The sequence below is a fragment of the Ancylobacter sonchi genome (assembly GCF_018390695.1).
In the GTDB taxonomy this organism is placed as follows: Bacteria; Pseudomonadota; Alphaproteobacteria; order Rhizobiales; family Xanthobacteraceae; genus Ancylobacter; species Ancylobacter sonchi.
Genome location: NZ_JAHBGF010000028.1, coordinates 1 through 110407 on the forward strand (window position 1 = coordinate 1; position 110407 = coordinate 110407).

Annotated in this window: 113 protein-coding genes and 1 tRNA gene (1 of these 114 cut by a window edge); 54 read left to right on the top strand and 60 right to left on the bottom strand. The window is 68.5% G+C overall.

Features of this window, described 5'->3' with window-relative positions; translation table 11 throughout:
- The coding region (locus KHC28_RS27765) for a calcium-binding protein (RefSeq protein ID WP_376772711.1) at positions 1–351 on the top strand (351 nt) is incomplete at its 5' end.
- Between the two features lie 359 nt (positions 352–710).
- Positions 711–1058 (top strand): hypothetical protein, encoded by a 348-nt coding sequence (locus tag KHC28_RS15375; protein ID WP_214009251.1) that lies wholly within the window; start codon positions 711–713, stop codon positions 1056–1058.
- Between the two features lies 1 nt (position 1059).
- Here KHC28_RS15375 and KHC28_RS15380 read toward each other — a convergent pair whose 3' ends face one another.
- Complete coding sequence (locus KHC28_RS15380; protein ID WP_214009252.1) at positions 1060–1713, bottom strand: hypothetical protein; 654 nt, start codon at positions 1711–1713, stop codon at positions 1060–1062.
- Positions 1714–1770: 57 nt separating this feature from the next.
- Between KHC28_RS15380 and KHC28_RS15385 the strand changes: the two genes are divergently transcribed.
- The gene (locus tag KHC28_RS15385) at positions 1771–1914 is read left to right on the top strand and encodes a hypothetical protein (RefSeq protein WP_214009253.1); all 144 of its coding nucleotides are present in this window, start codon (positions 1771–1773) and stop codon (positions 1912–1914) included.
- Between the two features lie 114 nt (positions 1915–2028).
- On the opposite strand, the gene KHC28_RS15390 is transcribed toward KHC28_RS15385, so the two are convergent.
- The 11 genes from KHC28_RS15390 to KHC28_RS15440 form a co-directional block, all read right to left on the bottom strand.
- Positions 2029–2589 (bottom strand): HK97 family phage prohead protease, encoded by a 561-nt coding sequence (locus tag KHC28_RS15390; protein WP_214009254.1) that lies wholly within the window; start codon positions 2587–2589, stop codon positions 2029–2031.
- Between the two features lie 164 nt (positions 2590–2753).
- Complete coding sequence (locus KHC28_RS15395; protein ID WP_214009255.1) at positions 2754–3338, bottom strand: hypothetical protein; 585 nt, start codon at positions 3336–3338, stop codon at positions 2754–2756.
- Positions 3339–3734, bottom strand: a complete 396-nt coding sequence (locus KHC28_RS15400; protein WP_214009256.1) for a hypothetical protein — start codon at positions 3732–3734, stop codon at positions 3339–3341.
- 155 nt (positions 3735–3889) lie between these two features.
- Positions 3890–4795 carry a hypothetical protein gene (locus KHC28_RS15405; RefSeq protein WP_214009257.1) on the bottom strand — a complete coding sequence of 302 codons (906 nt, stop codon included), beginning with the start codon at positions 4793–4795 and terminating at the stop codon, positions 3890–3892.
- A 926-nt stretch (positions 4796–5721) separates the two neighbouring features.
- Positions 5722–6984, bottom strand: coding sequence for an AAA family ATPase (locus KHC28_RS15410; protein ID WP_214009258.1), 1263 nt, complete (start codon positions 6982–6984; stop codon positions 5722–5724).
- On the bottom strand, positions 6984–7916 hold the full coding sequence (locus KHC28_RS27885) for a toprim domain-containing protein (protein WP_214009259.1): 933 nt from the start codon (positions 7914–7916) through the stop codon (positions 6984–6986). The genes KHC28_RS15410 and KHC28_RS27885 overlap by 1 nt, the downstream gene beginning before the upstream one ends.
- The gene (locus tag KHC28_RS15420) at positions 7897–8145 is read right to left on the bottom strand and encodes a hypothetical protein (RefSeq protein WP_214009260.1); all 249 of its coding nucleotides are present in this window, start codon (positions 8143–8145) and stop codon (positions 7897–7899) included. Before KHC28_RS15420 ends, KHC28_RS27885 begins: the two co-directional genes overlap by 20 nt.
- 67 nt (positions 8146–8212) lie before the next feature.
- Positions 8213–8674, bottom strand: a complete 462-nt coding sequence (locus KHC28_RS15425) for a hypothetical protein (protein ID WP_214009261.1) — start codon at positions 8672–8674, stop codon at positions 8213–8215.
- A 69-nt stretch (positions 8675–8743) separates the two neighbouring features.
- Positions 8744–9535, bottom strand: a complete 792-nt coding sequence (locus KHC28_RS15430) for a hypothetical protein (protein ID WP_214009262.1) — start codon at positions 9533–9535, stop codon at positions 8744–8746.
- Positions 9535–9720 carry a helix-turn-helix transcriptional regulator gene (locus KHC28_RS15435; RefSeq protein ID WP_246564889.1) on the bottom strand — a complete coding sequence of 62 codons (186 nt, stop codon included), beginning with the start codon at positions 9718–9720 and terminating at the stop codon, positions 9535–9537. Before KHC28_RS15435 ends, KHC28_RS15430 begins: the two co-directional genes overlap by 1 nt.
- A 207-nt stretch (positions 9721–9927) precedes the next feature.
- The gene (locus KHC28_RS15440; RefSeq protein ID WP_214009264.1) at positions 9928–10998 is read right to left on the bottom strand and encodes a tyrosine-type recombinase/integrase; all 1071 of its coding nucleotides are present in this window, start codon (positions 10996–10998) and stop codon (positions 9928–9930) included.
- 170 nt (positions 10999–11168) lie between these two features.
- On the opposite strand from KHC28_RS15440, the gene dusA reads away from it, so the two are divergent.
- Positions 11169–12131 (top strand): tRNA dihydrouridine(20/20a) synthase DusA, encoded by a 963-nt coding sequence (gene dusA / locus KHC28_RS15445; RefSeq protein ID WP_214009918.1) that lies wholly within the window; start codon positions 11169–11171, stop codon positions 12129–12131.
- The gene (locus tag KHC28_RS15450) at positions 12128–12967 is read left to right on the top strand and encodes a sulfite exporter TauE/SafE family protein (RefSeq protein WP_246564891.1); all 840 of its coding nucleotides are present in this window, start codon (positions 12128–12130) and stop codon (positions 12965–12967) included. The genes dusA and KHC28_RS15450 overlap by 4 nt, the downstream gene beginning before the upstream one ends.
- Positions 12968–12977: 10 nt before the next feature.
- Here KHC28_RS15450 and KHC28_RS15455 read toward each other — a convergent pair whose 3' ends face one another.
- From KHC28_RS15455 to KHC28_RS15480, 6 genes are all read right to left on the bottom strand, one after another.
- Positions 12978–13706 (bottom strand): retropepsin-like aspartic protease family protein, encoded by a 729-nt coding sequence (locus KHC28_RS15455; RefSeq protein WP_214009265.1) that lies wholly within the window; start codon positions 13704–13706, stop codon positions 12978–12980.
- A complete protein-coding gene (locus KHC28_RS15460) occupies positions 13703–13933 on the bottom strand; it encodes a DUF1289 domain-containing protein (protein WP_312893215.1) in 231 nt (76 codons plus the stop codon). The genes KHC28_RS15455 and KHC28_RS15460 overlap by 4 nt, the downstream gene beginning before the upstream one ends.
- The gene (gene cobS / locus KHC28_RS15465) at positions 13930–14724 is read right to left on the bottom strand and encodes an adenosylcobinamide-GDP ribazoletransferase (RefSeq protein ID WP_214009266.1); all 795 of its coding nucleotides are present in this window, start codon (positions 14722–14724) and stop codon (positions 13930–13932) included. The genes KHC28_RS15460 and cobS overlap by 4 nt, the downstream gene beginning before the upstream one ends.
- 15 nt (positions 14725–14739) lie before the next feature.
- A complete protein-coding gene (gene bluB / locus KHC28_RS15470; protein WP_214009267.1) occupies positions 14740–15372 on the bottom strand; it encodes a 5,6-dimethylbenzimidazole synthase in 633 nt (210 codons plus the stop codon).
- A 70-nt stretch (positions 15373–15442) separates the two neighbouring features.
- Entirely contained in the window at positions 15443–15739 is a 297-nt protein-coding gene (locus KHC28_RS15475; RefSeq protein ID WP_214009268.1) for a HigA family addiction module antitoxin, read from the bottom strand.
- A 10-nt stretch (positions 15740–15749) separates the two neighbouring features.
- A complete protein-coding gene (locus KHC28_RS15480) occupies positions 15750–16031 on the bottom strand; it encodes a type II toxin-antitoxin system RelE/ParE family toxin (protein WP_214009269.1) in 282 nt (93 codons plus the stop codon).
- Between the two features lie 265 nt (positions 16032–16296).
- On the opposite strand from KHC28_RS15480, the gene cobT reads away from it, so the two are divergent.
- Genes cobT through KHC28_RS15495 form a run of 3 tightly spaced genes read left to right on the top strand, consistent with a single transcriptional unit; the run spans position 16297 to position 18557 of the window.
- Positions 16297–17319, top strand: a complete 1023-nt coding sequence (cobT, locus tag KHC28_RS15485; protein ID WP_214009270.1) for a nicotinate-nucleotide--dimethylbenzimidazole phosphoribosyltransferase — start codon at positions 16297–16299, stop codon at positions 17317–17319.
- A 31-nt stretch (positions 17320–17350) separates the two neighbouring features.
- Positions 17351–17884: a thermonuclease family protein gene (locus KHC28_RS15490; RefSeq protein ID WP_312893217.1), complete on the top strand. Its 534-nt coding sequence runs from the start codon at positions 17351–17353 to the stop codon at positions 17882–17884.
- Position 17885: 1 nt separating this feature from the next.
- Positions 17886–18557 (top strand): uracil-DNA glycosylase family protein, encoded by a 672-nt coding sequence (locus KHC28_RS15495; RefSeq protein WP_246564893.1) that lies wholly within the window; start codon positions 17886–17888, stop codon positions 18555–18557.
- Positions 18558–18563: 6 nt separating this feature from the next.
- Here KHC28_RS15495 and KHC28_RS15500 read toward each other — a convergent pair whose 3' ends face one another.
- The 4 genes from KHC28_RS15500 to KHC28_RS15515 form a co-directional block, all read right to left on the bottom strand.
- On the bottom strand, positions 18564–19316 hold the full coding sequence (locus KHC28_RS15500) for an ABC transporter permease (RefSeq protein ID WP_214009271.1): 753 nt from the start codon (positions 19314–19316) through the stop codon (positions 18564–18566).
- Positions 19316–20035: an ABC transporter permease gene (locus KHC28_RS15505; RefSeq protein WP_214009272.1), complete on the bottom strand. Its 720-nt coding sequence runs from the start codon at positions 20033–20035 to the stop codon at positions 19316–19318. The genes KHC28_RS15500 and KHC28_RS15505 overlap by 1 nt, the downstream gene beginning before the upstream one ends.
- Before the next feature lie 194 nt (positions 20036–20229).
- Positions 20230–21006 carry an ABC transporter substrate-binding protein gene (locus tag KHC28_RS15510; protein WP_214009273.1) on the bottom strand — a complete coding sequence of 259 codons (777 nt, stop codon included), beginning with the start codon at positions 21004–21006 and terminating at the stop codon, positions 20230–20232.
- 205 nt (positions 21007–21211) lie between these two features.
- On the bottom strand, positions 21212–21931 hold the full coding sequence (locus KHC28_RS15515) for a Hint domain-containing protein (RefSeq protein WP_214009274.1): 720 nt from the start codon (positions 21929–21931) through the stop codon (positions 21212–21214).
- 483 nt (positions 21932–22414) lie between these two features.
- On the opposite strand from KHC28_RS15515, the gene KHC28_RS15520 reads away from it, so the two are divergent.
- The gene (locus KHC28_RS15520; protein WP_214009275.1) at positions 22415–23629 is read left to right on the top strand and encodes an Mrp/NBP35 family ATP-binding protein; all 1215 of its coding nucleotides are present in this window, start codon (positions 22415–22417) and stop codon (positions 23627–23629) included.
- Between the two features lie 80 nt (positions 23630–23709).
- Here the strand turns inward: KHC28_RS15520 and KHC28_RS15525 are convergent, their stop codons facing one another.
- Entirely contained in the window at positions 23710–24537 is an 828-nt protein-coding gene (locus KHC28_RS15525) for an isocitrate lyase/PEP mutase family protein (RefSeq protein ID WP_214009276.1), read from the bottom strand.
- A gap of 251 nt (positions 24538–24788) precedes the next feature.
- On the opposite strand from KHC28_RS15525, the gene KHC28_RS15530 reads away from it, so the two are divergent.
- Positions 24789–25877 carry a TRAP transporter substrate-binding protein gene (locus KHC28_RS15530; protein ID WP_214009277.1) on the top strand — a complete coding sequence of 363 codons (1089 nt, stop codon included), beginning with the start codon at positions 24789–24791 and terminating at the stop codon, positions 25875–25877.
- Positions 25878–26107: 230 nt separating this feature from the next.
- On the opposite strand, the gene KHC28_RS15535 is transcribed toward KHC28_RS15530, so the two are convergent.
- Positions 26108–26344: a hypothetical protein gene (locus tag KHC28_RS15535; RefSeq protein WP_214009278.1), complete on the bottom strand. Its 237-nt coding sequence runs from the start codon at positions 26342–26344 to the stop codon at positions 26108–26110.
- Between the two features lie 126 nt (positions 26345–26470).
- Positions 26471–26758: a hypothetical protein gene (locus KHC28_RS15540; protein ID WP_214009279.1), complete on the bottom strand. Its 288-nt coding sequence runs from the start codon at positions 26756–26758 to the stop codon at positions 26471–26473.
- 226 nt (positions 26759–26984) lie between these two features.
- On the opposite strand from KHC28_RS15540, the gene KHC28_RS15545 reads away from it, so the two are divergent.
- Both KHC28_RS15545 and KHC28_RS15550 read left to right on the top strand, forming a co-directional pair.
- Entirely contained in the window at positions 26985–28076 is a 1092-nt protein-coding gene (locus KHC28_RS15545) for a TRAP transporter substrate-binding protein (RefSeq protein ID WP_214009280.1), read from the top strand.
- Between the two features lie 61 nt (positions 28077–28137).
- The gene (locus tag KHC28_RS15550) at positions 28138–29244 is read left to right on the top strand and encodes a TRAP transporter substrate-binding protein (RefSeq protein ID WP_214009281.1); all 1107 of its coding nucleotides are present in this window, start codon (positions 28138–28140) and stop codon (positions 29242–29244) included.
- Positions 29245–29384: 140 nt separating this feature from the next.
- Here the strand turns inward: KHC28_RS15550 and KHC28_RS15555 are convergent, their stop codons facing one another.
- The 3 genes from KHC28_RS15555 to moaA form a co-directional block, all read right to left on the bottom strand.
- Positions 29385–30308, bottom strand: coding sequence for a DMT family transporter (locus KHC28_RS15555; protein WP_214009282.1), 924 nt, complete (start codon positions 30306–30308; stop codon positions 29385–29387).
- A 77-nt stretch (positions 30309–30385) separates the two neighbouring features.
- Complete coding sequence (locus KHC28_RS15560) at positions 30386–31642, bottom strand: MFS transporter (protein ID WP_214009283.1); 1257 nt, start codon at positions 31640–31642, stop codon at positions 30386–30388.
- Positions 31643–31805: 163 nt separating this feature from the next.
- On the bottom strand, positions 31806–32831 hold the full coding sequence (gene moaA, locus KHC28_RS15565; RefSeq protein WP_214009923.1) for a GTP 3',8-cyclase MoaA: 1026 nt from the start codon (positions 32829–32831) through the stop codon (positions 31806–31808).
- Between the two features lie 257 nt (positions 32832–33088).
- Here moaA and KHC28_RS15570 point away from each other — a divergent pair, with 257 nt between their 5' ends.
- Positions 33089–33475, top strand: coding sequence for a gamma-butyrobetaine hydroxylase family protein (locus tag KHC28_RS15570; protein ID WP_214009284.1), 387 nt, complete (start codon positions 33089–33091; stop codon positions 33473–33475).
- Between the two features lie 64 nt (positions 33476–33539).
- On the opposite strand, the gene KHC28_RS15575 is transcribed toward KHC28_RS15570, so the two are convergent.
- From KHC28_RS15575 to KHC28_RS15590, 4 genes are all read right to left on the bottom strand, one after another.
- On the bottom strand, positions 33540–34148 hold the full coding sequence (locus KHC28_RS15575; protein ID WP_214009285.1) for a L,D-transpeptidase: 609 nt from the start codon (positions 34146–34148) through the stop codon (positions 33540–33542).
- Between the two features lie 187 nt (positions 34149–34335).
- A complete protein-coding gene (locus KHC28_RS15580) occupies positions 34336–34911 on the bottom strand; it encodes a DUF2059 domain-containing protein (RefSeq protein ID WP_246564895.1) in 576 nt (191 codons plus the stop codon).
- A gap of 17 nt (positions 34912–34928) precedes the next feature.
- Positions 34929–35636 (bottom strand): ribose-5-phosphate isomerase RpiA, encoded by a 708-nt coding sequence (gene rpiA, locus KHC28_RS15585; RefSeq protein ID WP_214009287.1) that lies wholly within the window; start codon positions 35634–35636, stop codon positions 34929–34931.
- A 90-nt stretch (positions 35637–35726) separates the two neighbouring features.
- A complete protein-coding gene (locus tag KHC28_RS15590; protein WP_246564896.1) occupies positions 35727–36215 on the bottom strand; it encodes a hypothetical protein in 489 nt (162 codons plus the stop codon).
- A gap of 139 nt (positions 36216–36354) precedes the next feature.
- Between KHC28_RS15590 and KHC28_RS15595 the strand changes: the two genes are divergently transcribed.
- Positions 36355–37041 carry an HAD-IA family hydrolase gene (locus tag KHC28_RS15595; protein ID WP_214009288.1) on the top strand — a complete coding sequence of 229 codons (687 nt, stop codon included), beginning with the start codon at positions 36355–36357 and terminating at the stop codon, positions 37039–37041.
- 128 nt (positions 37042–37169) lie between these two features.
- Positions 37170–37244, top strand: a tRNA-Val gene (locus KHC28_RS15600).
- Between the two features lie 654 nt (positions 37245–37898).
- On the opposite strand, the gene KHC28_RS15605 is transcribed toward KHC28_RS15600, so the two are convergent.
- Positions 37899–40613 carry a hypothetical protein gene (locus KHC28_RS15605; RefSeq protein WP_214009289.1) on the bottom strand — a complete coding sequence of 905 codons (2715 nt, stop codon included), beginning with the start codon at positions 40611–40613 and terminating at the stop codon, positions 37899–37901.
- 364 nt (positions 40614–40977) lie between these two features.
- Here KHC28_RS15605 and KHC28_RS15610 point away from each other — a divergent pair, with 364 nt between their 5' ends.
- Positions 40978–41715: a hypothetical protein gene (locus KHC28_RS15610; protein WP_214009290.1), complete on the top strand. Its 738-nt coding sequence runs from the start codon at positions 40978–40980 to the stop codon at positions 41713–41715.
- A gap of 51 nt (positions 41716–41766) precedes the next feature.
- Here the strand turns inward: KHC28_RS15610 and KHC28_RS15615 are convergent, their stop codons facing one another.
- The 5 genes from KHC28_RS15615 to KHC28_RS15635 form a co-directional block, all read right to left on the bottom strand.
- Entirely contained in the window at positions 41767–42051 is a 285-nt protein-coding gene (locus KHC28_RS15615; RefSeq protein ID WP_214009291.1) for a hypothetical protein, read from the bottom strand.
- Positions 42052–42056: 5 nt separating this feature from the next.
- Positions 42057–42437, bottom strand: coding sequence for a hypothetical protein (locus tag KHC28_RS15620; protein ID WP_214009292.1), 381 nt, complete (start codon positions 42435–42437; stop codon positions 42057–42059).
- 10 nt (positions 42438–42447) lie between these two features.
- Positions 42448–43023, bottom strand: a complete 576-nt coding sequence (locus KHC28_RS15625) for a TIGR02594 family protein (RefSeq protein ID WP_214009293.1) — start codon at positions 43021–43023, stop codon at positions 42448–42450.
- 830 nt (positions 43024–43853) lie between these two features.
- Positions 43854–44486, bottom strand: a complete 633-nt coding sequence (locus KHC28_RS15630) for a hypothetical protein (protein WP_214009294.1) — start codon at positions 44484–44486, stop codon at positions 43854–43856.
- A gap of 18 nt (positions 44487–44504) precedes the next feature.
- Positions 44505–45032: a hypothetical protein gene (locus KHC28_RS15635; protein WP_214009295.1), complete on the bottom strand. Its 528-nt coding sequence runs from the start codon at positions 45030–45032 to the stop codon at positions 44505–44507.
- A gap of 86 nt (positions 45033–45118) precedes the next feature.
- Here KHC28_RS15635 and KHC28_RS15640 point away from each other — a divergent pair, with 86 nt between their 5' ends.
- Together KHC28_RS15640 and KHC28_RS15645 are read left to right on the top strand one after the other, a co-directional pair.
- Positions 45119–45760, top strand: coding sequence for an XRE family transcriptional regulator (locus KHC28_RS15640; protein WP_246564897.1), 642 nt, complete (start codon positions 45119–45121; stop codon positions 45758–45760).
- Positions 45761–45880: 120 nt separating this feature from the next.
- Positions 45881–46594: an SOS response-associated peptidase gene (locus tag KHC28_RS15645; protein ID WP_214009296.1), complete on the top strand. Its 714-nt coding sequence runs from the start codon at positions 45881–45883 to the stop codon at positions 46592–46594.
- A 53-nt stretch (positions 46595–46647) separates the two neighbouring features.
- Here KHC28_RS15645 and KHC28_RS15650 read toward each other — a convergent pair whose 3' ends face one another.
- The 3 genes from KHC28_RS15650 to KHC28_RS15660 form a co-directional block, all read right to left on the bottom strand.
- Positions 46648–48159 (bottom strand): tripartite tricarboxylate transporter permease, encoded by a 1512-nt coding sequence (locus KHC28_RS15650; protein WP_214009297.1) that lies wholly within the window; start codon positions 48157–48159, stop codon positions 46648–46650.
- A gap of 13 nt (positions 48160–48172) precedes the next feature.
- A complete protein-coding gene (locus tag KHC28_RS15655) occupies positions 48173–48658 on the bottom strand; it encodes a tripartite tricarboxylate transporter TctB family protein (protein WP_214009298.1) in 486 nt (161 codons plus the stop codon).
- 259 nt (positions 48659–48917) lie between these two features.
- A complete protein-coding gene (locus KHC28_RS15660) occupies positions 48918–49886 on the bottom strand; it encodes a Bug family tripartite tricarboxylate transporter substrate binding protein (RefSeq protein ID WP_214009299.1) in 969 nt (322 codons plus the stop codon).
- A 431-nt stretch (positions 49887–50317) separates the two neighbouring features.
- Between KHC28_RS15660 and gor the strand changes: the two genes are divergently transcribed.
- From gor to KHC28_RS15680, 4 genes are all read left to right on the top strand, one after another.
- The gene (gene gor / locus KHC28_RS15665; RefSeq protein WP_214009300.1) at positions 50318–51721 is read left to right on the top strand and encodes a glutathione-disulfide reductase; all 1404 of its coding nucleotides are present in this window, start codon (positions 50318–50320) and stop codon (positions 51719–51721) included.
- 361 nt (positions 51722–52082) lie between these two features.
- Positions 52083–53468 (top strand): class II 3-deoxy-7-phosphoheptulonate synthase, encoded by a 1386-nt coding sequence (locus KHC28_RS15670; RefSeq protein ID WP_214009301.1) that lies wholly within the window; start codon positions 52083–52085, stop codon positions 53466–53468.
- Positions 53469–53678: 210 nt separating this feature from the next.
- The gene (locus KHC28_RS15675; RefSeq protein ID WP_214009302.1) at positions 53679–53837 is read left to right on the top strand and encodes a hypothetical protein; all 159 of its coding nucleotides are present in this window, start codon (positions 53679–53681) and stop codon (positions 53835–53837) included.
- A gap of 82 nt (positions 53838–53919) precedes the next feature.
- A complete protein-coding gene (locus tag KHC28_RS15680) occupies positions 53920–55515 on the top strand; it encodes an FAD-dependent monooxygenase (protein WP_246564899.1) in 1596 nt (531 codons plus the stop codon).
- A 9-nt stretch (positions 55516–55524) separates the two neighbouring features.
- Here KHC28_RS15680 and KHC28_RS15685 read toward each other — a convergent pair whose 3' ends face one another.
- Positions 55525–56529: a zinc-binding alcohol dehydrogenase family protein gene (locus KHC28_RS15685; protein ID WP_214009304.1), complete on the bottom strand. Its 1005-nt coding sequence runs from the start codon at positions 56527–56529 to the stop codon at positions 55525–55527.
- A 167-nt stretch (positions 56530–56696) separates the two neighbouring features.
- On the opposite strand from KHC28_RS15685, the gene KHC28_RS15690 reads away from it, so the two are divergent.
- From KHC28_RS15690 to KHC28_RS15710, 5 genes are all read left to right on the top strand, one after another.
- Positions 56697–57050: a winged helix-turn-helix transcriptional regulator gene (locus KHC28_RS15690; protein WP_214009305.1), complete on the top strand. Its 354-nt coding sequence runs from the start codon at positions 56697–56699 to the stop codon at positions 57048–57050.
- Positions 57051–57204: 154 nt separating this feature from the next.
- Positions 57205–58542 carry a glycosyltransferase gene (locus KHC28_RS15695; protein WP_214009306.1) on the top strand — a complete coding sequence of 446 codons (1338 nt, stop codon included), beginning with the start codon at positions 57205–57207 and terminating at the stop codon, positions 58540–58542.
- A gap of 62 nt (positions 58543–58604) precedes the next feature.
- Positions 58605–60278, top strand: coding sequence for an NAD+ synthase (locus KHC28_RS15700; RefSeq protein WP_214009307.1), 1674 nt, complete (start codon positions 58605–58607; stop codon positions 60276–60278).
- A 215-nt stretch (positions 60279–60493) separates the two neighbouring features.
- Positions 60494–61267 (top strand): pentapeptide repeat-containing protein, encoded by a 774-nt coding sequence (locus KHC28_RS15705; RefSeq protein ID WP_214009308.1) that lies wholly within the window; start codon positions 60494–60496, stop codon positions 61265–61267.
- A gap of 50 nt (positions 61268–61317) precedes the next feature.
- The gene (locus KHC28_RS15710) at positions 61318–62667 is read left to right on the top strand and encodes a glutamate--tRNA ligase (protein ID WP_214009309.1); all 1350 of its coding nucleotides are present in this window, start codon (positions 61318–61320) and stop codon (positions 62665–62667) included.
- A 157-nt stretch (positions 62668–62824) separates the two neighbouring features.
- Here the strand turns inward: KHC28_RS15710 and KHC28_RS15715 are convergent, their stop codons facing one another.
- Positions 62825–63862 (bottom strand): DUF2865 domain-containing protein, encoded by a 1038-nt coding sequence (locus tag KHC28_RS15715; RefSeq protein WP_214009310.1) that lies wholly within the window; start codon positions 63860–63862, stop codon positions 62825–62827.
- A 246-nt stretch (positions 63863–64108) separates the two neighbouring features.
- Here KHC28_RS15715 and KHC28_RS15720 point away from each other — a divergent pair, with 246 nt between their 5' ends.
- The gene (locus KHC28_RS15720; RefSeq protein WP_214009311.1) at positions 64109–64645 is read left to right on the top strand and encodes a CreA family protein; all 537 of its coding nucleotides are present in this window, start codon (positions 64109–64111) and stop codon (positions 64643–64645) included.
- Positions 64646–64745: 100 nt separating this feature from the next.
- On the opposite strand, the gene KHC28_RS15725 is transcribed toward KHC28_RS15720, so the two are convergent.
- On the bottom strand, positions 64746–65057 hold the full coding sequence (locus KHC28_RS15725) for a hypothetical protein (protein WP_246564901.1): 312 nt from the start codon (positions 65055–65057) through the stop codon (positions 64746–64748).
- A 266-nt stretch (positions 65058–65323) separates the two neighbouring features.
- On the opposite strand from KHC28_RS15725, the gene cysS reads away from it, so the two are divergent.
- The 3 genes from cysS to KHC28_RS15740 all read left to right on the top strand — a co-directional run bounded on the left by cysS (position 65324) and on the right by KHC28_RS15740 (position 67566).
- Complete coding sequence (gene cysS, locus KHC28_RS15730; RefSeq protein ID WP_214009313.1) at positions 65324–66733, top strand: cysteine--tRNA ligase; 1410 nt, start codon at positions 65324–65326, stop codon at positions 66731–66733.
- On the top strand, positions 66730–67230 hold the full coding sequence (locus tag KHC28_RS15735; protein WP_214009314.1) for a GNAT family N-acetyltransferase: 501 nt from the start codon (positions 66730–66732) through the stop codon (positions 67228–67230). The genes cysS and KHC28_RS15735 overlap by 4 nt, the downstream gene beginning before the upstream one ends.
- Positions 67231–67317: 87 nt before the next feature.
- Positions 67318–67566: a DUF2188 domain-containing protein gene (locus KHC28_RS15740; RefSeq protein WP_214009315.1), complete on the top strand. Its 249-nt coding sequence runs from the start codon at positions 67318–67320 to the stop codon at positions 67564–67566.
- 43 nt (positions 67567–67609) lie between these two features.
- Here KHC28_RS15740 and KHC28_RS15745 read toward each other — a convergent pair whose 3' ends face one another.
- Both KHC28_RS15745 and KHC28_RS15750 read right to left on the bottom strand, forming a co-directional pair.
- The gene (locus tag KHC28_RS15745; RefSeq protein WP_214009316.1) at positions 67610–68221 is read right to left on the bottom strand and encodes an LOG family protein; all 612 of its coding nucleotides are present in this window, start codon (positions 68219–68221) and stop codon (positions 67610–67612) included.
- Between the two features lie 80 nt (positions 68222–68301).
- A complete protein-coding gene (locus tag KHC28_RS15750) occupies positions 68302–69249 on the bottom strand; it encodes a DUF6662 family protein (protein ID WP_214009317.1) in 948 nt (315 codons plus the stop codon).
- Positions 69250–69478: 229 nt separating this feature from the next.
- Here KHC28_RS15750 and KHC28_RS15755 point away from each other — a divergent pair, with 229 nt between their 5' ends.
- The 6 genes from KHC28_RS15755 (at position 69479) to pssA (ending at position 75465) form a co-directional block, all read left to right on the top strand.
- Positions 69479–69985 carry a peptide deformylase gene (locus tag KHC28_RS15755; RefSeq protein ID WP_214009318.1) on the top strand — a complete coding sequence of 169 codons (507 nt, stop codon included), beginning with the start codon at positions 69479–69481 and terminating at the stop codon, positions 69983–69985.
- Positions 69986–70133: 148 nt separating this feature from the next.
- On the top strand, positions 70134–70622 hold the full coding sequence (locus KHC28_RS27890) for an ArsR/SmtB family transcription factor (protein WP_214009319.1): 489 nt from the start codon (positions 70134–70136) through the stop codon (positions 70620–70622).
- A gap of 17 nt (positions 70623–70639) precedes the next feature.
- Positions 70640–72571 (top strand): ABCB family ABC transporter ATP-binding protein/permease, encoded by a 1932-nt coding sequence (locus KHC28_RS15765; RefSeq protein WP_214009320.1) that lies wholly within the window; start codon positions 70640–70642, stop codon positions 72569–72571.
- 72 nt (positions 72572–72643) lie between these two features.
- Positions 72644–73759 carry a patatin-like phospholipase family protein gene (locus KHC28_RS15770; protein ID WP_214009321.1) on the top strand — a complete coding sequence of 372 codons (1116 nt, stop codon included), beginning with the start codon at positions 72644–72646 and terminating at the stop codon, positions 73757–73759.
- Positions 73760–73826: 67 nt separating this feature from the next.
- Positions 73827–74522, top strand: coding sequence for a phosphatidylserine decarboxylase (locus KHC28_RS15775; RefSeq protein ID WP_214009322.1), 696 nt, complete (start codon positions 73827–73829; stop codon positions 74520–74522).
- 61 nt (positions 74523–74583) lie between these two features.
- A complete protein-coding gene (pssA, locus tag KHC28_RS15780; RefSeq protein ID WP_214009323.1) occupies positions 74584–75465 on the top strand; it encodes a CDP-diacylglycerol--serine O-phosphatidyltransferase in 882 nt (293 codons plus the stop codon).
- A 78-nt stretch (positions 75466–75543) separates the two neighbouring features.
- On the opposite strand, the gene KHC28_RS15785 is transcribed toward pssA, so the two are convergent.
- Together KHC28_RS15785 and KHC28_RS15790 are read right to left on the bottom strand one after the other, a co-directional pair.
- Positions 75544–75807 (bottom strand): hypothetical protein, encoded by a 264-nt coding sequence (locus tag KHC28_RS15785; RefSeq protein WP_246564902.1) that lies wholly within the window; start codon positions 75805–75807, stop codon positions 75544–75546.
- Between the two features lie 259 nt (positions 75808–76066).
- The gene (locus tag KHC28_RS15790; RefSeq protein ID WP_214009324.1) at positions 76067–76660 is read right to left on the bottom strand and encodes a protease inhibitor Inh/omp19 family protein; all 594 of its coding nucleotides are present in this window, start codon (positions 76658–76660) and stop codon (positions 76067–76069) included.
- A 271-nt stretch (positions 76661–76931) separates the two neighbouring features.
- Between KHC28_RS15790 and KHC28_RS15795 the strand changes: the two genes are divergently transcribed.
- Positions 76932–77705, top strand: a complete 774-nt coding sequence (locus KHC28_RS15795) for an SDR family NAD(P)-dependent oxidoreductase (protein WP_214009325.1) — start codon at positions 76932–76934, stop codon at positions 77703–77705.
- Positions 77706–77726: 21 nt separating this feature from the next.
- Here KHC28_RS15795 and KHC28_RS15800 read toward each other — a convergent pair whose 3' ends face one another.
- Positions 77727–78596, bottom strand: a complete 870-nt coding sequence (locus KHC28_RS15800; protein WP_214009326.1) for a LysR substrate-binding domain-containing protein — start codon at positions 78594–78596, stop codon at positions 77727–77729.
- A 205-nt stretch (positions 78597–78801) separates the two neighbouring features.
- Between KHC28_RS15800 and KHC28_RS15805 the strand changes: the two genes are divergently transcribed.
- Together KHC28_RS15805 and KHC28_RS15810 are read left to right on the top strand one after the other, a co-directional pair.
- A complete protein-coding gene (locus KHC28_RS15805; protein WP_214009327.1) occupies positions 78802–79815 on the top strand; it encodes a DMT family transporter in 1014 nt (337 codons plus the stop codon).
- A gap of 158 nt (positions 79816–79973) precedes the next feature.
- Entirely contained in the window at positions 79974–80312 is a 339-nt protein-coding gene (locus tag KHC28_RS15810) for a rhodanese-like domain-containing protein (protein ID WP_214009328.1), read from the top strand.
- A 126-nt stretch (positions 80313–80438) separates the two neighbouring features.
- On the opposite strand, the gene KHC28_RS15815 is transcribed toward KHC28_RS15810, so the two are convergent.
- The 3 genes from KHC28_RS15815 to KHC28_RS15825 form a co-directional block, all read right to left on the bottom strand.
- Entirely contained in the window at positions 80439–81815 is a 1377-nt protein-coding gene (locus KHC28_RS15815; RefSeq protein ID WP_376772717.1) for an aspartate aminotransferase family protein, read from the bottom strand.
- A 92-nt stretch (positions 81816–81907) separates the two neighbouring features.
- Positions 81908–82348 carry a GNAT family N-acetyltransferase gene (locus KHC28_RS15820; protein WP_214009329.1) on the bottom strand — a complete coding sequence of 147 codons (441 nt, stop codon included), beginning with the start codon at positions 82346–82348 and terminating at the stop codon, positions 81908–81910.
- 41 nt (positions 82349–82389) lie between these two features.
- The gene (locus KHC28_RS15825; protein ID WP_214009330.1) at positions 82390–83769 is read right to left on the bottom strand and encodes an aspartate aminotransferase family protein; all 1380 of its coding nucleotides are present in this window, start codon (positions 83767–83769) and stop codon (positions 82390–82392) included.
- Positions 83770–83947: 178 nt separating this feature from the next.
- Between KHC28_RS15825 and KHC28_RS15830 the strand changes: the two genes are divergently transcribed.
- Positions 83948–85372, top strand: a complete 1425-nt coding sequence (locus KHC28_RS15830; RefSeq protein WP_214009331.1) for a glutamine synthetase family protein — start codon at positions 83948–83950, stop codon at positions 85370–85372.
- 267 nt (positions 85373–85639) lie between these two features.
- Positions 85640–86749, top strand: coding sequence for a polyamine ABC transporter substrate-binding protein (locus KHC28_RS15835; RefSeq protein WP_214009332.1), 1110 nt, complete (start codon positions 85640–85642; stop codon positions 86747–86749).
- A gap of 80 nt (positions 86750–86829) precedes the next feature.
- On the opposite strand, the gene KHC28_RS15840 is transcribed toward KHC28_RS15835, so the two are convergent.
- A complete protein-coding gene (locus tag KHC28_RS15840; protein WP_214009333.1) occupies positions 86830–88212 on the bottom strand; it encodes an aminotransferase-like domain-containing protein in 1383 nt (460 codons plus the stop codon).
- Between the two features lie 523 nt (positions 88213–88735).
- Here KHC28_RS15840 and KHC28_RS15845 point away from each other — a divergent pair.
- From KHC28_RS15845 to KHC28_RS15890, 10 genes are all read left to right on the top strand, one after another.
- Positions 88736–89218, top strand: a complete 483-nt coding sequence (locus KHC28_RS15845; protein ID WP_214009334.1) for an MSMEG_0572/Sll0783 family nitrogen starvation response protein — start codon at positions 88736–88738, stop codon at positions 89216–89218.
- Positions 89219–89280: 62 nt separating this feature from the next.
- Positions 89281–90336, top strand: a complete 1056-nt coding sequence (locus KHC28_RS15850) for a Nit6803 family nitrilase (protein WP_214009335.1) — start codon at positions 89281–89283, stop codon at positions 90334–90336.
- Positions 90251–91381: an MSMEG_0568 family radical SAM protein gene (locus KHC28_RS15855; protein ID WP_214009336.1), complete on the top strand. Its 1131-nt coding sequence runs from the start codon at positions 90251–90253 to the stop codon at positions 91379–91381. The genes KHC28_RS15850 and KHC28_RS15855 overlap by 86 nt, the downstream gene beginning before the upstream one ends.
- Positions 91378–91947, top strand: a complete 570-nt coding sequence (locus KHC28_RS15860; protein ID WP_214009337.1) for an MSMEG_0567/Sll0786 family nitrogen starvation N-acetyltransferase — start codon at positions 91378–91380, stop codon at positions 91945–91947. The genes KHC28_RS15855 and KHC28_RS15860 overlap by 4 nt, the downstream gene beginning before the upstream one ends.
- A gap of 1 nt (position 91948) precedes the next feature.
- Positions 91949–92935: a sll0787 family AIR synthase-like protein gene (locus KHC28_RS15865; RefSeq protein ID WP_214009338.1), complete on the top strand. Its 987-nt coding sequence runs from the start codon at positions 91949–91951 to the stop codon at positions 92933–92935.
- Positions 92935–94095 (top strand): MSMEG_0565 family glycosyltransferase, encoded by a 1161-nt coding sequence (locus tag KHC28_RS15870; RefSeq protein WP_214009339.1) that lies wholly within the window; start codon positions 92935–92937, stop codon positions 94093–94095. The genes KHC28_RS15865 and KHC28_RS15870 overlap by 1 nt, the downstream gene beginning before the upstream one ends.
- Positions 94088–94393 carry an MSMEG_0570 family nitrogen starvation response protein gene (locus KHC28_RS15875; protein WP_214009340.1) on the top strand — a complete coding sequence of 102 codons (306 nt, stop codon included), beginning with the start codon at positions 94088–94090 and terminating at the stop codon, positions 94391–94393. The genes KHC28_RS15870 and KHC28_RS15875 overlap by 8 nt, the downstream gene beginning before the upstream one ends.
- Positions 94390–95652, top strand: coding sequence for an MSMEG_0569 family flavin-dependent oxidoreductase (locus KHC28_RS15880; protein ID WP_214009341.1), 1263 nt, complete (start codon positions 94390–94392; stop codon positions 95650–95652). Before KHC28_RS15875 ends, KHC28_RS15880 begins: the two co-directional genes overlap by 4 nt.
- A gap of 4 nt (positions 95653–95656) precedes the next feature.
- Entirely contained in the window at positions 95657–96496 is an 840-nt protein-coding gene (locus KHC28_RS15885; RefSeq protein ID WP_214009342.1) for a Pnap_2097 family protein, read from the top strand.
- 39 nt (positions 96497–96535) lie between these two features.
- Positions 96536–96928, top strand: coding sequence for a VOC family protein (locus KHC28_RS15890; RefSeq protein ID WP_214009343.1), 393 nt, complete (start codon positions 96536–96538; stop codon positions 96926–96928).
- Between the two features lie 9 nt (positions 96929–96937).
- On the opposite strand, the gene KHC28_RS15895 is transcribed toward KHC28_RS15890, so the two are convergent.
- From KHC28_RS15895 to KHC28_RS15925, 7 genes are all read right to left on the bottom strand, one after another.
- Positions 96938–97861: a lipid A biosynthesis lauroyl acyltransferase gene (locus KHC28_RS15895; protein ID WP_312893221.1), complete on the bottom strand. Its 924-nt coding sequence runs from the start codon at positions 97859–97861 to the stop codon at positions 96938–96940.
- 17 nt (positions 97862–97878) lie between these two features.
- The gene (locus tag KHC28_RS15900; RefSeq protein WP_214009344.1) at positions 97879–98901 is read right to left on the bottom strand and encodes a zinc-binding dehydrogenase; all 1023 of its coding nucleotides are present in this window, start codon (positions 98899–98901) and stop codon (positions 97879–97881) included.
- A 32-nt stretch (positions 98902–98933) separates the two neighbouring features.
- Positions 98934–99713, bottom strand: a complete 780-nt coding sequence (locus tag KHC28_RS15905; RefSeq protein WP_214009345.1) for an SDR family NAD(P)-dependent oxidoreductase — start codon at positions 99711–99713, stop codon at positions 98934–98936.
- A complete protein-coding gene (locus KHC28_RS15910) occupies positions 99683–100963 on the bottom strand; it encodes a beta-ketoacyl-ACP synthase (RefSeq protein ID WP_214009346.1) in 1281 nt (426 codons plus the stop codon). Before KHC28_RS15910 ends, KHC28_RS15905 begins: the two co-directional genes overlap by 31 nt.
- Before the next feature lie 151 nt (positions 100964–101114).
- Complete coding sequence (locus KHC28_RS15915) at positions 101115–102296, bottom strand: beta-ketoacyl-ACP synthase (RefSeq protein WP_214009347.1); 1182 nt, start codon at positions 102294–102296, stop codon at positions 101115–101117.
- Positions 102289–102804 carry a 3-hydroxyacyl-ACP dehydratase FabZ family protein gene (locus KHC28_RS15920; RefSeq protein WP_214009348.1) on the bottom strand — a complete coding sequence of 172 codons (516 nt, stop codon included), beginning with the start codon at positions 102802–102804 and terminating at the stop codon, positions 102289–102291. Before KHC28_RS15920 ends, KHC28_RS15915 begins: the two co-directional genes overlap by 8 nt.
- A 37-nt stretch (positions 102805–102841) precedes the next feature.
- Positions 102842–103123, bottom strand: coding sequence for an acyl carrier protein (locus KHC28_RS15925; RefSeq protein WP_213360002.1), 282 nt, complete (start codon positions 103121–103123; stop codon positions 102842–102844).
- A gap of 391 nt (positions 103124–103514) precedes the next feature.
- Here KHC28_RS15925 and KHC28_RS15930 point away from each other — a divergent pair, with 391 nt between their 5' ends.
- Both KHC28_RS15930 and pbpC read left to right on the top strand, forming a co-directional pair.
- Entirely contained in the window at positions 103515–108875 is a 5361-nt protein-coding gene (locus KHC28_RS15930) for an alpha-2-macroglobulin family protein (protein WP_246564903.1), read from the top strand.
- Positions 108872–110407 carry the 5' portion of a penicillin-binding protein 1C gene (pbpC, locus tag KHC28_RS15935; RefSeq protein ID WP_312893222.1) on the top strand. The gene runs 546 nt beyond the window's last position, so 1536 of the gene's 2082 nt are visible here — the first part of the coding sequence; it begins with the start codon at positions 108872–108874; its stop codon lies off the right edge, out of view. The genes KHC28_RS15930 and pbpC overlap by 4 nt, the downstream gene beginning before the upstream one ends.

Here is a 110407-nt window from a genome sequence, read left to right on the forward strand (position 1 = left end):
GGCGCGGGGGGTTCGGACAGCCTGTACGGCCATGACGGCAGCGACCGGTTGTTCGGCGAGAACGGCAACGACTACATGACCGGCGGCAAGGGCACCGACGCCTATTATGGCGGCGCCGGCTACGACTACGCGATCCTGGAGCAAGGTAGCGGGGTCGACTATTTCGTCGACTGGAACGTGACGCGCGACCGGGTAGTGTTCGACAGCGACATCTTCACCTCGATCGGAGCGGTGCTGACGGCGGCGTTCCAGAACGGCACCGACGTGGTGATCTGGGACGGCCACGACGGCATCGTGCTACAGAACGCCAAGCTCGCCGACCTCACCCCGAGCAACTTCCTGTTCGTGTAGCCACGATCCGCGCTCCCGCCGACATTGTTGTCATCCCAAGGCAGCACCACGGAAAATTACATTCCAGAGTTGCGAAAGTTTAACTATTCGCGGAAACGGGGATGCCATATTGAAGCGCCGCCCCTCGTCGCCCCCGCCCCCAAGCAGGGTGGCGCCCGGCAGGCCGAGCGCTCCCCGCAATGCGCTCGGCCACTTACATGTGGACGTGAGCTCACCTGCCAACGCGTCTCTAAGCAAGATCCGGTTGATCGCACAATACCCAACGCGGCATGCCGCTTAGGGTCTGACACTGCCATCAGCGGAACAAAATCGGAGCGCGATGGTTCGCCTAACAACGCCTTGATCGCACGAGATCGACCATGTCCTTCACGAAGCACCTTTCGAAGTTCAGGATTTCCGCCGCGCTGCTGATCGCGGGGTTTATGGGCGCGCCGGACAGTCAGGCGTCGGCGGACGATGGCTTGGTGGACTCAAGGAAGCTCGCCGCCATCCGCGAAAAGTGGCAGATGCCGCCGGAAGCACTAGCTGATCGACTGGGAGTGCCGTTCCAGGTCTATATCGCTATGGAACAGGGAGCCCAGCCTATCGAGAGCAAGCACCTGCTTGCCCTCGAAGCGATCGGCATTGATCAGTGCCTGGTGAAGCAGGACACCCGTATGCTGGTGCCCGAGGTTCGGCTGGCGCTCGATGAGGCGGTCGAGGCTTAGCCTAGAGCCCCATCACGCGCCCCAACAGCCCGCGGCGCTGCACTGCCTCCGGCACGACGCCGATAGGGCGCTGTTCGATGCGGTCGCGATACACCGACGTCAGCACCACGGGGCCGCCGATGAGGTGCCGATGGGCCTCGGCCACAAGGTTCCGCATCACGCCCATAATCCGCGGCAGGTCGCCCATGCGGATGGTGTCCGTATCCGCCGGCAAGTGCATCGCCTTGTAGGCTTCCGTGCTCGCTGGGCTGGCGTGGAAAGTACCGACATCGTGAGCGACCCACGGTTCCAACCCGGCATCCGATGCAGTGGCACAGACGATGATCCGCGGTGTTACATCGTCAAACCCGACCAACACGACCAGCTGCGAACCCCGCTCACCAGCCGCGGCACGGGCAGCCTGCACGGCACGCAGTGCGTCCGGCAGGGCTTTGACGGCGTCAGCAAAGTTGCCGGCGCGCATTGAAATCGCGGTGGCGAGTGCGCCAAGTGACTCACTCGTGCCCATCACGGCAAGCGCCGCCGAGAGCTCCGGCAGCGGGAAGGATTTCGCCAGAGAGAAACGCTGGCCGGTTGCGTCGACGCCGCGAGAGTCGGTTGCGATATGAACCGCGCGGGTCGGGTGGCTTTGGGTGAGAGCGATGATGGCCGTCATCGATCTTTCTCCGGACTCGGAATGAAGCTGGCGCCGATGGCGAGGCCGAGAGTCAAAATGCTCGAGGCAATTGCGGCAGTGCTGCCGGTGAGGCCAATCGAGGCGACCAGGATTGCCGAAATCGGCTCGGCCGAAGCCGGCGAAACGAAGAAGGCCGCCAAGATGGCGGCCGGAACTACGAATCTCATAGATTTCCCATAGAGTTATGCGTCACAGGGAGCGCTAGGGGTCATATTCTGAATTGCAGACGCGCGCGTTGTGGGACCCCGCTGATACGAGGATCAGAGGCGACTGGACTTCTGGCCCAGCCCCCGGTCACCCGATCCCACGCAGCCTCATGGCGGCTTCGGCCTTTCGACGCAGGCGCTCCGCCGACGCGGCAACATTGCGTTGCCCCCCGAGGTCTGCGCTGGTGCTTTCATATGCAGGCCAACCCACAAGCGACATCTCGATGAGGTCGACATCTGTGATGGTCCTGACGGGGAATCCAGAGGCGTCGGTGTCCCAGTCCTCCTCCACCACTCGAAAGCCGATGGAGCAGCCCCTGATGTCCCGGCGCGTTACGGTACCGATCGCCGTCTGCCCGTCTGGAGTGCTGGGGTCGGCTTCGAGCTCGAAGCGCAGCCCCCTCTCATCCTCGCGTAACTGCAATGTCCCTGCGGACACGCGCGCCAAGATCCTGCCGGCGTCGTGGTGAAGCAGGGCGAGCACGTCGGGGCTCTCTACAAGGCTGCGTCGAAAGCAGCCCGGCCTAAGTATCTCCCGGAAAGCGCCGCCGATCACAGCCGGGCTGTTGAACCGCGCGGCATAGCCGCTGATCGAAGTGCCTCGGGTCTCCGGGGCTGCCTCGGTACGGCGCTCCTGCTCATTTCCCACTGCGCACCTTCCGCTCCGCGGCTTCCAGACGTGCGAGGCGAGTGGCCATCCCGCCGCTGCGCAAAGTCAGAGCGATAGCCATCGGATCTCTATCAGTGCCTGTGAAAGTCTTGCCGCGCACAGTGATCTTCCGCGGCTTCTTGGCCGGCTTCGCGTCGGCGCGTTCAGTTGCCATAGTAACCGGCCTCCCGCGCGTTCTTCAAAAAGACCTCGATATGACCACCATCAAACGCATTGCCCATCCAGCCGAGATTCATCGGGCGAAGCGTCGACCAGGCGATGTCTTCAACTTCGAGTTGGCTTCGCAATTCGTCGTAAGATTTTCGCTCGGCATCGAGGGCTTGCATGGCCCGGCACAAAGCCGCAACGCGACGACCGTATTCGGGCCGCACCTCGTCGCACACAAGGCGGCTTGCGCGCCCGCGCGCCTCCCGCAGGCGCTGGTCCAGGACGGTGAGGGCCGCGGTCACGTCCCGGTCAAGCTGAGAAAGCTCCGAGAGTCGACCGTGGACGCTGGTCTGCGCGACAGTATCTTCACCTAGCAGGCTTGCGACGCCTGCGCGGTAGGCAGGCACCGGGGCGGTGGCGAGACCTTGCTCGAGCTTACGGCGCTCGCGGATGGTGGCGGTCTGCTTATCCAGCAACTCGGCGCGCTTGGCGATCAGCGCCGCATATTCCGGCACGGTGGTCAGCGGCGGCACGCGGTAAGATTCGGCCGCCACCGCCTTGTTCTTTGACAAGAGGCCCATTCAGCCCTCCATAATTTTCGAGGAGATGCGGACAGTCGTGTCCCAGATCACAGCAGGCGCGATCACAGTGACAGCGGCAGCGACGTGCGGGTGCAGGTCCGCCCACGTGCCGGCGTGAAGCTCGAAACGCCTTGGCCCCAGACACCGCGACAGTACGAGCCCGCCAGGATCGGGTTCGACACCGGCCAGGGTCGCGGCGGCAGCATTGGCCGATTTCACCGGCCAACCGGCCGCGGTCAGCGCATAGGCGATGCCGAGCAAGTAGGCGTCACTTATCGAAAGCAGGATTCGCCCGTTGGTCTTCTCGCCTACATAGTCGGAGGCGCCGCGGGCAAGGCGCGAGCGTAGGTCGTGTTCGGAAACACCAAGCAGTTCAGCGACTTCGCAGACGGTCATGGTCGGATCGTGATGGTGGGGAAGCATGGTTTGGCCCTTGGCTCATGCCAATAGTGAAATGAAAAGAAAAACCCCGCCGAAGCGGGGCTTAATCATTGGGGTTGAAGAGCTCGCCAACCCTTCATTATTATTCCGCGCGAGGCGACGGAAAGGGACTACGCCGCCTGCAGCAACTCCTGAAGGCGGGCCACAGCGTCCCGTAGCATTCTCTTCCCGCGACGCTGGGCGGTCTTTCCGCCACGCCCGAACAACCTTCCGATTTCCGCGAAGTTCTGCGCCTCAAGAGCAGCGTCGAGCACCGCGACGTCGTCGGCACTCAGCCGCTGCCGCACCCGGCACGCCAGGCGACCCGCATCTATGCGCTCGTCCACGCTGGGCGGCGGCACCATCGCCTGCGGATCCACGGCACCGCCTGCGGAGCCTCGCCAGGCGGCGAGGCGATCACGAACCGGGAACTCGCCGCAGTGCGTGAGCGCGCCGCGGGGGATGCGGATCTCGCCGCGCCTCGGACGGTCGAGCTCGTCGAGGATCAGGGCAGTCTCATAAGTCTCGCCGCCTGCGAACCGGAGCGCGCCCAGCCGGGCCAGCGGGGCGCAGGGAGCGCCCCCGACAATCGCTGGCGCTGCACCAGGGTGAACGTCCATATCGCCGCCCACAGGTACTGCCGGCCCGCCGTATTCCGAATAGGCCACCTCGACGTCGCCCATGGCCCTCATGATTTCCTCGGGGCGCGGGCGCATCTCGAGCTCGGAGTCGACAGAGGGAGGCGGAGGGGCTTCCGTCCATTCATCCTCGTAGCAATCGAACGGCTCATCCGCGGCGTTGTCGTTGGCTGCGGCGAGCATCCAGTTGGTTGTCAGAGGTTCGACTGGCTGGCACAGGCCCCGCCAGGTGCGCAGCGCGGGCGCAATGCCGGCAAGGTCAGCGTGGCGCCCCTTGCCCGGCCGGTCGCGAGGTAGGATGTCGCTGTCATTCACCGGGGCGCGCATGGCCCAGCTGGCCAGGACGGCACGGTGTTGCTCAGGCGAACGGACGGTCGCGCCGTCCATGTGGAAGGTCATCGGCGAGCTCCTGATAATGGTGGGGGCGGCCCGTCTCCGCGGGCTCGCAAGTAATATAGCGCTGCGCGCCGCCTCCCGCCCGCGCCCTCGCGCGAGAACGTCTGCGCAATGCACAGGGGGGCTGGGTCAGAAGTCAGGGCCGTGCGGACCCCGCACCGGCGCCGTCCAGCAAGACGCGAAGCCGCGAATATTCAGGATGTGTACAGGGGTATTCAGGCACCTTAAAAAATAACTCGAAAACTCGCGGGATCGCGCATGAAGGGACACCGCCGGTCCGAGGTTTTCGTCGCTCCAGACCTTCGGATACCCCCCACCCCACAAATGGCCCCTGACGGGCCGCTCCCGTTCCGTGATGTTTCGCCCGCCACCTCGATATCGCCGCCAGCGGGCATCTCTGGCCTCGCACGCGCGCTTGCGCGCGTGAGTCAGCGTTTTTCTGTATTGGCGTTAGCTGTCGACGACAGCGCCGGTACTTAGACGAGACGGTCGTGGAGTGTTGAGTACCCCCATGGCCTCCCGCCGACTGGCCGATGAATATGATGCGGCTCAAGCGAGGGGGGAGGTCCGTCGACCGAACAACGAAAAAACCACTTCTGGATTGGAAGCGGTTTCAGTTACCGACATCGGCCTCACGCACAAGCAGATCCACGAAGCCCGCCAGATACGGGATGCTGAGGTGGCAAGCCCTAGTGTTGTTAGGCGGACACTGGACGCGCTGATTGAGGCTAGCGAGGAGCCGGCATGATTGCTCCTGCCCGGCAGTAAACAATCGGCGGTGCTCCACCAATGCGCCACCAGCGCAATTGGTGGATGGCGCTTGCGCCACCACCGATTTTTACTAAGGGCAATTTGGTGGTGGCGCAGCCGAAATTCTGAATCTCGTTGCGCCACCAATGCGCCACCAAATTTCGGTGGTGGCGCAGCCCTTAGGCGGCCCGGCCCGGACGGTTTGCCTCGACGACCCTCACGCCCTTACGGGGCTTGCGTTCGGCATCGTCGTGATACTCGACCTCCTCAATGACGCCGTTAGACCTCCACGCCTTGAGGATCGATGCCGCCTGCTCTGGCACGACATCGGTGTGGCGGATGACGACGTGACCCGCCCAGCGCGGTCCCCTCTTGGAGTCAGTGTAGGCATAAAGAGAACCGGTTTGCTTTCCGTCCTCGTCCACCAGGCCCTTCGCGAGTTCATCAAGGATGGTGTTGGCTATCGGTATTGTGATGGCGTCCATGGCATTCGGCGGAACCCAAGGATGAAGCACGCCGACATCGTCACCATGCTGCTCCGGCGTGCCGTTGGCGAGGCGAATAGTCTCCTTTCGAAACCACTTCGCGGCCCCCGTCGTGAGCGTCAGGTTCGCCTTCGCGTCGTCGAACCGCACGAACATATGACGCTCCGTTTCGGGCACCCCCAATACCTTCGCATCGACGTCCGACATGCTGAACAGCGTGACCACGGTGCGCGCCACGCCCACCAAGGCGCTGCCGCCGCGGGCGGCGTTCATGTCGCCTGGTGCCGCGGATAGAGCCTTCGATACGTGGTGCACCAAGAGCACGGCGGCATTGGCCTGGCGTGCAACATCGCGCCAGATCGCGGCTGCCCACTTCACCTCGGAGTTGGAGTTCTCGTCTCCCTCAAACGTCTCAGCGAAGGGGTCGACCACCAGCACGTCAATCCCGTTTGATTTCATCGTGGCGATCAACGTATCCGCCAACGGCAGGCGAGTGACCGTCTTCGTCTTGGGATCGGTTTGGGCGACGACGATGCTCGACGGATCTTCCGCCAGAAACAGGCGATCGGCCAGCGCGCGGCGATCAAGCTTCATTGCCCTCAGGGCGGCGGCCAGGCGCCGCTGCATTTCGTCGACGTCATCCTCGCTGTTCACCCACATGACATTGTAGGAGCCCCTTGGACGCAGCCCGCCCCACGGTTCGCCGTCGGCCATGACAAGGCCGGCCTGCAGGGTCAGCAGGGACTTGCCAGCACCCGGTGGCGCCACCAGTACCGACAGGTGTCGGCGGATGAGCAGGCCGGGAACGATCCACTGTCGGACGGGGATTGAGGCCTCTTCGAAATCGAGGGCGCGCACCAGCTTCAGCTTGCCGGCAGTGTTATCGTTTGCAGCCTTCAGGGGCTGGAATGCCTCGCCCGGTTCGCTCTTGGACGTCAAAACATTGAGCCTTACCATCAAGCCGCCTCCGCCAGATCGGCCATATCGGCACCCGCGCAAGCCGGTGTGACGATGGTCACCTCCGCTCCCGCGCTGTGCCAGCGCGCACCGCAGTCGTTTGCAGCGGCCAAGCCGGCGGCATCGTGATCCGCGAAGATCGTCAACGCCTCGATGCCGCCCAGCACTGGAAATGCTGAGAGGTTGTTCGCCACGAGACAGGCCCATACTGGCCGGAAGGGCGCCGCTAGGGCAGTTTCTATTCCTTCGGCGATGGCGAGCCCTGTGGTGACGGAGTCGTCCGACGAAAGCCTCACCACGCCGGTGGACGGATAGCCCTTCATGAATAGGCGATCGAGCTTGCGAGCCTGTTCGTCCAGGTAGGTGAACTGAATCGTATGGGCGTCGCCCGTCGCGGGGTCCGTCACCAGCGCGGCCATTGCCTGATCGCGCGGGTAGTAGCGCAGAGCGTCGCCGTCGTAGGAGAGCCCCCGGCTGGCCAGATATGCCTCTGCCAATGTCCCGGTGATGGGGATGCATTGCGCCCAGCGGCGAAGTACGGCCTCGCCCATCGATCGAGGCGAACGGACGATCGACAGCGGCGGTGGCGGTGCGGGGCGATCTGCCGCCGCCACGGTGCCGCCCAGGGCATCGGAAAGCCAGTCCTTCGCGGACCGTGGGTCAAGGCCGAGGCAGGCGACGACGATATCGATAGGGCTATAGCTCTGTCCCTCCGCATGGTCGCGGATGCCGCGGTTGCTGAAGGACAGTGCGCGCGGACGCTTTGCATTGGGCAGGCCCGCGCGACGAGAAGACCGGAAGCCTGCGACGGCGCTGTAACCGGACTGGGTGCGCTTGAGACGGGGAAGGCCGAGGGCGGGCACCCAAGCGGCAAGGTCGGACAAGGCGGCGTCTTTGATGGCACGGTAGGAATTACGCTGCGTCTGCGTCACGGCCATTGCCTCCGATCGCCGAGGATGCGGCGCTGGTGATGGACTGAGCGAGGTCGATGCTGAAGCTCACGGTCGCCTTCCTGCCGCGCTCGGAAGGGAAGGCGCGAGGAGAGCCGTCCGCGGCTCGTCGAATGACGACGTCGAAGATGCGCAGCCCTCCGACATCGATATCGGCATGGGCAAGCGTTCCCGATCCCGGCGGGGCCAGGCGGATGCTGAGTATCTTCAAAGGGGAGTCCTCCATCAGGAGGTTGCTATTGCCCGCGCGATGCGGGCGGCTGCTGGTGCAGGTAGGGCTAGGCGGCGCGCCGGAGGACAGGCACTTCGGGTGCCTCATCCTGGTCAGGGAAGAAGTATTTCATGACCTGCCCTTCCTGATTGAGCAGGGCGCTAAACGGGCGGTACCGTAGATCATCCAGATCGCGCACCTCCTCGATCCCCGCCGCTCGGCAGATGCGTGCCAGTTCGGCATGGGAGACGACCCGTGCCGGCAGGGGAGCATAGATGGGAGCAACGATCGCCAAGCGGACGACGACGGTACCGCGGTCGCTCCCGATATCGTCGACCTCCATGCTGAAGGGCAGTGCGGCACCTAGCTCGGCCTCTGCGGCGTCAGACCAGTGTTCATCCGCCGTGGCGTTAAATGGCTCGATCAGCCGGCATGACGGAACCTCGATCATGTAGTGCGGCTCCATCGCGACACGCAGCGCGGCGGCGTAGACGTGTGTATAGGCGCCCAAGGGGTGAATCCCGGACATACTTCCTCCTTCCCGCACAGCGCGCGGCTGGCGGGTCACGGTGGTGGATGAGGTGATGGTGGCAGGTGGCTAGGCGGCGCGGGCTGCTGGCTCGACGTAGGCGTGCAGCTCTTCGAAGATGTTCCTGGCCTTGGTGGGATCTATGACCACCTCCGACTCCCGGCCGGATGTCTCCCACAGGGCGAGAATGTGCTTTACCGGGTAATCGCAAGTCAGAACTGCGGCCCAGCTACCTCCGCAGGCGTTGCCGTTCGCGAACCGCTCTGCGGTCGCCCTGTCGCGCGACCAGGACATGCCTCGGCATCGGGCGCTCGTCACCTCGGCAGGCCTTCCCGTTCCGCGATAGATCCTGACGGTTGTCCCGGTTGTTCGGAGCGCGGCCATCGTAGCCATCTCCTCCTCGTCCATCAGAAGGGCGTGTCCGGCTTCTCGGAAATACTCCCGAAGTATGACCTTGCTCGTGGCATTAACGTAGAGTGCTCCGACCGCGTTGCCCGCGACGAACCCTTCCTTCAACAGCGCAGCGCGCACGCGCGGACCACCGGCCCGCATGTAAAGCAGAAAGTCCGGAATCTGACCCCGGCATTCACCGTCCACCGTCCAGGTAAGACTGGCTGCCGCTTCACATGCCTCGTCGTCATCTCGAACCTGGACGAACACAAGGTCGATGAAACGGTCGATAGCCTTCAGGTGCCAATCCATCGGGTCGTCGGAATTGCCGTGGAACATGCCTTCGGCGCGGAGCCGGGCATGTCGGGAGACGATGCAGGCGATGGCGTCCTTGCGGAAGCGTTCGGCCTGCTCGTCTGGCGTCAGCTTCGACCACCGGTAGGCGGCATATTCTCGATTGAAGTTCACCATCACGCCGCGCTCCGCAGGTCGCGCGCGGCGATGCGGGCGTCAATCCATGCGTCGACCTCGGCGCGAATGAATGCGATCCGACGATCACCGAGCGGCACAGCAGCCGGGAAAGTGCCCGCGGCCCGCCGCTTGAACAACTCGGCCCGCGAGAGACCGATTTCTCGCACGACGTCGGCGACGGACATCAGGCGTGGCGTATTATCATTAGCCGGCATACTTAACTCCCTGGGTGGGAGGTGGCTGGGGATGGTTGCTCATGCGGGCATCGGCGCCCGCTACGTCAAATAAGGTAACTCCGACCCAGCCGCCGCGCTATGTGCCCAATCGGGAGAAAGTCCGCGCGACGCACAAAATCGTCAGCGCGGCAGGGCTCGCAGCATGGGGCAAGCCGTTCACGGATCTACCTTCGGGAGCCAGCGCCAGCCGATGTACTTGTCGCCGGTCTCGCGCAGGTGTGCGTATCGCTGTAACGATTGCCAAGAGCGGTGCCCGGACACGCTTGCGGCTTGAGGGATAGTCCGCCCCATCTCAAAAAGCCGCGACACGCCTTCGTGTCGCAGGTCGTGAAAGTGCAGGTCGTCTATCCCGAGTACATGGCACGCCCGCGTGAAGGCGGCGCTGATCGCGTCAGTGGAGAATGGAAAGATGCGATCGCCCGTTCTTGGCATGGACTTGATCACGGCTAGCGCCTCTGGTGGCAGATCGACATACACATCGTTGCCGAGCTTCTGCCCAGGGTGCTTCATATCGCGTATCAAGATGCGACTGTGGCGTTCGTCCAAGTCCGCCCAAAGCAGCCGGGTAATTTCCTCCTGACGCCTAGTGGAGAAGAGGGCGAAGAGCGCGATCTTGACCATCGGCGCGGAGTCCGGCGCGCGCGCTTGCCGCTCCGTGAAATGGATGAGGACTCGATCGAGCTCGGCGAGGGTAGGGCGCCTGTCACGCTTCTTCGATTTCGAGGTGGTGCCGAGCCGTCGCAGCACCACCAACGCCGCCTTGAATTTCTCCTTGTCCAGCGGGATGCCCCATGCAGGCTTTGCGATGTCGAAGATCGATGCCAAGTGGCTGAGATAATTGTTCACCGTTTGCGGCTGCCGTCCGCCTTCGAGCAGTCCCTGCGCGAAAGCAACTATGTCCTCGCTGCCGATTGCGGCGCTATCCATGGCGGCGAGGGGAAGTGTCTTGATGGTTCTCAGCACCTGCGCCTTGGTCTTGCCCGGCGCCTTGGTGGTCTCCTTGAGATAGCGGTCGATGGCCTCAGCCAACGTCGCCTTCGGCACAGGGGTGAGGCCGCCGGGCCGATCCAGCTGGGCCTCGCGCCAGCGAAGCCAAGCCTTCGCTTCCCGCTCCTTGTCGAACGTCTTCGCCTCTCGATGCAGGAATTCCTTGCCGCGCTTGCGGACGATCTGCGCGGTATAGCCGACGGTGCCGTCCGACCTGCGCCGTGCTAGGATCGATCCCATCGGTACAACACGCCCCGTTCTTGGTACAACATCGTTGTACCGGAGGTTGAAAAATGGGGCAATGTCCCGAATTTCCGTGACTGATGCTGACACGCTAAGGGCCTATTAAATTGCTGATAGAAAAGACAAATCTAGATATTCCAAGCTCTTGGCGATTCAGCGTGGCGCCCATGATGGACTGGACCGACCGGAATTGCCGGGCGTTCCATCGCGTGCTGTCGGCCCGGACCCTGCTCTATACCGAGATGGTCACCGCCAATGCGGTGATCCATGGCGATCGGGAGCGCCTGATAGGCTTCTCGTCCGTCGAACATCCGGTGGCGCTGCAGCTCGGCGGCTCCGATCCCGAGGCTCTGGCCAAGGCCGCCGCCATTACCGCCGAGTGGGGCTATGACGAGATCAACCTCAATGTCGGCTGCCCGTCCGATCGGGTGCAGGGCGGCAATTTCGGCGCCTGCCTGATGCGCGATCCTGTGCTCGTCGCCGCCTGCGTTGCGGCGATGAAGGCGGGGGTCGGTATTCCCGTCACCGTCAAGTGCCGCATCGGCGTCGACGAGCAGGACCCGGAAGTGGCGCTCGACGCGCTGGCCGACGCCGTGCTGGAGGCCGGTGCCGACACGCTCACCGTGCATGCGCGCAAGGCGTGGCTGCAGGGGCTGTCGCCGAAGGAGAACCGAGACATTCCGCCGCTCGACTACGACCGGGTCTACCGGCTGAAGCAGCGCCTGCCGCATGTGCCGGTCATCATCAATGGCGGCATCGGCTCGCTGGAGGAAGCGGAAGCGCATCTCCTCCATGTCGACGGCGTCATGCTCGGGCGCGCCGCCTATCAGCAGCCGGAGCTGCTGCTCGATGTCGATTCGCGGCTGTTCGGCGCGGAAGACCCGCATGCCGACGGGTTCTCCGCCGTCGCCGCCTTCGAGCCCTACATCTCCGCGCATCTCGAGGCTGGCGGAAGGCTGCACGACATCACCCGCCACATGCTCGGCCTGTTCACCGGCCGTCCCGGCGCGCGAGCCTATCGCCGCCGGCTCGCCATCGAGGGCGTGAAGCCGGAGGCGGGGCTGGACGTGCTGCGGGCCGCGGTCGACGAAGTCCGCCGCGCCGAGGAACGCCGGGCACTGGTGGCATGATGATCGCGTCGCTTCCCCTCGACCAGATCCTGTGGCTGGTCGGGATCCTGCTCGCCGCCGGTTTCGCCACCGGTATCCTCGCCGGCCTGTTCGGCATTGGCGGCGGCGCCATCGTGGTGCCGGTCCTCTACGAGGTGTTCGGCGCCGTCGGGGTACCCGACGCGCTGCGCATGCATCTCGCGGTCGGCTCGGCGCTAGCCATCATCCTGCCGACGGCGCTGCGTTCCTTCTTCGCCCATCGCTCGCGCACCAAGATCAATACCGGCGTGCTGCGGCAATGGGTGGTGCCGATTGTCATCGGCGTGCTGGCCGGCACGGCGCTGGCGGCGGTGTCGCCGGACCGGGTGCTACAACTGGCCTTCGTGGTCTTCGCGGTGCTGATGTCGATCCGGCTGCTGTTCGCGCGCGACAGCTGGGTGCTGGCTGACCAACTGCCCGGGCCGTGGCCGATGCGGCTCTACGGGGCGTTCATCGGCGTGATCGCCTCGCTGGTCGGCATCAGCGGCGGCGGCATCGCGGTCGCCATCCTGTCGCTCTACCGGGTGCCGATCCATACGGCGATCGCCACCTCTTCCGGGCTCGGGGCGCTGATCGCGGTGCCTGGTGTGATCGGCTATGTGCTGGGCGGCTGGCCCCACCTCGCCGAGCTGCCGCCGCTGTCGGTCGGCTTCATCTCGCTGCCCGGCGCCGTGCTGGTCGGCTCGGTGGCGGTGCTGGCGGCGCCGCTCGGCGCGAAGCTGGCGCATCGCTTTAGCAAGCGCCAGCTGGAGGTCGGCTTCGGCCTCTATCTCGCCTTGATGGGGCTGCGCTTCCTGGCGGCGCTGGTCTCCGGCTGAGGGCGCGCCCTCAGCGATCCAGCGCCTTGGCCCGCATCACCAGCTTCTCGCCGCGGATCTCGAAGCTGTCGAGGCGGGACAGGAAGGTCATGCCGAGCAGGCTGTGCTTGAGCGTGCCGGGGCTGGCGATCAGCGCCGGGACCTGACGCTCCTCGATGCTGCCGGCGATCGACACCCGGTCGAGCACCACCGCGGCGGCCCGGCCGCGACCATTGGCGGTGTCGATCGGGATGTCGTAGCGCAGCAGTTCCATCGGCAGGCCGGCGGCCACCGCGTCTTCCGGGGTGAGCACGACGCTGGAGGCACCGGTGTCGACCAGCATCGGAATGCGGTTGCCGTTGATCTCGACGCGGATGTTGAAATCGCCGTCGCGGGCGCGGGCCACCTCGATCGCCGGGCCGGTATCGTGGCCGACCGGCACCGCGTAGCCGGGGGCGAGCTCGGCCAGCACGCGATAGGCAACACTATGTATTTCAAAGCGATAGGCGTAGCCGACGCCCAGCACGGCGAAGATGACCAGCCACAGTGCGGCGGCGCGCAGCGCGTCGCCGAGCCGGCCGGCAAAGGCGGCGACCGCGCCGGCTCCGACCACCAGCGCCAGCGCCGATAGGGCGACCAGGCGGGTGAGCTGGTTGGTGGTGAGCCCGGCGACGCCGCCGGCCTCGGCATTCCACAGGATCAAGGCGATGCCGGCCGCAAGCCCGATCACCACCACCCACATGAAGCGGTCGGCGTTCATCGGGCGGACTCGCGGCTCTGGGACACGCGACTCCGGGACTCGCGGCGGTTCTGCCGGGCGAGGCGGTTCATGATCGCGCGGCGCGCGGTTTCGTCTAGGCTGGGCCAGGCGCCGATCTCCTCGAGAGTGCGTCCGCAGCCGAGGCAACGATGGCCGTCGGCATCGAGTGCGCACACTCCGATACAGGGGGTAGAAACACGGTTGGGCATTGGAATCGGGCGGTTCATCCGATCGACCGCGCGAAGATAAGCGCCCCCAGAAGGAACGCAATCTCGACGGTCAGCGCCGCCGCACCGGCGACGTCCCCGGTTTGCCCGCCAAATTTGGCCGACGCAAGGCGGACGACGCCGCTCCACGCCAATGCGGCGACGAGAAGGCCGCTGAGGAATTCCACCCAACCCATTGTCATTAAAACGGAAATAGCGGAGATCGCGATGGCGGCGATCCCCGCCTTCCACAGTGTGGCGCGCGAGGGGCGACCGGCGCGGCCGGCGAGCCCGTCCGGGCGGGCGGAGGGTAGGGCGGCGATCAAGCCGAGCGCCGCCAGCCGGGACAAGGTCGCGGCGGCGAGCAGGGCGCCGGCGGCACCGGCCCATGAAATCGTGGCCAATCCTTCGAGGGCGCCGATGCGCAGCAGCGTCGCCAGCAGCAGTGCCACCGCGCCGAAAGTGCCGAGCCGGCTGTCGCGCATGATGGCGAGGCGCCGCTCGCTATTCATGCCGCCGAGCCCGTCGGCGGTGTCGGCGAAACCGTCCTCGTGCAGCGCCCCGGTGGCGAGGGTCATCGCCCCGACCGCCAGCGTCGCGGCGATGAAACCGGGCAGGACGGTCAGGCTGGTGAGGTGGACGATGAGGCCGATCAGGCCGATGAGGGCGCCGGCGAGCGGGAAGCAGGGGCCGAGCCGGTCGAGGTCGGGAGGGCCGTCCTCCGGTTCCCATGAGAAGCGCGGCACCGGCAGCCGTGTGAGGAAACGCAGCGTCGCCGGAAGGTATATGAGTGTGGTTGGCGGCAGAGGCATGGGATGCGGCTTCGCTCAGCGCTGCAGGAAGACGTCGCCGGGCGGCAGGCGGTGCTCCCAGCCGGCGCGCTCCAGCTCCGGGATATCGGAGGGCGCGCGGGGATAGCCTATGCACAGATGGGCGATGAGCCGCCAGTGCCCGGGCACCTCCAGTGCCGCCGTCACCGCCGGCGCATCGAGGATCGATACCCAGCCGAGCCCGATCCCCCGCGCCGCCGCCGCCAGCCACAGCGTGTGCACGGCGAGGACGGCGGAATAGCCGAGGGTCTCGGGCATGGTGGCGCGGCCAAGGCCATGGCCGATCTGCGTCTCGGTGTCGACGAAGACGGCGACCTGCTCAGGCGCATCGTCGAGCCCGGCGAGCTTCAGCCGGGCATAGAGGCTGGCGCGTTCTTCCTCCTGGGCGGCGAGGGCCTCGGCGTTGCAGGCCTCGAAGATGGCGCGGATCCGGGCCCGCCGCGCCGCCGAGGCGACCCGCACGAAGCGCCAGGGCTGGCTGAGCCCGACGCTCGGCGCCTGATGGGCCTGACGGAGCAGGGTATCGAGCAGCCCTTCCGGCAGCGGCCGGGTCTCGAAATGCCGGACGTCCCGCCGCCAGTGGAACAACTGGTCGAGTTCGCTGCAGAAGGTGGGAGACAGGGCGCTCATGCGGCTTCCCGTAGCAGAAATCGCCGCGTGGCGTCAGCCGGCGCTCCGGTCCCACCGTGCGCGCGGTGGATCAGGCCGCGCTGTCGAGCGGCCGGATGTCCGTGACGTCGGCGGCCGCCCGCTCGGCACGCACGAGGTCGTGAGCGGCCTGGAGGTTCATCCAGAATTCCGGCCCGGTGCCGAACAGGCGGCCGAGCCGCAGGGCGGTGTCGGCAGTGACCGGTGTTTCCTCCCGCGCCAGCCGCTCGATCCGGGTGCGCGGCACATGCACCGCCTTGGCCACCGCATAGGGGCTGAGGTTCAGCGGCAGCAGGAACTCCTCGCGGAGGATCTCGCCGGGATGGATGGGGGGCAGGGGGCCGTGCATGGGGCTGTCCTCAGTGATAGTCGGCGATCTCGACATCATGGGCGTGTCCGTCACGCCAGACGAAGCAGATGCGGAATTGATCGTTGATGCGAAGAGAATGCTGACCAGTGCGATCGCCCTTCAGTTGCTCCAGACGGTTGGCCGGCGGTGCCCGCAGGGATTCGAGGGTGACGACGGCATTCAGCATGGCCAGCTTGCGCCGGGCGACGCGGAGCAGATCAGCAGGAAAACCCTTGCCGCTCGTGCCGTTCCAGACCGCCCGAGCCTGTTTTCCCTTGAAGCTCTGGATCATAGCTGGACCGCATTCTCATGCGTCATATGTATCTCATGGTGATACGTATTGCAAGAAGCTGTATCTCGATATGATACGGATGTCATCGACCTGACAGTAGGGCCATCGTGACGTGCCTTCGGACGCATACATGGCGCTTCCGTCCACCTCCCATTTATCGGTTGCCTCGCGGGCGGGGAGGGCGTACCCCGCCCACGCTTCATCGCCCGGCCTTTTCCCTTCTCCCCGTGGCCGGACCTTCGCGACCTGAACCTTCGAGAGACCCATGCAGCGCACCGCCACCGGGCTTCCCTTCGACGACATCCGCAACCTGTTCCTCTCCCTGCCGGCGATCAATGCCGAGGCGGAGGCAGCGGCGCGGGCGCGGCAGGGGCAACTGGTCAAGCCGCCGGGCGCGCTCGGGCGGCTCGAGGAAATCGCCATCAAGCTCGCCGGCTGGCAGGGGCGCGAAATCCCGCGCATCGACCGCCCGACGGTCGCGGTGTTCGCCGGCACCCACGGCGTCGCCAAGCGCGGAGTCTCGCCCTATCCGCCGGAAGTGACCAAGCAGATGGTCGCCACCTTCACCGACGGCAAGGCGGCGGTGAACCAGATCTGCGGCGTGTTCGGCGCCGGCCTCAGGGTGTTCGACCTCGCGCTGGACATCCCGACCCGCGACATCGTGGAAGAGGACGCGCTCACCGAGGCGGAATGCGCCGCCACCATGGCCTTCGGCATGGAGGCGCTGGCGGGCGAGCCGGACCTCTTGTGCCTCGGCGAGATGGGCATCGGCAATACCACGGTGGCGGCGGCGATCTTCCACGGCCTCTATGGTGGCAGCGCCACCGAATGGGTCGGGCCTGGCACCGGCGCCACCGGCGCGGTGCTGGCGGCCAAGATCGCCGCCGTTGAGGCGGCGGTGGCACGCTGCCGGGGTCATCTCGACGACCCGCTGGAAGTGCTGCGCCGGCTCGGCGGGCGCGAACTCGCCGCCATGGCCGGCGCCATCCTCGCCGCCCGCATGCAGCGCGTGCCGGTGGTGATCGACGGCTATGTGGTGACGGCTGCTGCCGCCGTGCTGCACGCGCTCGACCCCTCGGCGCTCGACCATTGCTTCGCCGGCCATGTCTCCGCCGAGCCCGCCCATGCCCGGGTGCTGGAGCGGCTGGGGATGAAGCCGCTGCTCGACCTCGGCATGCGGCTCGGCGAAGGCTCCGGCGCGGCGCTGTCGATCGGCGTGATCAAGGCCGCTGTCGCCTGCCATGGCGGCATGGCGACCTTTGCGGAAGCCGGCGTCGCGGACGCCTGAGCGGGTGCGGGCTCCGGGTGGCCGCTGGCGCGTGCCTCGCCGGTTTCCGGCGGCGGGCGGTACGCGGCGCGGCAGGTGGCGGCCGTCGACCTGGCATGCGGTGCTGGTGGCGGCGGTGATGATCGTCGCGGCGCTGGTGATCGAGCGGTTCGTGCCGCCGCTGGACGGCGCCATGCGGGTGGCCGATGGCGACAGTTTCGAGCTCGGCGGCACGCGGGTGCGGCTGGAGGGCATCGACGCGCCCGAGCTGCACCAGAATTGCGGCGCGCCGGGCGCGTCGTGGCCCTGCGGGCAGCGGGCCAAGCAGGCGATGCAGCAGGCGGTCGCCGAAGCCGGCAAGGATGGCGTGACGTGTCGGCCGGTCGATGGCGACCGCTACGGGCGCTCGGTGTCGATCTGCCAGGCGGGCGGGCGCGACCTCGGGGCGCTCATGGTCGAACAGGGCTGGGCGGTGGCGACCTCCTTCGCCTATCGCGGCGAAGAGGCGGCGGCGCGGGCTGCCGGGCGCGGCATCTGGTCCGGCCCCTTTGAGATGCCGGCGGATTTTCGCGCCCGGCAGCGGTGACATGAACCGCTCCCGCGACCATTTAGGGGCGATGGACGCCACGCTCTCCCCGCTCGACACCGTGCTCGCCGAAATCCGCGCCTGCCGTGCCTGCGTGGAGGCGCCGCGCGGCAAGCCGCTGCCGCATGCGCCGCGCCCGGTGCTGCATGTCGGCCCCTCCGCGCGGCTGCTGATCGCCTCGCAGGCGCCGGGCACCAAGGTGCATGCTTCCGGCCGCTCCTTCGACGACGCCTCCGGCGACCGGCTGCGCGACTGGCTCGGGCTCGACCGTGCGCGCTTCTATGACGAGGCGAGGGTAGCTATCGCCGCCATGGGGTTCTGCTTTCCCGGCCAGGACGCCAAGGGCGGCGACCTGCCGCCGCGCCGGGAATGCGCCGCTCTGTGGCACGACCGGCTGTTCGCGGCGCGCCCGGCATTCGAGCTGATCGTCGCGGTGGGGGCGAGCGCGCAGGCCTATCATTTGAAGCGGCTGGGGCTGGCTGATTTCACCGTGCTCGGCCTGACCGAGCGGGTGACGCGCTGGCGCGAGATCTTCGAGGCGCGGCAGGCACCGCGGGTCATCCCGCTGCCGCATCCCTCCTGGCGCAACACCGGCTGGCTGAAGCGGCACCCGTGGTTCGAGGCCGAACTGGTGCCGGTGCTGCGCGCCGAGGTGGCGCGGCTGACGGGGTGAGACGCCTCAGCGCGACACGGCGACGTGCCGGTTGAGGCGGCGCTCCAGCACGTCCCACACCCGGCGCACGATCTCCACCATCAGCAGGTACAGCACGGCGGCCCACAGATAGACCTCCATGTCGTAGGAGCGCGAGAAGGCGAGGCGGGTGACGCCCATCAGGTCGTAGACCGTCACCACCGAGGCGATGGCGCTCGACTTGATCATCAGCACCACCTCGTTGCCGAGCGGGCGCAGTCCGACCGCATAGGCCTGCGGCAAGAGGATGGTGCGGTAGATCTGGTAGCGGGTGAGGCCGAGCGACTTGCCGCCCTCGTTCTGGCCGACCGGCAGGCTCTGCAGGCCGCCGCGCAGGATCTCCGCCTGATAGGCGGCGGTGTTGAGCGTGAAGGTGAACACCGCGCAGTTGAAGGCGTCGCGGAAGAACCACCACAGGCCGATATCGGTGAAGAACTCGCGGAACTGGCCGGCGCCGTAATAGACGAGGAAGGTCTGGGCGAGCAGCGGCGTGCCGCGGAAGAAATAGGAATAGCCGAAGGCGAGGCGGGAGGTGATCCTGCCGCCCTCGACGCGGGCGACGGCGAGCGGCAGGGCGAGAATGGCGCCGAAGATCATCGACAGCCCGACCAGCTCGACGGTGACCCACACGCCCTGCAGGAAGCGCAGGCCGTAGCGGTCCATCAGATCGGCGTTGAGGCCGATAAAGCCGGCCACCGCGAGGAAGCCCTGGCCAATGGGGGTGAGGAGCGCATCCAGCATCATTTCGCTCCCGCCCGCTTGAGGCCGCGGCTGGCCCTCGCCTCGGCGCGGGTCAGCACCAGGCTGGAGAGGATGGAGAAGACGAGATAGATGAGGCACGCCACCAGATAGAAGAAGAAGGGCTGCTTGGTGACGCCCACCGCGATCGCGGTCTGCCGCATCAGGTCGTTGATGGCGATGACCGAGACCAGCGAGGTGTCCTTCATCAGCACCATCCAGTTGTTGGACAGGCCAGGCAGGGCGACGCGCCACAGCTGCGGGAAGACCACGAGGCGGAACGCCTGCCATTTCGGCAGGCCGAGCGCGGCGGCGGCTTCCTTCTGCCCGCGCGGCACCGCTTTCAGCGCGGCGTAGAACACCTCGGAGGAGAAGGCGGCGAGCACCAGGCCGAGGGCGACGACGCCGGCGAGGAACTGGTTCACCTCGACATTGGCGCCGGGCCAGAAATACCCGGCGAGGCGGGTGAGCAGCATCTGTCCGCCATAATAGACGATGAACAGCGTCAGCAGTTCCGGCAGGCCGCGGAACACGGTGGTGAACAATGTGGCCGCCGACCGGACGACCGGCGAGGGCGCGTCCTTGCCGAGCGCGACGAGCAGCCCGAGCGCGAGGCCGAAGGGCAGGGTGGCGAGGGCCAGCTCGACGGTGAGCAGGGCACCGCGGGCGATCTCGTCGCCCCAGCCGCCCGGACCGAAGGAAAGCAGGGTCAGGAATTCCATCCCGGGAACGGCGCTCCGCTTGCGGCCAGGACGGGCTCAGCGGCCCGGAAGCACGTCAGATTCGGCAGATGCGAGCATGGGCCGGCCCCGAAGGGGGTTCAAGCGGGGCGCGGCAGCTCGGGCGGCAGTTCGGGCGGCGGATCACGACAGGCGAGGGGCCGGCAGGGGAAGCGGCCGGCCCCCTCGCCCGGCGATCAGTAGACGCTGAACGGGAAGTACTTGGCGTTGATGGTCTTGTAGGTGCCGTCGGCGAGGATTTCGTCGATCGCCTTGTTGAACATCACCACCAGCTCGGGATCGCTCTTGCGGATGCCGACGCCGACGCCGTCGCCGAAATATTTCGGATCGGTGTATTCGGCGCCGGTGAACTTGCAGCAGGCGCCGTCCTTGGTGGCCAGCCACTCCATCAGCACCACCTTGTCGGCGAGGATGGCGTCAAGGCGGCCATTGGCGAGGTCGAGATTGGCCTCGTCCTGCTTGCCGTACAGCTTCACCTCGGCGCCGGCCTTGCCGTAGACGTCCTCGAGATAGTTGGAGTGGATGGTCGAGCCCTGGGCGCCGAGCACCTTGCCCTTCAGCGCCGCCGGCGAGGTCTCGGTGATCGGGGAATCCTTGCGCACCGCGAAGGTGGCGGGGGTCTTGTAGTACTTCTTCGAGAAGTCGATCTGCTTCTTGCGTTCCTCGGTGATCGACATCGAGGCGACGATGGCGTCGTACTTGCCGGCCTGCAGCGCGGGGATGATGCCGTCCCAATCCTGGGCGACGAAGGTGCACTCGACCTTCATCTTGGCGCACAGCGCCTTGCCGATGTCGATGTCGAAACCCTTGAGCTCGTTGTTCTCGACATAGTTGAAGGGCGGATAGGCGCCCTCCGTGCCGATGCGGACGGTTTTCCATTCCTTGGCGGAGGCGCCGCTCAACGCGGCCGCAACCATCACGGCGGCCGCCGCGAAACGGGTGACGAGGCTCATGCTGTTCCCCTTTGGAAGATTGCCCTGGGCCGGTATTTTTTTGTTCCGGCAGCGGCGATGCTGGCATTTTTCCGGGGGATTGCGCAACCGGGGGTGATGCATTCTTGGTCACTGGCCACAGGTGACCGCGAATTGCGCATGCGGGCGCGGCGGGGCGGTGTCCGGGCGGCGAGGCCGAGGGGCGCCGCCCGGAGCCGGGGGCGGGTCAGGCGACCTTGGCGTCGGGGGTGCCGGCCCGCGCGGCCAGTCGCTCGCGGATCGGCGCCGGCAGCTGGCGGGCCGACTTGATGCGCGGCAGGTCCATCTCGACGATGGCGGCGCGATCCTCGCCGAAGAGCGCGGCGTATTCGGCGTGATTGTCGAAGCGGCGGCGCGTGACGTTGTCGACGAAGGTTTCCGCCGGCACGCCCTCGGCAAGGACGAGCGCGTGGTCTTCCAGCTCGATGTGGAAATAGGTGAAGCGCTCGGCGGGGCGCGCGACCCGTGCGACGCTGCTGCCGTTCACCAGCGCGGCAGCGTGTACCAGCGCCCCGTCGATCAGCAATGCGTGATCGGGGGAGAGAAGGAGGTCGTCGGCCGGCAGGTTCTCGCCCAGCGCGCCGGCGCCGACGCGGATCGGGTAGGCGTGCAGCGGGTCGGCGAAGGCAGCGACTACCGTGCGGCGGCCGATCCAGCGGATCGGGCGGGTCTCGCCGGCCGCGGTGAGCACGAGGTCGCCGAGGGCGAGGTCCTCGATCTTGCGCGGGCCGCCGGGGGCGGCGATCCGGGTTCCGGCCAGGAAGCATACGACGACGGGATCGGAATTGATGGTGTCGGTATCGATCGTGCTCGGGAAGGTGAAGGACGAGGGGTCGGCAACATTCGACCAGATATAGACGATGCCATTTCCAGGCGCGACGACGATGAATGTTTCGCCGTTGATCACGATGGTTCCTGAATAGTCGCCAATATTGGCGCCTCCATCGATGATGTCATCCGTGCTGGTAAACGTTTCGTCGGAATTTGAGTCGGTGATAATTCCTACCTCGCTCGACGACGTCAAGAAGGTGCCATTCGATTCTAGGTATTCTGCCTTCACGTTATAGTCATAAGTTGCCATGTCGCATCTCCGAATTGTTTAAAAACGAAAATACATTCATCCGCGAATTTATCGGATTTGCATTACGCTATGATCGCGTATGCCTCTGCGTCAATTATATTTCGGTCGCGGATGGAGGCTGCCGGGTAGCGGCTCCTTCAGCCGGTCGCGACCGGCCGATGCGGCGTCACGACCCGACGGGTAGGTGCGGGGCGTCGACGTGGCGATTACCCCGACAGATCACCCCATGCCGGCGGACGGGTTGACGCTGGCGGCGCGCTGGTGTCTCACGGTCTGAACTGTTTCCAAGAAGAGCCGGGAGTATTCGACATGGCGGTGAGCGCGGACGAGGTTAAGACGCGACTGGCGCAGGTTTCCGCGCCGGACGGCCGCCCGATCACCGAAACGGGCGTGCTGTCGGAGATCCTGGTCTCCGACGGCAAGGTGTATCTGTCGATCACCGTCGACGCGCGCGAGGCGCAGGCCTGGGAGCCGGTGCGCGCCGCCGTGGAACGTACCGTGCGGGCGACGCCGGGCGTGACCTCGGCGCTGGTGGCGCTGACCGCCGAGCGCAAGGCGGGCACGTCCTCTCCCGCGCCCGCGCCGGCCGGCGGCTCCTCGACGACGCCGGTGCGCGTCTCCGGGCAGGGGGCTCAAGCGGGGCACTCTCATGCCGGCCATTCGCATGCCGGCCACACCCACGCGCCGCAGCCGCCCGCCGATCCGCAGAAGGAATCGCGCGGCCTGCCGGGAGTGGGCTCGATCATTGCGGTGGCGTCCGGCAAGGGCGGCGTCGGCAAGTCGACGCTGGCCGCCAATCTGGCGCTGGGGTTGTCGGCGCTCGGGCTGAAGGTCGGCCTGCTCGATGCCGATATCTACGGTCCCTCGGTGCCGCGCCTGATGGGGCTGAAGGGCAAGCCGGACGTCGAGGGGCGCATGCTCCAGCCGATGCACTCCTGGGGCCTGAAGGTGATGTCGATCGGCTTCCTCGTCGAGGAGGAGACGCCGATGATCTGGCGCGGCCCGATGGTGATGTCGGCGATCAGCCAGATGCTGAAGGAAGTGGCCTGGGCGCCGCTCGACATTCTCGTCGTCGACATGCCGCCCGGCACCGGCGACGCGCAGCTGACCATGGCGCAGCAGGTGCCGCTGGCCGGAGCGGTGATCGTTTCCACCCCGCAGGACCTCGCTTTGATCGACGCGCGGCGCGGCGTCGCCATGTTCCAGAAGGTGAACGTGCCGGTGCTCGGCGTGGTCGAGAACATGAGCTACTTCCTGTGCCCGCATTGCGGCACCCGCTCCGACGTGTTCGGTCATGGCGGGGCGCGGCACGAGGCGCAGCGGCTCGGCGTGCCCTTCCTCGGCGAGGTGCCGTTGCAGATGGCGATCCGCGAGACCTCCGACGCCGGCCGCCCGATCGTCGCCACCCAGCCCGACAGCCCGGAGGCGCGGATCTATCGCGACATCGCCGTCGCCGTGCGGGCGACGCTGGAAGGCGGCCGCGCCACCGCGCGCCCGGTGCCGCGCATCGTGGTGGAAGGCTGAGGCGACGGGGAGAGGTTCCGTTTATCCTGCTTTGGAGAAAATTCGCCTATCCCATTGATAAGTCGACCTGATGGGTGCGATCACTCCTGCTGCGGCGGGCCGGCGAGGAGGGCGTCGAGTTCGGCCGAGGAGATCGCCGTGTCGAGAAAGCCGAAGCGGCCGGTCTCCCGCATCTCCCGCGCGGCACGCACCACGCCGCCATAGGCGAGCCGGGCGAGCGAGGAGCCGAGGCTGATGCGCCGCACGCCCGCTTCAGCCAGATCGGCCACGGTGAAGCGCGCGGCGCCGATGCCGATGACGGCGTTGACGGGCTTCGGCACCGCCGCGCAGACGGCGCGCACCGCTGCGAGGTCCGGCAGGCCGGGGGCGTAGAGCACGTCGGCGCCGGCGGCGGCGTAGGCCTGAAGGCGGCGAATCGTATCGTCGAGGTCCGGTCGATCCCAGAGGAAATTCTCCGCCCGCGCGGTGAGCACGAAGTCGTCGCCGAGCGCGTCCCGAGCCTCGACGGCGGCGGCGATGCGCTCGACGGCGAGCCCGAGATCGTAGATCGGATCGGCCGGGCGGTTGGTGTGGTCCTCGATCGAGCCGCCGGCGAGGCCGGTCGCGGCGGCGAGGCGAATGGTGCGCGCCACCTCCTCGGGGGTGTCGCCGAAGCCGTTCTCCAGATCCGCGGACACCGGCAGCGAGGTTGCGTCGACGAGGAGGGCGCAATGGGCGAGCACGTCCTCGCGGCTGGTCTGCCCGTCCGCCACTCCGCGCGCCAGCGCCATGCCGGCGCTGGTGGTGGCCAGCGCCGCAAAGCCCAGCGCGGCGAAGAGGCGCGCGGTACCGGCATCCCACGCATTGGCGAGGATGAAAGCGCCCGGCCCGTCGTGAAGGGCGCGGAAGGCGGCGGCTCGGCTGGGCATGGCGCGCTCCGGCGGCTTGGATGACCTAGAGGAATTTCGATAGGAACGTATCAGGAACAAATGGCCTTTCCAACCCCCGGCGGCACGGGACGGGGCGGCCGGGGGAAACCTCTTCGACAAAAGGCGAAAGCGACCTGCCGTTGCGCTGGGGCAAGCCGTGGCGTACCAGTAGTGAAAACAAGCAATTCGTGTGCGGACGCGCGCCAATGCGCCTCACCGCACCGCGAGGAAACCCCAGCAGGAGACACTTGATGAAGCGTCGTCAATTCTTGGCCGCCGCCGGTACCGGCGCCGCGGCAACCATGCTTGCCGCCCCCGCCATCGCCCAGTCCGCGCCCGAGGTGAAGTGGCGCCTGGCGTCCAGCTTCCCGAAGTCGCTGGACACCATTTATGGCGGCGCGGAAGTCATGTCGAAGATGGTTTCCGAGCTGACCGACGGCAAGTTCCAGATCCAGGTCTTCGCGGCCGGCGAGCTGGTGCCCGGCCTGCAGGTGCTGGACGCGGTGCAGAACAACACCGTCGAGATGTGCCACACCGTCTCGTATTACTTCGTTGGCAAGGATCCGACCTTCGCGGTCGCCGCCTCGGTGCCGTTCGGCCTCAACGCGCGCATGCAGAACGCCTGGCTGTTCCAGCACGGCGGCAACGAGCTCTTCAACGAGTTCTACAAGAAGTACAACGTCTACGGCCTGCCTTGCGGCAACACCGGCGCCCAGATGGGCGGCTGGTTTGCCAAGGAGATCAAGACGGTCGCCGACATGAACGGCCTGAAGATGCGCATCGGCGGCATCGCCGGGCAGGTGATGGCCAAGCTTGGCGTGGTGCCGCAGCAGATCGCCGGCGGCGACATCTACCCGGCGCTGGAAAAGGGCACCATCGACGGCGCCGAGTGGATCGGCCCCTATGACGACGAGAAGCTCGGCTTCTACAAGGTGGCAAAGTTCTACTACTACCCCGGCTGGTGGGAAGGCGGCCCGACCATCCACGCCTTCGCCAACCTCGCCAAGTTCAACGAGCTGCCGAAGAGCTACCAGGCGGCGCTGACCGCTGCGTGCACCTACGCCAACACCATCATGAACGCGCGCTACGACGTGCAGAACCCGCCGGCCATCAAGCGGCTGGTGGCGAACGGCACCCAGCTGCGTCCCTATCCGATGGAAGTGATGGAAGCCTCGCTCAAGGCCACCAACGAGCTGTGGGGCGAGATCTCCGCCAAGAACGCCGACTTCAAGAAGGCGATCGACACCATGCAGGCGTTCCGCAACGAGGAATATCTGTGGTGGCAGGTGGCGGAATACACCTTCGACAGCTTCCAGATCCGTACCCGCCCGCGCGGCTGACGGTGAGGTGATCGGGCATGCCCGGGGCTCGCTCCGGGCATGTTTCGTCGCTGGCTCGCCGGTGGCGGCCGCGTTGCCCGTGTGGCATGGCGCGGCGGGGCGGGATCGCATGGGTGCCGATCATGTCGGCCGACGGCGTTTCAGCCTATGCGACGTCGACACCCGACACTTTGGCGCTCGAAGCCTTCGCGCCCGAAGCCCAGGTGTCTGATGCATCGGTGTCTGATGCGTCAGCGTCCGAACTGGGCCTCGCAATCCAAAGTGAACTGGCGCTTGATCGCTTCCGGCAGGGTGCCGGGTCCGAAGCTCTTCTTCGCCCGCGCCATGCATTGCTCGAACGGGGTCCGCGACCGGGCCGGAGCGCTCGCCTGTGCCGGCCGCCCGCCGCCATGCAGGTTGGCGCGGATGAAATGACCGGCGCCGATGACGATGACCATGCTCAGGATCGAGGCGAGGACGCGGTTCATGGGACAGGCTCCGGCACGGTCGGGCGTGGCCGCCAGCGTATCAGGCGGCTGGCCCCGGCGACATCGTCCCGCGCGCGGCCTATGGCGGATCGTCCCTTAGCGGAGTGGTTGGCGCGGATGGCCACGCTATTTGCCGGCGGAAGCGTCGCATTTCAGCGCGATCTGGCGGTGCTGGGCGCCGGACACCGCCTGCGTGCCGCCATGCGCCTTGAGCTCGGTGGACATGCATGTCTTGAACGCCGCCTGTGCCGCCGGCGAGCGCGCCTTGTCGCCCATCGGCTGCACGGTGTTGGCGTGGACGGTGGTGGCCAGTACGAGGCCGGCCAGCACGAGACCGCCTCGCGCGCGAGTGGGGAACGGGATTCCGGTATGTCCCGGCAGGCGCGAGGCCGGCCGCTCCGGCAATGGACGCATGACGGCATTCCCTCTGGCTGGCGGGTGGCAGCAGCCTACCATGCCGGCGCCCGGCGCGGAGATGTTGCGTTGATCGCTGCCGACGCGCCCGAGACGCGGCATGACGCTTCCGCAGTTGCCCTCGGTTCGCCGCTGTTGCAAAGACTGCGCTGTCGCAAACCTATGCGTGCTGAAAGTCCCGCGCCGGCCAGGATGGGCCGGGCGGGGTGAAGGAAAGGCCCATTCGATGAAACGCCGCGATCTTCTCACCGCCGCCGGCCTCGGCGCGCTGGCGCCCGCCGCGCTCGCTGCCCCGGCCCTCGCCCAGAGCGCCCCCACCGTGCGCTGGCGCCTGACCGCCAGCGTGCCCAAGGTGCTGGACGCCATCTTCGGCGCCAACGAGCTGGTGGCGAAATATGTGAGCGAGGCCACGGACGGGCGCTTCACCATCCAGCCCTTCGCCGCCGGCGAGATCGTGCCCGGCCTGCAGGCGATGGACGCGGTGCAGAACGGCACCGTCGAGGTGGCGCAGACGCCGCTCTATTACTACACCGGCAAGGATCCCACCTTCGCCTGCTTCACCACCATGCCGTTCGGGCTCAATGCCCGCCAGCAGAACGCCTGGTTCTACCATGGCGGCGGGCGCGAGCTGCAGAACGAGTTCCTCGCCGGCTACAACCTCGTCGGCTTCCTCGGCGGCAATACCGGCACCCAGATGGGCGGCTGGTTCCGCAAGGAAGTGAAGACGCTGGAGGACTTCAAGGGGCTGAAGTTCCGCATCGGCGGCATTGCCGGGCAGGTGGTGGCCAAGCTCGGCGTGGTGCCGCAGCAGATCGCCCCTGCCGATATCTATCCCTCGCTGGAAAAGGGCACCATCGACGCCTGCGAATGGGTCGGCCCCTATGACGACGAGAAGCTCGGCTTCGTGAAGGTGGCGCCGTACTACTACTATCCCGGCTGGTGGGACGGCGGCCCGACCATGAACGTCGTCGTCAACAAGGCGAAGTGGGACGAACTGCCCAAAGCCTACCAGGCGATCTTCGAAGCGGCCACCGCCTATGCCAATGCCGACATGCTGGCGAAATACGACGCCTTCAACCCGGCGGCGCTGCGCCGGCTGGTGGCGCAGGGCGCGCAGCTGCGCCCATTCCCGCCGGAATTCCTCGACGCCTCCTACAAGGCGGCGAACGAGCTCTATGCCGAGATCAGCGCCAAGAACGCCACCTTCAAGAAGGTGATGGATGCGCTGATCGCCTTCCGCAACGACGAGTATCTGTGGTGGCAGGTCGGCGAATACCCCTATGACAGCTACATGATCCGCGCCCGCCAGCGCGGCTGATCCGTGCCCGTCCCGCGACCAGGTTTCGCGGGGCGGCCCCCGAACCCAAGGATTGACGACGATGACCCGCTCCCTCGAGCGCCGCGCCCTTCTCAAGGGCGCCGGCATCGCCACCGCGACCGCCGCCGCCTCGCTGGCCTCCCCGGCGATCGCCCAGACCGCGCCGACCGTGCGCTGGCGCCTGACCACCAGCTATTCCAAGGCGCTGCCGACGCTGTTCGGCGCCAGCGAGCTGTTGGCCAAATATGTGAAGGAGGCCACCGACGGCGCCTTCCAGATCGACGTCTTCGCCCCCGGCGAGATCGTGCCCGGCCTGCAGGCCTTCGACGCGGTGCAGAACGGCACGGTCGAGCTCGCCCAGACCGCGCTCTACTACTACATCGGCAAGGATCCGGCCTTTGCGCCGTTCACCACCATGCCGTTCGGGCTGAACGCCCGCATGCAGACCGCCTGGATGTACCATGGCGGCGGGCAGGAGCTGCAGGACAAGTTCCTCGCCAAATACGGCGTGGTTGGCTTCGTCGGCGGCAATACCGGCGCGCAGATGGGCGGCTGGTTCCGCAAGGAGATCAAGTCGGTCGCCGATGTCTCCGGGCTGAAGATGCGCCTGCCGGGCCTCGCCGGGCAGGTGATGGCCAAGCTCGGCCTGGTGCCGCAGAACATCGCCTCCGGCGACATCTACGCCGCGCTGGAGAAGGGCACCATCGACGCCGCCGAATTCGTCGGCCCGGTGGACGACGAGAAGCTCGGCTTCGTGCGGGTGGCGCCCTATTACTACTATCCCGGCTGGTGGGAAGGCGGACCGACCATCCACTTCATCGCCAACGACAAGGCGTGGGCCAAGCTGCCAGCGAACTACCAGGCGGTGTTCAAGGCGGCGAGCGCCTATGCCAATGCCGACATGCTGGCGAAATACGACGCCGGCAACCCGGCGGCGCTGCGGCGGCTGGTGGCGGCCGGGGCGCAGCTGCGCGCCTTCCCCATCGAGGTGATGGACGCCGCCTACAAGATCAACACCGAGCTGATGGCGGAGATCTCCGGAAAGAACGAGGCGTTCAAGGAGATCTACGGCTCGATGATCGCCTTCCGCAACGAGGGGTACCTCTGGTGGCAGGTCGGCGAATATCCCTATGACGGCTACATGATCCGCGCCCGCCAGCGCGGCTAGAGTACGTCCGGTGAATTCCGGTTCACCAGACGTACTCCAGGGTCTTGTTCGGGCGCGTTTTCTTCACGCGAACCGGACTCCACTTCGCTCGAAAACGCTCTGGGCGCGGCTTCTGGCGGGATCATCTTGAAAGCGGCGCCTCAGGCGGCGCCGCTTTCCACCTCGGCCGCGCCGGCCCGGCGCGGCGGATCGAGGCGCGGGCGGCCATTGTCGCGCACCGTGTAGATGCCGGCGGCGACGATCAGCGCCATGCCGGCCACCGAGACGAGATCCGGCACCATGCCGAACAGCGTGGCGCTGAGGAACACCGCGCACACCACCGCGGCGTAGCGGAACGGCGCGATCACCGCCGGATCGGTGCCGCGGAAGGCGGCGATGGTCAGCCCGTTGCCGAGGATCAGCGTGCAGCTGCCGCCGAGGATCAGCAGCAGCGTGTGAAGATCGAGCGGCTTCCATTCCTCGAAGCCGGCGCCGGCAAAGCCGAGTGCCATGCCGCACAGCGCGGTGCCGAAGGTGACGACGAGGCTCGGCACGTGGCGCCCGATGCGTCCGGTGACGAAGTCGCGCAGCGTCATCAGCATCGCGGTGATCACCGGCAGCACCGCGACCGGCGCGAAGCTGGACGCGCCCGGCTTGATGATCAGCCCGACGCCGACCAGCCCGACCGCCACGGCGATCCAGCGCTGCCAGCCGAACTTGGAGCCGAGCAGCATCACCGCCGCCGCCACGGTGAGCAGCGGTGCGATCTGCACGATGGCGGCGGCATCGGCGATCGACATGACGGCGAGGGCGGTCATGAAGATATAGGTGCCGGTCGCCTCGGCCCAGGAACGCACCATGGTGCGCCCGTCCACCACATGGCGCAGTGAGCGTAATTCGCCTCGCCACGCCATCAGCGTGATCAGCATCAGCGCGGCGATGAGACCGCGCAGCGCCATCATCTGCGAGGGCGGCAGGCCCTCGCCGGTCAGCACCAGCTTGGAGAAGGCGTCGTTGCCGGAGAAGAAGGCGGAGCCGCCGATCATCAGGAGGATGCCGCGACGGTTGGTCTTTTGATCGTGCATGGGACGGGCGGGGAGCGAGGGGCGGCGGACGGGGAGAGGCGGGCGAGACTAGCGGGGAGGTGGCAACAAAGCGTTGCTCAGCGCTCCTCGCAGGCGACTTCAGTGAGGGCGACTTCGGGCTTGGCGACGTCGGATTTGGCGACGCCATGGCCGGCGCCGGCCGGCGCGGCCCCCATATGGGCGACCGGCTCGCCGCGTCCCTCCAGCGCCCGCGAATAGACGCACAGGCCGAGCGCGCCGAGCGCCAGCGCTGCGCCGACCCAGGGCAGCGATGCATAGTCGATGCCGACGGTGAGCGCCGCGCCGCCGATCCAGGCGCCGGCGGCGTTGCCGAGGTTGAAGGCGCCTTGGTTCAGCGTCGAGGCGAGGTTGGGCGCGCCGACGGCGGCGTCGACCACCCGCACCTGGATCGGTGCCACCACGGCGAAGACCAGGATGCCCCAGATGAACACGTTGACCACCGCCGGCAACTCGTGGCCGATGGTGAACACCAGTGCCACCAGCACGAGCGCAAGGCCGACGAAGATGCCCATCAGCGAGGGCATCAGCTTCCAGTCGGCCAGCTTGCCGCCGAGGATGTTGCCGATGGTGATGCCGACGCCGAACAGCAGCAACACCACGGTGACGGCGTGCGGGGTGAGGCCGGTCACCTCGCGCAGCAGTGGCGCGATATAGGTGAATACGGTGAACAGGCTGGCCGAGGCGAGCACGCTCATCGACATGGCGAGCAGCACCTGCGGGCGCTTCAGCACCCGGAACTCGCGCAGGATGTTGCCGCTGCTGTGCGGGATCGCCGAGGGCACCCAGACGGCGATGGAGGCGACCGCCAGCAGGCCGATGATCACCACCGCCCAGAAGGTGGAACGCCAGCCGGCGAACTGGCCGAGCGCGGTGCCGAGCGGCACGCCGAGCACATTGGCCAGCGTCAGACCGGCGAACATCAGCGCGATGGCGCTCGCCCGCTGGTTCGGCGGCACCAGGCTGGCGGCCACCACCGCGCCGATGCCGAAGAAGGCGCCGTGGCAGAAGGCGGTGACGACGCGCGCCGCCATCAGCATCCAGTAGTCCGGCGCGACGGCGCACAGGAAGTTGCCGACGACGAACATGCTGGCGAGGCCGACCAGCGTCGCCTTGCGCGGCAGCGAATTGGTGATGATGGCGACGATCGGCGCGCCGATGACCACGCCCATGGCGTAGCCGGTGACCAGCAGGCCGGCGGCCGGGATGGTCACGCCGAGATCGGCCGCCACCTCGGGCAGCAGCCCCATGATGACGAATTCGGTGGTGCCGATCCCGAAGGAGGCCATGGCCAAGGCCAACAGCGGCAGCTGCATGGGTGACTCGCGCGGTGCTATGAGGTGATTCCGTGCCGCTTCCCTAGCAGTCCGGACCGCTTCCAGAAATGCACAAGCTGTTGCAACGCAGCAAGATCAGCTCACGCGCGGCAGCCATGCGGCTATCGCGCGGGCGGTTAACCGAAGGTGAATCGGTCGGATTTCAGCCGCCGGTCACGCTCATGTGACGGCGAAGCGCCGGCGCCTGGCCGGGGCGGTCGATCACGAAGTCGTGCCCCTTGGGCTTGCGGAAGATGGCGTCGTCGAGCGCGGCGTGCAGGTTCTCGTCGCTCTCCGAGGCGCGCAGCGGCGCGCGCAGGTCGGCGGCGTCCTCCTGGCCGAGGCACATATACAGAGTGCCGGTGCAGGTGACGCGCACGCGGTTGCAGCCCTCGCAGAAATTATGCGTCAGCGGGGTGATGAAGCCGAGGCGTCCGCCGGTCTCGGCGATCGAGACGTAGCGCGCCGGGCCGCCGGTGCGGTAGGCGATGTCGGAAAGCGTCCAGCGCTGCTCCAGCTGCGCCCGCACGGCAGAGAGCGGCAGATACTGGTCGAGGCGCTCGGCGCCGGTATCGCCCAGCGGCATCACCTCGATGAGCGAGACGTCCATGCCGCGACCGTGCGCCCACTCGATGAGCGCGGGGATCTCGTCCTCATTCTCGCCGCGCAGCGCCACGGCGTTGAGCTTCACCTTGATGCCGGCCTGCTGCGCGGCATCGATGCCGGCGAGCACCTTGTTGAGGTCGCCCCAGCGGGTCAGCGCCCGGAAACGCTGCGGATCGAGCGTGTCCAGCGAGACGTTGATGCGCTTCACCCCGCAATCGGCGAGCTCGCCGGCAAAGCGGGCGAGCTGCGAGCCGTTGGTGGTGAGGGTGAGTTCTTCCAGCGCGCCGGATTCGAGGTGGCGGGACAGCGAGCGGAACAGCGTCATCACGTCCCGGCGCACCAGCGGTTCACCGCCGGTGAGGCGCAGCTTCTTGACGCCCCGGACGACGAAGGCGGAGCACAGGCGGTCCAGCTCCTCCAGCGTCAGCAGCTCCGGCTTCGGCAGGAAGGTCATATGCTCGGCCATGCAGTAGACGCAGCGGAAGTCGCAGCGGTCGGTGACCGAGACGCGCAGATACGTCACCGCCCGGCCGAACGTATCGACCAGCGGCGCCCGCGGGGTGTCCCACAGGGCGCTGTCGATGCGCTTTTCGCTCTCAAGCACCAAGGCGTCTGCTCCGCATGCTACCGAACACCGTCCCATCCGGGGCGGCTCGCTACGATATCTAGGGATTCCATGCTGCCATGCCAAGGCGCAGGCTTCTATCGACTGATCGCCGATATCACTCGATTTTGCTGCATCGCACGTTCAGCATCGCCGCGCGGGGCCGGCTAGCGGACGGGGTTGGCGGCGCCCGCGCGCTCGCTTATGTCAGGGCCGAGCAACAGAGGAAGCCGACCGTGACCGACGCCTCACCCTGGCCGACCGAGCTGAAGGTCCACAAGGACCACCGCACCCTGACCGTCACCTTCGAGGATGGCGCCAGTTTCGCGCTGCCGGCGGAATATCTGCGGGTGGAGAGCCCGTCCGCCGAGGTGCAGGGCCATTCGCCGGCCGACCGCAAGCTGGTCGACGGCAAGCGCGAGGTGCGCATCCAGGAAGTGCTGCCGGTCGGTCACTACGCCGTGCGGATCATCTTCGACGACGGTCACTCGACCGGCATCTACAGCTGGGAGACGCTGGCGACGCTCGGCCGCGAGCAGGATGAGCGCTGGAAGAGCTATCTCCAGCAGCTGGCGGCCAAGAACCTGTCGCGCGACGCGCCGGGCGTCCAGCGCCGGCACTGACGGCCGGCGCGGTCCGTGGCAAGGCCGGTTCGACGAACCGGCCCGCGATGTCAGTTCGGCGTCGTCAGTTCAGCACCACCACGCGGGTGCCGACATTGACGCGCTCATAGAGGTCGGTCACGTCGTCATTGGTCATGCGGAAGCAGCCCGAGGACACCGCCTGGCCGATGGTCTCCGGCTCGTTGGAGCCGTGGATGCGGTAGAGCGACGAGCCGAGATACATGGCGCGGGCGCCGAGCGGGTTCTCGATGCCGCCGGGCATGTAGCTGGGCAGGCCGGGACGGCGCTTGCGCATCTGCGGCGGCGGCGTCCAGCCCGGCCATTCGGCCTTGCGGGTAATGGTCTTGTTGCCGCCCCAGCGGAAGCCGTCGCGGCCGACGCCGATGCCGTATTTCAGCGCCGTGCCGTCCGGCTGCACCAAATAGAGCCGGCGCTCGGCGGTGTTGATGATGATGGTGCCGGCGGAGTAGGGGCCGGCATAGGCGACGGTCTGGCGCGGGATCGACGAGGCGCCGCGATAGCCCGCCTTGGGGCCGACGCCGAAATCGAACGGCTTCGGGAAAATGCCGAGGAACGGATTGTCCAAGGCCATGGCCGGCGCCGCCGCCAGCATCGCCGAGCCGGCCAGGACGGCCGCGGCGGCAAGTGTCTTCAGTCCCATCATCTGCCCCATGCCATTCTCCACCCGGGCGGATGCCGGGCGCTCGCCGTTCCGATCTCGCGGCATGTCTGGCGCGACGCCCCGGAACGTCGGCGATTATGCCGGCTAATCGCAAACGACAGGTTGACGTTGGCGTGACGCGCACTCACGCGCGAGGCGTGCCGGCGCCCCGCGCATCGGCCGGGCGCCGGCAGCGTCGTCAAATGGTGAAGCCGCGCTTCTTCATCTCGGCGCGGACGCGGGTCTCGACTTCCTGACCGAACTTGGCGCTCCAGGTCTGGATGCCCTTCAGCCCTTCGTCGAGCAGTTCCTGGCGCTGCTCGACCAGCTTGCGGCCGGTGGGCGAGCGGTAGAAGGCCAGCAGCTCGCCGAGCTCGGCCTCGGTGAACTGCGCCGCATAGGTGCGGGCGAGGATGGCGGTGATTTCCGCCTTGCGGGCCTCGTATTCCGGCACCAGCGACTTCGCCACGTCGCGCAGGTCGCGGATCAGGTCCGGATTGGCCTGAACGAAGCTGCCGGCGGTCTGCTCGACGATGGTGGGGATGATGGAATCGAAGCTCGACGCCTCGCCATTGGCGACGAGAAGCTCATTGGCGAGCTTCATGCGTGCCGGGCTCGGCTGCGCGGCGGCAGCGGGGGCGGCGGACTGGGCGAGCGCCGGGCCGGCGGCCGGCACGCCGAGCGCCAGCGCCGCCGCGACGACGAGCGCGCGCGAGGCACCGAGGCCCGCAATCCTGCCACCGGCGGCGCGACGTCCAGAAAACGGAACGTTCATTGGTAACTCCCTGACGTTCATGCCTCGGCGCGGGTAATCGTGGTTGCGCCGGCGGGATCCGCGAGAATGACGCGGCTCGCCATGTTGATGAAAAGACCGTGCTCGACGACACCCGGCACGCCCGACAGCGCCAGCGCCAGCGCCGCCGGATCCGGGATCGCGCCATAGGCGGCATCGAGGATCAGATTGCCCTGATCGGTGACGAAAACATGACCATCGGCGCGCCGGCGCAGCGTCAGCACGCCGTGGCAGCCGGCCGCCTTGGCGGCGCTGGTGATGCCGCGCCGGATGGCGGCGAGGCCGAAATCCACCACCTCGATCGGCAGCGGGAAGGCGCCGAGCGTCTCCACCTTCTTGGAGGCGTCGGCGATGACGATCATCTCCCGCGAGGCTGCCGCGACGATCTTCTCGCGCAGCAGCGCCCCGCCGCCGCCCTTGACCAGGGCGAGGCCGGGGCCGATCTCGTCGGCGCCGTCGACGGTGATGTCGAGCGCGGGATGCTCGTCCAGCGTGCCGAGCGGCACGCCGAGCTTCTCGGCGAGCGCGCGGGTCTGCTCGGAAGTCGGCACGCCGACCACTTCGAGGCCCTCCGCCACCCGCTCGGCGAGCAGCTCGACGAAGTGCTTGGCGGTGGAGCCGGTGCCGAGGCCGAGCTTCATGCCGCCACGCACGGATTCCAGCGCCACGGCGGCTGCCTGACGCTTCAGTGTTTCGACATCGGACACGAGGGCGCTCCCGGAGAACTGGACACGCTGCCTAACGCCGAAATGCAGCTCGGACAAGCCCGCGCGCCGGATTTCCCGGCCGGGCGCCGCTCAGCGGGCCGGCGCGGTGCACACCACCGCCGCCTCGACGCCGCCGCCCTCCTTCGGCATGTCGCGCACATAGCAGACGCTCATCGCGCCGGTCTTCACATTGACGCGGAACACGCCGGTCTCGCCGGAATAGCGGGTGGACACCATATCGTAGATGCCAGACTCGCCGGGACCGGCGCTGGCATCGCGCGGGAAGCAGCGGGTGACGCCGACGACGCTGCCTTCCGGCCGCTCGAACTGGCAGGCGGATACCTCGCCGGTGTGGGTGTTCACCGAATAGAGCCGGTTGGCCTGCACCGAGGGCGGGGAGCCGAAGACATAGCCCGCGCCATCGGCCGGGGGCGTGGGTGCGGGGGAGGTGGAAGCGCCCTGTGCGAGGGCGAACCCGCCCGTCATCATCGCCAGCGGCAGGCCGAGCGCGGCGGCGAGCGCGATATGCCGCACGTCGTGAGCCCGGCGCATGAGGGCGGAAAACCGCAAGCACGTCATATGTCTTCTCCCGAATCCGTCGCCCGTCCGGCATTTCGCCACGCGACGCGTCTACGCTGCAAGCTGGACAGGGAAAGCGGCGGGATTGTAGGCAGAATTCATCCGGCTCCGCGTTCTCCGCAACATTCAGGTATCCGCCATGTCCCCTGTTGCCCGCCCGCCCGTCATCGCCTTCGACCTCGACGGCACGCTCGTCGACACCGCGCCGGACCTCTTGAACACGCTCGACGTCATCCTCCGCGAGGCCGGCGTCGAACCGCTGTCGCATGACGACACGCGCAAGATGATCGGCGCCGGAGCCAAGGCGCTGGTGCAGCGTGGGCTCGACGCCGCCGGCCTCGTGCTGCCGCAGGAGCGGGTGGAGGAGCTCTATCTCAGCTTCCTCGACCATTATGCCGAGCACATCGCCGACGAATCGCGGCCCTTCCCCGGCCTGCTCGACGCGCTCGACCGGCTGGCGGAGGAGGGGCACGTGCTCGCCGTGTGCACCAACAAGCTGGAATGGCTGTCGCGCCGCCTGCTGGAGCGGCTGGAGATGGCCGACCGTTTCGCGGTGATCGCCGGCTCCGACACCTTCGCCGTCCACAAGCCGGATGCCGGGCACCTGATCGGCACCATCGAGGCGGCCGGCGGCGACCGGGCGCTGGCGATCATGGTCGGCGACAGCCTCACCGACGTGACGACGGCGAAGAATGCCCGCGTGCCCTCGATCGTGGTGCCGTTCGGCTATACCGAGACGCCGGCCGCCGAACTGGGCGGCGACGTGCTGATCGAGCATTTCGACCTGTTGCCGGCGACGGTGGCGCGGTTGCTGGTGCGCGCCTGAACCGCCGCCGCACCGCGCCCGGTGGGGCCGGGCGGGAGGCGGAAGACGCATCTGAGGCGTGGATGGCGGCGATGCCCGCTTGACACCCATCGGGTGGAGCCAGTAAATCGCGCCACCTTGATGGCGGCGGGCGATTAGCTCAGCGGGAGAGCACTCCCTTCACACGGGAGGGGTCGCAGGTTCAATCCCTGCATCGCCCACCATCAGGCTCCAAGTTCTTCAATCACTTGAGTTCGATATTCGCCAGGTGCGGCAACGCACCGGCGCGCGACCGTTTGCACAGCACAGCGAACGAACCCGTGGAAGAACCGTGGGAATCGTTCCGCCTGTGTTCCCGCCCAAAACGAAAAAGCGCTGAACGTCTCTCTCCGGAAGAGTGGGGATCAGCCCACAGGCATGATGCGGACGCGACGACGCGGGCGGCGTTCGGTGGTGTGGCGCATGCGACTCTCCTCTGCTGTAGCTGTCGGCTCGACGAGAGATTGGCAGTGCGACGGCCATGTGCAACCTCTCCAGCCACAAATCCAACCTCGTCGCGATCACCGATCTGGTCGGGACACTCCGCAATGGCGTCGGCAATCTGGCGCCGCAGCCGGGCGTCTACCCCGACCATCCGCCGCCCATCGCGCTCCACCGGGCTCGTGGGGATCGAGCCCGGTGGATTTGTCGTCTGCCGCTCCGGGCAAGGCGCGATCGGCGTCTCATCGGAGCGGGTAGCGTGGCCGCGCCTGACCCGAAGGCCGCGCCGGAGCGCCGACGGTCCATCGGTACGCCGGCGCTCCAGCAAGGCAGGGGGAACCTGCCCTGCTGTCACACCCTACGGGTCGAGGCGGCGCCGGTGATCGGACCGCGCGCGGTCACACCGTCGAGAACAGCTTCCGCCACGCCCCGCCGGAATAGATCATCCCCACACGCTGGGTATCCGACGTGATGACGATGTCGGAGCCGAGCTCCAGGTTTCCACCCGAGGCGCTGCTGTCCAGCGTCACGGCGTAGGTACCCCGTATCCGAAAGGTGAGGATACGCCCTTCCATCGCACCGGTAATCGCGGTGATGGTCTGGGTTCCCACGATGTCGGAGACGCGGATCTCTCGCAGCGGCAGGTCGTTGCGGGCCGGCAGGCTGATCACCCCGCTCGCGGCGTCGAGCGTGAGATAGCCGTCGCCGAACTCGTTGCCGTATCGCGAGATGATGATGGTACCGGTATCGGATACCGAAGTCGGCGGCGTCCCGCGCTGACGGTTGTTGATGATCCGCAGCGAGCCGTCAGTGGACCAACTCCTCCCACCGCCGCGTGGCATGCTGGTATAGGCGTCCGAGATGTCCTCGAACACATTGCTGTCGATGTCGATCTCGCTCACCATTTCCGTCGTGGAACCATCATGCACGAAGCCGTAGGTGCCGCCTGCCAAGCGGTTGCCACGGATCAGGATATCCGAGCCGCTGAGCTTCTCGGGATACCGGAACCAGATGATCGGCCCGGTGCCGTCGCCTTCGAGGTCGCAGTCCAGTACCGCGACGTGCGATTGGTGCTTGCCGATCAGCTGGAGCGGCGTCGCGGCGCGCACGCGGCTATTGACCACCCGGAGGCTCTCGAAGCTCGCGCGGGCCACGATCGGGCCGCCGATTTCGCTGTCGGCGATGTTGATCCGCCCGGCGAACGGGGTCTCGGTATAAGTGGAGGGGGCGGTCGTGATATCCCCGCCGATACCGATGCCGCCGCCGGTCATGCGCAGGCCGACGATATTGTAGTTCTTGCCGCGCAGCGTCATCCCGTCCACGTTGCGGGCGAGATGGTTGATCAGCGAAAAGTTGTTGACCTCATGCCCGCCGGGCGGGTTCTCGCTCTCGAACGTTTCGCCGCCGGTGACCACGACGTCGCTGCAGATCAGCCCTTCGGCGCTGACCGTCGAATCGGACATGTAGTTGACGAGATTCGCGAATCCGCAATCGACCGAGCGACGGCAATATTTGCCATCGGGATCGTTGACGGCCGCGGCGACGCCGCCCTGCAGGGAGATGCCGTAGAATCTCTGGCTGATGGGCGAGGTATTGCTGGAGTCCGTGTAGTCGCGTCCGAGCGTGTAGGGTGAATCGACCTTCGCGGACACGTAAATCGCCAGGACGATCGACGATCCCTTGAAGTTCTCGCAGTGCGACTTTTCCACCAGGATCCGCTCGAACCCGGTGATCGACAGCGGGGATATCGCCGCCGTGCGCAGATACTCGTCCTCCTCATCATTGCTCTCGGACTGGCCGTCGCCCGGCCCTCGTGCGCGGAAATGGCTGACCGTGCAGGTGCCGCCCAGTTCCAGCCTGCGCACATTGACCGGCAGGGCCACCGGATCGGCCGCGAGGGTGTAGCTTTCGAGCAGGCCCGAGCCGAGTTTGAAGGTCGTTGCGTCCGTGACGTCGCGGATCTGCGCCATCTCGCCCGCATAGGCGATGCCGTAGCCTTTGACGCCGGACACGCCGATCCAATACTGATGGGTGCTGGTGACCGCCAGCCAGTCGCCGATGGAAAAGCCCGTCGTGTCGCTCACGCCGAGGCTGGTCGCCCCCGCACTCGCCGGAAGGGCCAGGCGCGTTTTGGTTCCGGTATAGATCGGTCCGCGGATGCTGAGCCACGGCTCGGCGCGCGTGATCGAGCCCGCCGAGAGGTCGACGAATCCGGACGTGCCGAAATCGACCGAGACGTCCCGCCCTTTCGGGACCGAGATCCGATGGCGGGCAAGCGCACATTTGTAGCGGCCCCGCGCTTCGATGGTCGGCGCGTAGCCGCCTGCCACGAGGTTGTTGGTGCGCAGCACCAGCCGCCGGAAAGCATCGTCGTCACGCTGGTAGGCGACGGTGTCGTCGATCTTCGCGCCGGATCCGAACATCTCCGGCGTCAGCACGCCGGTGTACGGCGTCGTCACATCTTCGTTCCAGCCGATCGGCATCGGCAGGTAGGTATAACCGAACAGATTCACCTGGCCCTGATCGCGGTATTCGATGAGGGAAAAGTTGTCGATCGTGCGATTGAAGCTGGTCGTGCCGGAAAGCTGCAATCCGTAGTCGCCTTCGCGAAGATAGAACGAAAGCGTGTGCGTAGCCGCACCGCCGACGTCTTCCAGCGTACGGTTCTTGTCCGGATCGGTGTTGAGAACGATGGCCATCAGGCGGCCGGTGGTGCCGCCTGAGTTGGTTTTCACCTTCCACTGCATGGCCGTGCCGGGTGCCGGCAGCGGATTGGTCGCGCCGGCCGCGCGAAAGTCATAGGTGACGACCTCCGACAAACTGGAACCGCTGAGAACGCCGCTGCCCCAGGTGAAGTTGACCAGCGTCCAGGGGGTGTTCGGGAGCGCGGTCGGATCGGTGGTGAAATTGCCGCCGACGATCAGTTCGGTGCCGAGGAGCGGCATCCCGTTCGCGACGATCGGGTCGCCCTGCGCGTCGAGGGCCACCCGATAATGCGAGGCGCCGCCATCGCCGGGCGCCGCATAGCCGTCTATGAACACGTCATCCGGCGGAGGGGTCTGAGTGCCCGCCGCGATGGCGTCGGCGAGGGTGTCGAAACGTACGGTCGTCATTGTTGCTAACCTCATTGGTTCAGGAAAAAAAAAGGCTGGGCGCTGTGCCCAACCGCGGGGAATTCCGGTGCCGCCGACGTTCGCGGACGGCACCGGGCAGAGGGGGCTGACGGCAGGGCGGGTCGGATCCGCCGACGCGGGGGCGTCGGGCGGCGGCTTCCTGTCGCTGGAGCGGGAAGGCTTGCGTCCCGGCGAGGCCGCCGGCGTCGCGGACGGGCGGACGGCTCGGTTTTCCCTTCGGCAGACCGATCGGCGCCCGACGTGGCGCGCGCCGGCCGACGAAATGCCGGACAAAGCGCTCTCGGGCCGGTTGGAACGCCTGCCGGCGCGCTGCTATGGTCCGCCGCGCTCGAAGGGGGATTTGATGAGAGAAAACGTGCGGATGGCGGTGATCTGCGGCCTCTGCGTGGTGCTGGGCCTGTGCCTCGGATTTGCCGTGGCGACGACGTTCTGGAACCGGCTGGTGGTGGGCATCAACAGCGAGGCGCTGTCGAACTGGCTGGGCTTCACCGGCGCGGTGATCGGCGCGCTCGCCACGGTGACGGCCGGTGCGCTCGCCTATATCGGCGTGGTCTACAGCCACGCGGCGAGCACGCGCGACGACGCCATCCACCGGATCACCGGCTATCTCGCCACCCTGCGCAACCTCTACGCCAACTGGATGGAGCTGAAGGACACGCCGGAGACCGATCCGAGCCGCGACCTCAAGGTGCACACGCTGCAGAGCGAATTGCTGCGGCCGGAAGTCACCGTCGCGCTCTACGATTCCATCCTGCAGGAGGACCAGGTCGCCATCTTCGTGTTCTGCAACACGCTGCGCGTCGGCCTCACCAACGGCCACCCGCACCAGCACAATGCGGCGGGCCTCGCGCTCTACATCTTCGACGACGTCACCCGCGCGCTCACCATCCGCAAGCGGCTGCTGGAGGAGGGCAATCCGCTGCGCAAGGTGCAGGGCACCAAGTTCCTGATCCCGGCGCCCTACATCAAGGCGCTGTCGAGCGGCGAGACCGCCGATGTGGCGGCCAAGAAGGCGTGGATCTATGCCGAGGAGCATGAGGCGGCGCCGGAGGTCTCCCCGCCGCCCGCCGCCAACGCCTGATGGCGCGGACCGCCGGCGACATCCGCGCGTCCCGGTCCCCGCGCTCCGGTGTCAGGGCCGGAAGATCTGGATGCGCAGCCCGGCCCAGACGACGATCAGCACGCCGCCGGTGACGAGGGCGAGCACGGTGTAGCCGATCTTCGCCGCCGCGCCGTCCATGGCCCGGCGCCAGCGCCGCAGGAACCAGAAATCCTTGCGGGCCTCCTCGCGGTCGTTCTTGTCCTCGAGATGGAGGCCGGCATCGGCGAGACCCCGCCTCACCGATCGCTCGATCAGATCGCCGAGCTCCTGCCGCGAGACGACGAGCACGACGGATTCCGCGGGCTCGTTCTCCATCCCGGTCACCCTCCCAGCGGTTTTCGCGCGCGCCAGCGGCCGTAGAGCACGGTGACGGCGCCGAGAATGGCGGTGAGCTGGGAGGTGAGCGCCTCGACGCTGGGCGGCGAGCCGTCGGCGATGTCGAGCGCCAGCGCATAGAGCCCGCCGACCAGCGCGACGAGGGCGCCAAGCGTCACCCGCGACTGGTACCAGGGTTCGGCATTGGTGCGGTGATCCAGCCGCGCGAGGGCGTCGCGGACCGCCGGCTGGCGGGAGAGCTCGCTCAGCACCTGCCCGGCGATCCGCTCGGCCTCGGTGCCGGCGGTGCCATTGCCGGGCATGCGGAGGGCGGCGCGGACGGCGTCGCGCACGGCACGGGTCAGGGTGGGGACATTGGCGGACATGGTGGCCTCCTCAGGCCTCGTTGACGGAGAGCGTGCCGCTCGGCGCCTGCATCGGCAGCGGCGAGGGCGGGAAGACGAAGGTCGCGGGCCAGCGCAGGCCGCCGGGGCGCAGCCGGCTGCGGGCGATGCGGGCGACGGTGACGGCGTCGGACTGGTTGCCGCCGAGCACGTGGTAACCGCCGCGATCCTGGCCGACGAGAAAGCCGACATGGCCCTGCCAGGAGGAGGGCGCGCCGCGCCAGAACACGCCGACGCAGCCATAGGCCGGCGTCACCAGCCCGGTGCCGAATTTCAGCCAGTTGATCGATGCCCAGGGATCGGGCGGCAGCGTATCGCCCGGCAGGGTGGCGGCGATGCACCAGCCGGCGAAGGTGCCGCACCAGGCGGTCTCGTCGTCGCGGAACGGGGCGTTGAGCGCCTCCAGCATGCGCAGGATCGCCGGGGCATGCCGGGGCCCCTTGATCTCCCGCAGGTCGAGGTGGCGCCGCGCTTCCACGATCCAGGGCGGCGGCGGGGGCGGCGTGAGGGTAGCCGCCGGCGGACCATCGGCGCGCGCGGGCTGCTTGCGCAGCTTCGGTTGGGTCATGACGAGGCTCCAGAAATGAAAAAGCCGCCCGATGGGACGGCTTCGAACGGAAGGGGTGGGTGGGGCTCAGACGATGGCGCGGTCGTTGAGCCGGCTAACTGGACTGGCGCTTATTGCCTCCGAATGACGTCAAGCCAATCGGGCCGGGTTTGCCGTTCACCCCGACCGTCGCCGGCAGGCAGGCGGGAGTGCCGAAGGCATCCGTGTTGAATGTCGACGTAAGGGTGTTGGAAGGCCAGAGCAGGGAATGGCTGAATGCCGCGCGGCACACCGAAGGCCAAGTCGATGGCGGTGTTGCCGGTGAGGGTAACGCACAGGTGCAGGATCTGCGCCGGCGGCGGTAGCCGGGATCGTCGGACGCCATGTCGGTGGGACGCGGCGCGACGGTGATCGGGTGGTTGTCGAAGGTAGTGCCGGAGGCGGCGATGCTGGGGCCGTCGACGCGGTTCGCGTCGGTCGGCGTGCTGACGGGCGTGCGGGTGTCCGAGCGGCTGTCTGCCGGTCAGGGCGATGTCGGTGCCGGAGGTCCTCAGCTGGTCGACGCCGGTTTTCGCCGTTGTGCATGTCGAGCTGCGGCCGGACCATCAGGCGGGCGGATCAGGCAACCGGAGCGTGGGGCGATGTCGACTGCCGATCCGTAGCGCTCGGCGATCTGGTGCGCGTTCGAGGGGATCGGCGGGGGCGTTCAGGACGTTATCGTGTCGACGGATGGATCGGTGTCCAGAGTGTTATGTCTAATGGATATATCAAAATAAAACGAATATTTTTACTGGATGAATAGTTCTCATTATGTGATTTCGTGCTTAGATTATATTTCATACTTCTACATGTCAACTGCCATCGTCATCGAATAGTGCTTTGTATTTACTTTGTATCGAAGGGTTGTGCCAGTCGTGGGCGCGCCGGATCATGCTGGCGGGTTCCGGTGCCAGCTTCCACAGCGCGACAAGAGCCGATAGGGCGGCCTTCAGGAGGGTCCCATCGCCGCCGATCGGTGCGTCGTGCAGTGCGACGCGGTCGAGGACGGCGGCGACGCGCGCACGGTCGGGCAGGGCCCGCAAGGCGGCCCGGGCGGCGCCATATCGACGGTCGAGCCGGGCGTGATGCGCCTCGGTGCTGTCGGGAGCGAGCGGCGGGCTCGCGCCGGCGGCGGGGGAGAGGCGGCCGAGGGCGGAGACCGCCTCGCCGGGGGCGGCGATCGCATGGCGATAGGCGATGGCGAGCCGCCGATAGCGCTGGCCGGCATCAAGCTCGGCTTCCGAGATAAGGCCGGCGAGGTGGAGGCGGCCGAGCTCGCTCTCGGCGAGCCGGCTCTGCCGGGCCTCGCTCGGCAGATGGCGGCGATGCGGCTGGGCGAGGGCGACGGCCATCGCGTCGGCTTCGGCGGCACGCTGCGCCGCGACGGAGCGCGACAGGCGGCCGGATGCGGTGCGAAGGCGGTTCTTCTGTCGGCTGCGGGCCATAAATGTTTCCGTTTTGTTCTAAGCGCGAAATGGGGTCGGGCGGATATCGGCAGCGCGCCTGTCAGCCGACTCCGGCTGGCCCGCGCGGGCATAGGCGTTCCAACTCGCTGGGCGAATTACCCGGCGGGCGTGCGGTTCGCACCAGGACTGGCCGTGGCGCATCACCGGCGCGCCGCAGCACAGGACGAAGCCGTCGGCGCCACCCCCGACGATCCAGGCGCATTGGAAATCCGTGCGGGCGAGCAACGGGACGGCCGGGGTGGGCGGGGCCTGGTCCTGCGCGGCCTGGTCCTGCGCGGGCGGTGCCGGTGGCTGCGGCTCCGCCGGCGGCGGAAGCGCGGGGACGAGCGTCGCCGGGCCGGCAGGCAGTTCCGTCGGGCCGGCGCGGTGGGCCGGCGGCCGGGGCTGCCGGCCGGTGGTCATCCTGGGCGGGGCCGGCTTCCAGCCGTGGTCCTCGACCGGCATAGCGTCGAAAATCGCTCCAGAAATGTGCCCGCGATCCAGTTCGGCCAGCCAGTTATCGAGTATGGGGGTGTAACGGGTCATGGTGCTTGTCGTCTCCCATCAGACAATTCGAAACGTATCGTAGCATCAATTCGATTTGTATCAATACCTGTGATACGATTTGCATCATGGAAGCGGAGAATCCGGCGATGGAGATGGCGGAGCGGTTGCGGCGCGCGCGCGAGGAGGCGGGTTATCGGAGCGCGGCGGAGGCGGCGCGGGCGTTCGGCTGGAACGAGGTGACCTACCGTGCGCATGAGAATGGGGTGCGCGGGCTGAAGCGCGAGGCGGTGGACAAATATGCCGGCGCCTTTCGCGTCTCGCCGGTGTGGCTATGGTCGGGCGAGGGGGCGCCGGACAAGCGCAACACCGTGATGGTGCTCGGCTATGTCGGCGCCGGCGCCGAGGTGTTCTCCATCGACGATCTCAGCAAGGGCGACGGTTTGGAGGAGGTCGAGCTGGACTTCCCGGTGCCCTATGGCAGCATCGCGCTGGTGGTGCGCGGCGACAGCCAGTACCCGATCTTCGAGGATGGCGACCTGATCGGCTATCACCGGCACAGCGAGGATCCGGCCCAGCTGGTCGGGCGCATGTGCATCGTGCGCCTGCTCGACGGCCGGACCTTCCTGAAGCGGTTGCGCAAGGGCGCGCAACCCGGCCTGTTCACCCTGGTCAGTGCCAATGCGCCGGATATCGAGGACGTGCCGGTGGAATGGGCGGCGCGCTACACATTCCATATCCCGTCCTATGCGTGGCGGAAGGCGCGTTGATACGATTGGTATCGAATTTGTTCAATTGTGCAAATTGAATTGTCGTCGCGGGCGTCGCCTCGAGGCCGGTGCGGTGGCCGGTCGGATTGATCGGCGCCGGCGCTGCGCTAGTCTGGACCGATGTGCAATCTCTACAGCCTGAAGACCAATGCCCAGGCGATCGCCGATCTGGTCGGCACGCTGGACAATCACGCCGGCAACATGCCGCCGCAACCGGCGATCTTTCCCGACCAGCCGGCGCCGGTGGTGCGCCTCGCAACCGGCGGCGGCCGCGAGCTGGCCCGGGCCCGCTGGGGCATGCCGCCGCCGGTGGGCCATGGCGGGCCGCCGGTGACCAATATCCGCAACCTCGCCTCGCCGCACTGGCGCGCATGGCTCGGCCCGGCGCATCGCTGCCTGGTGCCGTTCACCTCCTTCTCGGAATACGCGCCGACGCCGGACCCGGTCAGCGGGCGCCGCGACATCGTCTGGTTCGCCCGCGACGAGAGCCGGCCGCTCGCTTTCTTCGCCGGCCTGTGGACGGCGTGGCAGGGCACGCGCGGCACGAGGGCCGAGCCGGTGGAGGGGCGGCACGAGCTGTTCGGCTTCCTCACCTGCGCTCCCAATGCGGTGGTCGAGCCGATTCACCCCAAGGCGATGCCGGTGATCCTCACTACGCGCGAGGAGCGGGAGATCTGGCTGCGCGCGCCATGGGAGGAGGCGAGGTCGCTTCAGCGCCCGCTGCCGGATGACGGGCTGATCGTCGTCGCGCGCGGGGCGGCGAAGGCGGACCCGCCCGAGGATGAGGAGCGCGCGCCCGCCCGGCCGGCGTCCTCGCAGCTCAGCCTGTTCTGAAACGAAAAGGCCCGGCGCGCGGCCGGGCCCTTGATGTCGATGCGGGGAGGGGATCAGTCCTCGTCGCCACCCACCGGCGCCTTGCGGCCGGTGATGAGGTAGAACAGCAGCGGCCCGAACAAAGCGAGCGCGGCCAGCGTGTAAAGCGTCAGCGCCACCGGGCTCTGGAACAGCACCAGCGGGTCGCCGACGCTGATGGCGAGCGCGCGGCGCAGCTGCTGCTCGGCGAGCGGGCCGAGGATGAGGCCGACCACCACCGGCGCGATCGGGTAGTCGTAGCGGCGCAGCACATAGCCGAGCAGGCCGAAGATCAGGAGCATGCCGAGCTCGACCAGCGACGGGTTGGCGCCGAGCGTGCCCAGCGTCGCGAAGACGAGGATGCCGCCATAGAGCCACGGACGCGGGATCGCCAGGAGCTTCACCCACATGCCGACCAGCGGCAGATTGAGGATCAGCAGCATGATGTTGGCGATGAACAGCGAGGCGATCAGGCCCCAGACCAGGTCCGGATTGGTGGCGAACAGCAGCGGGCCGGGGTTCATGCCGTATTGCTGGAAGCCGGCCAGCATGATCGCCGCCGTCGCCGAGGTCGGCAGGCCGAGGGTGAGCAGCGGCACCAGCACGCCGGCCGCCGCCGCATTGTTGGCCGCTTCCGGTCCGGCGACGCCCTCGATGGCGCCGTTGCCGAACTCGTCCGGCTTCTTGCACAGCCGCTTTTCCAGCGCATAGGACAGGAAGGTCGGGATCTCCGCGCCGCCCGCCGGCATGGCGCCGATGGGGAAGCCGAGGAAGGTGCCGCGAATCCATGGCCACCAGGAGCGCTTCCAGTCCTCCTTGTTCATGAACACCGAGCCGCGCACCGGCTCGATCACCTCTTCCGCGCGCGCACCGGCGGCGGCGACCGACAGCGTCTCGCCGATGGCGAACAGCGCGACGGCGAGCGTCGTCACCTCGACGCCGTCAAGCAGGTCCGGCACGCCGAACGAGACGCGGGCCTGCCCGCTCTGCAGGTCGATGCCGACGAGGCCGAGGGAGAGGCCGATGAACAGCGAGGTGAGCCCGCGCGTCACCGAGGAGCCGAACGCCGCCGACACCGTGGTGAAGGCGAGGATCATCAGCGCGAAATAATCCTCCGGCCCGAAGGAGATGGCGATGTCGACCACGGTGGGGGCGATCAGCGCCAGCCCGATGGTGGCGATGGTGCCGGCGACGAAGGATCCGATGGCGGCGGTGGCGAGCGCCGGCCCGCCGCGCCCGGCGCGGGCCATCTTGTTGCCTTCCAGCGCCGTGACGATGGACGAGCTTTCACCCGGCGTGTTCAAGAGGATCGAGGCGGTGGAGCCGCCATACATGCCGCCATAATAGATGCCGGCGAACATGATCAGCGAGCCGGCCGGATCGAGCTTGAAGGTGATGGGCAGCAGCAGCGCCACGGTGAGCGCCGGCCCGATGCCCGGCAGCACGCCGACGGCGGTGCCGAGCATGACGCCGAAGAAGGCGAAGACGAGGTTCATCGGCTGCAGCGCAACCATCAGACCCTGTGCGAGAGCGCCGAAAGTATCCATGAGTGCGCGCTCCTCAGATCAGCCGTTCGATGGGGCCGGCTGGCAGCGACAGCTGCAGGCCCTTGGCGAAGATGAGATAGATCACGAAGCAGATCGCCGCGCCGGCGAGGAAGTGCGCCCAGATCGGCCCGCGCCCGAACCCCTTGGCGGTGGCGGCGAACAGCCAGCCTGTGGCGATGGAGAAGCCGGCGAAGGGCAGCAGCACGATCTGCCCGACGAGGCCGGCGAGCACCCAGAAGATCGGGCGGATCTCGTCGTGCGGCCGCTCCTCCTCGACGCCCTTCATCGCCTCGACCGCATTGGCGATGGCGAGCAGGCCGAGGCCGATGGCGATCAGGGTCGGGAAGGCGGCCGGTCCGACCGCGCTGTAGGAGGGGATCTGCGCCAGCCGCCAGGCTTCCCAGCCGATGACGGCGGCGAGCACGGCGAGTGCCAGCGCGATGACGAAGCGGGCCTTGTCCGGCTTCGAGCCGGAGGAGAGCGGGGTCGGGTCGGACATGAGGTGCCTCTGGGGTGTCTCGGATGGGACCGGACGGGTCGGACGCAGAGCGGCGTGATACTGGCGGCGTGATACTGGCGGCGTGGTACCGGCGGCGTGGTACCGGCGGGGCGATGCTGGCGGTGCGGTCCGCCGGGGTGCCGTTGACGTAAGGGACGGTGGCGTCGTCCTTTAAGGAAACGCCCGGGCACTGGAGCGCCCGGGCGGCATGGGATCGGAGGGGTGGGCGCCGTCGCTCACGCCGACGGCGCCCGCCGCCTCACTGCACGAGGCCGATTTCCTTCAGCACCGCGGCGGTGTTGGCGATGTCGATGGCGAGCTGCTTCTCGAAGGCTTCGCCGGCGAGATAGGTGTCCGCCCAGCCCTTCTGCTTCAGCATGTCGGTCCAGGCCTTGGACTTCGCCATCTTCTCGATGACCGCCGAGAGCTCCTTCTTCTGCTCCGGGGTGATGCCGGGGGCAGCGGCGACCATGCGCCAGTTCTGGATCTCGACGTTGACGCCGGATTCCTTGAAGGTCGGCACGTCCGGGGCGTCCGGCAGGCGCTGGGCGCTCGACACGCCGAGGATGCGCAGCTTGCCGGCCTTGGCCTGGGCGTCGAACTCGGACAGGCTGGAAATGCCGACCGACACCTTGCCGCCGAGGATCGAGGCGAGCGATTCGCCGCCGCCGGAGAAGGCGATGTAGTTGAGCTTCTTCGGGTCGCCGCCGATCGCCTTCAGGATCAGGCCGGCCGCGATATGGTCCGTGCCGCCCGCCGAGCCGCCGGCCCAGGAGACCTTGGCCGGATCCGCCTTCAGCGCCGCGACGAGGTCGGCCATCGACTTCAGCGGCGAATTGGCCGGCACCGCGATGGCCTCGAACTCGCCTGTGAGGCGGGCGAGGGGCGTCACCTGGTCGAGGGTGACCGGCGACTTGTTGGTGAGGATGGCGCCGACCATCACATAGCCGCCGACGATCAGCGCATGGGGGTCGCCCTTGGACGCGTTGACGAACTGCGCGAGGCCGATGGTGCCGCCGGCGCCGGGCACGTTCAGCACCTGCACGTTGGACACCAGCTTGTCAGTCTGCAGCACGTGCTGCATCGAGCGCGCGGTCTGGTCCCAACCGCCGCCGGGCGCGGCCGGCGCCATGATCTTGAGTTCCGCCACCTCGGCCTGCGCGCCGGCGAACGGGATGCAACTGGCGAGCACGGCGGCGACGATGGCCCCGCGGAGCATCTTGGTCATTGGTTTCCTCCAGTGGATGGCGGCATTGTTGGGTCGGATGGCGCCATTGCGTATCGCGTGCAAGCTAGTGCGCAGCTTGAAACCTGTCGAGTTCCACGAAAGAACGAACAAGTTCATGATGTTGCAGTGCAAAATCGACGACTGCGCTGCGGAAGCGGCGGGCGGACGCCCCGGAAGCTGCGCCGTTCCTCTACGGTGGGCGGCCTGTCGATGCGGGGCTCGCATGCGCCGTGCCCGGCAGCCCATGCCGCGGCCTGAGCCGTGCCGCACGCGGTGCCCGCGCGGACGCCGTCGCCCCGTTTCGCGCGTATGGCAGGGCTGCGCCGGGCGCTCGATGGCTTGACGCGGGGCGGGCTCGGGGCGACATGGGGCGATATGGCAGGCAGGACCCGCACGTCGCGGTGTCCGCGCCATCAGCCGGGAGCTCCGCAATGTCCAGCTACGACGTCGATCTGTTCGTGATCGGGGCGGGCTCCGGCGGTACGCGTGCGGCCCGTATCGCCGCCGGCTATGGCGCCAAGGTGATGGTCGCCGAGGAATATCGCGTCGGCGGCACCTGCGTGATCCGCGGCTGCGTGCCGAAGAAGCTGTTCGTCTACGCCTCGCGCTTCGCGCACGAATTCGAGGACGCCGCCGGATTCGGCTGGAGCATCGCCGGCACCAGCTTCGACTGGCCGACGCTGGTCGCCAACAAGGACAAGGAGATCGCGCGGCTGGAAGGCGCCTATCGCGCCAATCTCGGCCGCTCCGGCGTCGAGATCGTCGCCCAGCGCGCCACCGTCGAGGGGCCGCATGCGGTGCGGCTGGCCGACGGCACGCGGCTGACGGCGCGGTACATCCTGATCGCCACCGGCGGCCATCCCAATCTCGGCCCGGCCATACCCGGCCGCGAGCTCGCCATCACCTCCAACGAGGCGTTTCATCTGGAGCGGCTGCCGGACAGCATGGTCATCCAGGGCGCCGGCTATATCGCGCTGGAATTCGCCTGCCTGTTCGCCGGCCTCGGCGTGACGGTGACGGTGGTGCATCGCGGCGCGCGCCTGCTGCGCGAGTTCGACGACGAGGTCGCCCAGCGGCTCGAGGCGGAGATGCGGGCGAACGGCATCGCCATCGAGCTTGGCGTCACCATCACCGGAATCCACGCCGAGGCCGGTGCCAAGCGGGTGAGCCTGTCGGACGGGCGCGAGATCGTCGCCGGCGAGGTGATGCTCGCCATCGGCCGCCAGCCCAACACTTCCGGCCTCGGGCTGGCGAATGCCGGCGTCGAGCTGGCCGCCAACGGCGCCATCAAGGTGGATGCCGGCTCGCGCACCAATGTGCCGTCGATCTACGCGGTGGGCGACGTCACCGACCGGCTGCAGCTGACCCCGGTGGCGATCCGCGAGGGCCACGCCTTCGCCGATACCGTGTTCGGCGACAAGCCGTGGACGGTCGACCATTCGCTGGTGGCGACGGCGGTGTTCACCGAGCCGGAGATCGGCGTGGTCGGCCTCACCGAGGCGGAGGCGCGGGCCAAGGGCTACCGGCTCGACATCTACAAGACCGATTTCCGCCCGATGAAGGCGACGCTGTCCGGCCGCGCCACCCGCACCTTCATGAAGCTGGTGGTCGACCAGACGACCGACCGGGTGCTCGGCGTGCACCTGATCGGCGAGGCATCGGCGGAGATGATCCAGATCGTTGGCATCGTGCTCGCCATGGGCGGCACCAAGGCGGATTTCGACCGCACCATCGCGCTGCACCCGAGCGCGGCGGAGGAACTGGTGACGATGCGCACCAAGCACGCCTCCAGCGATCTGCCCGAGCAGTCGGCGGAATCGACACCGGCCATCTGAGACGGTTCGCCTTCCCCGCACGGGACCCAGCGACAGCCGGGTTCCGCACTCGCCGTGATCGACATCGGAGGCCTCCGATGTCGATGGAGGAGTGAGGCGAGGGGGCTCCCCGCTTCCCGATCCTATCGCCCCACACCGACCCGCTATGCGGGCCACCCCTGCCCAATGGGAAGAGGCCAAGGAAGGCGTATACTGGCTCTCCCCGTTGGGTTGCGCGAGGAAAGAGCCCGCTGGCATCGCTGCAATCCTGCTGCGGCGCCACCGCTCTGGCGCTTTCCACAGCCTTGGGTGTATAAGGCCGGCCTTTTCCGCGCGGGAAGGAGACAACAAACCGCGCGACGCTGCCGATGAGGAGGCAATCATGTCTGACCGCTGGACGCCGGATAGCTGGAGGGCCAAGCCCATTCAGCAGGTGCCGGACTATCCGAACGCCGAGGCCCTGGCCGCGGTGGAGCGTCAGCTTGCCTCGTTTCCGCCGCTGGTTTTTGCAGGTGAGGCCCGCCGCCTGAAGCGCGAGCTCGGCAAGGTGGCCAAGGGCGAGGCGTTCCTGCTGCAGGGCGGCGACTGCGCCGAGAGCTTCGCCGAGCATTCGGCCGACAACATCCGCGATTTCTTCCGCGTCTTCCTGCAGATGGCGGTGGTGCTGACCTATGCCGGCGCCTCCCCCGTGGTGAAGGTGGGGCGTATCGCTGGCCAGTTCGCAAAGCCGCGCTCGGCGCCGATGGAGACCATCGGCGGCGTGGAGCTGCCGTCCTATCGCGGCGACATCGTGAACGACATCGAGTTCACGCCGGAAGGGCGCATCCCCGATCCGCGCCGTCAGGTCGAGGCGTACCGCCAGTCGGCGGCGACGCTGAACCTGTTGCGCGCCTTCGCGAATGGCGGCTACGCCAACCTCGCCAATGCGCACACCTGGATGCTGGGCTTCGTGAAGGACTCACCGCAATCCGGCCGCTACCAGGCGCTGACCGACCGCATCACCGAGGCGCTCGACTTCATGCGTGCCATCGGCATCGATCCGGAAGTGCACCCGGAGATGCGCTCGACCGATTTCTTCACCAGCCACGAGGCGCTGCTGCTCGGCTACGAGCAGGCCCTCACCCGCGTGGATTCCACCACCGGCGACTGGTACGCCACCTCCGGCCACATGATCTGGATCGGCGACCGCACCCGCCAGCCGGACCATGCGCATCTGGAATATGCCCGTGGCGTGAAGAACCCGGTCGGCCTGAAATGCGGCCCGTCGCTGAAGCCGGATGACCTCATCCGCCTTATCGACCAGCTGAACCCGGACAACGAGGCCGGCCGGCTGACGCTGATCGCCCGCTTCGGCGCCGACAAGGTGGGCGACCACCTGCCGGGGCTGGTGCGCGCGGTGCAGCGCGAGGGCCGCACCGTGGTGTGGTCGTGCGATCCCATGCACGGCAACACCGTCAAGGCGGCGTCGGGCTACAAGACGCGTCCGTTCGACCAGATCCTCTCCGAGGTGAAGGACTTCTTCGCCGTGCACGCGGCCGAAGGCACCTATGCCGGCGGCGTGCATCTGGAGATGACCGGCAAGAACGTCACCGAGTGCACCGGCGGCGCGCGGGCGATCTCCGACGCCGACCTGAAGGATCGCTACCACACCTATTGCGATCCGCGGCTCAACGCCGAGCAGGCCATCGAGATGGCCTTCCTCGTCGCCGAGCTGCTGAAGCAGGAGCGTGCGGGCCGCACCCGCCCGGTGACGCAGGCGGCGGAGTAGGGCGCTTTCGCCCGATCACTGCCGCGCCGATCACTGCCGCGCCGATCACTGCCGCGCCGATCACTCCTGCGCGAGGCCGATGCCGGTCTCGCGCACGCCGGCGGCGGTACATTGATCCGCCACGCGAAGCGACGATAATCGGACGGCGGACGGGGAACCCCTCGTCCGCCGTCTTGCGTTTTGTCGGCCCGAGCGTGCAGGAGGATCATCGTGCTTCACATCGATCTGCCGAACCGGCCAGCGAGGCCCGCAGCGGTACGGGACCAGATGCGTGCGCGGAAGATCGCGACGTTGAAGGAGCTGTCCGATATCCGTGCCACTGGCTTCGGTGGCGCCGACGGCGTGGCGATCCTGGGCTACCCGCTCTGACGCTGCCACAGCGGGCGGCGACATGCCGTCCGCCGTCCGGTATCGCCGATCCGCGGAGGACACGGCCATGAAAGATGCGGCCATGAACGACATACTGATCGTCGGCGCCGGCCCGGTCGGGCTGACGCTCGCCGCCGTGCTGGTGCGCCACGGCGTGCGGGTGCGGCTGGTCGACAAGCTGGCGTCAGCCTCACCCTATTGCCGCGCCATCGGCGTCACACCGCGCACGCTGGAGGTGATGGACGATCTCGGCCTCGCCGGTGCACTGGTCGACGCCGGCATATGGCTCGACGGGCTGCGCACCCTGGTGCACGGCCATCCCGCGCGCGACAGCGACAACGACTTCGCCGACCTGCCCTATGCCCAGCTCGGCGTGCCGCAGGACGCCACCGAGCGCCTGCTGGCCGGGCATCTCGCCGGCCAGGGCGTCGGAATCGAGCGCGGGGTGGAGCTCGCCGGCCTGACGCAGGACGAGACGGGCGTCGAGGCACGCTTCGCCGACGGTTCTTCCGCGCGCTTCGCCTATGTCGTCGGCTGCGACGGCGCGCATAGCGCGGTGCGCCGGGTGCTCGGCATCGCCTTCGAGGGCGAGGCCTGGCCGATGGAATTCATGCTCGGCGACGTGCGCATCGACTGGGACCTTCCGCCCGAGCAGGACTTGCCGCGCGGGCGGGCGCTGTTCGCGCTGCGCCCGATTCCCGAGGCGCCGCCGGACCTGTTCGTCGCCATCCCGCTGCCGGAGCGCGGGCGCTACCGCGTCTCGATGGTCGCGCCGGAGCGGCTCGGCGCCCCGGGGCAGGGCACCGGCCACGGCATCCAGATCGACCGGCCGGGCGCCACGCTCGCCGACCTGCAGGAGGTCGCCGACCGGCTGCTGCCGGATCCGCCGAGGCTGTCGGAATTGCGCTGGTCGTCGATCTTCCGCATCTCGATGCGGCTCGCCGCGCGCTATGGCACCGGGCGGGTGTTCATCGCCGGCGACGCCTGCCACATTCATCCGCCGACCGGCGGGCAAGGGATGAACACCGGCATCCAGGACGCCTACAATCTCGGCTGGAAGCTGGCGGCGGTGGCGCGCGGCGAGGCCGGCCCGGCCCTGCTCGCGAGCTACGAGGCCGAGCGGCGCCCGGTCGCCGAGGCGGTGATCGCCCGCACCGTCGAGCAGTCGCTGAATTTCGGCCGGCCGCGGCCGCCGGAGGACCGGCTGGCCGATACCCAGCTGCTGGTGAACTATCGCGGCGGTCCGCTCAGCGTCGGTGCCGCTGTCGGCCCGGTGGAGCCCGGTGACCGGCTGCCGGAGGTGCAGGGCCTGCGCCGCCACGGGCTCGGCTTCCCGCTCCGCCTTGCCGATGCGGTGCGCGGACCGGATCTCGTGCTGCTCGCCACGGTGCGGCGCGGCGAGGTTTCGGCGCTGGAGGCATTGGCGGCGCAGCTGCGCGCCTCGGTGCGGGCGCCGCTCCGGCTGGTGGCGGTGGCGCCCGGCGACGCGGCGGTGGAGGCGCCGCCGGGCGTCAGCCTGTTCTACGATGCGGCCGGCATGTTCGCCGCCGCCTTCGGCCCGGCCCCGGCGGCGCTGATCGTCCGGCCGGACAAATATGTCGGCTGGACGGGCGCGGTGGGCGATGCCGGGGGCATGCTGGATTATCTCACCGGCGTGCTCGGGCTGGCGGCGGGGTGAGGTGAAGCCTCACCAGCCTTCCAGCACGATCTTGCCGATGGCGCGGCCGCTCTCCAGCGCCGCATGGGCGCGCTTGAGGTTCTCCGCCGTGATCGGCCCGTAATTGGCGCCGAGCGTGGTCTTCACCTGCCCGGCGTCAACCAGCCGCGCCACCTCGTCGAGCAGGTCGTGCTGGGCGATCATGTCCGGCGTGCCGAACAGCGGCCGGGCAAACATGAACTCCCAGTGCAGCGAGGCGCTCTTCTGCTTCAGCAGGCGCACATCGATCAGGTCGGGATCGTCGATCAGCGCCACCTGGCCCTGCGGCTTCAGCGCCTTGACGATCTCCGGCCAGTGGGTGTCGGTGCCGGTGAGGCTGAACACGTGGTCGGCGCCTTCGAAGCCGGCCCTGGCGAGTTCCTCGGACAGCGGCCGGGTGTGGTCGATCACCGCGTGGGCGCCGAGCTTTTCCAGCCATTCCCGGCTCTCCGGCCGCGAGGCGGTGCCGACCACGGTGAGCCCGGTCAGCTGGCGGGCGAACTGGACGGCGAGCGAGCCGACGCCGCCGGCGGCGCCGATGATCAGCAGAGTGCCGGCGCTGTCGCGCGTGAGGCGCAGCCGGTCGAACAGCGCCTCCCAGGCGGTGATGGCGGTGAGCGGTAGCGCCGCCGCCTCGGCAAAGCCGAGCGAGGCCGGCATATGGCCGACGATGCGCTCGTCGACCAGATGGAACGGTGCGTTGGTGCCGGGCCGGTTGATGGCGCCGGCGTAGAACACCTTGTCGCCCGGCTTGAACAGCGTCACCTCGGCGCCGACCGCCTCGACGATGCCGGCCGCGTCCCAGCCGAGGATCACCGGCTCGGCGGCGGTGCCGGCACGGCGCATCCGCACCTTGGTGTCGACCGGATTGACGGCGATCGCCTTCACCGCGACCTTGAGGTCGCGCGGGCCGGGCGCCGGCTCCGGCGTGTCGAAGGCGAAGAGCGCGCGCTCCTCGGAGATGGGCAGCGAGTCGATGTAGCCGATGGCCTTCATAACGTGTCTCCCGCGCTTTCGCGCCGTGATGCGGATCGGCAGCGAATGTCGGCAAGGCGGCCGGGTCCTGCAAGAACGCACGAAATTGTCGGCTGGTATCGAAAATGTAAGCCCCTTACGTCGCCCGGCGCCGCATCCTACATTCCGCCGGTCGGACGGAGCGGATCATGGCGAGGCGGCACAGCAATTACACGCGAGGCACCGGCTGCCCGGTGGAGGCGGCGCTGGAGATCATCGGCGCCAAATGGAAGGGTGGGGTGATCTATCACCTGCTGGAGGGCGAGCTGCGCTTCATGGAACTGCAGCGGCGCATGCCGACCGTGTCGCAGCGCATCCTCTCCAAGGCGCTGCGCGAGCTGGAGGCCGATGGCGTGATCGACCGCACCGTCTATCCCACCGTGCCGCCGCAGGTCGGCTACCGGCTCACCCCGGAGGGAGAAGCGCTGCGCGCGGCGGTGCTCAGCCTGCGCGAATGGGGCGCGCGGCGCACGCCGCCGGTGTGTGCCCTCGCGGCGGAGTGATCGGTCGCAACCCATCTCATGTACTGCGCAAGAATTATTCGGCAATATATTGAAATATAACGATTCTAACGCACGCACAGCCCTGTTTCCCTCCGAGCGAGAAAAGCTTTAGAACAGCAGCCGACATCGTTCCGCATGGCGCGGGACGCGGATTATGCTGATGCCCCTCGACGCTCCTCCGCAGGCGTTCGCCGCGCCCGCCCGCATCATTCTCGACCTCACCGACGTGGTGATCCTGCTTTCCGCCGGCGGCGGGATCGGCGGCATCATCCGGGTGGTGGTGCGCCTCGCGCACCATGCGACGGCCGGCGGGGCCGAGCCTCCGGTGATGCTCGCCTTCTATCACCCCGCCCGCAAGGCCTATGTCGGCATCGACCCGGCGCTGTTCGCCGACGACAGCTGGACGCGGCCGGCCGATCTGCGCTCCGCGCTCGGCCTCATCGGCGTGCCGGTGCCGTTCGTCGGCACGCGGCATTTTGACGAGCCGGTGCGCCGTTTCTGGCACATCGCCCGCCGCCGGCTGAAGAACTGGCGCGCTGCCCGTGCCGAGCGCGCCCCGGCTGGCGCGCGGCCCGTCGGCTGGGCGCTGCGCCCGCTCGATCTCGCGCCGGGCGAGGCGGTGCGCGCGGCGGTGCTCGGCATGGCGTGGATGGTGCCGCAGCAGATCGAACGGCTGCGGGCGCTGGCGCCGCAGGTCGAGATCGTCACCCTGATCCACGACCTTATCCCGCTGACCGCCGGCAACGAGGAACTGCCGAACCCCGCCTTCGTGCACTGGTTCCGCAGCCTCGTGCGGCAGACCACGCACTTCCTCGCCGTCTCCCGCTACACGGCCGACGAGGTCGAGCGCGAGGTGGTCGCGATGGGCGGGCATGTCGAGCGCATGGACGTGGTGCCGCTCGCTCATGAATTCGCCTTCGAGGGGACGCCGGACCTCTCGGTCGTACCGCCCGGCGAGTTCGTGGTGACGGTCGGCTCGCTCGGGCACCGGCGCAAGAATCTCGACCTGCTGCTGGATGTCTGGGGCCAGCTGGGCAAGCGGCTCGGGCCGGAGCGGCTGCCGACCCTCGTCATCGCCGGCGCGCATGGCCGGCAGGCGGCGCGGCGCGAGGCGGCGATCGCCCGCCATCCCGAGCTCAGCGACAAGGTGGTGCTGGTCGACCGGCCGAACGACGCCAAGCTGGCGGCGCTCTACCGGGCGTGCCTGTTCCACGTCTATCCCAGCCGCTACGAGGGCTGGGGCCTGCCGGTAGGCGAGGCGGCGTGGTTCGGCAAGCTCTCGGTATGCTCCGGGATCACCTCGATTCCCGAGGTGATGGGGCCGGCCGCCGACTATTTCGACCCGGCCGACGCCGAGGCGATGGCGGCGGCGCTGGAGAAGCCGATTCGCGACCGGGCCTATCTCAGGGGGCGCGAGGCGGAGATCGCGGCGATGGGGCTGCGCAAATGGGCGGACGTCGCCCGCACCCTCGTCGCGAAGCTCACGCGATGAACCCCATGCCGCGTGGTACAACAGCGATTGCCGAGCCCTCGGCGAGCCATTAAATCAGCCTTATGTCCAGCGCTCCCGTCGACCAGCTCCTCATTGCCTTCGCCCAGCTCAACCCGATCGTCGGCGACGTCGCCGGCAATCTGGAGAAGGCGCGCGCCGCCCGGTCCCTCGCGGCCGAACAGGGCGCCGACCTCATCCTGTTCACCGAGCTGTTCATTTCCGGATATCCGCCGGAAGACCTGGTGCTGAAACCTGCCTTCCAGGCCGCCTGCCGCAGGGCGGTGGAAATGCTGGCGGCCGACACCATCGATGGCGGGCCGGCGGTGCTGATCGGCTCGCCCTGGGTCGATGGCGACAAGCTCCACAACGCGGTGGCGCTGCTGGAGGAAGGGCGGATCGCCACGCTGCGCTACAAGGTCGACCTGCCCAATTACGGCACGTTCGACGAGAAGCGCATCTTCGCCGCCGGGCCGATGCCGGGGCCGATCCCGTTCAAGGGCGTGCGGCTCGGCGTACCGGTGTGCGAGGACATCTGGACGCCGGATGTCGTGGAGTGCCTGTCGGAGACCGGCGCCGAGATCCTGCTGGTGCCGAACGGCTCGCCCTATCGCCGCACCGTCTATGACGAGCGCATGAACATCGCCGTCGCCCGCGTGGTCGAGAGCGGGCTGCCGCTCGCCTATATCAACCAGCTGGGCGGTCAGGACGAGCTGGTGTTCGACGGCGGCTCCTTCGTGCTCAATGCCGATCGCTCGCTCGCCATCCAGTTCCCGAATTTCCAGGAGCGGGTGCGCATCACCCGTTGGGAACGCTGGGCCGATGGCTGGCGCTGCGAGGAGGGCGCGCGCGCCCCGCTGCTCACCGGCGACGAGGCGGATTACGCCGCCTGCGTGATGGGCCTGCGCGACTATGTGGAGAAGAACCGCTTCCCCGGCGTGGTGCTCGGCCTGTCGGGCGGCGTCGATTCGGCTCTGGTGGCGGCGATGGCGGTCGACGCGCTCGGCGCGGCGCGGGTGCATTGCGTGATGCTGCCCTACCGCTTCACCTCCAACGAGTCGCTCTCCGATGCCTCGGCGGTGGCCGAGGCGCTGGGCTGCCGCTACGACATCGTGCCGATCGCCGAGGCGGTGGAGGGGCTGGAAGCCTGCCTCAAGCCGCTGTTCGCCGGCACCGAGCGCGGCATCACCGAGGAGAACCTCCAGTCGCGCGCCCGCGGCACCATCCTGATGTCGGTATCGAACAAGTTCGGCTCGATGGTGGTGACCACCGGCAACAAGTCGGAAATGTCGGCCGGCTATGCCACGCTCTACGGCGACATGAATGGCGGCTACAATCCGTTGAAGGACCTGTACAAGACGCAGGTGTTCCGCCTCTGCCACCTGCGCAATGTCTGGAAGCCGGCCGAAGCGCTTGGCCCCGACGGGCGGGTGATGCCGGACAACGTCATCATCAAGCCGCCGACCGCCGAGCTGCGCGAGAACCAGAAGGACCAGGACAGCCTGCCGCCCTACGAGGTGCTGGACGCCATCCTCGAAGGGCTGGTGGAGAAGGAGCTGCCGGTCGCCGAGATCGCCGCGCAGGGCTTCGATGCGGCGCTGGTGGCGCGGGTGGAGCGCATGCTGAACCTCGCCGAATACAAGCGCCGGCAGGCGGCGCCGGGGGTGAAGATCACCCCGCGCAATTTCGGCCGCGACCGCCGCTATCCGATCACCAACCGGTTCCGCGAGACCGCTTAGCACCTCAGGCGGCCATTGTCGGCGCCGCGCCTCAAGCCGGCGGTTGCCGGCGTAAGGCCTTGCGCCGGCCACTGCCGCAGTCGTGATGCGCCGAGCCGGCGCGCCGGTGGTATCACTGGCGTCGGCTGTGGTTTGCGGGGGCTGCCGTCGACGTGCGGTGGCCCGGAGCCGGGCGGAGGCACGCTGTGAAGGCGGCGAGGACGATCGGGTTCGCCATGCTGCTGGCCGGAGGCCTCGGCCTCGCGCCGGTCGTGGCGCAGGACATGCTGCGTCATCTCGACCTGAATTCGCCGCAGATGACGACGGCCGAGATGAGCCGCGCCGATGTCGAGGCGCTGGTCGCGGCGGCACAGCCGGGCAAACCTGTCGATCTCGCGGGGCGGCGGCTCAATGGCCTCGATCTGTCCGGCCTCGACCTGACCGGGGCGAATTTCCGCGCCGCGCTGCTTAACCGCGTCAATCTCTCCGGCGCGCATCTCGACGGCGCGGTGTTCGATCAGGCGTGGATGCTGAAGGCCGACCTCTCCGGCGCCAGCCTGAAGAAGGCCAGCCTGTTCAGCACGCAGGCACAGGACAGCCGGCTCGCCGGCGCCGACCTTGCCAGTGCCCGCATCGCTGGCGATCTCTCTCGCGCTGATCTTCGCGGGGCCAATCTCTCCGGTGCCGATTTCAGCGCCGACATGCGCAACCAGTCCATGGGGCTGATGCGCGGCGTGCTGAACTCGGCCGATCTCGAGGGCGCCGATCTCGCGGGCGCCAACCTGTCCCGCGCCCAGCTCCGCTATGCCAATCTCCGGGGCGCCAATCTGGCGGGGGCCTCGCTGGTCGGCATGGATGCCGCCGGTGCCGACCTCACCGGCGCCAATGTGGCCGGCGCCGACTTCAGCAATGCGGATGTCGATTCGGCGCGGCTGATCGGCCTTGTCGGCCTCGCGGCGGCGAAGAATCTGGATGCCGCCCGCAATCTCGGCCTTTCCATCCGCCAGTGACGGAAAGGCCCGGTTGTAAGCCGGCCCGGCCTCGGCGATAAGCCTGCTCCATGACCCGCGCTCCCGTTCTCCGCTTCGCCCCGTCGCCGACCGGCCTCCTGCATGTCGGCAATGCCCGTAGCGCGCTCTACAACGCGCTGTTCGCCCGGCGAGAGGGCGGCACCTTCATCCTGCGCTACGACGACACCGACACCGCGCGCTCGACGCGCGAGTTTGCGGAGGCGATCGCGCAGGACATGGCGTGGTTCGGCATCGCGCCGGATCGCGTCGAGCGGCAGTCGGAACGGCTCGCGCTCTATGACGCTGCCGCCGACCGGCTGCGGGCGGAGGGGCGCCTCTATCCCGCCTACGAGACCGAGGAGGAGCTGGAGACCCGCCGTCTCTCGCGCCGCCGGCGCGGCCTGCCGCCGGTCTATGATCGTGCGGCGCTGAAGCTCACCGCCGAGGACCGCGCCCGCCTCGAGGCGGAAGGGCGGCGCCCGCACTGGCGCTTCCGGCTCGAGGGGCGCCCGGTGACGTGGGACGACCTCGTGCGCGGGCGCCAGAGCATCGATTCGTCCGGCCTGTCCGATCCGGTGCTGGTGCGCGCCGACGGCTCCTATCTCTACACCTTCACCTCGGTGGTCGACGACATCGACATGGGGATCACCCATGTCATTCGCGGCGAGGACCACGTCACCAACACCGCGGTGCAGATCGAGATCATCGAGGCGCTGGGCGGCGCGGTGCCGGCCTTCGGCCACCACAATTTGCTCACCTTGCCGAGCGGCGAGGGGCTGTCGAAGCGGCTCGGCCATCTGTCGCTGCAAGCGCTGCGCGAGGACGGGCAGGAGGCGCTCGCGGTGGCGGCGCTCGCTTTGTTCACCGGCACCTCGCTGGCGGTGGAGCCGGCGGCCGATCTCGACGCGCTCGCCGCCCGCATCGATCTCGCCGCCATCTCCCGCGCGCCGGCGCGCTTCGACCCGGCCGATCTCGCGGCGCTCACCGCCGGCACGCTGCATGTGCTGCCCTTCTCGGCGGTGGAGGCGCGGCTCGCCGCGCTCGGCATAGGCGGCGGCGAGCCGTTCTGGCTGGCCGTGCGCGGCAATCTGGCGACGCTCAAGGACGCGGCGCTGTGGTGGCGGGTGGTCGAGGGGCCGGTCGCGCCGGTCATTGCCGGCGAGGATGCGGATTTCCTCGCACAGGCCGCCGAGCTGCTGCCGCCGGCGCCGTGGGGCGAGGAAGTCTACGCCGACTGGCTGGCGGCGCTGAAGCCGGCATCAGGCCGCAAGGGGCGGGCGCTGTTCCACCCGCTGCGCGCGGCGCTGACCGCCGCCGAGAGCGGACCGGAGCTCAAGGCGCTGCTGCCGCTGATTGGCCGGGAGCGGGCTCAGGCGCGCCTGAGGGGCGAGGCCGCCTGACGGCTCGCCGCCCCCTCGTGGGGATTGTCGGTTCTTTTAGGACACAAACGGAGGCGGCGGGAGCCGCTCCGATTTCGGGCAACAGACGGAGGAGGCCGGAGCCGCTCCGTGATCGTCGACGCATGGCGGTGAGCGATCCGCACCGCCGTCGTCCGACTTATTGCGCCGGCGCCACCGGCTGCTGCTGCTGCGTGCGGGGACGCGGCGTCGCCGGGGCGGCGGCAGGAGTTGCCGGACGCGGCTGCGCCATCTCGCGCGAGGTATCCTCGGTCACCACGATGTCGCCCTTGCGCAGGGTCGGATCGGTCTCGCTCGACAGCGCCTGCGCCCAGCTCTGGCCGGCCGGGCGGCAGGAGCAGGCCTGCGAATACTGCTTCTTGTAGAGCAGCGCGTTGGGCAGCGACATGTAGCTCTGGCCGCTGACGCTGACGGCGTTGTCGATGTCCTCGCCGGAGCTGCGATAGACGTAGAGCCGCGCCTCGGTGCCCGGGCACTGGCGCTGGCACTGGGCCTCGTCCGAGGCGAAGCTGTTGGCGTTGGTGCTGTAGGAGATCGGGAAGAAGAAGCCGTCGCAGGTGCGCACGCAGACGGTGCGATAATTCGACGACTTCGGCGTCTCCATCTCCAGCGGCTGGGCGTCCATCGACGGCGCCTCGTCCGATTCCGGATCCTGGCGCGGCACGCCGAACAGCTGTTCGAAGAAGTTGCGCGGCCGCTGCGGGGCCGCCGCCGCCGCGCGCGACTCGCCGAGCGCGGCCTGGTACTGCGGGCCGCAATTGTTCTGTGCCAGCGCGGTGATCAGCTGACGGCGCTGCTGGTCGTTGCCGCTGCGCTCGCCGCGGGCCTCGATCATGGTGCGGTCGAGCGTCGAGCGGGCCTGGGCGAGCCGGCGGTTCAGCCCTTCGCATTGCGGCGGCAGCTGCGGCTGGAAGATCAGGAAGCCGCGCTTGTCGCAGCCCAGCTGGCGCACCTGCGCGCTGAGATTGGCGACGTCCTGCTGCTGCTGGCCGATGACGGCGCTCAGATCGCGCTGGCCGCCGCCGCGGTCGAGCTGGGCGAGCTGCCCCTCCAGACGGACGCAGGCGCCGGCATCCTGCGCCATGGCCGCGCCCGTGCCGACCACCAGCAGGGCGAGCGCTGTGAGGGAGGAACGCACGGCGGAGGCGCGTGAGAGGCCGGCACTGGCGGTTGTCATTGGTCGGTACTGTCCTGCGCGTTCGGGGCCGCACGTCACGGGCGCGACTCCATAAGATCCCTGCACCAAGCACGTCGAGATTGGCCAAAGTTTGAACTCGTCTCCGGCCGACAAGGCAAGCCGGCGAGGCGAGCCTGGAGTCACGAGTTCCAATGGCCGGGCTCTGCCGGATTGGAGTACCGTCGCGTTGCGGGCGCGGCAACACACCCCATATCACGCTCGCCCCGATATTGGAGACACAAGTCGATGACCATTCGCCGTTTGCGTGCCCTGCTCCCCGTCCTTGCGCTCGGCCTCGCGGCCGTGCTGGCGCCGGGCCTCGGCGGCATCGCGCGGGCCGACGGCCCCGATCTCATCTTCAGGAAGTCGACGGTGTGGAAGTTCCTCACCCCGGACGACAAGCTCGCCACCTATGCCATTGACGATCCGATGGTGGAGGGCGTCGCCTGCTACTACACCGTGCCGGAAAAGGGCGGCGTCTCCGGCATGTTGGGGGTGGCGGAGGAGGTGTCGGACATCTCCATCGCCTGCCGGCAGGTGGGGCCGATCGCCTTCAAGGGCAAGTTCGAGCAGGGCGACGTGGTCTATCGCGAGAGCCGGTCGCTGATCTTCAAGAAGATGCAGATCGTGCGCGGCTGCGACGTGAAGCGCAACGTTCTGGTGTATCTGGTCTATTCCGACAAGCTGATCGACGGCAGCCCGAAGAACTCCACCACCAGCGTGCCGGTCATGCCGTGGGGCGCGCAGACGGAAGCGCCGCGCTGCGCCGACTTCGTGCGCTAGTGGCGCAAAAGCAATAGTCCGGCGGAAAACGCAAAAAGGCCGGTCGATGCCGGCCTTTTTCAGGGAAGAGGCCTGGCCTCTTCAGGGAAGGCGAGGGGCCTCAGCGGCAGGTGATGGCGACGGTGTCGCGGCAGGAGCCGCCGGTGCAGGTGGTCTGCGCCGTCTTGGCGGCGACGGAGATGCGCAGCGCGTCGCTGGTCACCTTGCCGAAGCTCACGGCGCGCTCGAAATCGTGCACCCGGCACCAGGCGTCGGCGATGGCCTGGCCGCAGGCGCCGCCATTGGCGACGCAATTGTCGACGCCGTAGCCGTCGGACATGTCGACGACGAACATCTTGCCGGCTTCCTGAGCCAGGCCGAGCGTCGGAACGGCAGCGGAAAGGGCGGCGGCGAGGAGGGCAGAACGGAACATCGTTGCGGCGCGCATGGCTGGACACTTTTACCGGAAGCTCGCCGACAGCGAGCAGACGCCGCAGCAGACGACAAAAAGCTTAAGCCCACGCTAAAGTTCCACGGCGAACCGTGCGTCGGGCCCGGCGGCTGGATAAACGTGGGGGCTCCGGCTCGTCAACCGGCCGTCGCTGCGAAGCGGTACGGCCTTGACGTCGCCGTGCAAACGGAACAAGAGGCGCGGCCTCCGTGCAACAGTGGCCGGGGGATCTGAGGGAAGGCGAACATATGTCGGCAGTTTCGGGAGCGGACAATTCGGGCACGGTGCTGCCCGAGCTCAAGCTCTACAACACGCTCACGCGCCAGCGCGAAGCCTTCGCGCCGCTCGATCCCAAGCTCGTGCGCATGTATGTGTGCGGACCGACCGTCTATGACCTCGCCCATATCGGCAATGCGCGCCCGGTGATCGTGTTCGATCTCGTCTACCGGCTGCTGCGCCACCTCTACGGGCCGTCGCACGTCAAATATGTGCGTAACATCACCGACGTCGACGACAAGATCAACGCACGCGCGGCGCAGGAATATCCCGGGCTCGACCTCAACGAGGCGATCGCCAAGGTGACCTTCTCCACCGAGGCGCAGTTCCACGACGACCTCGAGGCATTGGGCGTGCTCCACCCCGACGTGGAACCCCGCGCGACCGAGCACATTGCCGAGATGCGCGACCTCATCGAGCGCCTCGTCGCCTCCGGCCACGCCTATGTCGCCGAGGACCACGTGCTGTTCTCGGTGCCGTCCATGCCCGACTATGGCCGGCTGTCGAACCGCCCGCTGGAGGACATGATCGCCGGCGCCCGCGTCGACGTCGCGCCCTACAAGCGCGACGCGATGGACTTCGTGCTGTGGAAGCCGTCCAAGATCGGCGAGCCGGGCTGGCCCTCGCCGTCCGGCATCGCGGTGCCCGGCCGTCCCGGCTGGCACATCGAGTGCTCGGCGATGAGCTGGAAGCATCTCGGCGAGACCTTCGACATCCATGGCGGCGGCATCGACCTGGTCTTCCCGCACCATGAGAACGAGCTGGCGCAGTCGCGCTGCGCCTTCCACACCGGCGTGATGGCTAAGCTGTGGATGCATAACGGCTTCCTGCAGGTGGAAGGCGAGAAGATGTCGAAGTCGCTCGGCAACTTCGTCACCATCCGCGACCTGCTCGCCGACTGGCCAGGTGACGTGCTGCGCCTCAACATGCTGAAGACCCACTACCGCCAGCCGATCGACTGGACGGTGAAGGGGCTGGAGGAGAGCGCCCGCACGCTGGAGCAGTGGTTCGACATCGCCACGACGGAGGCGCATCCGCGCCCGGCGCCGGCGGTGCTGGAGGCGCTGTGCGACGACCTCAACACGCCCAAGGCCATCGCCGAGATGCACGCGCTGAAGGACCATGCCGGCAAGAAGGCACTGGCCGGCACGCTGGCCTTCCTCGGCTTCGAACCCGCGCGCCTCGCGGCGTGGAGCGCGGCGCACGCGCCGGTGCTGGCGATCTCCGAGCAGGAGATCGAGTCGCGCATCGCCGAGCGCATCGCCGCCCGGCGCAACCGCGATTTCGCCGCCTCCGACCGCATCCGCGACGAATTGCTGGCGCAGGGCGTGGCGCTGAAGGATAATAAGGACGGTTCCACCACCTGGGAGGCCAAGCGTTGAGCGACAAGCCTGCCGCTGGCCTGCGGCCTTTCCTGCCCAGCGACACGCCGGCTCTTGCCGCGCTCATCGCCGAGTCGATCTTCGAGCTGACCGGCGACGACTATGACGATGACCAGCAGGAAGCCTGGGCGGCCGCGGCGGCCGACGAGGAGATGCTGGCGCCGCGCCTCGCCCGCGCGCTGACGCTGGTGGCCGAGCGCGACGGCGAGCCGGTGGGCTTCATCGCGCTCGCCGACAACAAGGTGATCGACCTGCTTTACGTGCGTCCGGACGTCGCCGGCGAGGGCGTCGGGGCGCAGCTGCTCGACGCGGCGGAGCGGCTGGCGGCGGCGCGCGGCGCCAAGAGCCTCACGGCGGATGCGAGCGACACCGCGCTCGGCTTCTTCCAGAAGCAGGGCTATGTGCCGAAGAGCCGCAACACCGTGCCGCGCGGCGCGGTCTGGCTCGGCAATACCACGGTAGAGAAGCAGCTGGCGGGCGAGTCCGCCGGCCGCTGAACGGGGCGCGCCGGTCGATGAGATCGGCAGCGGACCTGCCTGGCGTCAGGTAGGCTCCTGATATGTTCTTCTGCCCATGGAGGGCTGATGAGCAAAGATCAGGATCGCATGGTCTATCGAAACGCCAAGGGCGATTGGGTCAACAAGCGCAACGATGCGGAGCATGCATCGAGCGTGCATCGGATCCAGGCCGAAGCGGAAGCCGCCGCGCGCGCGATGTTGTCCCGACAGGGCGGCGGCGAACTCACCCTGAAGGGAACCGACCGCCTTATCCGCAGCAAGGATACCATTGCCCCAGGCAAGGATCCCACTCCACCGCGCGACAGCGAATACTGACTCCGCCGGCCGCTGAACGGCCGGCCGGGTCCGTCCCGCTCCGCTACATGCGGTCGAGCACCTGCTCGGCGGCCTCGCCGTGCAGTTCGGCTTCCGGCACGTTGGACAGCGCGGTGGCGAGCTTCGGCATCACCGCGCGCACATTGTGCGCGACCAGCATGCGGATCGGCCGGCCGACATTGACGAAGCCGGTCGACTGCATGTGATCGAACAGCCGCAGCAGCGGGTCCCAGAAGCCGGCGATGTTCAGCACCATCACCGGCTTGCGATGGCGGTTGAGCTGCACCCAGGTGAGCTGCTCGACCAATTCCTCCAGCGTGCCGATGCCGCCCGGCAGCGCGAGGAAGGCGTCGGCCCGCTCGAACATCAGCCGCTTGCGCTCATGCATGTCGCGGGTGACGATCAGCTCGTGGGCGTATTCGAAGGCCTGTTCCTTGCCGATCAGGAAGTCGGGGATGATGCCGGTGACATGGCCGCCGGCCTCGGCGCAGGCGCGCGCGGTCGCCCCCATCAGCCCGACGCCGCCGCCGCCATAGATGAGGCGGATGTTCTCCTGCGCGAGCAGGCGCCCCAGCTCCAGGGCGGCTTCGAGATAGATGGGTTCGTCCCCGCTGGCCGCCCCGCAATAAACGCATAAGCTCTTGATCTTGGTCATGCTGCCATGATGCAGCGCAGCGCGGGGCCGTCAAGCGGCAGCGCGGGGCGCCGGGAGACGGGAACGGGACGGCGCCGGGTTTAGAACTCGACGCCGAGCTTCAGCAGCAGCTGATGCTTCTCGTGGCTGATGAGGTCGAGATTGCCCTCGCCCTCCGAGGCGGAGCCGGCGATCTGGTAGGAATAGGCCGCCTTGAAGTAGGCCGACTTGCCGAGCTGGGTGTACAGGCTGGGGCCGAGATAGAGCGCGCCGCCCTCGAAACTGTCGAGCCCGGCGCCCTCGAAGCCGGCGAGATAGCGCAGCTCGCCGCCGAGGAAGAAGCCGGGCGCCGCCTGCCAGCTGAGCGCGCCGGAGATTTCCAGCCCGCTTTCCTTGTCGCTGCCGGCCCATTCCGGCTCGTAGGCGAGGTTGATGGCGCCGAACAGCGTCTCCGACATGATCTCCCGGTCGATCAGCAGCCGGATCGGCAGGCCGAATCCGTCGACGCGCGCGCCGGAATCGTCGTCGAAGCGGCTCCATTCCGGCTCGATGGCGAGGGTGAGGCCGACCGGCGAATGCTCCCAGCTGAGCAGGCGGTACTTGATCTCCGCCGACAGCCCGTTGAAGCCGCCGCCGCTGGTGTCGTCGAGATCCTCGATATTGCTGATGTCGGCATGGGCGAAGGAGGCGCTCACCCCGACGGTCAGGTTGCGGGTGAAGCCGTACTCGTATTCCAGCTCGCCTTCCCAGGCGTGGTAGGTCGAGGAGGCGTCGCTGTCCTCCGCCGCCCGGTTGAAGCGGCCGACCGCCGAGATCGACAGCTCCTGTTCGCCGCGATCATTGGTGTCCGAGCCCTCGGTGAAGCCGAAGATGTTCTCGGTGTCGATCTCATAGCCCGCATCGCCCGCCGAGGCGGCCGGTGTTCCCGGCAGGTCCGCCGCCTGCGCCGGAAGCGTCGCCAGCCCAAGGAAGCCGGCGCAGATGCACGCAGAAGCGAGGAGCGGCGCGCGGTGGGATTTGCGCGCGATCGGGTGGCGGGATGCGGGCACGACTTCCTCCGGTTTTATGAATTTACCGAAGGATATTTATGAGTCTTCTTTTTGTAAACGGACGAATACAGTATTATATAGTTTATTATCTTCTTAATCTAATGGTGAATTTAGTAATTGGCGTGTATTAAAATTACGTAACGTCACTTGTCTCGATGCCGCGGTGGGAGGCGGAGTGGAATCGTGGCATCGATGTCACCTCGGTTCGTGCAGTGATTCACGTGGTGTCATGACAACTCGCCCCCTCGTAACGTTCCCGGATCGCCGCCTGAGCGCGGTCGCGGCGCCGGTGACGGCTTTCGACGACGCGCTGCGCACGCTGGCGCTCGACCTCGTCGACACGCTGCGGGCGGCGCCGGGCATCGGCATCACCGCCGCCCATGTCGGCGTGCCGCTGCGGGTGGTGGTGCTGGAGCTGCCGGACGACCCGGAACCGAGCCTCTACGTCAATCCGGAGCTGGTGTGGGTATCCGAGGAGACGGAGCGCCACGCCGAGGGCAGCGTCTCCATGCCCGGCGTCACCGAGGAGATCGAGCGGCCGGCGCGGGTGCGGGTGCGCTATCAGGATATCGACGGCACCATGCATGAGGAGGAGACCGGCGGACTGCGCGCCGTGTGCCACCAGCATGAGATCGATCAGCTCGACGGTGTCTTCTGGCTGCAGCGGCTGTCGCGGCTCAAGCGCGAGCGGACGGTCAAGCGCTACGGCAAGCTCGGACGTCCGCCGGCGCGGTGACGCGCGGCAACCCCGGCCGGCTCTGCCGTATGACGAGGCCGTGCCTCTCACACAGGCGGGCCTTCGTCCCGCTGCCGTCCTCCGCCCTCTGGTCCTTTCGCTCCCATGTCTTCCCACCGCCGCAATCATCGTCTATCGACGATAGGCGATGAACGCTGACGCTCCCAATTCCGACGATCTGCTTGCGCTGCGCCTGCGCGCGCTCGGCCACCCGGCGCGCCTCGCGATCCTGCGCGCGCTCGCCGAACGCGACCGCTGTGTCTGCGGCGAGATCGTGCGCGGCCTGCCGTTGGCCCAGTCCACCGTCTCGCAGCATCTCAAAGTGCTGAAGGAAGCCGGGCTGATCGCCGGCACGGTCGAGGGGCCGCGCTCCTGCTACTGCCTCGACCGCGACGCACTGGCCGGGCTGTCCGCCGAACTGTCCGCCCTGTTCGCCTCGGCCGCCGCGCCGGTCCCGGCGGCGCCCGCGCCGGGCGCTCTCGCTGCGGATCGTGCCGCCGCGCCGCTCCACGCCCCCGCGGGCTGCAACCCTCCCATGCGGCCGAAGACCGTCTCCATGGCCGTCGGAGACTTGGCATCCGCGGTCGCGCCTCCTATTTCCACAGCGTCCGCCGGCGAATTGCCGGCCGGCTCCTGATCACCCGGAAGTCTCCCATGTCCGCACCCGAGGCCGGCACCGCCCTGTCGCGCCGCTCCGCCAAGCCCGACCAACCCCCGCGCGGCAGCCTGCTCGTCGCGCTGAAGGGGCTGATGCCCTATCTGTGGCCGGCCGAGCGGCTCGATCTGCGCGCCCGCGTGCTCTGGGGCCTTTTGCTGCTGGTCGCCGCCAAGATCACCACTATGGCGACGCCCTTCCTGTTCAAATGGGCGACCGATGCGGTGGCGGCAGGCGAGGGCGCCCATATCGGCACCGACGCCATCAGCCTGATCATCGCCGCGCCGGTGATGCTGACGGTCGGCTACGGCCTGTCGCGCATCGCCATGGCCGGGCTGACCCAGTGGCGCGACGGCCTGTTCGCCAAGGTGGCGATGCATGCGGTGCGCCGCCTGGCGCTCGAGACCTTCCAGCACATGCACGCGCTGTCGCTGCGCTTCCATCTGGAGCGCAAGACCGGCGGCCTGACCCGGGTGCTGGAGCGCTCGCGCGAGGGCATCGAGACCATCGTGCGCATGCTGGTGCTGCACCTCGCCCCGACCATCCTCGAATTCGCGATGGTGGTGGTCGTTCTGGCGTGGCAGTTCGACTGGCGCTACGCGGCCGCCGCGGTGGCGATGATCGGCGCCTACACGCTGTTCACCTTCATGATGACCGAATGGCGCATGGGCATCCGCCGCTCGATGAACGAGAGCGACACCGATGCCAATGCCAAGGCGGTCGACAGCCTGCTCAACTACGAGACAGTGAAGTATTTCGGCGCCGAGAAGTGGGAGGCCGAGCGTTACGACCGCTCCATGGCCCGCTACGAGCGCGCCTCCGTCCACACCCACACCTCGCTCGCCTGGCTGAATGCGGGGCAGGCGGCGATCTTCACCGCCGGCCTCACGGCGGTGATGGTGCTGTGCGTGCTCGACATCCGCGCCGGCCACCAGTCGGTCGGCTCCTTCGTCATGGTCAATGCCATGATGATCCAGCTGTACCAGCCGCTGAACTTCCTCGGCATGATCTATCGCGAGATCAAGCAGTCGCTGATCGACATCGAGGCGATGTTCGCCATCCTCGCCCGCAACCCGGAGGTCGAGGACGCGCCGGGCGCGAAGCCGCTGGCATTGAAGGGCGCCGCCATCCGCTTCGAGGACGTCCGCTTCTCCTACGATCCGGAGCGCGAGATTCTCAAGGGTCTGTCCTTCGAGGTGCCGGCCGGGCAGACGGTGGCCATCGTCGGCCCGTCGGGGGCAGGCAAGTCGACCATTTCGCGGCTGCTCTACCGATTCTACGACGTCGCTTCCGGCCGCATCACCATTGACGGGCAGGACATACGCAACATCCGGCAGGAGAGCCTGCGCGCCGCCATCGGCATGGTCCCGCAGGACACGGTGCTGTTCAACGACACGCTCGCCTACAACATCCGCTATGGCCGCCCCGGCGCCTCGGACGCCGAGGTGGAGCGTGCCGCCGAGCTCGCCCAGATCGACGGCTTCGTGAAGCGTACCCCCAAGGGCTACGCCACCGAGGTCGGTGAGCGCGGGCTCAAGCTGTCCGGCGGCGAGAAGCAGCGCGTCGCCATCGCCCGCACCATCCTCAAGGATCCGGCGATCCTGCTGCTCGACGAGGCGACCTCGGCGCTCGACAGCCATACCGAGCGCGAGATCCAGGACGCGCTGGAGCGCGTCTCGCGCGGGCGTACCACGCTGGTGGTGGCGCACAGGCTCTCCACCGTGGTCGGCGCCGACGAGATCATCGTGCTGGAACATGGGCGCATCGCCGAGCGCGGCACCCACGCCGAGCTGATGGCGCGGCGCGGGCTCTACCACTCGATGTGGCAGCGCCAGCGCGAGGTCGACGAGGCCAAGGCGACGCTGTCGCGCGGCGAGGACGACCTCGAGAACACCAAGGACGCCGACGCTGCCGCCGACGCCGCCGCCTGAAGCAACGAAAGGTTGCAGACGCGGCATTCCGCGTCATAATCGCCCGGCGGGAAAAGGGGCGGAGCGCGGGGGATGGCGAAGCTCAAGGTAGCGATCGCGTGCCAGGGGGGCGGCAGCCATGCCGCCTTCGCCGCCGGGCTGTTGCGCCGGCTGCTGCTCGACGAAATGGAGCACATCGACATTCGCGGCCTCAGCGGCACCTCGGGCGGTGCTATCTGCGCCGCTCTCGCCTGGGCCGGCCTCATCCAGGGGCGCCCGGAGGAGGGCGCCGAGCGGCTGATGCGGTTCTGGGAGATCGCCAAGGCCGACACCCCGGTCGACTATGCCGCCAATTTCTGGGGCAAATGGCTCGGCCGGGCCCAATTGCTGCCGGAAACCAGCCCCTACCGCCTGCCGGCGCCGGCCGCCGCGATCATGCGCGACTGGCTGGAGGAGACGCTGGACATTCCCGGCCTGCCGACCGGCAAGGCGCGCAAGGCGATCCAGCTGCTGGTCGGCGCCACCGACGTGCTGTCGGGCGCGCGCTGCATCTTCACCGGCGAGCACCTCGCCTATGACGATCTCATCGCCTCGGCGGCCATTCCGACCCTTTACGAGGCGGTGGAGACCCGAGGCCGCTTCCATTGGGACGGGCTGTTCAGCGTCAACCCGCCGATACGCAACCTCGTCTTCCTCGACATCGACGAATTGTGGGTGGTGCAGATCAACCCGACCAACTGCGCCCGGGTGCCGATGACGATGGGCGAGATCATCGACCGGCGCAACGAATTGTCCGGCAATGTCGCGCTGGCGCAGGAGCTGCACCTCGTCGAGACGGTGAATGATTTCGTGCGCAGCAATCCGGGCGTCGCCATCCGCAGCCGGCACAACCGGGTGATGCGCGAGATACCCATCCGCCTCGTCGAGGCCGGCCTCGACGAGTTCGACTACGTCTCCAAGCTCGACCGTACCCCGCACTTCATCGACGACCTCCTGGAGCGCGGCTGGCACAAGGCGCCGCTGTTCCGTTCGGAGGAATCCGTCTGGCCGCGCCGGGGGGCGGTGCAGCCGCGCGCCATCACCGTCTCCGGGCCGAGTTCGGCACAGGATCAGGCGAGCCAGCAGCCCGCCGTTGCCGGCTCGGGGGTGGCGTCCCCCTCCATGGCGCCCTCCGCCGCGTCTCCGGCATCCGACGCGCCCGCCATTTGACGTGCCTGCCATTTGACGCGCCTGTCCCGCGGCTCTACCTGTGCCTCAGCTTTGTGCGGGAGACGTCATGTCGGTCATCGATTCCATCCGGGGCGGCCTGGTGCCGATTCACCGGGAGGGTTATCCCTTCATCCTGATCGGGGTCGCGGTCTCCCTGCTGCTGCTGTGGCTGCTGCCGCCGCTCGGCTGGATCGCGGTGCTGATCACCGTGTGGATCTGTTACTTCTTCCGCGATCCCGAGCGGGTGACGCCGCTGCGCGAGGGACTGGTGGTCTCGCCGGCGGACGGGCGGGTCTGCCTCGTCGGGCCGGCGGTGCCGCCGCCGGAGCTTGGCCTCGGCGTGGAACCCATGTCGCGCATCTGCATTTTCATGAACGTGTTCGACGTGCATGTGAACCGGTCGCCGGTGGCCGGGCGCATCGAGCGCATCGCCTATAAGCCCGGCAAGTTCCTGTCCGCCGATCTCGACAAGGCAAGCGAGGACAATGAGCGCAACGGCCTCGTGCTCGACACCGCGCTGGGACGCATCGGCGTGGTGCAGATCGCCGGGCTGGTGGCGCGGCGGATCGTCGGCTTCAAGCAGGAAGGCGACATTCTGGCGCCTGGCCAGCGCTTCGGCCTCATCCGCTTCGGCTCGCGGGTGGATGTCTACCTGCCGGCCGGCATCGCGCCGCTGGTCGCCGAGGGGCAGCGGGCGGTGGCCGGCGAGACCGTTCTGGCCGACGCGGCCGTTGGCGTCGGCCTGACCTTTCGGGTGGATTGAACGACGCAGAGGCGTTGCCGGCCTTCCGGCGCCTGTGAGACGATGTGAGCGAGACCGAGCGATGTCGAACATCTTCGTGCCCTTCGATCCCGATTCCGGCCCGCCAGAGGCGCCGCGCCGGCGTTTCCAGGCAGTGCCGGCCCGCATCCTCATCCCCAATCTGGTGACGCTGCTGGCGCTCTGCGCCGGCCTCACCGGCATCCGCATGGCGATCGAGGGCCGCATGGAGCTGGCGCTCGGCGCCATCGTGCTGGCCGCCGTGCTCGACGGCATGGACGGCCGCCTCGCCCGCATGCTGAAGGGCACCTCGCGCTTCGGCGCCGAGCTGGACAGCCTGTCCGACTTCGTCTGCTTCGGCGTCGCGCCGGGGCTGGTGCTGTATATGTGGGGGCTGGAGACGCTGGGCTCGATCGGCTGGATCGCCGCGCTCGCCTTCGCCATTTGCGCCGCGCTGCGCCTCGCGCGTTTCAACGTGATGCTGGAAGACCCCAACCGCCCGGCCTTCGCCGCCGATTTCTTCACCGGCGTGCCGGCGCCGCTCGGGGCGATCTGCGTGCTGCTGCCGGTTTATGTCGAGCTGATCGGCCTGCCGCGCCTCGTCGCCTCGCCGGCGGTGGCGGCCTTCTATACGCTGGCCATCGCCCTTTTGATGGTGTCGAAGCTGCCGGCCTATTCCGGCAAGAAGCTCGGCAGCCGCATCCCGCGCGACGCGGTGCTGCCGCTGTTCGTCTGCGTGGTGCTGTTCGTGGCGGTGCTGGTCACCTGGCCGTGGACGGTGCTGTCGGTGCTGTCGGTCGGCTATCTGGCGGCGCTGCCCTTCTCGGCGCTGCGCTATGCGCGCCTGGCGCGCGAGCACGCGGCGCGGGTCAAGGCTGGCACCGCCGAGTTCCCGGCGGCACACGTCGCCGACGCGGCGGAAACCCGGCCGGACCATCTGAACTGATTGTCTGAATGATTTGCCCCGGAACGCAACGGGGCAGGCGAGGCGGATGCAGGCGAGGCGAGGGCAGGCCGGCGGGGTTCAGCCGGCGCGGTGATCGGCCATGGCGGCGACGCGGGCGGCCAGCGGGGCGGCGGGAAACGCCTGGCGCAGGATCCGCAGCGCTTCGGCATCGCTGCGCGGCCGTACCTGGTCGAGATGGCTACGCATCAGCGCGGCGACGGAGGCAGGCTCGGGCGGACGGCGCGGAAAGGCCATCGCTGCCGCGCGCTCGGCAATCGACGCGCTCGCGACGTCGCCGCCGTCCCGCGCCAGTGCTGGTACCGTTGCCTCGTTCCCGAGCATGACCACCGCCTCCGATCGGAATCGCGAATCAATCAGCTTTGCTCATGCACATCATGAGCCAACGCCGCCGCTAACGCACGAACCAAATGCTGGTTCCCAACTTCGTGAGCATAAGACGTGTCAGCACGAACACGTCGGTAATGCCCGAAGACTGGCGCGACCGAAAGCAAAATTATTTCGAATACTGTCGTATTTGTTTCACAAACGCCCGAAAGGCGAAGGTGCGCGGGCCGCAAGGCGCGGCCGTAGGCGGTAGCCGTCAGCTACGGCTGAGCGACACCTTGGCGCCGTCGCCGGTGGCGACGCCGTCATAATGGCCGTCGCCGGCGGGCTGCAGGCGGGCGGTGACCTTGCCGAGGTGATTCTGCAGCACGATCTCGTTGCCCCAGACGTCCCAGCCCTTGGTCATGAAGATGTCGTTGGGGCAGCCGACATCGGCATTCGCGGCAAAGCCGGACATGCCGCGTTCGGTGGAGAGGTTGAGCTTGCAGCTCTTGGCGCCGTTGTCCCAGCTGTAGCTCCAGTTGCCGGCCAGCTGGGTGCGGGTCGCGCCCGGCTCGGCATAGGCGACGCCACCGGGGGCGCTGGCGCCGGGCTGGGTGAGCGGCACGGTGGTCGCCGCGGCGGCACTCTGCTGGCGCGGGGTCACCGCGTCGCCGGCGGTGGCGGCGGTGGCGCCGGTCGGGGCGGGCGAGGGGACCGGCGCGCTCTCGACGGAGCCGGTGGGCGCGGGGGTGATGGCGTTGGCGTCGACGGCCGCCGTCTTGTGCTCGCCGAAACCGTCCAGCGCGGTGCTGCATCCGGCGAGGAGCAGAGCGGTGGCGGACACGGCAGCGAGGGCGGTGATCTTCATAGACGTCTAACTCCTCGCACGCTCGCGCCGGCCATGTACCCGAACACGTTACCCTTTTTGGGTGTCATGTTCTCGCATCTGTTTGATTTCTTGTCGCCGAGGATCATGGCACCAGCGTGGCCCCGTTGCGGCAACCCCCTGTCGCCGGCGCCTCGACGAGGGCATGGACAATGGAGTGTTAACGCAGCGAAACCCTTGGCCGGCAACCGCCCGCCGAGGTGGACGCGGCGCCGGCATCGCGGTATGTGCGGTGCAGCAAGAGGAGGCGCCCATGTCCGGTTACCAGATGCTCGATCCCTCGACCCTCGTCGTCCTGATCACCGGTGCGACCTCCGGCATCGGCGCTGCCACCGCCCGGCGCTTCGCGTTGGCCGGCGCCAAGGTGATCGCCACCGGCCGGCGCGCCGACCGCCTCATCGCGCTGCGCGACGAGCTCGGCCCCAATCTGCTGCCGCTGGAAGTGGACGTGCGCGACAATGAGGCGTTCGTCGCCGCCATCGCCGGCCTGCCGGCGGCCTTCGCCGGCATCAACGTCATCTTCGCCAATGCCGGCCTCGCCCTCGGCCTCGATCCCGCCCACAAGGCGAGCCTGAAGGACTGGGATGACATGGTCGACACCAACATCAAGGGGCTGCTCTACACCGTTCGCGCCGTGCTGCCGGGCATGGTGGAGCGCGGCGCCGGCCATGTGGTGTTCACCGGCTCGGTGGCCGGCGACTACGCCTATCCCGGCGGCAATGCCTATGGCGGTACCAAGGCCTTCGTGAAGCAGTTCGCGCTCAACCTGCAGGCCGATCTGCTCGGCACCCCGGTGCGCGTCACCAATATCGAGCCCGGCATGGTGGAGACCGAGTTCTCGCTGGTGCGCTTCCACGGCGATGCCGGCAAGTCGGACTCGGTCTATGAGGGCATCGAGGCGCTGACCGGCGAGGACATCGCCGAGCAGATCTTCTTCTGCTGCACCGTGCCGCGCCACGTGAACATCAACAGCCTGCAGGTCTTCCCGGTCGCCCAGAGCTTCGCCGGCTTCAAGGTCGCGCGCTGAAGCGCTCCCTGGCGGTGGCGTTCACGCCGCCGCCACCGCGTTCGGCGCGGCCAGCGCGGTGCGCAACGTGTCGGCGAGCCGGCGCGCGGCCGTCGAGGCGCTCGGCGACAGCAGCAGGCCGATCTCGAGGTCGGGCAGCGGCGGCAGCCCTTCAGAGGCTCCGAGCCGGCGCCATTCCGGCGGCGCGGCGCATTCCGCCATGGCGGTGATGCACAGCCCGGTTTCCACCGCCGAATAGATCCCGCCCTGCGACGACGAGGTGCAGGCGACCCGCCAGCGCAGCCCGGCATCGTCCAGCGCGGCGGCGATGTGCGGCCGGGCGCGGCAGCCGGTGGGGAATAGGGCAAGCGGCAGCGGGTCCTGCCGCTCCGGGCGATGGCCGCGCGCGGCGAGCCAGAGCAGCTTCTCGCGCTTCAAGAGTTCACCGGTCGGCCGGTTGAGGTCGCGGGTGAACAGAGCCACGTCGATCTGCCCGCGCTCCACCTCCGGCTCCAGCGTCTTCGACAGGTCGCAGCGGATAGAGATCTCCACGCGGGGATAGGCGGCGGCGAAGCGCGAAATGACCGGGGTGAAATAGGCGTCGACATAGTCGTCGGGCATGCCGAGCCGCACGCTGCCCTCCGGCGTGCCGCCCTTCATGTCGGCGAGCGCCTCGCTCTCGAACGCCAGCATACGGCGCGCATGCGCCACCAGCCGCTCGCCGGTCTCGGTCAGCGAAATGCCACGGCGCGAGCGCTCCAGCAGCCGTACGCCAAGATTTTCCTCAAGCTGCGCGATGCGTGCCGACACCGCCGACTGCGTGCGGCCGACGCGCTCGGCCGCAGCGGTGAAGCCGCCATTGTCGACGACGGCGATGAGCATGCCGAGCGATTCGGTGTCGAGGTGTCGCATGGTAAGGTCCGGTGGTGAGGTCCGGCGTTCCGATCCGCCGATAGTATCAAATTTGCTCATCCATTCACAAATTAAATTCGTTTTCACGATCTTGGGGCATCGTGATAGTGCAAAATCAGATCGTTGGATGCCCATATGCCGAGCAAACTGCTCGCTGGGGCGGCACAGACGGTCGATGTTCACCTGCAATCTCCGAGTTCGGACCATGTCCCCGCCTCCCCCAATTTCCGCCGCCCTGTCGCCGACAGGTGTGGACGATGCTGTGCTGCTGTCTCCGGTCCTCGTCGAGGCCAATGAGGCGCGACTGCGACGGCAGGCGTTCGGTGCGGTGCTGCTGGCGGCGGCGATTATCGGCTTCTCGCCGATCCTGGTCCGGCTGTCCGATGTCGGGCCGGCGGCGATCGGCTTCTGGCGGCTGTTCTTCTCGCTGGGGCCGACCGCGCTGTGGGCGCTGGCCGAGCGGCGGGAGGCGAAGCTCCATGCCCGCATCCGCGCCCAGACGGCACCGCGCCTCACCGGCCGGCAGATGCTGCTGGTGGCGGCGGCCGGCGTCGCCTTTGGCGCCGACCTCATCCTGTTTCATGCCGGGCTGGCGCGCACCAGCACCGCCAATGGCGTGCTGATCGGCAATCTCTACGTCATCTTCGTCTTCGGGCTCGGCTGGATGTGCCTCGGCGAGCGGCCGACGCGCGGCCTGTTGATCGCGCTCGGCTTCGCCATGGCGGGTGCCGCGCTGATCGTCGGATCCAGTCTTGGCGGCGGTGGCCGGCCGGGAAGCTTCATTGGCGACCTGCTCTGCGTCGGCGGTGCGCTCGCATACGCCTTCTACATGCTGTTCGTGCGCATCCTGCGGCTCGAGAGCCCCGGCCGGCCGGCGCTCGGCGGCGGCATGACGGCGCTCCTGTCCAGCGCGGTCGGCATGGTGATGTGCCTCGCCTGGGCGATCGCCGCCGGCGAGCGCATCATGCCGGCGGGGATGGATGGGCTGCTGGCGGTCGCCGGCCTCGGCGCCATCGTGCACGCGGGCGGGCAGGGGCTCACCACCTTCGCGCTCGGCCGTCTGCCAGCCGGGGTGATCTCCATGGTGATGCTGCTGCAGATCCTGGTCGGCACCGCGTTGGCGGCGCTGCTGTTCCGCGAATTCCCGCCGGCGCTGGTGCTGCTGGGCGGTGGCCTGCTGGTGGCCGGCGTGGTCGCCGCGCGCCCGCGCGGCAACTGATCCCGGGCTTTTTCCCGATATTTGCGCGGACGGCGCCTGCCGAGGAGGCGCGCGCCGTCGCTCCTCGCCCGCGCCCCTTGCGCCGGCGCCCCGGCAGTATTAGGTCCAAGATGGGTCCGGCCGGTTCCCGGGCTCGTCGGTTTTCAGGAGTGCGCGCGATGCAGCCCAACCCGTTCGGTGGCGTGATCGAACATCTGTCGGTCGATCAGGTGAAGGCGGGACTTGAGGACGGCACCATCCTGCTGGTCGACGTGCGCGAGCCGAACGAACTCGCCGCCGAGCGCATTCCCGGCGCCGTCGAGTTCCCGCTCTCGACCTTCGACGCGGCGGCGCTGCCCGATCCCGGCGACAAGCTCCTGGTCTTCTCCTGCCGCTCCGGCCAGCGCTCGCAGAAGGCGGCCGCCGCCGCGCAGGCGTCCGGCCACGAGCTCTACCGCCACATGGCGGGCGGCATCCTTGCCTGGAAGGAAGCCGGCTTCCCCACCGAGCTGGGCTGAGCCGCCATCTCAGGTGTGGTCGCAATCTTCGCCGTTTGCATGAAGATTTCGGCTCAATAGTCTGATCTTGAACGGAATAATCCTGCCGACGGCCGATCCGTCCTCGGCTCCGGCTGACCCGATGCCTCAGCCTGCCAGCCGCGCCAGCACCTCGTCCATCGCCCGGCCCATGCGCCCGACCTGCTCCGCCGTCGTCGACGGGCTGGCCAGCATCATGTCGTGGAACGGCGAGATCAGCGTACCGCGCACCAGCATGGCGAGGTGGATGGTCGCCTCCAGCGCGCCGAAATGCGCCGCCTTGGCCTCGGCACCGTTGCGCAGCGGGCGGGCCGAGCGCACCACCTCCACCCGCGCGCCGCAGCGCGCGACGTGCCAGGGCAGGCCCGCCTTGGCGATCACCGCGTCGAGCGTCGCCTGCATGGCGTCGGCGGTGGCGTTCATGTGGGCGTAAGCGGCCTTGGTCGCGACCTCCTCCAGCGTGGCACGCAGCGCGGCGAGCTGGAGCGGGCTGCCCGACAGCGTGGTGCCGATGCCGGAATGGCCGGGTGGCAGCGCGGCGCGCGCCCGGTTCAGCCGGTCGACCACCTCCTCGCTCATTCCCCACACCGCCGCCGGCACGCCGCCGGCGATCGCCTTGCCGACCACGAACAGGTCCGGCTCCAGCCCGAAGGCGCTTGTATAGCCGCCCGGGCCGGTGGAGAGGGTGTGCGTCTCGTCGATCAGCAGCAGCGTGCCGTAGCGGCGCGTGAGTTCGCGCAGCCCGGCGTGGAAGCCCGGCTGCGGCAGCACCATGGCGCAATTGGTCATCACCGGCTCGGTGATGACGCAGGCGACGCTGCCATCGGCCAGTGCCGCTTCCACTGCGTCGAGATCGTTGAACGGCGCCACCCGCGTCAGCTCGCTGAGATCGCGCGGCTCGCCGACCAGGCCGGCCTTGTTGGCGGCCCGGCCCTGGCGGTCGAGCTCGACGAAGGTCTCGTCGACCGCGCCGTGATAGGCGCCGTCGAAGACGAGGATGCGCGGGCGCGCCGTTGTCGCGCGGGCGGCGCGGATGGCGAAGCGGTTGGCGTCGCTCGCCGTGGTGGCGATCTGCCATTTGGCGAGGCCGAAGCGGGCGGCGAGCAGGTCGCCGACCCCCGCCGCGTCGGGGCTCGGCAGCATGGTGGCGAGGCCGCGCCCGGCCTGCTCGATCAGTGCCCGGCGAACCGGCGCCGGCCCGTGGCCGAACAATGCCGCGGTGTCGCCGAGGCAGAAATCGTCATAGGCGTTGCCGTCGATGTCGACGAGGCGCGCGCCGGTCGCTTCCGCCACCACCAGCGGCACCGGCGTCGACCAATCGCTCATCCAGTGCATCGGCACGCCTTCGAAAAGGTGTGCCGCCGCGCCGGCGGCCGCCCGCGTCTTCGGGCGGGTGCCGAGATAGAGCGCCTCGGCCTCGGCGCGCAGCGCGGTGACCCGTGCCGGGTCGACGCCTGAACGATCGGGGGAGACGTTGATGTTCACAGGCGCACTCCGTTTCGACTGCCGGCAAGGGCACCGTCCGATGGAACGGTCAGCCCAGGCTCGACACACCCAAGTCTAGCGTCTCGCTTCCGTTACGTCGCGCGATAGACGTCCGGCCGCAGGATCTCCATGAACCGCCACGCGTTCCCGATCTCCTCGAAGCCGAACCGACGATAGAGGTCATGTGCGTCCGACGTCAAAAGCAGCAGACGCCTCAGTCCCTGAAGGTCGTCATGATCGACGACGCACTGCATGAGCCATTTCGACAGGCCCCGGCCGCGATGCGCCGGCAGGATGAACACGTCGGCCAGCAGCGCGAAGGTTGACCTGTCGGTGACGACGCGCGCGAACCCGACCTGCGCGGCGCCATGATAGACGCCGAAGCAGAGCGAGTTCCCGATCGCCCGCTCCACCGTGCGGCGCGGAATGCCGGGCGACCAGTAGCTGTCCTGCGCGAGGAAGGTGTGGATCATCTCCACATCCAGGCGGCCGGCATCGGTCGAGACCTCGTAGCCAGCCGGTGGCGTCCGCATCGCGTCGGTCTCCCTGTTTCCGGCCGGCGATGCCGGGACCTTCAGCTCACCCAGCCCCAGCGCTTCAGCTCGGCATAGGTGTCGTCGAGCGTCTTCTTCGCCCGTGCCACCAGCTCGTCGGCCTCGCCATGCGAAAGGGTGAGCGGCGGGGCGATGATCAGCCGGTCGCGCACGGCGCGCATGACGAGGCCGTTCTTGAACGAGAAGTCGCGCGCCAGCGTGCCGACCTTGCCGACGTCCTGGAAGGCGGTACGGCCGGGCTTGTCCGGGCTCAGCTCCAGCGCGCCGACCATGCCGAGCATCGGCGCCTCGCCGACGAGGGGGTGCTCGGCGAGCTTGGACCAGCGCGCCTTGAGATAGGGGCCGATATCGTCGGCGACCCGCTCCACCAGCTTCTCGCGCTGCATGATGGCGAGGTTGGCGAGCGCGGCGGCGCAGGCAGCGGGATGGCCGGAATAGGTGTAGCCGTGGTTGAAGTCGCCGCCTTCCAGCAGCACGTCGACCACCCGGTCGGCCACCATCACGCCGCCGAGCGGCATGTAGCCGGAGGTGATGCCCTTGGCCATGACCAGGAGGTCCGGCTTGGTGCCGAAGGTCTCGCAGCCGAACCACGAGCCGGTGCGCCCGAAGCCGCAGATCACCTCGTCGGAGACGAACAGGATGTCGCGCTCGCGGCAGATGCGGGCGATTTCCGGCCAGTAGGTAGCAGGCGGAACGATGACGCCGCCGGCGCCCTGGATCGGCTCGGCGATGAAGGCGGCGATGCGGTCCTCGCCGAGCGCGTCGATGGTGGCTTCCAGCGCCTGCGCGGTGCGCAGGCCGAACTCGTCCGGCGTCTCGCCCTGGCGCGCCTCGCCCCAGAAATAGGGCTGGGCGATGTGGACGACGCCGGGAATGGCCACGTTCTGCGCGTGCATCGGCGCCATGCCGCCGAGATTCGCCGCGCCCACGGTCGAGCCGTGATAGGCGTTGCGCCGGGAGATGATGACCTTCTTCTCCGGCTTCTCCTTGATGTCCCAGTAGCGGCGGACGAGGCGGATCACCGTGTCGTTGGATTCCGAGCCGGAGCCGGTGAAGAACACCCGGTTGAACTGCGGCGGGGTGAGCTCGGCCAGCTTGGCGGCGAGCTCGATGGCCGGGGGGTGGGTGGTCTTGAAGAAGGTGTTGTAGTAGGGCAGCTCGCGCAGCTGCTTGGACACCGCGTCGGCGATCTCCTCGCGGCCATAGCCGACATTGACGCACCACAGGCCGGACATGCCGTCGAGATAGCGGTTGCCGTCGGAATCGGTCAGCCACACGCCGTCCGCCTTGACGATGACGCGCGAGCCCTCGGCATTGAGCGCCTTGGTGTCGCTGAACGGGTGCAGGTGGTGCGCGGCGTCGAGGGCGCGCAGCTCGGCGGTGGTCTTCGGCATGGTCATGATCGGCGTGCTCCAGGGTTACCGCACAATGTGATCACATTTCGCGTGCGTCAAGCGGTTCGGCATGCCACAAAGGCGTCATCGCGGCGCGCGGCGACGTCTCGACCCCCTCGGGGTGCCTTGACCAAACCGCCCGCCGCATGACCAAAATCAGACAGGGCCTCAATCGGAAGTTATCATGCCGTCAACCGAAGCCGCGCCGGTCGCGGTCGCCGATCTTGCCACCAACCCGACGATTGCCGACGCCGCCGATGAGTTCGGCGCCTATGTCGCCCGCGAGGGCGTACCCGACATCGTCGAAGTTCTCCTGCCCGACACCCATGGGGTGCTGCGCGGCAAATGGATTCCCGGCGGTGCCGGGGGCAAGATCTGGACGGACGGTGTCGCCATCCCGCTCTCCATCTTCGGACTGGACGTGTGGGGGCGCGAGGTCATGGAGACCGGCCTGCACATGGAGACCGGCGACCGCGACGGCATCTGCCGGCCGGTGCCGGGCACGCTGAAGCCGGTGCCGTGGTCGCCGCGCCCGGCGGCGCAGGTGATGATCACCATGCATGAGCCCATCCGCCTGCCGGACGGCCGCGGCGGCGAGCGCCCGTGGGAACTCGATCCGCGCCACAAGCTGGCCCGTCAGGTCGAGCGGCTCGCGGCGCTGGGCCTGTCGCCCTGCGTCGCCTTCGAGCTCGAATTCTACCTGATGAAGCAGCAGCCCGGCGCCGACGGCGCGCCGGAGCCGGTGTTTCCAGCCAAGGGGCTGGCGCGGCAGAACATGTACGCCATGTCGGATCTCGACGCCTATGCGGCGCTGCTGCACGAGGTCCGCGAGGCCGCGCGCATCCAGGGCCTGCCGGCCGACACGGTGATCTCCGAGGCCGCCCCCGGCCAGTACGAGGTGAACCTCTATCACAGCACCGACCCGATGGCGGCGGCCGACCACGCCATCCTGCTGCGCCGCCTGATCGACGGCGTTGCCCGCAAGCACGGGCTGAAGGCCAGCTTCATGGCCAAGCCGCTGCTCGACTTCGCCGGCTCCGGCATGCATGTGCATGTCAGCCTGATGGACCGTTCCGGCTCCAACGCCTTCGGCAAGGGCGAGGAGGGCGAGGCTCTGCTGCGCCATGCCGCCGCCGGCCTGCTCGCCACCATGGCGGACACCGCGCTGTTCTACGTGCCGGGCTTCAACGGCTATCGCCGGCTGGTGCCGGGCAGCTACGCGCCGACCGGCATCTCATGGGGCTATGACAACCGGTCGGTGGCGGTGCGGGTGCCGAACGGCCCGCCCAAGGCGCGGCGCCTCGAGCACCGCATCGCCGGCGCCGACGCGCATCCCCATCTCGTGCTCGCCGGCATTCTCGGCGGCATGCTGGAGGGCATCGAGCGCCGGCTGGAGCCGCCGGCGCCGCTGGTCGGCGACGCCTACAGCGCCGAGACGCCGCTGCTCAGCCCGGAGATGGGCGAGGCCATCCGCCGCTTCGCCGCGTCGGACTTCGTCGGCCGCGCCTATGGCGCCGAGTACCAGCGGGTGTTCGCGATCATGAAGCAGGCGGAGCTCTCCGCCTTCCAGCGCAGCATCAACCCGCTCGAATACGAGACCTATCTGTGAGCGTCGCGCGACCCCGCCACATCCACGGCCTGGCGTGGTCACGCGATCGCAAGGGACATGCGCAAGACTGGGAAATACGACGGACTCAGGGGTGCCGATGGCGGCGGGGAGCAATTTGATCCCCGTTGCCCGCACTCTGGGCACGATCACGACTTGAGCAGGCCGGGGCGAGCTACTAGCCTTGGCCTGATCGTCGACGGACCGCTGCCGGTTCGCCGTTCAGAAGTGCCTCGTTCAACGTCTACCTTCCCGAAGGAGAACACTAAAATGGCCCGCCTACTCGCGACACTCGCGGCAGGTTTCCTGGCCGCCCTGGCGATCACCCCCGCCAGCGCGCAGGAAAAGGTCGTCAACGTCTACAACTGGTCCGACTACATCGACGAGTCGGTGCTGGAGGAGTTCACCAAGGAAACGGGCATCAAGGTCCGTTACGACGTGTTCGACTCGAACGAGGTGCTGGAGACCAAGCTGCTCGGCGGCAAGACCGGCTACGACGTCGTGGTGCCCACCGGCTCCTTCCTGCAGCGCCAGATCCAGGCCGGCATCTTCCTGCCGCTCGACAAGGCCAAGCTGCCGAACATCAAGGACCAGTGGCCGGTCATTTCCGATCGCCTCGCCGTCTATGATCCCGGCAACCAGTACGCCGTGAACTACATGTGGGGCACCACCGGCATCGGCATCAATGTCGACAAGGTGAAGCAGCGCCTCGGCGACATCCCGCTCGACAGCTGGGACATCGTCTTCAAGCCGGAGATCCTCGCCAAGCTGAAGGATTGCGGCGTCTATATGCTGGACGGCCCGGAGGAGATCATCCCCACCGCGCTGCGCTATCTCGGTAAGGATCCGAACTCCAAGGACCCGGCGGACATCGAGGCGGCCGGCAAGCTGCTGGCGCCGATCCGCAAGTACATCAAGAAGTTCGATTCGTCGGGCTACATCAACGCGCTGGCCGGCGGTGACATCTGCATCGCCACCGGCTGGTCGGGCGACGTCTTCCAGGCCAAGACCCGCGCCGAGGAAGCGGCGAAGAAGACCGGCAAGAAGCCGGTGAACATCGAGTACATCATCCCGAAGGAAGGTGCGCTCATGTGGTTCGACAACTTCGCCATCCCGAAGGATGCCCCGCATCCGGAGGAGGCGCTGGCCTTCATCAACTTCATGATGAAGCCGGAAGTGGCGGCGAAGAACTCCGACTACATCTCCTATGCCAGCGGCAATCTCGGCGCGCAGCAGTTCATCGACAAGGCGATCCTCGACAATCCGGCGATCTACCCGACCAAGGAGACGCAGGAGAAGCTGTTCACCGTCACCACCTATCCGCAGAAGGTGCAGCGCGTCGTCACCAAGACCTGGAACGACTTCAAGCGCGGCCGCTGAGCCGGGCTCTCGTCCCAGGACAGGGAAAGCACGATACGGAAAGGCCGGGCACCCGCCCGGCCTTTTTGTTTGCGCAGGCCTCAGAAGTAGCTCGCCGCCATTTCCGGCGAGACTTCCAGCGTGTGCGCCATGAATTCCAGCCCGCGCTCCAGCTGCGCCCGGCTCACCGGCCCGCCGAGGCCGACGCGCACCGCCTCCGGCGGCGGCCCGCCGACGGTGAAGGCGTCGCTCGCCACCACGCCGATGCCGGTGCTGCGCACATGGGCGGCGAAGGCCGGGCAGCTCCAGCCATTGCGCAGCGGCAACCAGATGTTGAAGCTGAGCGGGTCCGACAGATAGGTGCCCGGCTCGAAGAAGCGGGCGGCGATCTTCTGCCGTGCCGCCGTCTCCGAGCGGATGAAGCGCAGGATCGTGTCGGCGGTGCCGTCGTCGATCCAGCGCGTCGCCACCGCCGCCATCAGCGGCGAGGCCATCACCGCCACCGCCCGCATCGCGGCGTTGAACGACCAGCCCGAGCGGGTGTCAGGCACCACCACATAGGCGAGGCGCAGCCCGGCGCCGATGCATTTGGCCAGCCCGGCGATGTGCCAGCAGATGTCGGGCGCGATGGCCGCCAGCGGCGGCGGCCCATAGGCGGCGATGAAGCCATAGGCGTCGTCCTCGACGATTGGCAGCCCGTGCCGGCGGGCGATGGCGCAGATCGCCGTGCGCCGCCGCTCCGGCGTGGTGATGGTCATCGGGTTCTGCAGCGTCGGGTTGAGGTAGAGCGCCTTGGGCCGGTGGCGCAGGATCGCCGCCTCCAGCGCCTCCGGCACGATGCCGTCGGCGTCCATCTCAACGCCGGCGAGGTTGAGTTCCAGCTGCGCGGTGATCGCCCGGATGCCGGGATAGGTGATCGCCTCGGCTAGCACCGTGTCGCCGGCCTTGGCCAGCAGCGAGAAGATGCCGACCAGCGCCGGGTGCGCGCCCGGGGTGATGAAGATGCGCTCCTGCGCCGGCACCAGCGCCCGCCGGCCGAGCCAGGCCGAGGCGGCGTCCTTGTCCAGCGGCGAGCCGCCGAATCCCTGGTAGCGCAGCAGCGGCATGAGATCGCGCGCCACCGCGGCATAGCCGTCCTGCATGCGGGCGATCAGTTCGGGATCGTCCGGCTCCGGCGGCATGTTCATGGTGAAGTCGGCGGCGCGCAGCCGCTGCGGGGCAGGGGCCATGGGCTGGGAGGCGGGCTTGCGCACGAAGCTGCCGCGCCCGACGGTGGAATCGATCAGCCCGCGCTTGCCGGCTTCGACATAGCCGCGCGCCACGGTGGTGAAGTCGACGCCGAGCCGCGCGGCCAGCCGGCGCTGCGGCGGCAGCTGGTCGCCGGGCACCAGCAGGCCGGCGGCGATGTCGGCCGCGATCGCCTCGGCGATGGCGAGATAGCGCGGCCCCTCGCGACCCTCGATCTGCGGCACCCAGTCCTTCATCGGCACGCTCCTGACGCGTTCAGCTTTCTCGCTCCCCGCCCGAACGCGACTGCTGCCGAGTTCGGATCCGGCAAGGTCGAGGCCGGAAACATCGGGCTTCGACGGAGAGGTGGCCCGCACAGCGGGCCGGTGAGGGGAGGCACCATCGGGAGGCCAAGAAGGCCCCTCATCCCAGCCCGCTCCCTAATGGGGAGAGGGAGAAAAGGGCGCCTCTCACCTGCCCCGTGAGCCCACCACCGGCTCCCTCCTTAGCCGGCTGTCCGGCCCCTGTCACCGGATAAAGCGCTCCTCGCCAGCGATTGACCGCACATTGTTGCAATTCGAAATGCGGGAAAGTTTGGCAGATGGCGCGCTTGGCATCACGGAGAATGGCCGCTGATTGACGGGATGTCTAGCCATATTGAATGCATAAATTGTATCAAAATACCATATTTGATGGGATTTTTGATCGTTACATTGTTGGCATGGTCGTTGCTCTCTTGTTGCACGCCCCTCCGGGCAAACCCGCAACAAGGAGTGACCCATGCCCGCCGTGACCCATCCGCCCCACAAGACCGGCGACTTCTTCGTGGACTATGAGGAGAAGCTGTTCGAGGACGTCAAAGCCGCCCCCGGCGAAAAGGCGCTCGTCACCTTCCACACCGTCGCCTTCGAGGGCTCGATCGGCCTCGTCAACCTGCTCCAGGCCACCCGGCTGCAGCGCAAGGGCTACGAGACCTCGGTGCTGCTCTACGGCCCGGGCGTCACCCTCGGCGTGCAGCGCGGCTTCCCGAAGATCGGCGACGAAGCCTTCCCCGGCCACCAGAACTTCAACAACCAGATCAAGAAGTTCATCTCCGAGGGCGGCAAGGTCTATGCCTGCCGCTTCGCGCTTCAGGCGCTGTACGGCCATGGCGAGCCCTCGCTGATCGAGGGGATCATCCCGATCAGCCCGCTCGATGTGCTCGACCTGGTGCTGATCCACAAGCGCGACAACGCCTTCATCCTCGACACCTGGACCTTGTGAGCGGGGCGACGCCACGGGCGCGGGCGGTCTCGCCCGCCGACCCTCTCTCGCGAGGAGCGACGATGACAGAGAACCAGACCGTTCGCGCCGCCGCGGTGCAGATCGCCCCCGATCTCACCTCGCGCGCGGGCACCATGGACAAGGTGCTGAACGCCGTCACTGAAGCGGCGGGCAGGGGGGCGAAGCTCGTGGTGTTCCCGGAGACCTTCGTCCCCTGGTACCCGTATTTTTCCTTCGTGCTGCCGCCGGTGCTGTCGGGACGCGAGCATTTGCGGCTCTACGAGCAGGCCGTCACCGTGCCCGGCCCCGAGACCGAGGCGATGGCCGCCATTGCCCGGCGCCATGCCATGGTGATCGTGCTCGGCATCAACGAGCGCGATCACGGCTCGCTCTACAACACCCAGCTGGTCTTCGACGCCGACGGCTCGCTGAAGCTCAAGCGCCGCAAGCTCACCCCGACCTTCCACGAGCGGATGATCTGGGGGCAGGGCGACGGCGCCGGCTTAAAAGTGGTCGACACCGCCGTCGGCCGGGTCGGCGCGCTGGCCTGCTGGGAGCACTACAACCCGCTCGCCCGCTACGCGCTGATGGCGCAGCACGAGGAGATCCACGTCGCGCAGTTCCCCGGCTCGCTGGTGGGGCCGATCTTCGCCGAGCAGATCGAGGTGACGATCCGCCACCACGCGCTGGAGAGCGGCTGCTTCGTGGTCAATTCCACCGGCTGGCTCACCGAGGAGCAGATCGCCTCGGTGACGCCGGAGCCGGGCCTGCAGAACGCCCTGCGCGGCGGCTGCATGACCGCCATCGTCGGGCCGGAGGGACGGCATGTGGTGCCGCCGCTCACCTCGGGCGAGGGGCTGCTGGTCGCCGATCTCGACCTCGGCCTGATCACCAAGCGCAAGCGGATGATGGATTCGGTCGGCCACTACGCCCGGCCGGAGCTCATGCATCTGGTGCTCGATACCCGCCCCGCTCAGCCGCTGCATGTCGATGCCCCCCTCAGCCATCCAACCGAAGCCGGGAGCCACTTCGATGGAGAACGCGACGAATCCGACGCAGGATCTGCCGACCGAGCTGTTGATCAGCGAGCTGCAATCCTTCGGCGCGCGGCTGTCTGACCCCAGGGTCGGCGCCGAGAGCCGGCGCGGCGGCGCCGGTCCCTCCGACCACAAGGCGCTGACGCTGGACGGCATGACGGTGATGGTGCCCGTGCACACCGCGCCGGCCTTCGACAGTCCCTATGTCGTCGAGAAGCCGGACGCGGCCGGCCGCAGCCAGATCATCCGCGACGGCCGCAAGGTCGGCGAGGTGAGCTTCCCGGCGCGGCCGCGCTTCTACGACCTGACCACCGCCGACGGCATCCCCTACAACAAGATCGCCGTGCTGCACGGGCGCGACGTGCTGGCCACCACGGTGCTGCAGACCTGCATCCGCTACCAGAGCCGCATCAAGACCTGTCAGTTCTGCTCCATCGGCCAGTCGCTGGCGGCCGGGCGCACCATCGCCCACAAGACGCCGGAGCAACTCGCCGAGGTGGCGAAGGCGGCGGTCGAGCTCGACGGCGTCAAGCACATGGTGATGACCACCGGCACGCCGAAGGGCGACGATCGCGGCTGCGCCATCCTCGCCGACAGCGTCCGGGCGGTGAAGGCGGCGGTGGACCTGCCGGTGCAGGTGCAGAGCGAGCCGCCGGAGGATTTCGGCTGGTTCCAGCGGCTGAAGGAGGCCGGGGCCGACGCGCTCGGCATGCATCTGGAGGCCGTCACCCCGGAGGTGCGCCAGCGCATCATGCCGGGCAAGGCGCAGGTGTCGGTCGAAAAATACATGGAGGCGTTCGCCGCCTCGGTGCCGGTGTTCGGGCGGGGGCAGGTCTCGACCTACATCCTCGCCGGGCTCGGCGACACGCCGGAGGCGATCCTTTCCCTCTCGGAAAAGCTGATCGCGCTCGGCGTCTACCCCTTCGTGGTGCCGTTCGTGCCGATCTCCGGCACGCCGTTGGAGAGCCACCCGACGCCGTCCTCCGCCTTTATGAACTCCATCCTCGCGCCGCTGTCGCGGATGCTGGTCGATGGCGGGCTGAAGGCCACCGACATCAAGGCCGGTTGCGGACGCTGCGGCGCCTGCTCGGCGCTGGCCACCTATGAGCGGAAGCTGGCGCCATGATCATCGAAGAGGACCTCATCGATGGTGGAACCACCCTTCCGCAGCCCTTCGTCTCCAGCGCCTATCAGGTGAAGTTCGCCGCCTCGCGCTGGGAGCGCGAGGGGTCCTACGCCCTGCGCCGCGCGGTGTTCTGCGCCGAGCAGGGGCTGTTCGCCGGCGACGACCGCGACGGCATCGACGACTACGCCATTCCCATCGTCGCGCTGGCGATGATGGGCGTGGTCGCCGACCGGGTGGTCGGCACGGTGCGCATCCATGAAGAGAGCCCCGGCACCTGGTGGGGGTCGCGGCTCGCGGTCGATGCCGACTACCGGCGCATCGGCGCGCTCGGCGCGACGCTGATCAAGCTCGCCGTCTCCTCGGCCCACGCCATGGGCTGCCGGACCTTCCTCGCCCATGTGCAGGAACAGAACGCGCTGCTGTTCCGCCGGCTGCACTGGCGCATCGTCGAGGAGGTGGAGCTGCACGGCCGCAGGCATTTCCGCATGCAGGCGGACCTCGCGCACTACCCGCCCTGCTTCTCGCCCGAATGGGGCTTCACCGCCCTGCCGCGAAAGGTGGCCTGAGATGAATGCTCCCGCCTTCGCCGCCCTCGTCGACGAATTGCGCGCCAATGCCGGCCTCAAGGCCAAGGCGGAGATCGGCGAGGTGGCGGCGCGGCTCGGACTGTCCGGCGCTCAGGTGCCGGTCGGCGACGACTGCGCCGCCATCCCGGACGGCGACGGGCACCTGCTGTTCGCCATCGAGGGCTTCATCAACGGCTTCGTCGCCGCCGATCCGTGGTTCGCCGGCTGGTGCGGGGTGATGGTGAACCTGTCCGACATCGCCGCCATGGGCGGGCGCCCGCTCGCCGTGGTCGACGCGGTGTGGGCGAAGGACGCTGACAGCGCGGGCGCGGTGCTCGACGGCATGCGCGCGGCCTCGCAGGCCTATGGCGTGCCGATCGTCGGCGGCCATTCCAATCTGCACACGGCTCAGGAGCAGCTGGCGGTGGCGGTGCTGGGGCGGGCCGGCACGCGGCTGCTGACCAGCTTCGACGCCCGCCCCGGCGAGGTGCTGATCGCCGCCATCGACCAGCGCGGCGACTATCGCGCGCCGTTCGACAACTGGCAGGCCGCCTTGGCCGCCCCGCCCGAGCGGCTGCGTGCTGATCTCGCGCTGCTGCCGGGGATCGCCGAGAAGGGGTTGTCCCGTGCCGCCAAGGACATCAGTCAGGCCGGCCTCGTCGGCACGGCGGTGATGCTGGCGGAATGCTCGGAGGTCGGCATCGCTATCGACCTCGACGCCATCCCGCTGCCGGAAGGCGTCGCGCTGGCGCGCTGGCTGCGCAGCTTCCCGAGCTTCGGCTTCCTGATTACGGCGGCGACGGCGGACGTGCCGACGATCCTCTCTCTGTTCGCCGCGCGGGAGATCTCGGCCGCCGCCATCGGCACGGTCTCCGCCGGTCATGCGGTCAGCGTGTCGAGCGGCCCGCACCGCGCGGTCATCCGCGACTATGCCGCCGACCGCCTGATGGGCCTCGGCGCGACCCTCGACGTACGGGAGATGGCGTGATGGCCTCTCTGCGCATCGCGGTACTCACCCACTCGACCAATCCGCGCGGCGGCGTGGTGCATGCCCTGTCGCTCTGCGAGGCGCTCGCTGCGCTCGGTCACCGGCCGGTGCTGCACGCGCCGGACGCGAAGGGCGCCAGCTTCTTCCGCGCGCCGGCCTGCGAGGCGGTGGCGTTCAAGGTCGGCCCGGCGCCGGCCGGCATGGCCGAGATGGTCGAGCAGCGCATCTCCGATTACGTCGACCATTTCGAGCGCGCCGGCACCGACGGATTCGACCTGTTCCACGCCCATGACGGCATTTCCGGCAACGCGCTGGCGAAGCTGAAGCAGCGGGGCATCATCCCCGGCTTCGCGCGCACCGTGCATCACATCGACAGCTTCGGCGATCCGCGCCTTGCCGCCCTGCAGGAACGGGCGATCCGGGCGGCGGATGGCTGGTTCACTGTGAGCCGCCTCTGGCAGGCGCATCTTGCCGAGGCCTACGGCATCGCCGCGGCGCTCACCGGCAACGGCGTCGATGCCGGCCGCTTCCAGCCGCAGCCCGATGGGTCCGAGGCCGAATTGCGCGCCCGGCTCGGCCTCGGCGCCGGCCCCATCCTGCTCGCGGTCGGCGGCATCGAGGCGCGCAAGAACACCGTGCGCATCCTCGACGCCTTCCTGCAATTGCGCGCCTTGCATCCGAAGGCCGAGCTGGTCGTCGCCGGCGGCGCCTCGCTGCTCGACCACGGCGCCTACCAGGCCGAGTTCCGCGCCATGCTGGCGCTGCACGGCGCGCAGGGCGTCCATGTCACGGGCCCGCTCGCCGATGCCGACATGGCGCGGCTCTACCGGCTCGCCGACGCGCTCGTCTTCGCCTCGGTGAAGGAGGGCTTCGGCCTGTGCGTGCTGGAGGCGATGGCCTCCGGCCTGCCGGTGGTGGTCTCCCGCATCGCGCCCTTCACCGAATATCTCGCCGACGACGAGGCGATCTGGTGCGACCCGCAGCGTCCCGCCTCGATCGCCGACGCCATGGCGCTCGCCTTGCGGCCGGGCACGCGCGCGACCTTCGCCCCGCGCGGGCTGGCGGTGGCCGTCCGCCACGACTGGGCGCGCGTCGCCCGCGCCCACCTGCCCCTCTACACACGCCTCGCGGAGACCGCCCGGAGATCGCTACATGCCTGAGATGCGCTTCACCATCGCCTGGCCGGACGGCGCGAGCGAAGACTGCTACTCGCCCTCGCTGGTCATCCGCGACCATCTCGCCGAGGGGGCGGTCTATCCGCTCGCCGATTTCATGGCCCGCGCCCGCACCGCGCTCACCATCGCCTCCGACCGGGTGGCGGCCAAATACGGCCATCCCTGCTCGCTGGCGCTCGGCCAGCTCGACCGGCTCGAACGCCGGGCCGCCGGTTTCAAGGACCAGCCGCAGGCCGAAGTCGCCTGCCTCCGCTTCCAGCTCCCGCAAGGATTTGCCCGATGAACCCCAGCACCGCGCATTACCGCGCCATCGTCGTCGGTGGCGGCCAGGCCGGCCTTTCCGCCTCCTACCACCTCACTGAAGCCGGCATCGACCATCTCGTGATCGAGAAGAAGACCGCCATGCACAAATGGCGCGACGAGCGCTGGGATGCCTTCTGCCTGGTGACGCCGAACTGGCAGTGCCAGCTGCCCGGCCATCCCTATGATGGCGACGATCCCAACGGCTTCATGGTGAAGGACCAGATCCTCGGCTATCTCGACCGCTTCCGGGCCAAGGTGAAGCCGCCGATCCTTGAGCACACCGCCGTGTCGGCGGTGGAGCGGCACGGCAGCGGCTTCCGCGTCGAGACCTCGGCGGGGAGCTTCACCGCCGACGCGGTTATTCTCGCCACCAGCCTCTATGGCACGCCGTCGATCCCCCGCGCCGCCGAGCGGCTGCCGGACGACATCGTGCAGATGCACACCGTCGATTACCGCAACGCCGACGCCCTGCCGCCGGGTGCGGTGATGGTGGTTGGCTCGGGCCAGTCCGGAGCGCAGATCGCCGAGGACCTGCACCTTTCCGGCCGCAAGGTGCACCTCGCCACCGGCAACGCGCCGCGCTGCGCCCGCTTCTATCGTGGCCGCGACGTGGTGGACTGGCTGTGGGACATCGGCCAGTACGCCATCACCATCGCCGATGACGGCATGGGCAAGAAGCGGCACGACACCAACCACTACCTCACCGGCCGCGACGGCGGGCGCGACATCGACCTGCGCCGCTTCGCCCTCGACGGCATGGCGCTCTATGGCCGGGTGCAGGGTGTCTCCGGCGGCCGGATGCGGTTTGCCGCCGACCTCAAGGCCAATCTCGACGCCGCCGACAAGGTCTATAACGGCATCAACGCGCTGATCGACCGCCACATCGCCGACAAGGCTATCGAGGCGCCGCCGGCCTCGGTCTATGTCCCGCTGTGGGAGCCGGCAGAGGAGCCGGCCGAGCTCGACCTGAAGCAGGCCGGCATCACCAGCGTCATCTGGGCCACCGGCTTCCGGCCGGACTGGTCCTTTGTCGGCCTGCCGATCTTCGACGGCACCGGCTATCCGGTGCAGCGGCGCGGCGTCACCCATGTGCCCGGCCTCTATGTGCTCGGCCTGCCCTGGCTGTGGACCTGGGGCTCGGGGCGCTTCCTCGGCGTCGCCGCCGATGCCGAGCATGTGGTGGAGCATCTCGTGGGCGCGGTGTCGGCGCCGCGCCAGCTGCTCGCGCAGGCGGGGTGACGCCATGAGCTTCGATCTTCCCGCGCATCGCCTCGTCACCGAGCCGGCCCTCGAGACCGTGGTGCGGCTGGGCATGCCGCATCTGGCGCCGCAGGGCCTGTCCGAGAGCTGGCTGCTCAAGCGGCTCGGCGACCTGCACTGGCAGATGCTCGCCGCCCGGCTCGGCCGCCCGGCCTCGGCGGTCGAGGATCGCGAGGGCAACCGCGTCTATGCCGCGTTCCGCCAGCTGCGGCTGGAGGCGGCCCGCCTCGACCGCGCAGGGGAGGACGACGCGCTGGTCATCCGCTCGCGCCTGTGGCGGCTGACACGCACCCAGCTGATCAGCCGCCACGCGCTGGAGATCGGCGGCGAAGCACTGGGACGGGTGACGCTGGTCTCGGCCTTCATCCGCCGCGAGGGGGGCTCCAACCGGAGGGTCTGCCGGGTCGAGGTGCCCGGCCTCGCCGAACTGCCGCTGTGGGGGCCTCCGCAGCCGGACGCGCCGTCGCTGGGCGAGGGGGCGGAGCCGTCGGCGGAGTTCTCCTTCACGCCGTGCCCGCCGGAGGATTTCAACGGCGCCGGCTTCCTGTATTTCCCCGCTTACGTCGCCATCGTCGAGCGCGCGCTCCACGCCGCCGGATGGATGCCGCCGGCTGGCCTGCCGGTGCGCGAGCGCACGGTCCGCTTCCACGCCAATCTCGATCCCGGCGACCGCGTCGAGGTCCGCACGCATCTGCTGCCCGCGGCATCGGGCGAACTGCATGTCGCCTCGCTGCTGTGCCGGGGCTCGGATGGTGCGCGGATGGCGGAGATCGTCACCCGCCGTCATGGCGCCGTCGCTCCAGCACCGCTACAAGCCATCTAGGCGCGGGCCGGCATCCGGCCGCGACAGGGGGAGGCGGAGATGTTCTCGCATGTGCGTGTCGGCGTGAGCGATTATGAGCGCGCCTTGGCCTTCTACGCGCCGCTGATGGATCTGCTCGGCCACGCGCTCAAATTCGCCGAGCCGGAGAACGACTGGGCCGGCTGGAAGCCCGCCGATGCCGACCGGCCGCTGTTCCTCATCGGCGGACCGTTTTCCGGCGCGCACGACCCCGGCAATGGCCAGATGGCCGCCTTCCTCGCCCCTGACCGCGCGACGGTCGCCCGCTGGCACGCTTTGGCGCTGGAGCTCGGCGGCGCCGACGAGGGCGCGCCGGGCCTGCGCCCGCACTATCATGCGAATTATTACGGCGCCTATGTCCGCGACCCCGACGGCAACAAGCTCTGCGTCTGCTGCCACGCGGCGGAAGGGTAAGCCGGCCGGCTACGGCTCGCGCCAGCGGCGGTAGAACCACGTCCACTGCTCGGGATGCTCGCGGACCCAGCCCTCGACCACCGAGGTGATCGCCTGCATCGAGGCGTCGACGTCGATCTTGCCGTTGGCGTCGCGCGGCAGGTCGAGCGGCGGCGTGCAGGTGATGCGGAAGCGCCCGCCGGGCAGGCGGATCACCCGCACCCCGTGCACCGGGCACTCGTAGAGCCGCGCCAGCCGGGCGATGGTCGGATTCGCCGTGCAGGGATGGCCGAAGAAGTTCACCACCGGCCCGCCGCGGCGGTCCTGGTCGACGAGGATGCCGAGATGCTTGCCCTGGTCGAGCACGGTGGCGAGCTCGAACACCGCGACATGCGAGGCGGCGACGAGGTTGCCCATCACCTTGGCGCGCTGGTCGAGCAGCAGCTCGGCGAGGAAATCATTGTCCGGCGGCCGGAACAGCACCGCGCTGTCGAGGCCCTGCGCGGCGGCGGCGATGGCCGGGAGCTCCCAATTGGCGAGATGCGCGGTGAAGATCAGCGCCGGCTTGCCGTCATAGCGCATGGCGATGAACTGCGTCGCGCCGGAAACCTCGATCCGGCTCTTGGCCGGCTCCCACATATTGTACTGCCAGATGTGGTCGAGATGGACGAACTCGCCGCCGACGCGGCCCATATTGTCCCACATGCCGAGCGCGATCGCCTCGCGCTCGGCCTCGGTCTTCTCGGGATAGGCGCGGCGCAGATTGCGCAGCGCCCGCTGGTGCACCGATGTGCGGGGCCCGATGAGCTTCGCCCAGAAGGCGCCGGCCTCGGCCGCCCGCTCGGCGCTCACCAGCCGCAGCAGGCGCACCACGCCCCACACCGTGCCGGAGATCACGGAGTTGCGCAGGCGCTTGTGCCAGGACAATCGGGAATTGGGCAGGGCGGTGGCCACCCGCGTCTCCGAACCGGTCAGAAGGTGATGACGACCTTGCCGAACACCCGGCGGGTCTCCAGCCGCTCGAGACCGGCGGCGAAGTCCTCCAATGGGAACTGGCTGTCGATCACCGGCTTCACGCCGCGCGCCATGCGGGTCAGACCGTCGGCGATGGCGCGGATCGGCGCGCCGAACGAGCCGATGATGCGATACTGCCGCTGGAACAGCTGCATGAGGTTCATGTTCACCGACACGCCCGAGGTCGAGCCGCAGGTGACCAGCCGCGCGCCGGGACGCATGGAGAGCAGCGAGCCGTTCCAGGTCTCGGCGCCCACATGCTCGAACACCACGTCGACGCCCTTCTTCTTGGTGATCTTGCGGACCTCGTGCTCGAAGCGGTCGGTCTTGTAGTTGATGACGTGATCGGCGCCGAGCGCCAGCGCCTTGGCGCACTTCTCGTCATCGCCGGCGGTGGTGATCACCGTGCAGCCGATCTCCTTGGCCATGCGGATCGCCACCGTGCCGATGCCCGAGCCGGCGGCGTGGACGAGGATGGTCTCGCCCGGCTCCAGCTTGGCGTTGTCGAACAGCATGTGCTCGACGGTGGAGAAGGTGACCGGCGCGGTGGCGGCATCGACCCAGTCGATCCCGTCCGGGATCGGCACGCAGAGCCGCTCCTTGATGTTGAGCTGGTCGCGGGCGAAGCCGTCGACATGGAAGCCCATCACGCCGGCGACTTCCTCGCACAGATTGTCGCGGCCGGACTTGCACATGCGGCACTGGCCGCAGGTGAGGGCGCCGTACATCGCAACCTTGGAGCCCGGCTTGAAGCGGGTGACGCCCTCGCCGATGGCGGTCACTTCGCCCACCGCCTCGGCGCCGACGATCAGCGGCATCTTGCGCTTGGCGAAGGCCATGCCGCGCCAGCCCCACACGTCGATGTGGTTGAGCGCCAGCGCCTTGATCGAGACCTGCACCTCGCCGGGAGCCGGCGCCTCGGGGGCGGGCAGGTCGACGAGATCGAGCTGGCGGTCGGAGACGAGTTGAAGCGCGCGCATGGCGTGGCCCATCCTTCAGAAGATCGTAAAATTCAGCGCTGGATGGCTAGAGCAGCCGTGAGGCCGCCGTCAACCGGCAGTGTCGCGCCGGTGACATAGCCCGCGCCGGGCGAGAGCAGGAAGGCCACCACCGATGCGACGTCCTCCGGCCTGGCGAAACGCCCGGCCGGGATCTGCTTCTCGACATTGGCGCGGTAGGCGGCGTAGGGCGCCAGCATCTCGGTGTCGACGAAGCCGGGGGCGACGACGTTCACCGTCACCCCGCGCCGGGCGCCCTCGATGGCGAGCGTGCGGCAATAGCCGGCGAGCGCCGCCTTGGAGCCGGCATAGATGGCGTTGCCGGCATTGGCGACGTCGGCGGCGATCGAGCCGATGGCGACGATGCGCCCGGCCCGCGCCCGCGACATCGGGCGGATCAGCGCGCCGGCCAGCTTCACGAACGACCAGTAATTGACCTGCATCAGCCGCTCGGCCTTGTCCTGGTCGACCATGGCGGCGAGCGTATCGTAGCTCATGCCGGCATTGTGGACGAGGCCGAAATACGGCTCTTCCGCCACCTTCGCGGCGAAGGCGTCGACCGCGCTTTTGTCGGCGAGGTCGAGCGGGCGCGCCTCGAGAACCGCCTCGGGACGCGCGGTCTTGATCTCGGCGATCAGCGCCTCGGCCTCGGCGACGGCGGTGCGGACGGTGAACACCACCTCGAAGCCGGAAAGTGCCAGCGCCTTGACGATGGCGGCGCCGACACCCCGGCCGCCGCCGGTGACGAGAACGCGGGAAGCGCTCACGCCGGCTCGCCCGTCATGATCACGCACACATTCTGCCCGCCGAAGCCGAACGAGTTCGACATCACCCGGTTTACTTGCGCGTCGCGGGCGACGTTCGGCACCACGTCGAGCGGGATCGCCGGGTCCGGCATCTCGTAGTTGATGGTCGGCGGGATGCGGCCGTTCTGGATGGTCAGCACCGACACCACCGCCTCGATGGCGCCGGCGGCGGTCAGCGTGTGGCCGATCATCGACTTGTTGGACGACAGCGGGATCGAGCCGATCCGCTCGCCGAACACCGCGCTCATGCCGGTGAACTCCATGCGGTCGTTCTCCGGCGTCGAGGTGCCGTGGGCGTTGATGTAGTCGATCTCGTCCGGGCTCACCCCGGCGTCGGCCAGCGCCGCGCGCATGCAGCCGATCACCGGCTTGGCGTCCGGCGAGGAGCGGGTGCGGTGGAAGCTGTCGGCCATCTCGCCGACGCCCTCGATCACGCCGAGGATGTTCGCCCCGCGCGCCACGGCATGCTCCAGGCTCTCCAGCACCAGCGCGCCGGCGCCCTCGGCGATGATGAAGCCGTCGCGGTTCTTGGAGAACGGACGCGAGGCGGCTTCCGGCACCTCGTTATTGGTCGACAGCGCCGAGAGCAGCGAGAAGCGGATGAGGGCTTCCGCCGTCACCGAGCCGTCGGTGGCGATGGACAGCGCCGCGTCGCAGTCGCCGCGGCGGATCGCCTCGACGCCGAGCTGGATCGAGGTGTTGCCGGAGGCGCAGGCGGTGGACAGCGAGATCGGCTGGCCACGGGTGCCGAAGCGGTCGGCGAGGTGGTCGGCGATCGAGCCGTAGAGGAAGCGCTCGTGCCAGGCGCCGTGCTGGTGCGTCTCGGCGGCGCGCAACAGGTCGTCATAGGTGACGGCGGCGTTGGCGGCGGCCTCCTGCGCGAGGATGCGGCGCTGCGGCCATTCGATCTCGATCGGCGGCACGGCGCAGAACAGCGGGCCGGGGAAATTGCCCTTGGATCCGATGCCGGACTGGGCGATCGCCTCGTCGGCGGCCAGCTGCGCCAGCTGCTCGGACAGGTCCGGCGCGGTGCGGCCCGATTCGGACAGGAAATCGACCGTGCCGGCGATGGTGGTGCGCATCGAATCGAGCGGGAAGCGGGTGATGCGGTGGATGCCGGACTGGCCCGCGGTGAGCTTCGCCCAATTGTCCTCTTTGCCCTGGCCGAGCGACGTCACCAGGCCCATGCCGGTGACGACGACGATCGGCCGGCCGGCCTTGTCGGTATAGGACGCCATCATGTGCTCCTCGGGAGCGTAGCGCTCCCCTGTGCGGTTTTAGCTCTTGTCGATCAAGTCCTTATGCCTGATCGCTAAGAAAGCGCCTTAGAGGCGGTCGGCTGAAATCCGTTCCGGTCGCAAGGGTTCCTCGGCCCTTGCGGAACGGTCCTCAGTCGACGCTCTCGACCAGCGCCACGCCTTCCCCGCGCCAATGCCCCACTCCGGTGACGATGACACGCTTCAGCGCCTCATCGAAAGGTTTTTCCAGCGCTTCGCCGGCGAGCGGCGGGAACAGCCGGCCCTGCGCGACGGAGAGCGCCGCGATGGCGAGCGCCACCGGCATCTGCGCTTCCAGCCCGTGGCCGACGCGGTCGGTGACCGAGCGCACCGGCAGGCCGGAGCGTTCCAGCACCAGCGCCTCGGCCTTGGTCGGCTCGGGCGCGCCGGAGGCGGCGGAAAGAATGGCGGTGCCCTCGGCGGTGTCGCCGCGCGCGGTGGCGATCATCGTCGCCAGCGTCGCCTCGATGGCACCCTCGTCGCCGCGTCGCGCCCGCTCGGACCAGATGCCCGACAGCTTGGCGATCGGCTTGGCGCCGCGCGCCGTGGCGTGCTCGGGGCTCTCCAGCACCAGGAAGGCGCCGGCCGAGCCGGTCGGCACGCCATTGGCGTTCTTGAGCACCGGCGACCAGGGCGCGTGCTTGGCGAGATGCTTCAGCGCGTAGAGCAGCAGCATGTCGCGCCGCTCGGCATTATAGGCGCCGCCCACCAGGGCGATCTCGCTGGTGCCGGCGGCGATGCGCGAGAAGCCGATGCGCACCGCGTCGGTGCCCGAGCTTTCCTCGCCCATGAAGGTGCGCGAGGAGCCGGTGACGCCGTGCACGATGGAGATGTTGCCGGCGAGCAGATTGGAGAGCTGGGCGAGGAACAGCGTCGGGCGCAGGTTGGACTGCAGCTGCTCGTTCAGGAACACGTCCGGCTTGGGCTGCTTCTCGATCTCGGTCAGGATGGCGCCGTCGACCGACTGGTCGCGCTCGCCGCCGCCGGCCGCCACCACCATGTCGGTGGTGCCGAGAATGTCCTTGTTGCCCTTGATCCCGGCGGAATCCAGCGCCAGTCCGGCGGCATAGGTGCCGATGCGCTGCCAGGGTTCCATCTGCCGCTGATCGCCCTTCTTGGCGATCTGGGCGTCGAAATTAATCTTGGCCAGCGGGTGGACGACATAGGGCGCGAAGCCCGTTTCGTCGACCACCGGCTTGCCCTCGTTCAGCGCCGCCCAGTGGGCCTCCAGCCCTTCACCAAGCGACGAGACGAGCCCGATGCCGGTGATCCAGACGTCGCGACGCTCAGACATGCGTAAGGTTTCCTGCGCTCGCCGGGGCGGCGGAGCCGAGTTCGGCCGGAGCATCCATCGGCATTCCGATGCGCTCGGCGGTTTCGAGGAGGTAGCCGCGCAGCTCCGGGGCCGGGAACGGCATGGTCTTCAGGGTCACCTCGGCATTGCACACGAGCTTGCCCTCGACCCGCCCCTCGGCCTTGAGCCGCGCATAGCCGGAGCCGTCATGCACCATCTCGGCGAACACCTCGATGACCTGGCCGGGAACGACGAAGGTGCGAAGCTTGCCCTTGTCGACCGAGGCGAGGAACGCCATGCGGTCGTAATTGTGCAGCCGGAGCAGCAGCATGCCGCAGCTCTGGGCCATGATCTCGAACAGGAGCACGCCCGGCAGCAGCGGATGGCCGGGAAAGTGCCCTTCGAAGATCGGGCTCTTGTCCGGAACGGTATTGGCCGTCCTGAGGGTACGGGCCTCGAGATCGAGAGCCAGCACCTTGTCGACCATCTGGAAATATTCGAGCCGCATGTCTGCCTGCGCCTGCTCGTATGCCGTGCCAGTCCGCTCAGGCGGACTTGGCGGCGATCAGCTCGTCGATGCGGGCGCAAAGGTTCTTGAGCACGAAGTACTGCTCGGTGGTCGCCTTGCCCTCGTTCACTTCCTGCGTCCAGCTTTCCAGCGGCAGCTTGATGCCGAACGCCTTGTCGATGGCGAACGCGATGTCGAGGAAGTCCAGGCTGTCGATACCGAGATCGTCGATGGCGTGGCTCTCCGGCGTGATGTTCTCGCGCGGGATGTCGCAGGTTTCGGCGATGATGTTGGCGACGGTCTCGAACGTGGAAGACATGGAATGCCTCTGGTCTCTGTGGCCGCGTCCGGCCACGATGTGAATCGGAGTTCGCCCGACGGGACAGGTGTCCCGGCAGGCCTCCCGCTTGGGTGACGGCCCGTATACCTAAGCCCGCCCGGCTATTCAATGGCGGCGGCGCAGCAATCTCTTGGCCCCGCTCCCATGCCCACAGCGCCGTGTCACCGGCATGTCACGCGCGACCGTGCCTTCCGGCATAGGGAGAGCGTGCGGAACGGACAATGGCGAGCAGGCCGATTCCGGCCTATCGTGGCGTCACGTCATCCGACCGTCGCCCGCCCGACGGAAAGCGACCGCGCCGCCAGCGGCGGCGAGGCGACACGATTATCGGCAGATACAACGGCAAGAAACGCCCCGGGGGAGAGTCGAGATGTCCGCTGCCCTTCGTCCCGCGACGCTGGTGCGGGCCTTCGCCGCGCCGCTCGTTCTCGCTCTCCTCGCCGGCGCCGCCATGGCGCAGACCGCCCCGCCGAAAAACGCGCCCGTCCCACCCCCCAAGCCGGCGGCGACGGCACCTGCGAAGCCCGTCGCCGCCCAGCCGGCGCCCGAGCCGGCGCTGCCCCGGACCTATAGCCGGCCCGACCTCGTCGAATCCGCGCGCCGACTCCAGTCGCTGGTCGACCGCGACCGTGCGCCGCTGGAAAGGCCCGCTGCCCAGCTGCGCCGCGACGCCGACGCCGCCCTGCAGGCCGGCGATGCCCGCGCCGCCGCCGGGCTTTATTCCCGGTTGGTGCGCATCGCCCCGGACGATTCCGGCCTGTGGATGCGGCTTTCGCGCGCGCTCGCCCGCATCAAGCCGAACCAGGACGAGAGCGCCGATACCTTCCTCGACCGCGCCAGCGCGGCCGCCTTCCTCGCCTATCGCAAGGCGACGACGCGCAACGGCCAGGCCGACGCGCTGTTCGCCCTCGGCCATCTCTATGCCGAGCGCTCGCTCTGGCGCGCCGCCCTCGACACGCTGGCGCTGGCGCTCACGGTCAGCGACGTGCCGGCCGAGCGCGGCTTCTATGGCAAGCTGCGCGCCGAGCAGGGCTTCCGCATGCTCGACTACACCGTCGATTCGGACGCGGCGAACCCCCGCGTGTGCGTGCAGTTCTCCGAGGAACTGGCGAAGGGCCCGGTCGACTTCGCCTCCTTCGTCGCGCTGTCCGGTCCGCAGGGCGCGGTCGACAAGCCGGCGGTGTCGGTGGACGGCCAGCAGCTCTGCGTCGAGGGGCTGCGCCATGGCGAGGCCTACGATCTCACTTTGCGCTCCGGCGTGCCGTCGGTCATCCCGGCGGAAAAGCTGCAGAACACCGCTGACCTGACCATCTATGTGCGCGACCGTAAGCCGGGCGTGCGCTTCACCGGCCGCGCCTATGTGCTGCCGCGAACCGGCCCGCGAGCCATCCCCGTCGTCACGGTGAACACCTCGCGCGTCGCCGTCGAGGTACTGCGCATCGGCGACCGCTCGCTGATTCCCACCGCGCTCGACGGCGATTTCCGCCGCGATCTCGGCTCCTACGACCTGTCGCAGCTCAAGGATGGCCAGGCCGAACTGGTGTTTTCCGGCGAGCTGGAGACCGCCTCGCCGCTGAACGAGGACACCACCACCGCCTTCCCGGTCGACGAGGCGGTGGGCACGCTGAAGCCCGGCGTCTACGTGCTCGCCGCCCGTCCGGCCGGCGATGCCGCCAATCCGGACGACGACTATTCCACCCGCTCGGCGCAGTGGTTCGTGGTGTCCGATCTCGGCATGACCGCGCTGTCGGGCTCGGACGGCCTGCATGTGCTGGTGCGCGCGCTCGGCTCGGCCAAGCCGGTCGCCAATGCGGAGATCCGCCTGCTCGCCAAGTCTAACGAGGTGCTGGCCACCGCTCGTACCGATGCCACCGGCGCGGCGGTGTTCGACGCCGCTGTCACCCGCGGCGAGCAGGGCTTCGCGCCGGCGGTGGTTGTGGCGCGGGGGGAGGGTGACGACTACGCCTTCCTGTCGCTGGAGGACCAGGCCTTCGACCTGACGGATCGCGGCGTCGGCGGGCGCGCCGCTCCCGGCCGCATGGACGCCTTCCTCACCACCGAGCGCGGCGTCTACCGCTCGGGCGAGACCGTGCATCTCACCGCGCTGCTGCGCAATCCGCAGGTCGCGGCGGTGGCCGGAATTCCGTTGACCCTTGTTCTCAAGCGCCCGGACGGCGTCGAGGACCGCCGCGCCCTCGTCGACGACCAGGGCGCCGGCGGCCGCGCCACCGCCTTCGAGCTGATGGCCGGCGTCATGACCGGCACCTGGCGCGTCGACGCCTATGTCGATCCGCGCGGCGTCCCGGTCGGCTCCGCCACCTTCCTCGTCGAGGACTACGTCCCCGAGCGGCTCGCCCTCGACCTCTCGACCAGCGCGAAGCAGATCGCTCCCGGCACGCCGGTCGCCGTCGATGTCGAGGGCCGCTGGCTGTTCGGCCCGCCGGCCGTCGGCCTCGACGTGTCCGGCGAGATCGAGCTGAAGGTGGCCAAGCAGCGTCCCGGTTGGGCTGGCTGGCGCTTCGGCCGCGCCGATGACGGCTTCACCGCTATGCGCGAGCCGCTGCCGGACATCCGCGTCACCGATTCGGCCGGCAAGGCCAGCCTTTCCGCCGTTTTGCCAGCAGCGCAGGCCACCGGCCAGCCGTTGGAGGCCGAGATCTTCGTCGAGCTCGACGAAGGTGGCGGCCGCGCCATTCGCCGGTCGCTGACCCTGCCGGTGGCCGCGTCGGTGTCGGGCATCGGCGTGAAGCCGCTGTGGACCGGCTCCGGTCCGGCCGAGGGCACCAGCGCCGCCGTCGAGGTCGCCTTCGTCGATCCTGCCGGCAAGCAGCAGGCCGCCGCCGGCGTCGCCTGGACGCTGTACCGCATCGAGAATCGCTACCAGTGGTACCGGGTCGGCAATAGCTGGGACTTCGAGCCGGTGCAGGCGACCCGCAAGGTCGCCGACGGCACGCTCGACCTGACGGCCGACAAGCCGGCGCGGCTGGACGTGCCGGTGGAATGGGGCCGCTACCGGCTGGAAGTGACCTCCGGCGCCGGCGCCACCCGCCTGTCCACCGCGGTGTCGTTCGAGGCCGGCTGGGGCGGCGGCGCCACCGCCGATGCGCCGGACCGGCTGGAGCTCACCCTCGACAAGCCGAACTACGCCGAGGGCGACCGGCTCGACGTGCATATGACCAGCCGCACCGCCGGCTCGGCCACGGTGCTGATCGTCGGCGACGGCGTACTGGCCTCGAAGACGCTGGAGGTGCCGGCCGGCGATTCGACGGTCAGTTTTGATGTCGCGGCGGGCTGGGCGCCGGGCGCCTATGTGCTCGCCTTCCTGCATCGCCCGCTCGATGTCGCCGCCGGCCGCAATCCCGGCCGCGCCATCGGCCTCGCCTGGTTCGGCGTCGACCGGGCGAAGCGGGTGCTGGAGGTGGCGCTCGATGCGCCGGAGCGCATCCGCCCGGAGACCACGCTCTCCGTGCCCGTGCAGGTGAAAGGCAACGGGGCGGGGGAGGCTTATGTCACCCTCGCCCTCGTCGATGTCGGCATCCTCAACCTCACCGATTTCAAGACGCCGGACCCGGACGGCTTCTATCTCGGCCAGCGCCAGCTCGGGACTGAGGTGCGCGACTTCTATGGCCAGTTGATTGACGGCATGCAGGGCGCGCGCGGGCGGCTGCGCTCCGGTGGCGACGCCATGGATGGCGGCTTGCAGGCTGATCCGCCGACCCAGCCGCCGCTCGCCTTGTTCTCCGGCCCGGTGAAGCTGGACGGGCAGGGCCGCGCGACCATCGACTTCGCGGTCCCGGCCTTCGATGGCACGGGGAAGCTGATGGCGGTGGCGTGGTCCGGCGAGGCGGTCGGCCATGCCGGCAAGGATGTCGTCATCCGCGATCCGTTGGTGGCGACCACGACGCTGCCGCGCTTCCTCGGCGCCGGCGACCGCTCGACGCTGAACCTCGCCCTCGACAATGTCGATGGCCCGCCCGGCGACTATTCGCTGGCGCTGGTGACGGACGGACCGGTGAAGCTCGGTGTCGCCCCCGACAAGGTGACGCTGACGCCGGGTGCCCGGCAGAACCTGAAGGTGCCGCTGGAAGGCACCGGCATCGGTCCGGCCCGTGTCTCGGTGCGCCTCGTCGGCCCGGACGGGCTGAGCATCGTGCGCGACTATGCGCTGGAGGTGCGCCCGGCCTATCCCGCGATTTCCCGCCGCAGCGTGACCGCGCTCGCCCCCGGCGCCTCGCTGACGCTGAGCGGCGATCTCGTCGCCGATCTCGTGCCCGGCACCGGGCGGGTGACCGTCTCGGCCGGCGGCGATCCCGCCTTCGACGTGCCGGCGCTGATGGTGGCGCTGGACCGCTATCCCTTCGCCTGTTCCGAGCAGCTGACCAGCCGCGCCATGCCGCTGCTCTATGCCGCCGAACTGGCCAAGAGTTCTGACTTAATGACCGGACTCGACCTGAAGAACGATCCCGGCAAGACCATCCGCGACGCCATCGCCCGGCTCGTGGCGCGGCAGGGCTCGGACGGCTCCTTCGGGCTGTGGCAGGCGGGCGGCAACGACCTGTTCCTGGACAGCTACGTCACCGACTTCCTGACCCGCGCCCGCGAGCGCGGCTTTGTGGTGCCCGACGTGCCGTTCCGCCTCGCCCTCGACCGGCTGCGCAACGCGCTCGCCTATGCCAATGACGGCGCCACCGACGACGGGGACGCCTATGCCATCTATGTGCTCGCCCGCAACGGCCGCGCTCCGCTCGGCGATCTGCGCTATGTCGCGGACGCCAAGATGGCCGACGTTTCCTCGCCCTTCGCGCGCGGCAACATCGCCGCCGCCCTTGGCCTGCTCGGCGACAAGGGGAGGGCGGAAAAGGCCTTCGTCGCCGCGCTGGAGCTGCTGCCCGAGCAGCCGGAAGCCGATTTGCTCGGCCGCGCCGATTTCGGCTCGCAACTGCGCGACGCGGCCGGGGTGGCGACGCTCGCCGCCGAGGGGGGCTTCCCCGGCCCGGCGCGTACCGCCCGCGCCCGCGCCGTGACCATCGGCAACGACGTTACCGCGACCTCGACGCAGGAGGATGCCTGGCTGCTCATGGCGGCCCGCGCCGCCCGCGAGGGCAGGGGCGTCAGCCTCGATATCGATGGTGCCGCGCATTCTGGCCTGTTCGAACGGATTTTCGAGCCGGCTGGCCTGACTGCACACCGCACCGTCCTCACCAATCGCGGTTCGGCTCCGGTCGACGTGGCCGTCAGCATTGACGGCCCACCGTCCAGCCCCGAGCCCGCCGCCGCCAATGGATTCGCGCTGAAGCGGTCCTATTTCGACCTGGCCGGCAACCCGGCCGACCCGTCTAACGTTCAGCAAAATCAACGACTTGTCGTGGTTATCGAAGCCCAGGAGGACGAATACGCCCCCTCCCAGGTGATGATCGTCGACTGGCTCCCCGCCGGTTTCGAGATCGACAATCCGGCGCTGGCGGTCGGCTCGGATGCCGGCGCGCTCGCCTGGCTGGGGGACACCACCGAGACCGCCCATGCCGAGTTCCGCGACACCCACTTCATGGCGGCGGTCGATCGCACCCAAGGATCTGAAGAAGCTGAGCTTTTGCGCGTCGCCTACATCGTGCGTGCCGTCTCGCCGGGCAACTACGCGCATCCGCCGGCGACGGTGGAGGACATGTACCGCCCCGGCCGTTTCGCCCGCACCGAGGCCGGCACCACCGTGGTCAGGGAGCGCGGGCGGTGAGCGATAACCCGCACCCGCTCTGGCAGCGCTGTGCGGCCGCCGGCCTGCTGGCGGGGGTTATTTTCGTAGGCGGATCATATGCTTGGCTCGTCGGCGTGCGTGCCGCCGCCCCGCCACCGCCGACGATCGCCACCTCGGTCGAAGTGCTCGACCGCGACGGCCGGCTGCTGCGCCCCTTCGCGCTGCCGGATGGCCGCTGGCGCCTCGCCGCCGATCCCGGGCGCGTCGACCGTCGCTATGTCGACATGCTAATCGCTTATGAAGACAAACGTTTTTACGATCACGCCGGCGTGGATCCGCTGGCGCTGCTGCGTGCGGCCTGGCAGTTCGTGACCCATGGCCGCATCGTGTCCGGCGGATCGACGCTCACCATGCAGGTCGCCCGCCTGCTGGAACCTCGTCCGGCCCGCACGCTGGAGGCAAAGCTCGCCGAAATGCGTCGCGCCATCGAGTTGGAAGCACGGCTCAGCAAGACAGAAATCCTGAAGCTTTACATGATCTTGGCGCCGTTCGGCGGCAATCTCGAAGGCGTGCGCGCCGCCAGTCTGGCCTGGTTCGGCAAGGAGCCGCGCCGCCTGACATTGGCCGAGGCGGCACTGCTGGTCGCCCTGCCGCAGTCCCCCGAGGCGCGCCGGCCGGACCGCCAGGTCTCCGCCGCCGGCGCCGGTCGTCGTCGCGTCATCGAACGTCTTGAAAAAACGGGATTATTCGGAGAGCCTGAAGCTCGTTTCGCGCTGGCGGCCGATCTCCCTGCCACCCGCCAAGAGCTTCCGAACCTCGCCTTTCACGCCGCCGAGGCGGCGCGCCACGAGCGTCCGGCCGTCGCGGTCCACCATCTCGCCATCGATGCCGCCCTGCAGGAGCGGCTCGAGGCGCTTGCCGCTGAACGTGCGGCGACGCTGGAGCCCGGAAGCTCGCTCGCCATGGTCGCCATCGACAACGCTTCCGGCGACGTGCTGGCCCGCATCAGCGGCGCCGACCCGCGGGATAGCTCGCGCGCCGGTGCCGTCAACCTGACGCGGGCGTTCCGCTCACCGGGATCGACGCTTAAGCCGTTGATTTATGGGATGGCTTTCGAGGACGGTCTCGTCCATCCGGAGACGCTGATCGAGGATCGGCCGATGCGTTTCGGCGCCTATCGGCCGCGCAATTTCGACCTCGACTATCAGGGCACGGTGCCGGTGAAGCGGGCGTTGCAGATGTCGCTCAACGTGCCGGCGGTGGCCCTGCTGCAGGCGGTGGGGCCGCAGCGCCTCGCCAGCCGCCTGAACGCGGCGGGGGTCGAACTCAAGCTGCCACCTGGCGAGGTGCCGGGACTGGCGGTCGGGCTGGGGGGCGCTGGGGTGACGCTGGAGGGCCTCACGGCGCTCTATGCCGGCATCGGCAATGGCGGCACGGTGCATCCGCCTCGCCGGAGCCTCGACGACGCGGTGCTGCGGCCGGATACCGAGAGCCGAAGGATACTGTCGCCGACCGCCAGCTGGTACCTGGCGCAAGCGTTGGCCGGTTCGCCTCCGCCCCGCAATGCGCGC

Excerpts from the sequence above, each read along its gene's own strand:
- KHC28_RS15375 (WP_214009251.1), top strand. The coding sequence starts at position 711 with ATGTCCTTCACGAAGCACCTTTCGAAGTTCAGGATTTCCGCCGCGCTG.
- KHC28_RS15380 (WP_214009252.1), bottom strand. The coding sequence starts at position 1,713 with ATGACGGCCATCATCGCTCTCACCCAAAGCCACCCGACCCGCGCGGTT.
- KHC28_RS15385 (WP_214009253.1), top strand. The coding sequence starts at position 1,771 with ATGCTCGAGGCAATTGCGGCAGTGCTGCCGGTGAGGCCAATCGAGGCG.
- KHC28_RS15395 (WP_214009255.1), bottom strand. The coding sequence starts at position 3,338 with ATGGGCCTCTTGTCAAAGAACAAGGCGGTGGCGGCCGAATCTTACCGC.
- KHC28_RS15400 (WP_214009256.1), bottom strand. The coding sequence starts at position 3,734 with ATGACCGTCTGCGAAGTCGCTGAACTGCTTGGTGTTTCCGAACACGAC.
- KHC28_RS15405 (WP_214009257.1), bottom strand. The coding sequence starts at position 4,795 with ATGACCTTCCACATGGACGGCGCGACCGTCCGTTCGCCTGAGCAACAC.
- KHC28_RS15410 (WP_214009258.1), bottom strand. The coding sequence starts at position 6,984 with ATGGTAAGGCTCAATGTTTTGACGTCCAAGAGCGAACCGGGCGAGGCA.
- KHC28_RS15425 (WP_214009261.1), bottom strand. The coding sequence starts at position 8,674 with ATGTCCGGGATTCACCCCTTGGGCGCCTATACACACGTCTACGCCGCC.
- KHC28_RS15430 (WP_214009262.1), bottom strand. The coding sequence starts at position 9,535 with ATGGTGAACTTCAATCGAGAATATGCCGCCTACCGGTGGTCGAAGCTG.
- KHC28_RS15435 (WP_246564889.1), bottom strand. The coding sequence starts at position 9,720 with ATGTCCGTCGCCGACGTCGTGCGAGAAATCGGTCTCTCGCGGGCCGAG.
- KHC28_RS15440 (WP_214009264.1), bottom strand. The coding sequence starts at position 10,998 with ATGGGATCGATCCTAGCACGGCGCAGGTCGGACGGCACCGTCGGCTAT.
- dusA (WP_214009918.1), top strand. The coding sequence starts at position 11,169 with ATGATGGACTGGACCGACCGGAATTGCCGGGCGTTCCATCGCGTGCTG.
- KHC28_RS15450 (WP_246564891.1), top strand. The coding sequence starts at position 12,128 with ATGATGATCGCGTCGCTTCCCCTCGACCAGATCCTGTGGCTGGTCGGG.
- KHC28_RS15455 (WP_214009265.1), bottom strand. The coding sequence starts at position 13,706 with ATGAACGCCGACCGCTTCATGTGGGTGGTGGTGATCGGGCTTGCGGCC.
- KHC28_RS15460 (WP_312893215.1), bottom strand. The coding sequence starts at position 13,933 with ATGAACCGCCCGATTCCAATGCCCAACCGTGTTTCTACCCCCTGTATC.
- cobS (WP_214009266.1), bottom strand. The coding sequence starts at position 14,724 with ATGCCTCTGCCGCCAACCACACTCATATACCTTCCGGCGACGCTGCGT.
- bluB (WP_214009267.1), bottom strand. The coding sequence starts at position 15,372 with ATGAGCGCCCTGTCTCCCACCTTCTGCAGCGAACTCGACCAGTTGTTC.
- KHC28_RS15475 (WP_214009268.1), bottom strand. The coding sequence starts at position 15,739 with ATGCACGGCCCCCTGCCCCCCATCCATCCCGGCGAGATCCTCCGCGAG.
- KHC28_RS15480 (WP_214009269.1), bottom strand. The coding sequence starts at position 16,031 with ATGATCCAGAGCTTCAAGGGAAAACAGGCTCGGGCGGTCTGGAACGGC.
- cobT (WP_214009270.1), top strand. The coding sequence starts at position 16,297 with ATGCAGCGCACCGCCACCGGGCTTCCCTTCGACGACATCCGCAACCTG.
- KHC28_RS15495 (WP_246564893.1), top strand. The coding sequence starts at position 17,886 with ATGAACCGCTCCCGCGACCATTTAGGGGCGATGGACGCCACGCTCTCC.
- KHC28_RS15500 (WP_214009271.1), bottom strand. The coding sequence starts at position 19,316 with ATGCTGGATGCGCTCCTCACCCCCATTGGCCAGGGCTTCCTCGCGGTG.
- KHC28_RS15505 (WP_214009272.1), bottom strand. The coding sequence starts at position 20,035 with ATGGAATTCCTGACCCTGCTTTCCTTCGGTCCGGGCGGCTGGGGCGAC.
- KHC28_RS15510 (WP_214009273.1), bottom strand. The coding sequence starts at position 21,006 with ATGAGCCTCGTCACCCGTTTCGCGGCGGCCGCCGTGATGGTTGCGGCC.
- KHC28_RS15520 (WP_214009275.1), top strand. The coding sequence starts at position 22,415 with ATGGCGGTGAGCGCGGACGAGGTTAAGACGCGACTGGCGCAGGTTTCC.
- KHC28_RS15525 (WP_214009276.1), bottom strand. The coding sequence starts at position 24,537 with ATGCCCAGCCGAGCCGCCGCCTTCCGCGCCCTTCACGACGGGCCGGGC.
- KHC28_RS15530 (WP_214009277.1), top strand. The coding sequence starts at position 24,789 with ATGAAGCGTCGTCAATTCTTGGCCGCCGCCGGTACCGGCGCCGCGGCA.
- KHC28_RS15535 (WP_214009278.1), bottom strand. The coding sequence starts at position 26,344 with ATGAACCGCGTCCTCGCCTCGATCCTGAGCATGGTCATCGTCATCGGC.
- KHC28_RS15540 (WP_214009279.1), bottom strand. The coding sequence starts at position 26,758 with ATGCGTCCATTGCCGGAGCGGCCGGCCTCGCGCCTGCCGGGACATACC.
- KHC28_RS15545 (WP_214009280.1), top strand. The coding sequence starts at position 26,985 with ATGAAACGCCGCGATCTTCTCACCGCCGCCGGCCTCGGCGCGCTGGCG.
- KHC28_RS15550 (WP_214009281.1), top strand. The coding sequence starts at position 28,138 with ATGACCCGCTCCCTCGAGCGCCGCGCCCTTCTCAAGGGCGCCGGCATC.
- KHC28_RS15555 (WP_214009282.1), bottom strand. The coding sequence starts at position 30,308 with ATGCACGATCAAAAGACCAACCGTCGCGGCATCCTCCTGATGATCGGC.
- KHC28_RS15560 (WP_214009283.1), bottom strand. The coding sequence starts at position 31,642 with ATGCAGCTGCCGCTGTTGGCCTTGGCCATGGCCTCCTTCGGGATCGGC.
- KHC28_RS15575 (WP_214009285.1), bottom strand. The coding sequence starts at position 34,148 with ATGGGGCAGATGATGGGACTGAAGACACTTGCCGCCGCGGCCGTCCTG.
- KHC28_RS15580 (WP_246564895.1), bottom strand. The coding sequence starts at position 34,911 with ATGAACGTTCCGTTTTCTGGACGTCGCGCCGCCGGTGGCAGGATTGCG.
- KHC28_RS15590 (WP_246564896.1), bottom strand. The coding sequence starts at position 36,215 with ATGACGTGCTTGCGGTTTTCCGCCCTCATGCGCCGGGCTCACGACGTG.
- KHC28_RS15595 (WP_214009288.1), top strand. The coding sequence starts at position 36,355 with ATGTCCCCTGTTGCCCGCCCGCCCGTCATCGCCTTCGACCTCGACGGC.
- KHC28_RS15605 (WP_214009289.1), bottom strand. The coding sequence starts at position 40,613 with ATGACGACCGTACGTTTCGACACCCTCGCCGACGCCATCGCGGCGGGC.
- KHC28_RS15610 (WP_214009290.1), top strand. The coding sequence starts at position 40,978 with ATGAGAGAAAACGTGCGGATGGCGGTGATCTGCGGCCTCTGCGTGGTG.
- KHC28_RS15615 (WP_214009291.1), bottom strand. The coding sequence starts at position 42,051 with ATGGAGAACGAGCCCGCGGAATCCGTCGTGCTCGTCGTCTCGCGGCAG.
- KHC28_RS15620 (WP_214009292.1), bottom strand. The coding sequence starts at position 42,437 with ATGTCCGCCAATGTCCCCACCCTGACCCGTGCCGTGCGCGACGCCGTC.
- KHC28_RS15625 (WP_214009293.1), bottom strand. The coding sequence starts at position 43,023 with ATGACCCAACCGAAGCTGCGCAAGCAGCCCGCGCGCGCCGATGGTCCG.
- KHC28_RS15630 (WP_214009294.1), bottom strand. The coding sequence starts at position 44,486 with ATGGCCCGCAGCCGACAGAAGAACCGCCTTCGCACCGCATCCGGCCGC.
- KHC28_RS15635 (WP_214009295.1), bottom strand. The coding sequence starts at position 45,032 with ATGACCCGTTACACCCCCATACTCGATAACTGGCTGGCCGAACTGGAT.
- KHC28_RS15640 (WP_246564897.1), top strand. The coding sequence starts at position 45,119 with ATGGAAGCGGAGAATCCGGCGATGGAGATGGCGGAGCGGTTGCGGCGC.
- KHC28_RS15645 (WP_214009296.1), top strand. The coding sequence starts at position 45,881 with ATGTGCAATCTCTACAGCCTGAAGACCAATGCCCAGGCGATCGCCGAT.
- KHC28_RS15650 (WP_214009297.1), bottom strand. The coding sequence starts at position 48,159 with ATGGATACTTTCGGCGCTCTCGCACAGGGTCTGATGGTTGCGCTGCAG.
- KHC28_RS15655 (WP_214009298.1), bottom strand. The coding sequence starts at position 48,658 with ATGTCCGACCCGACCCCGCTCTCCTCCGGCTCGAAGCCGGACAAGGCC.
- KHC28_RS15660 (WP_214009299.1), bottom strand. The coding sequence starts at position 49,886 with ATGACCAAGATGCTCCGCGGGGCCATCGTCGCCGCCGTGCTCGCCAGT.
- gor (WP_214009300.1), top strand. The coding sequence starts at position 50,318 with ATGTCCAGCTACGACGTCGATCTGTTCGTGATCGGGGCGGGCTCCGGC.
- KHC28_RS15670 (WP_214009301.1), top strand. The coding sequence starts at position 52,083 with ATGTCTGACCGCTGGACGCCGGATAGCTGGAGGGCCAAGCCCATTCAG.
- KHC28_RS15680 (WP_246564899.1), top strand. The coding sequence starts at position 53,920 with ATGAACGACATACTGATCGTCGGCGCCGGCCCGGTCGGGCTGACGCTC.
- KHC28_RS15685 (WP_214009304.1), bottom strand. The coding sequence starts at position 56,529 with ATGAAGGCCATCGGCTACATCGACTCGCTGCCCATCTCCGAGGAGCGC.
- KHC28_RS15690 (WP_214009305.1), top strand. The coding sequence starts at position 56,697 with ATGGCGAGGCGGCACAGCAATTACACGCGAGGCACCGGCTGCCCGGTG.
- KHC28_RS15695 (WP_214009306.1), top strand. The coding sequence starts at position 57,205 with ATGCTGATGCCCCTCGACGCTCCTCCGCAGGCGTTCGCCGCGCCCGCC.
- KHC28_RS15700 (WP_214009307.1), top strand. The coding sequence starts at position 58,605 with ATGTCCAGCGCTCCCGTCGACCAGCTCCTCATTGCCTTCGCCCAGCTC.
- KHC28_RS15705 (WP_214009308.1), top strand. The coding sequence starts at position 60,494 with ATGCTGCTGGCCGGAGGCCTCGGCCTCGCGCCGGTCGTGGCGCAGGAC.
- KHC28_RS15710 (WP_214009309.1), top strand. The coding sequence starts at position 61,318 with ATGACCCGCGCTCCCGTTCTCCGCTTCGCCCCGTCGCCGACCGGCCTC.
- KHC28_RS15715 (WP_214009310.1), bottom strand. The coding sequence starts at position 63,862 with ATGACAACCGCCAGTGCCGGCCTCTCACGCGCCTCCGCCGTGCGTTCC.
- KHC28_RS15720 (WP_214009311.1), top strand. The coding sequence starts at position 64,109 with ATGACCATTCGCCGTTTGCGTGCCCTGCTCCCCGTCCTTGCGCTCGGC.
- KHC28_RS15725 (WP_246564901.1), bottom strand. The coding sequence starts at position 65,057 with ATGTTCCGTTCTGCCCTCCTCGCCGCCGCCCTTTCCGCTGCCGTTCCG.
- cysS (WP_214009313.1), top strand. The coding sequence starts at position 65,324 with ATGTCGGCAGTTTCGGGAGCGGACAATTCGGGCACGGTGCTGCCCGAG.
- KHC28_RS15740 (WP_214009315.1), top strand. The coding sequence starts at position 67,318 with ATGAGCAAAGATCAGGATCGCATGGTCTATCGAAACGCCAAGGGCGAT.
- KHC28_RS15745 (WP_214009316.1), bottom strand. The coding sequence starts at position 68,221 with ATGACCAAGATCAAGAGCTTATGCGTTTATTGCGGGGCGGCCAGCGGG.
- KHC28_RS15755 (WP_214009318.1), top strand. The coding sequence starts at position 69,479 with ATGACAACTCGCCCCCTCGTAACGTTCCCGGATCGCCGCCTGAGCGCG.
- KHC28_RS27890 (WP_214009319.1), top strand. The coding sequence starts at position 70,134 with ATGAACGCTGACGCTCCCAATTCCGACGATCTGCTTGCGCTGCGCCTG.
- KHC28_RS15765 (WP_214009320.1), top strand. The coding sequence starts at position 70,640 with ATGTCCGCACCCGAGGCCGGCACCGCCCTGTCGCGCCGCTCCGCCAAG.
- KHC28_RS15770 (WP_214009321.1), top strand. The coding sequence starts at position 72,644 with ATGGCGAAGCTCAAGGTAGCGATCGCGTGCCAGGGGGGCGGCAGCCAT.
- KHC28_RS15775 (WP_214009322.1), top strand. The coding sequence starts at position 73,827 with ATGTCGGTCATCGATTCCATCCGGGGCGGCCTGGTGCCGATTCACCGG.
- pssA (WP_214009323.1), top strand. The coding sequence starts at position 74,584 with ATGTCGAACATCTTCGTGCCCTTCGATCCCGATTCCGGCCCGCCAGAG.
- KHC28_RS15785 (WP_246564902.1), bottom strand. The coding sequence starts at position 75,807 with ATGCTCGGGAACGAGGCAACGGTACCAGCACTGGCGCGGGACGGCGGC.
- KHC28_RS15790 (WP_214009324.1), bottom strand. The coding sequence starts at position 76,660 with ATGAAGATCACCGCCCTCGCTGCCGTGTCCGCCACCGCTCTGCTCCTC.
- KHC28_RS15795 (WP_214009325.1), top strand. The coding sequence starts at position 76,932 with ATGTCCGGTTACCAGATGCTCGATCCCTCGACCCTCGTCGTCCTGATC.
- KHC28_RS15800 (WP_214009326.1), bottom strand. The coding sequence starts at position 78,596 with ATGCGACACCTCGACACCGAATCGCTCGGCATGCTCATCGCCGTCGTC.
- KHC28_RS15805 (WP_214009327.1), top strand. The coding sequence starts at position 78,802 with ATGTCCCCGCCTCCCCCAATTTCCGCCGCCCTGTCGCCGACAGGTGTG.
- KHC28_RS15810 (WP_214009328.1), top strand. The coding sequence starts at position 79,974 with ATGCAGCCCAACCCGTTCGGTGGCGTGATCGAACATCTGTCGGTCGAT.
- KHC28_RS15820 (WP_214009329.1), bottom strand. The coding sequence starts at position 82,348 with ATGCGGACGCCACCGGCTGGCTACGAGGTCTCGACCGATGCCGGCCGC.
- KHC28_RS15825 (WP_214009330.1), bottom strand. The coding sequence starts at position 83,769 with ATGACCATGCCGAAGACCACCGCCGAGCTGCGCGCCCTCGACGCCGCG.
- KHC28_RS15830 (WP_214009331.1), top strand. The coding sequence starts at position 83,948 with ATGCCGTCAACCGAAGCCGCGCCGGTCGCGGTCGCCGATCTTGCCACC.
- KHC28_RS15835 (WP_214009332.1), top strand. The coding sequence starts at position 85,640 with ATGGCCCGCCTACTCGCGACACTCGCGGCAGGTTTCCTGGCCGCCCTG.
- KHC28_RS15840 (WP_214009333.1), bottom strand. The coding sequence starts at position 88,212 with ATGAAGGACTGGGTGCCGCAGATCGAGGGTCGCGAGGGGCCGCGCTAT.
- KHC28_RS15845 (WP_214009334.1), top strand. The coding sequence starts at position 88,736 with ATGCCCGCCGTGACCCATCCGCCCCACAAGACCGGCGACTTCTTCGTG.
- KHC28_RS15850 (WP_214009335.1), top strand. The coding sequence starts at position 89,281 with ATGACAGAGAACCAGACCGTTCGCGCCGCCGCGGTGCAGATCGCCCCC.
- KHC28_RS15855 (WP_214009336.1), top strand. The coding sequence starts at position 90,251 with ATGGAGAACGCGACGAATCCGACGCAGGATCTGCCGACCGAGCTGTTG.
- KHC28_RS15860 (WP_214009337.1), top strand. The coding sequence starts at position 91,378 with ATGATCATCGAAGAGGACCTCATCGATGGTGGAACCACCCTTCCGCAG.
- KHC28_RS15865 (WP_214009338.1), top strand. The coding sequence starts at position 91,949 with ATGAATGCTCCCGCCTTCGCCGCCCTCGTCGACGAATTGCGCGCCAAT.
- KHC28_RS15870 (WP_214009339.1), top strand. The coding sequence starts at position 92,935 with ATGGCCTCTCTGCGCATCGCGGTACTCACCCACTCGACCAATCCGCGC.
- KHC28_RS15875 (WP_214009340.1), top strand. The coding sequence starts at position 94,088 with ATGCCTGAGATGCGCTTCACCATCGCCTGGCCGGACGGCGCGAGCGAA.
- KHC28_RS15880 (WP_214009341.1), top strand. The coding sequence starts at position 94,390 with ATGAACCCCAGCACCGCGCATTACCGCGCCATCGTCGTCGGTGGCGGC.
- KHC28_RS15885 (WP_214009342.1), top strand. The coding sequence starts at position 95,657 with ATGAGCTTCGATCTTCCCGCGCATCGCCTCGTCACCGAGCCGGCCCTC.
- KHC28_RS15890 (WP_214009343.1), top strand. The coding sequence starts at position 96,536 with ATGTTCTCGCATGTGCGTGTCGGCGTGAGCGATTATGAGCGCGCCTTG.
- KHC28_RS15900 (WP_214009344.1), bottom strand. The coding sequence starts at position 98,901 with ATGCGCGCGCTTCAACTCGTCTCCGACCGCCAGCTCGATCTCGTCGAC.
- KHC28_RS15910 (WP_214009346.1), bottom strand. The coding sequence starts at position 100,963 with ATGGCGTCCTATACCGACAAGGCCGGCCGGCCGATCGTCGTCGTCACC.
- KHC28_RS15915 (WP_214009347.1), bottom strand. The coding sequence starts at position 102,296 with ATGTCTGAGCGTCGCGACGTCTGGATCACCGGCATCGGGCTCGTCTCG.
- KHC28_RS15920 (WP_214009348.1), bottom strand. The coding sequence starts at position 102,804 with ATGCGGCTCGAATATTTCCAGATGGTCGACAAGGTGCTGGCTCTCGAT.
- KHC28_RS15925 (WP_213360002.1), bottom strand. The coding sequence starts at position 103,123 with ATGTCTTCCACGTTCGAGACCGTCGCCAACATCATCGCCGAAACCTGC.
- KHC28_RS15930 (WP_246564903.1), top strand. The coding sequence starts at position 103,515 with ATGTCCGCTGCCCTTCGTCCCGCGACGCTGGTGCGGGCCTTCGCCGCG.